Genomic DNA, 111,587 nt, shown 5'->3' on the forward strand with positions numbered 1-111,587 from the left:
AATCACTGATTCATCTTGGGGTGTCATTTTCCCCCATGGTGGCCCCCTGCCACGCCATCCAAGCCAACTTTACGAGGCCTTTTTTGAGGGTGCTCTTCTTTTTTTCGTCATGACCTTTTTTGCCACGAAATCACCCTTAGGGCATAGGCGTGGATTTTTAACGGGCCTCTTTTTAGCGGGCTATGCTGTAGCCAGAATCACGGCTGAATTTTTCCGAGAGCCAGATGCTTTCTTAGGATTTTTTGCAGGGGGCGTGACTATGGGGCAAATTCTCTCTCTACCCGCGCTTGCATTTGGTCTTTTCCTCATGATCCGGACACGCCAATCTCATGTCGCCCCTTGAAGAGATCCTAAAGGCAAATACACCCCTTTCCATTAAAGAGTTTATGGAGCTGGCACTCACCCATGAGGCACATGGATATTACATATTACAAAAACCCATTGGCGATGAAGGGGATTTTACCACCGCCCCTGAAGTCTCTCAAATGTTTGGAGAACTCATAGGACTTTGGGCTGTAAATATCTGGGAGCAAATGGGGCGTCCCAAAGTTTTTAAATGGGTGGAGTTGGGCCCCGGGCGAGGAACACTCCTTAAAGATGCACTTCGCATCACCTCTCAGATTTCTGAATTTCGGGACGCCTTATGGTTTTCCTGTGTAGAGGTGAATCCTTATTTTCGAGAACTGCAAGAAGGGATCCTGAAGCAATTTCAGAATGACAATAAAGGGAAACTCTTCATCCAAAATCGTCATGCTAAACTTGTTTCAGGATCTCGTAACAGGGGAATGAATAATCTCGAACCAAGCCCAGAGCTCTCCACCCTCTTTTACACCTCCTGGCAAGATTGTTTTCATGACCTTAAAAAAGACGATACACCCTTCGTCATGATTGCCAATGAATTTTTGGACACGCTTCCCATCCATCAATACGTTCACAAAGATCAGGAATGGTACGAACGACATGTAGTTTTTCAAAACAATGAATGGGGCTTTGAAGATCTAAAAAGTGAGGTGGACAAACATAATATAATACCCACACTCGAAGGAGACCCTGAAAATAAGGTTTTCGAAATCTGCCTCGAAGCGCAAGACCTTATCCAATCTCTTTCTAAAATTCTCACGACAAAAACGGGGGCAGTGCTCCTTCTCGATTATGGATACAAGGAAGGACACGGCGAGAGCCTTCAAGCCCTTCACAAAGGAAATCCTGTCTCTCCTTTGAGCCATATCGGTATGGCCGACCTCACGGCTCATGTCGATTTTGGAGCCTTGAAAAAAATTGCACCCACAGCAAACGGACCTGTGACTCAGTCCGAATTTCTTCATAATCTTGGAATTGTGGAATGGAAGGAAAAATTGCGCAGTAAATCCACACTTCCCATGAATGCCTCTTTGGAAGCACAATATCATCGCTTGACCCATCCCCTTCAAATGGGGCATTTATTTAAAGTGATGGCTCTCACAAGTCCCCAAATCCAACCTTTAGGCTTTTAAATGATCCACACAAGTCCCGAACTTTTAAAATTTCCCGATATTCAACATGGTTTTTTTGAACAAAGTGCCACAGAAATGCCCTCCTTAAATTGTGCTTTTGTGAACTCTGAATCAGCAGAACAAGTGCATGCACAACGACAATTTATGATAAAAATCATGAGGGGAGAGGAAACTCCACTTCTCACGTTAAAACAGATTCATTCGGCAACGGTTCATATTGTGGAATCAACTAGTCAAATTCTTCCCGAAGGCGACGCACTTGTGACACGCAGAAAAAATATTGCTCTAGGCGTCCTCACAGCTGATTGTGGTCCTGTGATTTTTGCAGACCCCACAAATGAAGTGATTGGTATTGCGCATGCGGGATGGAGAGGTGCTATGGCTGGCATTTTAGGAAAAACAATTAAAGCCATGGAAAGTTTGGGCGCAGAAAGGGATTCTCTTTATGCCATATTAGGCCCGACAATTCAGCAAAGTCATTATGAGGTGGGATCTGAATTTGAGGAACTTTTAGGGAGTGATGCGCATCTCTTCCTCAAGAAATCCCAAAAAGACGGACATTTTTATTTTGACCTTCCTCACTACATTGTGATGGAATTGGAAAAATTGGGCGTTGCGTCTCCTTACAATTTAGCGTTAAATACCTTTACAGGAAATTTTTTTAGCCGTCGAAAAGCGTTGCAAAAAAGTCAGCATCCTCTATTTAAAGGGTTGTGCAATTTATCGGCCATTGCAATGTCATAAAATTTATGGCAGTGTATCGCGCATTGGGCAATTTTCTGCAATCACTTGCTATTAGTTGCCTTTAGTGAATGAATTAAATATAACCAACATTAAAAAGAGGAAGAATCCATGAAGTACTTCGTCATCCCTGCTCTTCTTGTAAGCGCTCTCGCTTTGACAGCTTGTGGCAAAAAAGAAGAAAAAGCAGCTGAAACTCCAGCTCCAGCTGCTGTTGAAGCTCCTGCTGCTCCAGCTCCTGCTGCTCCAGCTCCTGCTGCTCCAGCTCCTGCTGCTCCAGCTCCTGCTGCTCCAGCTCCAGCTCCTGCTGCTCCAGCTCCTGCGGAACCTGCTCCTGCAGCAAAATAATAACGATTTCGTTGTTAGTTTGAGAAAAAGCCCCTCAAAAATTTGTGGGGCTTTTTTTATTTCATCTTGATTAATTATAAAACGGCATTCTAGTTTCTTCTTTGGGATCGCATATTTCAATTTTTTCCACAATGATCTCGTCTGGCGCATTCTCACTTTTCTTGGTCTTATAATGAAGTTCATTTTGCACATGCGCCCCTGAAATTTTCTCAGCGCTTGCTTCCAATGCATTGCCCATATAAGCCGTCACAATAACAACCAAAATTCGTTTCATAGTCTTTCTCCTTCACGTTATTTTAATTTTAAGTTTAGACCTATTTGCTTTTTTCTTGAAGTGGAAAGTCATTTTGTGGTTTCTAGGGGAGTAAATTTTATTTTCAAAATATACAACCGTCAGGCCGAATTTATTTCAGCATCTTATGAGATCCTGAAACGAGTTCAGGATGACAAAAGAATAAGACGAAAAACAACTGAGTCAGTATTGTCATGCTTTTAGACCTACCTGGAAAACCTCAAGACCACCGTATTGTTGTCGCCATGTCTGGTGGTGTGGATAGCTCAGTTGCCGCAGCCCTCATGGTTGAGGCCGGATATGATGTTATTGGAATCACGCTTCAACTTTACGACCAAGGGGCAATGGTTGCCAAAAAAGGGGCGTGTTGTGCGGGGCAAGATATTTACGACGCACGGCAGGTTTGTGATAAATTAGGTATTCCCCATTATATTTTAGATTACGAATCCCGCTTTCACGAAAGTGTGATGAATGATTTTGCCGACAGCTATTTGCGGGGAGAAACCCCAATTCCTTGCGTTCGGTGCAATCAAAACGTGAAGTTCAAGGACCTTCTTTCCACAGCGCGAGATTTGGGTGCAGAAGCGCTTGTGACAGGGCACTATGTCCAGCGCTTTCAAAAGGGGGAGAAGTCAGAGCTTCATCGTGCCGTTGATCCCATTCGAGATCAAAGCTACTTCCTCTTTGCCACCACACAAAATCAACTTGATTTTCTGAGGTTTCCTTTGGGCAGCCTGAATGCCAAAACGGAAACCCGTAAACACGCCAAGCGCTTTGGTTTGGAAATTGCTGAAAAACCCGACAGCCAAGATATTTGCTTTGTCCCCAATGGATCTTATGTGTCTGTTGTTGAAAAGCTCCGTCCGGGGAGTCTCGAAGAGGGTGAGATCCTCCATCTCGATGGTCGCGTTTTGGGCACACATACAGGCATTATTGGATATACCGTAGGACAACGCAAGGGCCTTGGAATTGGCGGAGGAGAGCCCCTTTATGTGGTGGGACTTGACCCCAAAACACATCGCGTTTATGTGGGCCCTAAAGAAGCACTCGCAAAATCTGAAGTCTACATTCAAGAACTCAATTGGCTGGGGGAGCAGACAAAAGAGACCTTTAATGCCCTCGTTAAAATTAGGTCCGCCCACAAACCCGTCCCTGCCAAAATCACACTTCTTGAAAATGGAAAAGCGCGCGTCCAGTTTGATTCCCCCGAATATGGCGTTTCTGCAGGACAGGCCTGCGTGGTCTATGATGGCAACCGCGTTCTGGGGGGAGGCTGGATTGAACGAGATGCCCTCTTTTAAATATTTGTAAAATTATTTTTGTTAACTGAATTATTGAAAATGTTTTTGAAAAAGAAATTATTCCTATCTTTTACCTTAATGTTGTTTTTTGCAAAGGCCTTTGGAGGTCCCTATGATTTCCCAACGGATGATATTCCGGATGTGGATCAACAGATTGGGCTCTATAAGAGGGCTTTTAAGCCTCTCAGCCTTCGAGAAGATTTTAGACTCAATCCAAAAAACACTCACATAGAGGGCCTTGTTCCCCTGACACGCATAGCTTATCGTTATGTTCGTGAGCTTCTTGAAAGTCACGTGGATTCTTTAGAGTTATTAAATACATTTTGGATTAAAACCGCTCATATCATTGAGTCCAAAAATCTAACCCTCAAGAACTTCAAAAATATCAATACACAGTTGGCTTTTCTTCTGGGGTATCAAAAAAAGAAAGGTCCATTTTGGAAAGAAGAAACCCTTGAGATCGACAAGAAATTTTATGCCAGTGACGATTGGAAAGACCTTCAAAATTATCACAAGATTGAACATGAATTTTTTGTAGTTCAGAGCTTTCCGTTTTGTTTTGAAGCCATTCTTTATGATAAAAATGGTGAATTTTCATTAAATCAATTTATTTCCGCTTATCTTGATGAAGCGTTTCCCATAGGGTTAACGGCACTGTGTGCGGATGGTCGGGGCCCTCATGGAAATTATGTGGAAGGATCGCTGGGGTTTTACCTTCATGATCTTGCCCATTGGGGAAACTTTTCCTCAGAGTTTTTGGTTGAAGGAATTGAATGGGCGCCATTTAGATCTATTGCACAGCAGATTTGGAAATTTGAAAAAATACATTCAGATTTTTTAAAGGTGGGGTTGTTTATGCTGTTGCATGAATATATACCAGGATTGTGCTCAGATTTTCACAAAACAGATCTCAAAACCCTTTTTCAAAAATGGGTTGTAGGAAGCGCGAAGAAAGCCGAATCATCCGCACCAGAAATCTATTGTATTCGAAAATTATTAAGGGAAAAACTTCCTCAAATTCTTAAAGGTGACTTTTACGTTGATGATAAAATTATTTGGGAAGAGGATTATGAAAATTTTTGCTCCGTAAGCGTGGGTTTTCGGCCCGAACCTTTCGAAGAACCGCTGGTTGCAGCAACGTTAAGAATTAAATTTCACCAAACCAAAAATCTTAATGAGGAAATCATCAGTAGACCTGTTGCGTAATAGTGTGATAGGAAACAAGCGGTGTTATTGGCTTTGATTTCTTTTTTAGTGGGCGTTTTTGAGATGGAAATTCCAAAGGCCCGCGCATAGATGAATGAATTGATCGTCTTGACCTCGGCGATTGCGATAGATATGAGCCGTTGATGCAAATCGTTTGATTCCGTTGATAGCATGTTCGACTATGATACGAATTCCAGAGATAATTTTGTTTTCTTGCTTTTGCTGACGAGTCAGATCTTTGCCTTTTGGCTTTTTGTGAGGGATCATAACGGTATTTGAAGGGTTGAGCCATTTGTGAATACTTTGAAAGGCTTTATCTGCCCACAAAGATTTACCAGGAGGGAAATATCGGAGAATTTCTGTTTTCTTAATCTGCGTAAGATCATGCATACGCCCTCCTTTAGTCGGCGAGAGAAAGAGAATCTCTCGACGTTCATTGGCGATCAGACTGTTCTTGCGCGTATGACATCTTTTCTTTCCCGAATAACGTTTCTTTTGTAATTTACTTCTTTGTGGACGTTGTGTCGGACGCTCAGTCCCATCAAGGAATAAATCCTTCACATCAGGGCACAGAGCCATAAACTCTTCAACAGAATGAATCTGCCGCTTGGGCAAAACTAAATGACGACCAAGTGTTTTCTCTAAAAGCGGCAGTAAGCGCTTTGTCCAGTGAAAACAACGACTCCGATCAACACCAAAAACAAAACCCGCCAGATCGTAAGTCGGATACACCTTCAGATAAAATAAAATATAAAATAGTTTACTGCGCACATCCCGTAAGGCACCTTTGCGACCCGCTCCAACAGCTCGTTCTCTGTCTCTGTTACATAATTCTGCCTGAAGTACTTTCTCAAAACTCACCAACAGCGTCATAAATTCTGCAATCTTCATTCCAGATAAAGATAACATTAAGCGTTCATTCTGTAGCGCCCGATTCATCGATAACAACGGCTAGATCCTCATCAAAAGTTCTAAAACACCAAAATCTATAGCCAATTAATCAATTACACAACAGGTCTAGTATTTGCGAAGTTAATCACATTGCAAATATTAAGGAGGCTTTAGGTCTCATTAGCAAAAAAGATCGCTTCCTATATTGTGGGTTCGCCGATCAGAATCTCACAAAAGTATTTGAAAATTTAAATAACTACACTGAAAAAATAATGCTGAGTCGAAAAAACTATTTTGACCTTTTCTTTTTAGACAACATCAAATTATTAAATCTTGCTTATGGAAAGGAAATCCTGACGTCCGACTCCATTCATCAAGAAATTCAGTTGGCGCTTTTTAAATTCTTCATAGCATTTTATCAAAAATATCAAGATATTTTTTTATGGAATACACCGCTCGCCAATGAAAATGCCTTATAAAGGCAGAGAAAAACCAAAATAAGCGTTCTAATTCAATAAAATTTTATGTATAAAGAAGAGATAAAAATTGAACTGACAATTAAAGAAAAACAAGAACTAGAATTTCAGCACAGTAAAGAAAGAGATCGTCGCGTGGCTGATCGCATCAAAGCCGTTTTGCTAAATGCAGAAGGTTGGACTCAAAAGCAAATCGCTCAGGCTTTGCGGATTCGCTATGAAACTGTTCAAAACCATCTCAACGATTACAAGAATAGCAAAAGCTGAATTCTGAAAATGGTGGCTCTGAAGGCCATCTCACTTCTCAAAACCCTCCTTGATGATGAGCTGGTTGAGTTTGCAGATCTCGTTCAATTTAGAAACCAGGAACGTTACCATTGCAGCCCATGAAACCATTGATAGCAAAGCCATGGAAAAGCATTTTGCGGCTTTACGTAAAAAATATCCGAAGGCGCCAAAAATTCATCTGATTGTGGATAATGGTCCTTATATAGCCTTGGCTATAACAATTATCTCGCACCATAATTTTTAGTTCTCATCTTTGGAATGGTTTTCATAGTGAATATCGACCGTCAGTTCGATATTCTCCTTGTGAGGGAAAAGGGGCTCAACGATTGTGTTTTGATGTTTATAAATGACATGCCGACGAAAAGGATATTCATAATAAGAGAAGCTATTCCAAGGGAAAAAATAAGTACCAAAATTTTGCCTAAGCAGGTTAAAAAGCAAGTATTTGTTAGGAAAAATAGAGTTCAAATTTGTAGAGGCCGTAATTATTCCAATAGGTTCACCATAATAACCAAAGACAGGAGACCCTGAAAATCCAGGACTGGAATTTCGAAAATCATTACCGTTCTCAAAATTACCTTTAAAATAAAGAGTGTGTTGAGATTTAAGGTTAAGGCCTAACAGCCTATTAAAATTGAAATAATGAAAATCAACGCTTTTTAGAAAATCAAACTGAAGCTTAAAAGCGCTTCGATAATGCCCTACTGAAGTCGCATCTAAAAGACCAAAATCCCGAGAAAAGCTAATGACAGGGGCTCCAAAGCCAGCCGCATAGTAAGGAATGGATAAATCTTGGTAGGTTCCTAAAATTTTAATAGATGAGAGAGTGGATTGAAATTCGTTGATTTGGTTTGTGTATACCGTGGAAATTCCAGATACATCTACGGGGAAGATGGGCGATGCACGGTGGATCGGAATGGCAGAGCTCAGTAATAATTGATTGTTTTCGATACTACTTTCTGGAAATAATACCGCTAAATCTACAGAGGGTGAAAAAGGTGTCAGCACGGAAGAAATTTTATAATGGGTTTGTCCGGAATTAAAGTAAATATCCTCACCAGGTATTATGGCGTGCTTTGCCGTGAGGATAAAGGGATTCCCATTCCGTGTTGTCATAACGGTGCCTGTGGCTGAGTTGGAGCGGGTTAAAATTTTTCCAACAGGGGTATAAAAAGGATTTGACCCTTCCCAGATATGTTTGTGATAGGCTGCAGGAAGTGAGTACGAAAAAAACAGAATGCTGTAAGCAAAGAGGGAGAAATTTTTTAATTCTCTTGTCATTTTGCATCTCCGCCATTATGGCCTTATAGGCTCCAATTCTATTAAGTCTGCAGGTCCTACGGAAAGTTTTCCATTTTGGGTTGTGATAGGAACGGTGATTTCTTTTTCACCTTTTTGATTTTGGTGTGCCAACATGCCTAAGATAAAACCCGCCATTTGGGCGGCTTTTTTCTTAATGACACCAACTTCTGTGAGGACTTCGAGTGCACGATCATAGCCGGATATGGTGGCTGAAAACGCGGAAAGGGGGCGCATTTGTTCATCAAATGTGAAAGTCCCATCCCCTTGAATGTCAAGAGGTGCCCAGGTAAATGAAAGTTTTTTTATGTCGATAATGCCGCCTTGGTCGCGCCATGCCGCTAAAGTTTTTGGGTAAGGGGTTTGGAAATGTGAGATTTCGCTCTTGAAAAGAAAAGTGGCGGATTTCGTGTAGCCTTTTAAATTGAGTGCTGTATCCAGACCCTGAAGTTGAGATGAAAAATCGAGATGGATGCGATGATCGATGATATTGTTTTCAAGGTCAAGGTTGATTTCGCTAAGTGTGAGGGGGATGGTTTTTTCGCCATTTTGAAATGCGATCTGGTGTGCTGAAATCTGAATTTGATTCCAGTTTTGATTTTCAATCCAAATCTCACTTTTGCAATTTTGGCAAACCAACTTTAAAAGGGTGGTATTTAAAAAGGGAGGAATGTCAAAATGCGTGTCTCCCTCAAAATCCAAATAAAAATGGTTTAAAGACCAAGGTCTTAAAGAGAGAGTCAATAACGGCGTTTGCCCTCCACCCCAATTTTGAGGCGTTTTGATTTTGAGATTTGAAATGTGGGCACTCACCAAAAGTGGAGATCCGCTCATTGAAATTCCGTCATAGGAAATCTCATAGCCTTGAGTTTTTAAATGGGTGAGTTCTTTTTCAAAGTCCTGCAGGATGCGTGTTTTTGCAAATTCAAATGAGGCAAACCAGGCAATTGCTAATGTCAGTAAAAGGCTAAGGATGAGTAGCGTGATCTTCTTCGGCGTTTTCGACATGCACTAAACCCTTTTTATAAAGCTTTAAGGAGCCCTCTTCAATTCGCTCTTCCAAAAGGGCCATAAAAGCCTGCTTTGAAAGTCCTGGTTGAATGGGCTTTAAGAATTCTAGTGTGACGAGTCCAGGCTTTTTGATCAAGCCCTTTCGCGGCCAGAATAATCCTGAATTCAGAGCTACTGGGACAACAGGGATAGAGAGATGACTATAAAGAACCGCAACGCCTGCATGATAGGTTCCTGGGAATCCTGGCTTTGAGCGAGTACCTTCGGGAAATATCACAATGGTGCGATTTTCTTGGACAGCATCATCAGAGGCCTGAAGCATTTGGCGCAAATCTTGGAGGGCTTTTTTCTTACTGCGCGAGACTGGAATCATGTCAAGGCGTTTTAAAAACCATCCAAAAAGAGGAATCCACATCAGCTCTTTTTTAAGAACGTAAATGGCATCTGTGAGTAAAACGTGATAGATCATAGTCTCCCAAGCAGATTGATGTTTTGAAGCAATAAAATAAGGTCCTTGGGGCAGGTTTTCTCGGCCCTTAATTTCATAATTCAATCCAAGAACATGCTTGCAAAGCCAGAAAACGCCAGCCGCCCATAAATTATTGGTCCAAAGCGCAGTGCGCCGTGAAATTAATGTGGGTATGAAGACGATGACGCAAAACGCTGTCCAACTATAAAGCAATCCGTCAAAAAGAAGTGACCTGAGTGTTCTCATCATTTTTTTATCTACAACATTCTTTCTAAAGTGGTGATCGTATAGCGCCCAAGCGCAAAAAGATATTTATTATATTCTCGGATCACATTGAGAATTGTTTTTTGGTCAGCCCACCATTTTTTGTGTTTGAAGGCATCTGCGACCACAGGGTGTGGAATAATATGGACGTGGGGAAGTTCTTGATGAATCTCAAGAAGGCTGCGGGGCATGTGATAATTGGAGGTGACAAGTCGCAGTGAGTTCATGTGATACTTATTTGCCCAGTCTGCGGCTTCTTTGGCATTTTCAATAGTGTCTTCTGCGTGAAACCCAAGTGTTACTTGATTTTTCGAAAAAGAGGGTTTGATGTTGGCGGCTTTTGTCAGATCCATGAGAGTTGCATCAGGATTGACGCCTGAGATTAACAGACGTGGCGCCATGCCCTGTTCTAAAAGCAGAAAGCCTTCTTTAAGACGCGCATTCCCCCCAGTAAAGACAACAATCCCCCCTGTTTTTGTGGTGAAATCTTGAGGGGCCATGGGAATGCGTTGTGTGAAAATAATAAGGCCCAAAACCCAAAGAACAGCAAGGCTTGCCATAATGAAGCCCAATCGAATCCCAAAAAATAAACCCCTTAAAATCATCGAATAACTAATACGCTCCAAAGGCGAGGGTTTTATAAACGGTTCTTCTGGCTGTGATCATCATAAGAATTGCAATTAAAAAAGGAGCCAAAAGAAAGCTGAGGATGGTGTTGTAAATAAAAGAGGGGGATGCTGAAATTTCCAAATCAATACCTTGAAGAAGGAGATAAAGTGCACCCAAAGTCATGATTGCGAGAAGGACACCTGAAAATCCGGCAATCAGTCCATCTTTCAACGCGTGTGTATCAAACTGGCGAGAAATATAGGTGGGCGTTGCCCCAATCAAATGAAGGACCTCGATAATTTGACGATGAATTAAAAGGCTGGTGCGTGTGGCAAAAATGGTTGTGAATGTAATGCAGATCAAAAGAAATCCCAGGATGATACTCGAAAGACTTATCACGATCCAAATTACATTTTGGACTTCTTGAATCCAAGGGCGATGATCCACAAGATGAACTTCTAAGGAGATGGTCTTTAATAAATTCTCAAGATGAGCAAGGTCAATTTTGGCATGAGGCTCAAGGGCGACATCCACAATTAAGGGCAAGGGGAGGGAGGTGACGTCTGAATTCTCAGGAATCCAAGATTTCAAAAGAGTTTGAATTTCGTCTTGAGACACAACTTGTACTGACTTCACTCCCTTCATTTGATTGACGATGGAAAAAACACGCTCTTGTGCGGTTGCGGAAGAAAGAGATTTTGAGAGAGGAACCTCGATGGTGACGGAAGCCCCCAATTGAGATTCCCAATGATGCGCTTGTCCGATGGTATAAAACGTGGCGCCCATCAAAAGGCACCCCAAATAGATCATCAAAGCTATAATCCAAGGCACAAGGCGTGCACTTGGTTCTTTTCCCAAGGGGAGGTCACGACTACGTTTCATGCATTCACCACCTTTTGAGAAGGAACTTTGATAGAGGGGATTTGGAGTAATGCCCCATTGTCGATCCGAAGCTCAGGATAAGGAAATCGCGTCATCATCTCGCGGTTGTGGGTTGCAATCAAAATCGTTGTTCCCAATTTCAATAGTTCCTCAAAAAGATGAATGAGTTTTAAGGCCATCTCATCGTCTACATTTCCGGTGGGTTCGTCCGCAAGAAGGAGCTGGGGCCGAGCGATTACGGCGCGCGCAATTGCAACCCGTTGTTTTTGCCCCCCTGACAGTTTGTTTGGGTATGTATAAATAAAATCCTGAAGACCCACCCATTTAAGCAAATCCTCAGCTTGAATTCGCGCTTCTTTTGAGTCAAGCCCTCGAACGCGCAAGGGAAGGCTGACGTTTTCCAAAACAGTCATGTGATCTAAAAGATTAAACTCTTGGAAGACTACGCCTAGACGTTGGCGGAATGAGGGAAGGTGTTCGAATTTCACAAGGCTGGTGTCGCGCCCAAAAAGATGGAGTTTTCCCCAAGTGGGGCGAAGCCCCAAATAGAGCATCTTCAAAAGAGAAGATTTTCCAGAGCCGCTGGGCCCTGTCAAAAAATGAAACGACCCCTTGGGAAGAGAGAAATTCACCGACTTTAAAAGTGCCGTTTTTCCGTCATAGCTGATGCCTAGGCCTTCGGCTTTGACTGTTATTTCAGGGTGTTGTGATTGATGTGTTTTTTTCATGATGGCGAGAATGCCATAGGATCACAAAAAGGTCTAGAGGGTGACGAACGTGAGTGAAAGGCCGTTCGCAAAAATACAGTCTTTCGTTAAGACTTTATTAACCAAAATAATGTTAACAAATTTTTCATAATCTGGAAAAATTGGAGGGTCACATGGATATTGGATTTCATTATTATCTTATTAAATTACTGTGCGTAGGATTAGGAATGCCAGAGCCTGATGCCCGCATAGTGGCCCAGTCTTCTCAACATGTAGATGATAATATTTACTGGAGAAAAATTGACGAGGGTCTCTCAACAGAGTTCCCAGTTGTGGCGACTTTTTCAATTGATCACAGGCAAAGTTCAGATAGCACCTATCCCACATTGCTCCTTCACTTTCCTCCTGGAGATGGGCCTGATGTTCCTGGTGTAGCCCGAAAAGATGGAAAGTGGTTCGAAGGAATAACAACGCCTGGGGCTAAAATGGCACAAGAGTCCTTAGATAAGGCTATTCAGAGTGGAAATCTTTATCTTATCGGTACAGCGGCGCATACTATGGCAGATACCCATGCTCATCAGGGATTTTCAGGTTGTGTGCACGAATGCAATAAAAACCCAGCTCCTAGTCTTTTTGGTCGATTTTTGCCGCCTCTGGGACATGGGGAGTTTGAGCATCTTCCTGATTTGCCTGTGAATTGGATGGATTCAAGGCTTAAAGGGGAGGCTTGTAAAATTAATAATAAAGAAAGATTTTATGCTGCCGCAAAAGAGATTGCAGAAAAATTGGATCCTTTTATAAATCCAAAGTCCAAAAAAGAAGAACGAGAATTTCGCATTAATAGTGTTTTGGAAAAAGTATTTAAAGCTTTTGGTGAACCAATACCTGCTTATGAGCGGAAAAGTTCTGAATTAGAGCTGTTAGCGCAAGTTCAGATTTATGATTTTCGTAAACTTGCTCAGGATGAACAATTTGGAGGGCAATTTATGGAGATTTACGATAGAGAAAAATGGCGTGATGCGTCAATTTTCACGCAAGTGAGGGGGATTGATGACGATAAATTTGCAGATGTTTTTCAGGATGTTGTCACAAGTATTCTGCCTGATAAGTATTATTGGATGGACACCTATTATCAAAACGTAAAAACTCATTTTGAAAAATCTAAAAGCACAACTGTCAAGATTTATGATGTGGACACCAAAGTAAAGTTTTTTGAAACCTTTCCCGCGAAATCCACCCTTAAAGAATGGCCTGAAGTTGTGAAAAATATCACGTGCACACCTTATTATAAATTCCATGTTGCGGCGCAAACTCACCTGGCTCATCTTATTAAAAAGACAGAAGAGCGAACTGCACGTGATAAAGGCGGTCAAAAAATAATTTCTCTTTATAAGTATTATGATGATGGAAAGCAGGAGGCGTGGGTTGGTGCAATGAAAAAAAGAACACTTGCTTATCGGGCCGAAATTTATGGAGATACGGAGTAGATACTGAATTTTTTTATGAGGTCATTTCTTCTTAACGATTTTTTTACAAAAAATTAAGAAGTTTGTGGCATTCTAAAAATATAAAGCCATTGTTTTTGATAAAAATAAAAAACAGGGAGGCTTCTTAGGGGATTGAAATATAAGAAAAGATCTGGCACACTCCGCGTCCTGAGTAAGGGACCGGTTTTGGACAGTCATTCAAGAACTCTGAGAGCTTCGATAAAGAAGGAGATAACAATGAAAACAACAACTTTAACGCGCGCAGATATCGTGGATGCTATGGCGCGCGAAATGGCTATCCCTCGGCAAATGGCTGTGGATTTCTTTGAAATGAGCTTGGATGAAATGATCAAGGAACTTGAGAAATCAGGATGTTTGAAAGTCTCTTCATTTGGTTCCTTCAATGTGCGTTCAAAAACAAAGCGCATCGGGCGGAATCCCAAAACTGGAAAAGAAGCTGTGATTACGCCACGCAAAGTAGTCTCTTTCAAACCGTCTCATCTTTTGCGCGAAAGAGTCGTGAGTGGGAAGTAATAGGTCTCTTTCATGAGACTATCTATTTTTTTAATTATTTGATAAAATTTGGGAGAGCATAGAAGTACTTAATGTCTTCGGCTCTCCTTTTCCGGCTCCCAAAAACAGCATGGGGCTGAGGTAGGATTCGGAAATTTCCAAAAAGTCTTCTGTGGCTCGATCATCCAAGGCCCCTGTGACCCAGGTGAGAAGTTGTAGGGCCGTTGCCATTAACAGAAATGTTTGGGACTGATGTCCTGCATCAAGAAGCACATGTCGATACCCTCGAGAATGTTCGTACTTCCACCAAACTTTTCGGAAATCAGCCACTAAAAAAATGCCAAAAGAAAGTTCTTTTGCGAAATCTTGTCCCGAAACGCAATGAATCATTTCCTGTCGGAAATCTCCCGTTTTTTGGAGATACAGCGCGTGTTCCTCTATAGCGTAAATGTAAAGTCCAGGATCAATGGTTTCTACGGCATTGACAATAATATAAAAGTTAAAGGGGTGAAGCCCTCCTGCCGAGGCACTTACTTTATGACGTCCTAAAATTTCTATTTGGGAATCGTTACCCCAGGGATCCTTCATATAAGCAAAAGATTTGTAAAGGAGGGAGGAGAAGCTTTTAAAATCAATTTCTTCGCTCGTAAATTCACGCGAGGTGGTTCTTTGGTCAAGAACATCAAGAAACAAGGCATTTTTAAAAAGCGTGGGATCAAACGGGAAAAGGTCAATTTTAGTTTGATCTAAGCGAGATTTTAGGTCGAGCTCGGGAGGTGTTTTATGACCGCAATCAGTAAGGTAGGCCTTAAACCATTCTTGTGAATGACTTTCCACAAATGGTGGATTTTTGGTGCCTTGATGAAAAATCCAAGAAAGATCATCCCAGCCCCACTCGGGAGGTTTATTATGCGAAGGCGATAAAACTGATGATGCTCTCAAGTCCGCTGAGATTGCGTCTTCCACAATCTCAGCCCCTTGAGCGATATCAACAATTCTCTCAAGATAATCTTTTGAGAGACGATATTGTTGATGATTCTCATAATCCCAAAGAACGATGGATCCTTCTTTGAGCAGGAAAAAGATATTATTTTTTATCTTTTCCATTATTTCTTTTAATTAAAACGATTTGATAAGGGGACCCTACTTTTTCGATATTCATCTTTTCCATTTTATTCTCCTTTCTGTTTGTTCATTCAACTAAATATACGATTTCAAAAATTTTGAAAAGACTATCGATGGGTGATAATCCGGAATATTCTTGCGTGTTATGATATAGGTGTCCGTCGAAATCGAATAATCTTGAAAAATAGGAATCAAGTTATTCTCAGTGATGAGAGGGGATTCGCTCCATACTGAGCCTATTCCAACTCCCCCTTTGATGAGGTTGAACATGGAAGGGTGGCTGGTGACTTTAATTTCTTGTGAAATTTCAAATGCGGGCACTTTTGCAAAAAGTTGATTTGAGGACTCTGAAAAGGGAGAGCTGTTAAAGTCAAAAAATCGAACGGCAATGTGGCCTTTCTTTTGATTTTCAGGATTACCATGAGCCTTGATGTAATCTTGACTAGCAAATAAGCAAAATTTTGCCGTGAAAAAGTGATCAATCTTTAGATCATAACGATATCTGTGGGCATCAATTTTAGTCCAAATGATGACATCTGCATAAGATTCCATCAATTCTCTTTCGCTCGAATATGTCAAAAGAGAAATATTCACATTAGGGTATAGATGAAGAAATTCTGAAAGGACGGGGATCACTGCCGAATTTGCAATGCCTTGAGTTGTGGCAATCGTAAAAATCTGTTTGCTGTCCTGTCCCTCCAACCCTTGAAAATTGTCTTTTAACGATGAAAAACGATTCAAAAAATCTTCGTAAAAAACGCTTAATTCTTCACCTATCCGTGTGAGTGCAATTCCAGTTGATTTTCGTGTGTAAATGGGTTGTCCTAAAAGAGCTTCCATTTTGGCAACGCGCTTTCGAATATTACCAATGGCAATGGAAAGCTCTTCTGAAGTTCGTGTTAAAGACTTTGTCTTTGAAATTGAAACAAGAAGAATCATGTCATCAAAATCAAGAGGGTGGTGAATCATTGTTCTCTACCAAATCTGTTAAATTTTAAGGGGAGGTATTGCCTCCGGGGCGCCATAAAATATCTTGGGCACCATTGTTGTTCACGACTCGCGCGAGAACAAACAAAAGGTCTGAAAGGCGATTAACATACTGAATGAGCCCAGGATTAATTATTTCTAAATCTGCCAAGTGGCAAAGGCGTCTTTCGGCGCGTCTTACAATACAGCGGGCCAAGTGTATCCGGGCTGAAATCTCATTTCCGCCAGGTAAAATAAAGGAAGTGAGAGGGAGAAGATTTTCATTGTAGAAATCGATTTGATCTTCGAGGTATTTCACTTGAGTGTCTTGTATGCGAAGGCGCGGCTTATCGTTATCTCGCATAGGTACGCACAAATTTGCACCCACATCAAAAAGATCATTTTGAATGTGGGAGAGAAGTTCTGCCAGTGCGTTTTGACTTTCAACTGCTACAAGTCCCAGAGCCGCATTGGCTTCATCAATCTCACCAATGACTTCAATTCTCAGATCGTATTTAGAAACACGCTCTCCCGTCCCTAGAGAAGTTTTCCCTTTGTCCCCGCCACGGGTATAAATTCGTGTGAGTTGTACCATCCAAGATCCTCTATCTTTTAAGCAAAAGTAAGATTGCAAAAAGAGCTAACGCCAATGCTTGAAAACCAATACGCATACGCATCAATTTATTGCTGCGCTCAGGATTATCGGTTCCCTTCAAAAAAAGATTGGCAATCCCCAAAGCCAAAACCAAAAGCGTTGCGCCCATTGCAATAAAAAGAAGGACAGTGATAACGCCTTGGGCCGTCATGAGGTTTAATCCTCTTGAACGGCTTTGGGATATTTAGCTTTTAATACATCCAATTCGGCTTGAGAGCACAGTCCCAAAGTCACTGGATTTTGTGGTTTCATTTCAGTGGAATTCTTATGGGTTTTGTTCCGAATCGAATTGATTGTGGCTTTTGTAGTTCCCAAAAGCTTAATGATGTCCGTATCCGAAAAATCGGGGCAATGTTTTAAGACCCAGGCAATTCCATCAGGTTTGTCTTGGCGGATGGAAACGGGTGTGTATTTGCCGCCTTTACGTTTTTTTGGCTTTTCCCATTTATCCGTCCGAAGGGCGAGTTGAGCAGTGGGATTCTTTTGGCAGCGCTCAATTTCAGCTGTTGTTAATTCACCGGCGGTAATAGGATCGCGCCCCATAATGCCGATTGCAATTTCACCGTCGGCAATGGCTTGGATTTCTAAGGCATGAAAGCCACAAAAAGCCCCAATTTGCTCAAACGTTAATGTTGTATTTTCAATCAACCAAACGGCGGTTGCCTTTGGCATCAACGGACCACTCATAGTTCCTCCAGAATCAAAAAGTTTAATTGCGGCATTGAACCACAGGTTCACGGCTTTTGGGAAACATTTTTTTGATATAAAAAATGACAGGTTTGAAAAAATGTCCTTGTAATTTTAAAAAGGTCACCTTACGTATTAAACGTAAGTATTTTTTTTGAATTCAATTGTAATTTTTAATGATATAGGTGATTTTGTGTTTGATAAAAGTGTTAAATTATTGTTAGTAGCGTCATTGTTGGCAAGCACATCATTGCAGGCTGTAATAATTGAAGAGATAAAAGAAGGTGCTTCCCCGGCAGTTGGTGTGAAGCAGCAGACTCCTGAAGAAAAAGAGTCAGAAAATCAAAATACAACTTCCTCGACTGGGCATAATCCGTTTGAGGATAAAAAAGATAATAACCCTTCTCCTCTTGAGATGCAGAAGGGCAATGCACTTACGGTAAGTCCCAAGAGGGATACAAAAGAACTCATAGATGTCGAAAAAAATTATCAAAAAATCATTACAGATCAACCTGGTGATACTTATTTTCATACTTTTTTCAGAAGAGGTGCCTGGGTCGTCTGTGAAGGCCTGAAGCTGGGTGTGAATGTTTTGGAAATGCTGAATCAAGGGGTGGATCAAGGCCGGGAAATGAAAAAGTCTTTTGAAGAGGGCTATGATCTTTACACTCCTACAAAGGAAAAGTTAGGGGAGACTGTGGGCGCTTTAGAAATGGCAAAAGAATCTGCCATAACGTGGTGGAGCCAACCCAGTACACTTGGTCCTATTGAGAAAAATATCATTCAAGGCGTTGGATTGAAGCTTGCCCCAGAAATTGAAAATGCATTGTTCAAAGGAGCGAGGTATATCGCTAAAGAATCATTGGTTGCACTATTGGATTGGCGAGGTGATGTGCAAAGTGGACTTGAAAAATTTGGAAATTTTCTAATGAAGATGAGCAATCCTTATGCCATGGTGAGCGACATCCTTTCTTACGTGGATAAAGGCGTTCATATTGCCAATTTTATGCCAGAGGGCATATTTGGCTCCCTAAAATCCCTCGCCATACAGATGGTTGACGGAAAAATGAATGTGGATGCCAATACGTTGGCTGGAAAACAACTTGCTCTTCTTCGTGCTCAAGAAAAGTTTGCGCAAGAAGAGAGGAAGTTCCGGAATATACAAGAGTTTTCGGACGATTCAGAAGTACAAGAGATTGGTGCTACAAAATCCTATGATGAGGCCAAAGAGGAACTTCATATGGCTCAGATAAACTATGATTTGTCTTATAAAGCCGCAAATATTTCAGAAATAATGACTGCAGAAGGTTACTTAACGACAGTGAAAGGTATAGAGAATAGCCTTAAAAAAACGATAGGCGCGTTTGTTGCGGATATAGAGAAACATGTTGAGAAAGTTGTTGGGGGCAATGCTGCTGAGGGGGCCAAACTCGTTCTTCGAGGTATTTTCTTGGGTCAAGATAGCTTGAAAAGCGAATTGGCGTTATTAAAGAAAGAAATTTTGGATTGGACTCCAGAGTTTGTGAAAGAATATCTCGAAATGGCCCAAAACTTGACACCGAATTTTGTCTGGCAAGCTAAAGATGTTGTGGTAGATGTTTTCTCAAACTCCAAGGTTCAAACGGGAATCTCTGTAGTAAGCAAAGTTGGGAATGTTATGGGCATGGCAACAAAATATCCGCTAAAGATCATTAAATTCTTGGCGCCAGTTCAACTGAAAAAAGCGATCAACAAGAGCATTTCAAATTATGTATACAGGCCTCTTGCAAACAAGATTATTGATAAAGTGGATGAAATTGTAGCTCCCCAAATTGAAGGATATGTTCAAAATCTGAATCTGAAGGAACCAATTATATTCTAAGGATGAACTCAAAGTGGGTGGGAATTTATTGCTTGATCAGCCAGTACTTAAACTTATTGAGTTCCCAGAGGAGTCCAAAACGACTATTCAAAAAGTGATTGAAAAAAAGGAAGTTAATGAGTATCTGCAAAATTCTTTGCAGGAAGTAGGTAAGAAAACAATTCAAATTGTTTTTGATAGCGTGAATAAACAATATGGTCTTGAGCTTGGAAAAACTCACGAAGAGAAGAAATAAATTTCTTATCCCGTAACCATAAAAAAGGGCTCATTACGAGTCCTTTTTTTGTTTCAAGTTGATTTAAAATCGATCTCCAAAGGAAATGCCTAGGCCACGTGCGGTGTGAACAATGGATCCATTGATATCGACCGCTTGATAACTTTGAATGGCTTCATCCAAAGGGACCTCCACAACCTCTCGGTTTTGCCAAGTAACCATACGGTTGGTTTTGCCTTGTGCAATCAAATCTACGGCATAAACGCCAAAGGCAGAGGCTAAAAGTCGATCTTGGGAAGACGGTTGTCCTCCGCGTTGCACATGGCCTAAGACGGTATATCGTGTTTCTGCACCCGTTAATGTTGAGACTTTATCCGCTAGATAGTGGGAAATGCCTCCATAGCGGGATTTTCCAGAATGATCTGTAATAATCACTTTTTCGCCCTCTTCTGTTAAAACCGCTTCAGAAATAACAATGAGGGCAAAGTTCCTGCCACTTGCAAATATCTTTCGAATTTTAGAGGCAATCAATTCGATGCGATAAGGAACTTCAGGAATTAAAATGACATCAGCGCCACCGGCAATGCCTGCGTGAAGGGCAATATGTCCCGCATCCCGTCCCATAACCTCAAGAATCATCACGCGATCGTGACTGGCAGCTGTCGGTTGTAAGCGATCAAGCGCTTCTGTGGCCACATCCACAGCCGTCATAAACCCAATGGATTGCTCAGTCAGGCCTACATCATTGTCGATGGTTTTGGGAATGGCGATATATTCAAATCCGCCTTGCTGGGAGAGGCGGTACATAATGTCTTGACTTCCATCCCCTCCCACGCCAATCAGCGCATCTAACTTGAGTGCACGAATTCCCTCAATAATTTCTTGAGAGCGATTCAGGAAAGTTCCATCAGGCATGGGAAATGCAAACGGATTTCCCCGATTGGTGGTGCCTAAAAATGTGCCCCCTTGGCGAATTAAAGAGACGTCAACTACATCAGAATTGAGAGGCACAGCTTCAACCGGGCGCGACATCAGGCCCATGGTGCCTTGTTTGATTCCAAAAACTTGCCAGCCATAGCCTTGGGTTGCGCGTAACGTGACGGCGCGAATAACTGCATTTAAGCCCGCACAATCTCCGCCGCTTGTTAAAACGCCTAATCTCTTTGTCATCGTCCCTGTCCTTAAAAAAATAATTTCGCCCCCCATATTAGCGAAAATTTTTCACCTTCCCAGCAAAATTTCTGATATATTTGACATTAGGATAACTGATATCCGAAATCGAAACTGTTAATTAAAGTTGTGTGATCTATGCCAAACGACGCTTTGAAAAATAAACTTGCAAAATTAAGGATTGAGCATCGCAAGCTCGACGATGACATTGATCGTCTTTCCGCTCAGCCCAATCATGATGAATTAGCTGTTCAACGCCTTAAAAAACGGAAACTTCAGCTTAAAGATGAGATTCGCAAAGCTGAGGCCAATATGCTGCCGGACATTATTGCGTAAAAGTTCGAGATTTTGGAGCCCCTCTAAAATAAAGAGGCCCATTAATAAGCGACTCCCTACTTTAAGAATTTCCCTAAATGGGTTTGGACATTGCGCTCCACTTCCCCGTCCAAATTATTGAGGACTTTTTCCATGAGATTCATCCAAACCTTGCGGCGTTGCCCCAGGGTCATGTTTTCTGAAACGGATTTCGAGCCTTTGGCGCTCGCGTTTGTAAATCCCGTTGATGTCCCCGCGTCATCAGTGACTTCAATTTTAAGGGCAACATTTGCATCATAGCGCTCACTTTGATCGATAGTAAAAAGGCCTTTAAATCCTTTCGTACCCTTAAGCACCACCTCTACAACGGAGGCGTCTTCAATAGTTACCGTCATGGTGCCTGATTTTCCAACTGCTAAAAAGCGGTCGTGAACCCATTGTTGGACCATGGCTATGGGAGGGACCGGAAATTCATGCTCGACATGGGGCCGTTGATTTTTGGATTTGAATTTTTTGACGACTTCAATGTGGGCCACATCGACCTTCAGAGGAGCTTGTGTTAAATAAGTGAGTCCCATGGGTTCAGGCATTTTGGGCTCTGAACAGCCTGTTAAATTTAAAAGCAATGCGAATGGAATGATTCTTGTGAGGGATTTCACGAACATGAGTGTTCTCCTTAATGAAGTGTGTGGACGTCTTTGCGTTCAAAAACATAAGTGTGATTGCAGAATTCGCACGTTACGTCAATTTGATTGTTGATAACGAACTCCTCAATTTCTTCGGGGGCAAGGGACGAGAGGAAAGATTGGATGCGCTCCCGATCGCAACGGCATTTAGCTTGAAAATGGGTGGGAGGGAAAAGACTTAACTCCAACTCATGGAAAAGGCGAAACAAAAGTGTTTCTGGCTCATGAGAAAAATCAAGAAATTCCTGGCGCCCCAGCGTTCTTAAAAGCGCATCAATGTGATTCCATGCTTCTTCCTCTTCTTCAGGAGACATATCTTTTTCGGGCATTTTTTGCAAAATTAAAGCAGTGGCATTCCATTTGCCATCTTCATAATCCACGGCAATGCGAACGCGGGATTCGAGTTGCTCCGATTGCTCAAAATAATATTCCAAATTGGCAGAAAGATCGTCTTCGGTTAGCTCAACAAGCCCCTCATAGCGATCCCGTCCTTTTAAAGGGTCAACAATAAAGGCCAGATATCCCGTTCCTAAAAGGTGGGCTAAATTTTGAGATTTGCTTCCGGTCAATTGCGCTTCGTCATATTGAACATAGCCGCGCGTATTGCCGTCACTGGTGACATCCACAACAGCCAATTGAATGGGGCCGCGTCCTTTGGTTTGTAAGGTGAAGATACCCTCAAATTTTAAAAGACTCCGAAGGCCCACGGCGGCTACAATTAGTTCTGCCAAAAGATGTCCGATTTTATAGGGATAGGCGTGCTTGGAAATAATATTATTCACAACGTGATGAAGGCGTACGAGGCGTCCTCGGATGTGAGATTTTTCCAAAACAAATCCTAAACTTAAATCTAAATTTTCCGGGTGAGACATGGATTATTCCTCATTAAATATTTTATAAACTTTAGCGCGGCTTCTAAATTTCGTCAAAGAGAGAGAGGTTTGAAATTAGTTCAATTTTGTGGTATAATCCCAAGAATAACTGTTGTATTAAGTGGTATAATCCCAAGAATAACTGTTGTATTAAAATTGGGCTCTAAAATGAAAATTTTAAAGTATTTCATAAAAAATGATTGTGGTGCCACGATGATTGAATATGGATTGATAATGGCATTAATTGCAGGGGTCTGTGTCGTGGCCATTACAAATTTAACTTCCTCAATTTCAGGTCTATTTACAACGATCAAAGGGTATCTTTGAGTTATTTTTTGATTGCTTTTCAAGGAGTGGGGAAGGGGGCTGGTTTTAAGTTCAGTTCTTGTCCTTGTTCGCAAATGATCCTTTTGTAAATGAGGTTGTCGATTCCAATGGTTACTAAAAAGACAGGTATGGCTCCTAAAATATCAGCAAAATAATGCTCCCCAATGGGAATGCAAGAAAAAATCATCAAAAAGTTGAGTATGAGAATAGGAATAAAAACAAATTTGTTTTCATTGCGAAACGTATAAATATAAATCATCGCCATGATCGCATGAAATGACGGGAATGTGACAATTCCAGCCTGTTTTCCAAGGTCGACAATGTTTTGACGTAAATCAAGTAAATGAGAGAGCGCATTGGCTAAGATAGGATGCGGTTGGTAGTGATACCAATCATAAGGTCCAAGAGCTGGAAAAAAACCACTAATGACGATGGTTAACGCACAGGAAATCATAAATAAATTTACATATCTTTTGAGCTGGATATCATTTTTATAATAGCTAAAATAGAGAGCTGTAAATAAGATTTGATAAAAATAACTGTTGTAGATCTGGCCAAATATCCACTGAAAATACTCATGTTCTCTAAACCAAAAATCGATAATTGGAACATAAATCCCAAAATAATTGTCAATTGAAACTAATGTAGAGTCAATTAAAGGCTGAGTTGTAGTAGCTGCAAAAAAAGAAAATAAAATCATGAGTTGTGCATAGGCAAACGTAAAGAAGAGTGTTTCTAAAAGCGAGACAATACGAATGTCATGTCGAATCAGTTTATAAAATACAAGGGGAACAAAAAAGCAGGCTAAAAGGATCCCTATTACAAGGTAGTCTTTCATTTCATAATGAATTTCAAAGGGAAAAAAGCTTATCCATAGGGCTTCAGAAAGGGAAAAAAAAACCAAAAAACTGAGTTGAATTGTTGTATAAATCATGAGAAATTTTTTCAATTTTTTTAATTTTACTAAGCAATACCAGAAAATAAAGAGATTTTGAAGTCCCAAAGGTTGCAAAGGCAGGGCGAGCTTATGAAAAATAGAAAACGTCCTTTCGAATTGTCATTCTGAAATTATTTTATTATATCAATAGGTTGTGAAAAAAAACAGTTATTACGGTGTCTTCAGTAAAAAAGATCCTGAAACAAATTCAAGATGGCGCAGCTGTTTGATTTTGATTGATAAATTGGAATGAAATACCTTCTCAAGATTATTCTTAAGATAATCTTGAGATAAACTTTTTCATGAGATGCCCCTGATTGTAAAAAAAGTTTGCAGTCTATTTTTTTTTATGATAGTTTTGAAATAAGGCTATAAAAATAATAAACTTTGCGTTTAACTAAGGGAGACAAAAATGAAAAATTTAAATCGTTTTTTAAAAGATGATAGTGGCGCTACCATGATTGAGTATGCATTGCTTGCAGCGTTAATTGCAGTTGTTTGTATAACGGCTATAACAAACTTGGGAACTGCAGTTTCAGGTAAGTTTGTTGCAATCAGCACAGCACTTTAATGACTTTACTTTTTTGAAAAGCGGCCTCTTCGGAGGCCGTTTTTTTTTTTTTTGATTTTAGCTTTTCCAGAAATTGGGGGTCAGCAGAATTAAAACAGTGAGAAGTTCAAGGCGCCCCACGATCATCCCCACCATTAAAAGCCATTTTGCAAATTCAGGCATGTTGGACAAATTTCCAGAGGCGTTAATGATAGGTCCAATTCCAACTCCTACATTTCCAAGAGCCATAGCGCTTCCTGAAAGACTGGAAAGAATGTCAAGTCCTGAAAGGGAGAGTCCTAATGCCAAAAGGGCATAGCAGATGAGATAAAGCGCGAAAAAACCCAGAACGGCGGAAAAAACCTCATCATTCAAAGGCTGCCGATTATAGTGAGGAACATTGACGCGATGGGGATGTCTTAGATGTCGCATTTGAAGGCGGGCCGCAAGCAAGAGAATTTGATACCGAAAGATTTTAACACCTCCAGCCGTAGATCCCGTGCAACCGCCTACAAACATCAAGAAAAATAAAAAGAGTACAGGAAAAGTCCCGCTCTTACAAACTTATCCAAACCTAACCATATTTTACTAAAGTTACGCATGGTGTTGTATTCCTGATTCAACGCAGGTAGTTTCACTTATTTGACGAGCAAATGAGCCAGAGCTTCCCACTCCACAGGCATAAGTTTCGGGCGAGCTGCCCGTACATAAACGTTGTAAATTAAGGGCTGCATTCACATCTCTGTCATGAGATTGGTTGCAATGTGGACACGTCCAATGTCTCTCCGACAACTTTAAATCCGCATAAACACATCCGCAGCTATGGCAGAGCTTGCTTGACGGAAAGAACCGATCAGCAACAAAAATTTGAGCATTATAGAGACCTGCCTTATATTCCAATTGACGCCTGAATTCATAAAAAGACTGATCTAAAATATGTCGAGCTAATTTTCTGTTCGCTGACATACCTTTGACATTTAGGTTTTCAATGCCAATTTCATGATGATTCAGGACAATATCGGTTGTTGCCTTATGGAGATAATCACGTCTGATATTAGCGATTCGGGCGTGAAGACGTGCCAGTTTTTGAGTATGCTTTTTAAAATTCATACTCTTTTTATCTTTACGAGATAGCTGTCGAGAAGATCGTTTTAACTTCTTCAGCAAAGCGGTATGTGCCTTTGCTCCCTCAACAACCATGCCATTGGATAAAGTTGCCAGTTTTGTAATACCCAAATCCACACCCACAATACCTTGGTTCTTGCGTACATGAGGCAGTTTGTCTATTTCAACACTGATGGATGCAAACCATCGGTCTGCAACTCTTGAGATCGTCAAGGATTTTATTTGTCCTTGAAATCTCAAATTCTCTGTTATTTTGACCCATCCCAAACAAGGAATTTGAATCTTTTTACCTGTCACACGAATGGCAGACTCTCCTTTTTGGGGCGGACCATTGTCCGCTCTAAAGCTATCCCTGATTCCTTTCTTTTTAAACTTGGGATATCCTCCCTGTTTGCGGAAAAAGCGGTTAAAAGCTGATCCTAAATTTTTGATGGCTTGTTGAGGGGCATTTTTAGTGACCTCTTGCATCCAAGGATATTCTTCCGCCTTACAAGCATTGAGAAGTTTACGCAGGCTTATTTCTGTAGGCTTCTCACCATTCTGGTATTGTTTCTTCCATTGATCTAAAGCCCAATTATAAGCAAAGCGTGCAACACCGCAGGCTTTTCTAAAATAAGTCGCCTGCTTATTATTTGGCTTCAATTCTACTTTATGAACTAACAGCATCGTAGGCTTCTTTCAGACCTTCCAATAATTTCTTGTTCTTTTTACTTCTCGCACCATACAATCTGGCCGAAAAAACAGTGATAATTTCCAACACATCTTTGGCGAGTTCCTCTTCAAAAGAGGGTTCTTTCCCTTGATTGATAATCACAACTTCTACCTGATTCATCTCACAAATGGAAAAGATTAATTCTGCTCCAAATCTTAACAGCCTGTCTTTATGGGTTAAAACCAATCGACCTGCTTCTCTGTCTAAAATGGCACTAATCAGGATCTTCAGACCCTTTTTGTTGTAATTCATACCACTGCCAAGATCCGCAATGGTCTCAAACTTCCAACCTTGAGCTGCACAATACATCTCAAGGACTTGTTTTTGTCTTTCCAAATCCTGCCGTTGATCGTGACTGGAAACACGAGCATAGCAAAGCGTTTTTCTATCTATCTTTTCAGTGCGAACAAGATGAGGGCGCAAGGCAGATAAAGGATAACGTCTTTGTCCTCCCGCTGTTCTTTCGGGAACAAGGCGACTCTCTTTTTCCCATCGCCTTAATGTGCCATTTGACACTCCAAGAATACGACTGGCTTCTCTGATACTCAATAACTTATCCATAATTGGATAACTATATACAAGTTTAGATAGGTTTTAAAGAGCAGTTATTAACCCCAGCTTCCCCAATCGGCTGAAGAAAATCCCGTGGTTGTCACAATCGAAATGACGCTAAAGGCAGCATGTCGAAAGGCATGTCCCAATTCATAAGTATTCGCGCTCCAAAGCCAAAGTCCCATTGCTAAAATGGAAAGGAATGTGAAAAGAAGAAAGGCCCGCAATTGGGAATCTTTGAGGAACGATTTGAAGTCTCCTCGAAAAAGGCGTGCATAAAGAATGAGGGGAGAGGCCCCAATTAACATGAAAACACAAGCAATCATCTCAATGGAAGTGCTGTCAAAAACGCGAAATGATGAATCTGAGGTAGAGAGTCCCGCCGTTGAGACTGTGGTCATGGCATTGCAAAGGGCCTCAAAAGATCTCATGCCTGCAAACCAATAGGAGACCACACACGTCAATGTGATTAAAGAATAGGTGCCAAAAATCACGGTTGCAATTTGCGAAACGCGAGGAAGGATTTTTTCAGAGCGATCAGAAAATTCACTGCGGAAAAGCTGCATTCCACCGATGCGCAAATTGGGGAGGATGACAAGGGCCATCAAAACAATTCCAACGCCCCCCAACCACTGGAGAAGCGCACGCCAGAGAAGAATTCCCCGGGGCGCAAAATCAAGATTGGTGAGAACTGAGGCACCCGTTGTCGTGAGTGCCGAAGTCGTCTCAAATAAAGCGTCCGTGAATGTGGGTGCTGCATAAGACAAGGCAAAGGGCAGAGATCCAAAAAGGCAAAGTGCAAGCCAACTGATGACCGTAATTAAAAAAGTTTCCCGAATGCCTGGTTCAATGGCGCCATCGGGGCGGAAGGCTAAGATCATCAAGACGCCAAAAAAAAGTGTGCATCCTGAAGAAAGCGCGAAATATACCCAGTCGGAGTCATGATAATAAATATCGAGAAGTGCGGGAATCGCCATTGCGCCCGCAAGAATGGTGAGGAGAATTCCTACGATAAAAAAGATAATTCGAAACGCGATCATGACGGAACTCGATTGTTTTCTGGCCGCAGTATATCACTTTTCAAAGCCACGGCTCAACCTTAGTTCAAAAGACGGGTTTCGTAAGGACTATCGAGGGAAAAGGGGGGGACTATAATCTCAAACAAATCGCCATATTCATCTTGTACCGTATATTCTCCTGCCATAATCCCAGATGGCGTAGTAAGGGGAACGCCGCTCGTATACGTATAGCTTTCGCCTTTATCAATCACAGGCTGAACGCCCACAACGCCTTTTCCACGCACCTCTTGTGTGATGCCAATTTGATCTGTAATGCACCAATGGCGGCTTAGGAGTTGGATCGTGCTTTGGCCCAAATTCTCAATCCAAATTTGATAGCCCCATAGAAAATGATGTTCCTGGGGGTTGGATTCTTCGTCAAGAAAAGTGACAGCAACAGAAACCTTAATATCGTGGGTGACGAGAGAATTCATTAATGCGTGTTCAGTCTACCAAAAAGAAATCAATAGTTGAAACGACGCGCACCTTCTTCATAATGGAATCTGGTGCTCCGTTGCTCCAATCATTTTCGGTTGTGGAATCAGGAGAGAGAATTTGAATGACGCCTTGACTCGCTTTTCGGATGGAGCCCACGTGGCTTTCAGAGTTTTGGGCGAATTGCTCGGCCATTAGACGCGCATTTTTAGTAGCTTCTGCAATGAGAGCAGGGCGCATTTCATTGAAATTTGTCATTTGATAGGAAAACGTCATGCCCGAAATCGCAATGCCTTCTTGAAGAAGCTTTCCCATAGATTGAGCTGTTTTTTCGACACCATCTACATTTTTCGTTTTAATGTTAATGGAGGAGGAGAGGATATAGCGATTTTCAATCTCTTTTTTATCTCCCCACTCTTGTGCCAAAAGATCACTGACGGTGGGGGAAGCAAAGCTGATTTCTTCTTCCTTAAATCCAGCTTGGAGAAGGAATTTTTTAACCGCATCTTGCGTTGAGGTCAGTTGTTGGTAAAGCACTGCTAAGTCATTTCCGGCATTGCGTGTCTGAAGACCCCATGAGACAAAATCAGCTTTGACAATCTTTTCAACAAGGCCTTTGACGGTTACATATCGGTCCGCCAATTTAAAATCCCTGATACCCGAATAAATAAAGAATCCAGCAAGGGCTGGCCCCACGGCAATAGAAAGTCCTAAAAAAAGAGCGGGAAATGTGAGGCGTTGTTGGATCATTAGATCAAAACTCCATGAGATCATCTTTTCATAATACTAGCCATATTCCTAAAGTCCGGCAAGTGAGATCTTGTTTTGCAATTTTTGCAGATCTGCATTGAGAGTATTGTGCTGGTGGATGTGTTTTGGGAGGATTACATTTTTAGCGTTGGTACCTTGTCCATGTTAATTTAGATTTTTATAATCCTATAATTCCATTGTTTTTTAATTAGCTGGTTTTGCGTAATTGTGTTTTGAAGAACCGCTCTGGAAGCCCAGAGCGGTTTTTTTATGATTGAACCTTGTGGATTTCTCTTCTAAATATCATGAGATAGGTATATAATAGGTATATTATTTTGAAAAATATACCTGATATGTGCCTGTGCAAGAAAAACTGTATCGCATTGAACAGCCGAATGTCCCGAAAGATTGGGAGCGTGAGGCTCAAAATTTAACTGACGATCAGACAGAGGGCCTTATTGGCCTTTCTGAAAACCCTATTTATTTGTACTGGGATAAAATAAAATATAAAGTTTTTAAAGATCTTTCTGTGTCAAAGGAAGTGGCTTGGGCTATTATTTTAAATCATCGTAAGAAAAATTCTCGCAATACCCCCGTTCAAAGTGAAGGGGGAGACTTTTTCCGATTTGTCCCCCTTCAAAGATGGGAAAACACACTTCTATTATTTGATAAAATATTTCTCAATCGTCCTCGGGGGGCCAATGTGCAATCGGAGCCTTGGATGATTGAGGCGATTTCTTCAGCCATGATTGAAGGGGCTCATACAACACGAGATCGAGCCTTGCAGTTGTTACATCTTCATAAGACTCCAGCAGATTATGGGGAGCGTATGATTTTAAACAATTATAAAATGGCTCAAATGCTGGAGAGCCTCCCTCTTGATTTTTATGTGAACCTTGAGACATTATTTGAGTGGCAAATTCAATTGACCCGTCTTAATCTTCCTCAAAAAGATCAAGGGCGATTAAGAACAGATACGGATCACATTGTGATTGCGCCAAAGTCTCCAGATGTTGTGACGTTTATCCCGCCTTCAGAAGGCTTTTTGAAGGACCAACTTGCGCTCTTTATTGATTTTGTAAACCGAGATCATCCCAATCTTCATCCGCTTCTCCACGCCATTTGCATCCATTATTGGTTTGCTTATTTGCACCCTTTTGTGGATGGGAATGGAAGGACGGCGCGCGCCCTCTTCTATTGGTTTTTAATGAAATCTGGATATCCCAATATAACGTCATTGCCTTTGTCGCCTTTGATTTTAAGATCTGTTCAAAACTACAGCAAAGCCTTTATTTTGACAGAGCAAGATCATCAAGATTTGACCTATTTCATTGATTTTAATATACGTCTGATTGATGAGGCTTTGGTGCAATTTAAGGCTAATGAGCTCATTGACTCCTCCCAAAATGACCTTGTTGATGAGAGATTGAACCTGCGTCAAAATACAATTATTCGAATCCTCAAAACAAAGCAATTGCCAGATGTCAACGTCAGTTTTGTACAACAAAAATTTGGGGTGAGTAAATTAACGGCTATTCATGATCTTAAAGGCCTCCTTATTCTTGAGATTGTTGAATCTCGGCGTGTGGGAAAAAACGTGCTCTATAGATTGAAGAGCCGTGCTTCCTTATAAAATGAAGAGCCGTGCTTCCTTATAAAAAACGTTCCTATTGTATTGACTTTTCAAAGAAAGTCAGATGAGATGCCGACGCGTCTCATAAAACAACTTATAAATCAAAGGATAGTCTCATGAAAAAATTAGCGCTTCTTTCGCTCTTAACTTTGAGTGCCTGTGCCTCCCACTGCCCTTGTTCCGAGAAAAAAACAACGGTCATACCCACAGAAAATGTGGTGCAACGGAATCCGAAAGCCTTTGCAGAAGCCTATATGGCCTATTTGAAAGAGATTGGAAAAGTGCCTCTTCATAAGGTTTCTGAAATTCCTCATCCATTTAGTGCGGATTGCAAAAAAACTATGAATGGAGCCGTTGTGGCCAAGTCTTCAGATGAATTTGTAGCTCAACTTTCTCAAGCTAAAAAAATGTATCAACTGTGGAAATTTGAGGGCATAGAAATTATTCCTTCTCAAAGCACAAACAGCGCAACCATTCATTATGTTATTTCTAGTCAAGGATTGGGGCGCCTGGAGGTTTTAAAAGTCCTGCGCTTTGCGGAGAATGGAAAAGTCAAAGAAGTTCTTGAGGTGTTCGCGGAAGCGAAATAAAAAACCATCCCAATTTCTTGGGATGGTTAAGTTTTAAGGAACGATTCCTTAACATCAGTTATCTTGAAGAGGGGAGGGGTTTCCTCCCCTTCAATATGATGCCTTATTTATATTCAAGGAAAAGGATGTCAACACGACGGTGATCCGCTTCATGTTTCTTGCCTTTCATTTTTCCAGCAGCCTCAGTTGTGATCATGCTGGCTGGAATACCACGCTTTTCAAGCTCTTGCTTTACGGCCATGACGCGTTCGTGAGAAAGTTTTTTATCTAACTTGTTGCTTCCTGACGCATCGGTGTGGCCGATAAGATGGATTCTACGCCCAAACTCTGTGGAACTTGCAAAAATCACAGCCTCATCAATGATTTCCATGGCTTTTGCATCTAACGCTGCACTGTCTGTTGCAAATTCAATAACCTCTGCAGGAGGTGCTTGAAGCATAGATCCAAATACGAGTTTTTCTACAGCGTCAATGGACATGTAGTACGTATCACGGCAAAGTTTGATATCATCGAACTGCCAGTTTTCTTCTTGTTGCTCAACCCAACAGTCATAGTTTGCTTGGGCTTTGGCTGTCATTTGTGGTGCAATTGTTTGTGCCCCATTTTGCATCGCAAAGATTAAACGATCACGCGCCGCTTGAAGCTCAGGAACTGTGTGGTTTGGCAATTTCCAGCCATCAAGATATTCTGGCATAATTGGGCAGCCATCTTGAACTTTATTGGCCTTCTTCATGAAATAAGCCGCTTCCAAATCATCATACATAATGTTTTCTTCGGATTGGCCAAATTGATAGTATTCATTGGCGAGAGCTTTTGTGAACTCTGTGCCTTTGGCGTCACTCCAGTCATAAGTTTTTTTATAGAATTCTGCGCAGCCGGACGTCATTAACATCAAGCCTGCAAGAGCGCCTAATGTGGTACTGGCTTTAAGGATTGTCTTCATTTTATTTATGCTCCCCTTTTTTATAATTTAACACGTGGTGCTGTTTTGCGATTCCACGCGGGTTGTGAAAAAGAAGAAATTTCTTTTCCACTGTTATTCATTGTATCACGAGTAACATATCAAGAGTTAATAATTGGTTAACACAATTAAAAAATTTGATCTGTCACTCATCAGGCTTAATTTAGCATCCGACATTTAAAATTTACTTAATTTTCAATGAAAGATCGCTTAACGTCCTAAAATAATTTCACCGGAACTCAATATCCTAAATTCAGGCTTATAAAATATATATACAAAATATCTAAAATTTTTGCAAATCTTCGACGGTTTTTTTAAACGGGTGAGAAAATCTCCCTTATTTGCAATTCGTCAATAGAGGTGGGACTCAACTAATCTTGAGAATGGTAGTAAACATGTAAGGAGTAATTTATGAGTATGTTTTCCGCGTTGAGTCGTGAGCAAAAAGAGGCTGTAGGCCTTCTTCAAATAGGTACGTTTCTTGAGTATTTTGATCTTATGCTCTATGTCCATCTCGCTGTTTTGCTTGATGAACTCTTCTTTCCCAAAACGGATCCACATACAGCGGGGTTGATTTCTGCATTTGCTTTTTGCTCAACTTTTGTCGTTAGGCCCTTTGGCGCCCTTATTTTTGGCTATATTGGAGACCATATTGGAAGGAAAAATACAGTTGTTATTACAACAACAATGATGGCAATCTCCTGTGTATTTATGGCAAATTTACCAACATATGCAGAAATTGGTATTTCTGCAGCTTGGATTGTTACGGCTTGCAGGATTTCTCAGGGACTTTCTTCTCTGGGGGAAATCATGGGGGCTGAAATTTATGTTTCTGAAATCACAAAACCTCCTGTGTCATACGTTGCGGTTTCTTTTATTAGCGTAGCCTCTGCTATAGGCGCTATGGCAGCATTGGGAACCGCCGTGATTGTGACGTCATTCCATTTTAATTGGAGAATTGCGTTTTGGGTGGGCGCCTTAATTGCAATTGTGGGTTCCGTGGCACGTACACGTCTTCGAGAAACGCCTGAGTTTATTGATATGAAAGAAAAACTGAAAAAAGCTTTGGCAGATGCAAAATCCGAAGGGCTTGAAAAACATGCAGAGCTTCTCACCTCTATGAAAGCCTTGAATTATGAAAAAATAAACAAAAAGAATTCTTTGGCTTATTTTATGGTTTACTGCGGGTGGCCATTAACCTTTTACCTGGCTTATATGTATTTCAATCCGTTGCTGAAATCAAAATTTGGATATTCTGCGGAAGATATTATTTTTCATAATTTCTGGCTCTCTCTTATTCAGCTGACCAATTGTATTGTGTGGTCTCTTATGAGCTATAAAATTCATCCTCTCAAAATCTTAAAGTGGAGGGGGAGCGCTGCGCTGATTCTTATGCTTATTCTTCCTCTTTTGATGGGACATCTCGACACTTCTTACCAAATGTTTTTGGTTCAATCGTTAATTATGATTTTGATGTTGGGCGGTGTGCCTGCCGATGCCGTATTTATTAAGCATTTTCCAGTTTATCGCCGATTTACAACAACGAGCTTTCTCTACGCATTAACTCGTGCTGTGATGTATATCATTACATCCTTTGGATTGGTTTATCTGGGAGATTTTTTTGGAGTCTATGGATTGTGGGTAATCACGCTTCCCGCTGTGCTCGCGTTCTTGTGGGGCGTTAATCATTTTACAGGCCTTGAAATCAAGAATGGCAGTTATGATTACCGCTCTCAATTGAAGCAAAAATCCAAGCGTGTAGTCTAATGATAAAAACGCAATACGTTTATTTTTATCGGATCTACATGATTGTGATGGGAATGCTGGGGCACTTTCTCTTCGTATTTCAGGCTTGGAAAATCTATACGACGGAAAGTGCTCAAGGGGTTTCTCTTATTGGATTTTTAATAGCATTTATGTCACTGTCCAGTTGGTTCGTTTATGGCCTTATCATTAAGGATGCGGTTCTTATTATTAATAATGCGTTCGGATTAATAGTCGCGCTCATATGCATATATGAGATAATCATTTGGTCATGATTTCAGTTTAATAAGCTGAAAACCTCATTTTATGTTTTTCACAGCTCCTCACAATCCTCTAATAAAAATTTTGTGGCCTTTACCAAATGAAGGGATGCAGCTATTTTAAGGAACAAATAAAAGGAGACTGGCAAAGGAGACTGGCTTTGGCTGATATTTTTGACGAATTGCAAGAAGACATCAAAGAGCAGAGAATCCACGACTTATGGAAGGCGTGGGGTAACTGGATTATTGGCGGCGCCATTTTAATTGTGATTGGGGCGGCGTGCGTTCCAGCATGGAAATATTATCACCACTCTGTCAAAACAAGTGAATCGGCTCAATATACGTCTGCTGTGCATTTGGCAGGTTTGGGAAAAACTGAGGAAGCTCAAGCTATTTTTACCAAGTTGATTTCTTCTGGAAAAACGGGATATGCCAAATTGGCAAGCCTTCAAAGTGCAGCAGTATCCCTTCAAAATGCCAAAACTAAAGGGTCGACGGAGCTTACGAAAGCGCTTCAAACATACCAAGACTTGAATTTAAATGAGGCCTCTGATCTTTCGTTTTCGGGTCTTTCCAAAATTCTCGCTGCGTATGCCGGCATTGAAAGTCAGGAATCGGCAACGCTTATTAATCAATTTACTCCTTTGGCGTCAGAAGGTAATCCTTGGCAGGGCCTTAGTTTAGAGCTTCAAGGTATTTATGCTCTTCAAAAAGGGGACAAATCCAAAACTGCCGAAAGCTTTAATGCGATTTTAAATGCACGGCACATTTCACCTCAAAATACGGCCCGTGCGCTTTTAATGATGGCGTCGTTGGGAATTGCGCCAGAAATTCAAAGAGAACCTCAATCAAAGGAGTAATAATCAATGGTGATGAGACGTTCGTTACTAGGAATTTTAAGCTTAATGGTATTGGCTGGTTGTGATTCCGAAAAACCACCGTTGGAAGGTAAACGCTTGGCGGTTGTCGAATATCAATCGCGCGTTAAAATTGATCCTGAGGCCGCAAAATATGGTGTGACATTGCCCGCTATGGAATCTGTACCCGCGTGGGGACAGTTGGGCGCAAATTCAAGTCACGTCATGCCGCATGCAGATTTGGGGGCGTCTCCCAAAGTCATGTGGACGTCGTCTTTAGGATCGGGCAATAGCTCCTCTTCTCGCGTTCTCTCCACCCCCATCGCAGTTGATGGCAAAGTTTATGGTATGGACTCCAGGGGCTTTGTATCCGCTATTGAATCCAGCTCTGGAAGTCGTTTGTGGCAAGTGGATGTGTCGCCGGAAGGTACCCGCGGTTTTAGTATATTTGGAGGTGGGTCCTTAGGGGGAGGCGTTGCTTATGAGGCAGGCCTTCTTTTTGTCACCACCCCTTATGCCGAAGTTTTGGCCTTAAATCCTGAGAACGGAGAAGTTAAATGGCGGACGAAAACATCTTCACCAGTGCGTGCAGCCCCCACCGTTCAGGACGGAAAAATCTACGTGGTTTCTATCAACAACCAATTGGATGTTTTTGAATCCGCAACGGGTAAAAAATTGTGGTCTCATGCAGGAATCACAGAGCATGCAGGACTTTTAGGTACAGCCAGCCCTGCCGTGAGTCAGGGTGTTGTGATTGTGACCTATTCCTCGGGTGAAATTTTTGCGCTTAAAGTTGAAAATGGTCATGAACTCTGGTCTGAAACGTTGAGCTCCTCAAGGCGGCCTGATTCTCTTTCCAACATCTCTCATATTCGTGCACTGCCTGTGATTTCAGGAAATCTTGTTTTGATCGTAGGACATCACCAAAAAATGGGAGCATTTGATCTCAGGTCCGGGCAAAAAGTGTGGGAGCGCCAAGTGGGAGGCCTCCAAACTCCTGTTGTTGCCGGTGATTTTATCTATCTTTTGAGTCAGCACAATGAACTCATTGCACTCACGAAAGACCACGGACTTGTGGCGTGGATAACACCTCTTCCTAGGGACGAAAAAAAGCCTCATCGCATCATGTGGGCTGGTCCGATTTTAGCTGGCGAAAAACTTTATTTGGTGGGTCAAAAAGGTGAACTGAAGGCGTTTGATCCCAAAACAGGGCAAGAGCGTTCCTCTCAAGATATCGGTGGTCGATTTGCATTGCCCCCCATTGTTTCTCAAAGTGTTCTTTATCTTTTAGGCGAAAATGGAACTGTGACGGCGATTCACTGATGGTCGAATTTACAGAAAACTTCATTCGTAGGAATGGCCTTAGAGTCGCAATTGCAGGGCGCCCCAATGTGGGAAAATCCACGCTCTTCAATCGACTTGCGGGCAAGAAAATCGCAATCGTTCACGATACACCTGGCGTGACGCGGGATCGAAAAGAAGCCTTTGGGCAATTGGCCGATATTCCTCTTGTTCTTATTGATACGGCAGGGCTGGAGCAAGGATCTGAGGATCTTTTGATGGCGGGAATGTGGACGCAAGCCAGTCGCGCCTTTCATGAAGCCGAAGTCGTTCTTTTCGTCTTTGATGCTCGTGAAGGCCTGACTGCAGATGATGAGACATTGGCAAGATTTCTCCGCAAGCAAAAAAAACCGATGATTTTGGTCGCCAATAAATGCGAAGGCAAAGCCGGAAGTGTGGGGATTGGAGAATCCTATCGTCTGGGATTTGGTGAGCCTGTGGCGATCTCGGCCGAGCATGGAGAAGGCTTGGGCGACCTTTATGACGCTTTGGAACTTCACTATCGCAAAAAGCAAATCGTTGAAGAGGTTGATGCAGAGCAAGAGGAGGAATTAGGTCCTCTTCAGTTGGCTATTTTGGGACGCCCTAATGTGGGAAAATCAACCCTTCTCAATCATATGATTGGCGACGAACGCGTTTTAACCGGACCTGAAGCCGGGGTCACGCGGGATGCCATTTCTGTTGAGTGGGAATTTGAAGGTAAGCCCATTCGTCTTATTGATACTGCAGGAATCCGGAAGCGCGCAAAAGTTGTGGAAAAACTCGAGCGTCTGGCTGTGGGTGATAGCTACGATGCTCTGAAATACGCTCATGTGGCTATTTTGGTTTTAGACGCCATGATTCCACTTGAAAAACAGGATTTGCAAATTGCGTCCCGCATTGTGGATGAGGGACGCGCCCTTGTTGTGGCATTGAATAAATGGGATCTTATCACAAACAAAGATGTGTATTTGAAAGAAATCCGGGAAGAGCTTGAGAATTTACTCCCTCAAATTCGAGGAGTGCCCTTGATTCCAATTGTGGCTACTAAGGGCAAAAATCTTCATCAGTTGATGAAGACCGTATTGGAGATGTATGAGATTTGGAATATTCGTATTCCCACCTCCAAACTCAATCGGTGGCTTGAGCATATTGTGGACCATCATCCCCCACCCCTTATTAACGGTCGGCGAATTAAAATTAAGTATATGACTCAAATTAAAAGTCGCCCGCCTACGTTCGTTCTCTTTTGTTCAAAGGCCATGCAGTTGCCTGATTCTTATTCGCGATATCTTGTGAATAGCATTCGGAAGGATTTAAATCTTCCCGGCGTTCCCATTCGCCTTATGGTCAGAAGTGGTGAAAATCCTTACGATAAGAAGTAGGGACGTCATGTAAGAATTAAGTTGCTTTTTGCAAATGTTCTGGTGGCGACATGGGAGGCGCTTGAGTCAATTGAGATTTTTTTTATGTCTCTTCGTGAAAATCAAAACATTTTCATGTGAAATTTGATTTTCACGGCGAATCCTCAACCAGCTGAAGTTCGGCCTCTGCCCAGCGGGGTTTATTGAGTTTTCGTGGTCTTTTTAAAGTTTTGAAACATCTAGAGCAGGGCTTTGGTCTTGTTTTTTTATGGCAAAATTTTTGGGCTTTTAAAAAGATGGTCGGGGAGACAGGATTTGAACCTGCGACATCCAGTACCCAAAACTGGCGCGCTACCAGGCTGCGCTACTCCCCGAGACCAAAATGATATAAGCGACTTTTGAGGAAACGTTCAAGTCCTCTTTTTCATTCTTTTCACTTTTTTTAAAAATCTTTAAGAATTTGGGGGGAGGATGAATGGCGGGAGTGACGGGACTCGAACCCGCGGCCTTCGGCGTGACAGGCCGACGCTCTAACCAACTGAGCTACACCCCCGCATCTCGTCAATGACGGGATGGGCATGGAATACCTGAGTCAGTGACAACTGTCAAGCATCGGTTCTCAAAAAATATCAGAGTTTCTTGGAAACGAGACTCTTGAGCATTTTACAATCTTTCACTTCCTTGTAAATGTGCAAGGGTCATCCAGATCATTTTCTCAAGATCTCCGACACGTTGAGTCATCATATCGACAGTGAAGGTGTCTCCATGCTCTTCGGCGATTTTTTCAACTTTGTGCGCCTCAAGGCTCAAAAGTGTATAGTCTTCATGGGCGATGCGGAGCATAATTTCTGCATGAGGCAGCGTGTCAATTTCGCGAATAATGTTGGCGTGATTTAAAAGATCTCCAAAACTTCCAGGTGCTTTTCCTCCCAATGCCCGAATGCGTTCTGCAATCGTATCGAGGGATTTCCAAAGATTCGTATAATGTTCTTCAAAAAGCGCATGCAGTTGCTTGAAATGTGGCCCAACCACATTCCAGTGAAACCCATGAATTTTGATATAAGCCACCGCCGAATCAGCCATAAATTTATTCAGCGCGGTAATGATAGCTTTTTTAGCCGCCTCATCTGAAAGATAGGACATTTTAAATTTCTCCCCTTTGTACTTTTATTGATTGTATCACATAATAGATAAAATCAAAACGGAAGGCAAAAAAATGAAACTTCAAGGAAAAGTTGCAATCGTGACCGGTTCCACAAGCGGTATTGGGCAAGGAATTGCAAAAGCCCTCGCGCAACAAGGGTCTGATATTGTTTTAAATGGCTTTGGAGAGCCTGATAAAATTGAACAGGAACGGCGGTTTCTTTCTGACAAATACAACGTTACGGCTTTGTATCACCCCGCAGATATGGGGAAACCTGATGAGATCGCAGATCTCATTTCAATCACAAAAAAAGAATTTGGTAAAATTGACATTTTGGTCAACAACGCAGGTGTGCAATATGTAGCGCCCATCACCGAAATGCCTCCTGAAAAATGGGATCAGATTATCGCCATTGATTTGTCTTCCGCATTTCACATGATCCATCATGGACTTCCCCATTTGCGTGAGAATGGCTGGGGGAGGATCATTAACATTGCATCAGCCCACGGGCTGGTAGCATCCCCTTTTAAAGCGCCTTATGTGGCCGCAAAACACGGTCTTTTGGGGCTGACCAAAGTTGTGGCGTTAGAAGCTGCGCGCGATAATGTCACATGCAATGCCATTTGTCCGGGATATGTGAGGACTCCTCTGGTTGAGGGGCAAATTAAAGGCCAAGCCAAAGCCCGCAACATTTCAGAAGAGGACGTGATTCAAAATATTATTTTAGGAGCACAACCCACCAAAAAATTTATTGAAATTGAGGAGGTTGGCGCTTTAACCGTTTTTCTTTGTGGAGACCATGCTCAGGGTATGAATGGCCAGATTATTTCGATCGACGGTGGTTGGACGGCACAATAAGTGTTTCAACCCAAAGGAAAATAATTAGAAAATCCTAGTTATTATAAACTGGGATCAATTCGAGTTTTGATTAATATAAAATCACAAAAGCAGCAGGGGGCTACTTTAGTAGAGAGAGTGCTAGAAGGGATGCATATTGAGTGCATAGCCACCCCCACCAAATTTCTAAGGTGGAGTAGAGAGAGTATTAAAATTATATTCCTTTTTTTCCCATTTGCAAGGGGGTAGAATCCTCTTCTTTTAAAGTAGGTCTCGTATATCAGTTTTTTATGACGAGATGAACTGAAATAAGATTGGTTGAATTGAAGCTTGTTTTTAACATACTCATATTAAGTTCTCCCCTCTATTATTTCTGTGTGCATATTAAGCATATTAAAAATAGTCATCAGGACACAGACTGGGGGAGGAGTGATGAATTCAGGGCTAAAAAAATCTGAAATAAAAATGGGCTGAAAAACTTGTGTTTTATATACCCTGAAAAATAAAAATTTCATAAAAAAACCATCCCAAAATATTTATTTTAAAATAAACAATGAATTAAGGAGAGTTTATGTCCATTGAGTGTTTTTTCGGAGGGGCTCAATTTAAAAGTGAATTTTTAAAAAGTCGTGAGTCTAAAAACAGAAAAATAAATATTCATTCGGGTCAGGACAAGAGGATGATTATCCAGGCCGGAATTCAAAAAACTTTTTTTGAAAATATTATCAAGAATATTCCCGCTGCCCTTGCCGTATTTGACAATGATCTCAACTATCTGGTTACAAGCAAGCGCTGGAACGAGCAAACGAACCTGAACCCTACGCTTATTATGGGTCAAAATATGTACGAGGTGGTGCCTGACATTCCTAAAAAATGGAAAGATATTCATCAAAGAGGACTTCAGGGAGAGAACCTAAAGTCCGATGAGGATATCTTCAAACGTGCAGATGGCAGCATTGAGTGGTTTCGGTGGGAGGTTCTACCTTGGTATGAGGATGAAAATACAATAGGTGGCATTATTCTTTTTGTGGAACAAATCACAAAGCGAAAAACGCTTGAGAAAAAAATGAAATCCATCATTAAAGCTTTGAACACCTCAAATTCAGAGCTTGAAAGATTTGCTCATATTTGCGCCCATGACTTAAACGAGCCTTTAAGGACAATCTCAAACTACATCCAAATTTTGGAATCCGAATTAAAAGATAATCTTGATAATAATTCAAAAGATTATCTGGACAATATTACAAAAAATGTGAAGCATATGAGCAATCTTGTAAATGGGTTGCTTGCCTATTCTCAGTTTGGAACCCAATGTTTGCGTGTGAGTTCATTTTCTTTAGGTTCGATTATTGAATCTGTAAAAATGTCCCTTGAAGACAAAATTTGTCAAAAAAATGCTGAGGTTCGGGTTCCGCTTAATCTTCCGAAAATTGAGGGAGATATGGCTTTAATCTCCCGTGTTATTCAAAATATTCTCAGCAATTCACTGAAATTTAATGAAAATCCTCAGTCCTGTATCGAAATAACTATGTTCGAAAAAAAGAAATTTTGGATAATTTCATTTCAAGATAATGGAATCGGAATTGACCCTAAGTTTCATAAAAGTATTTTTAGAATCTTCAATCGACTTCATCCCTTAAGTGATTATCCAGGGACAGGCATGGGATTGTGTATTTGCAAAAAAATTATCGAAGCCCACGGTGGAAAAATTTGGGTGGAAACTCCTGCCTCAGGAGAAGGCACTATATTTTCCTTGAGTTTACCAAAAAAAATTGAAAAAAGAGTGAGGCTTGATTTCATGCCTCACTCCCATTCCACATACAGGTATTAAATTTGGTTAAAAGTTTTATGAGCGACAGTTGTCACAACGCCATTGAACAATTGGGCCAATGCATTAGCAACGATGGCATTCTTCATTGATGAAGATACACCGGTTACTCCAGATTCATCAATGCCCGTTGAATCAAAAGTTCGCAAGAAAACGACACGGCCGGTTGTGGCTGAGGTCAGTATTAATGTTTCTTGAGTCCCTGTTTTCATAATAGGTCCCGTGATTGCCACTTTAAAGGTGTCAGTCACGCCAGTTCCCACTGTTCCTGTAAGAACAAGATTCGCATTGTCACTTGACCACACGGCGTTTGTGAGGTCCGTACTCCCAAGGTATGTAAAGCCATAGGTGTTAGTAAGGGCCGAGCTTCCAAAACTTCCAACAGCATAACCACTTGCAGAAACAAGCGTTCCTGCTTTTGCGGCTAAGTTCGAATAAACAGTTCCGCTTGTGACCCCCACAATGTCGATAAGATCGTTATCGGCTAAGACCACGTTGTTATAAAAACCACCGCTGGTGATCGCACGTCCCGTAAAGGCATTGACGGCCCCGAGATATCCTGTGTTAACTGAAGCTGTACGCACAAATGTTCCAGGATACGTATTAAAATCAACCTCCAATTGATTGTTGGTAAATTTAAAAGGCACAGCAGTTGTGCTATTGGCCGCAACCAGTGACTGACTTAAGTCAACGATTGTTGTTAAGTTTTTTGTGGTCACTCCATCTGACAGTGTGAGTGGCAACGTATACCCTTGAGTAATAGGGTCTAAAGTTCCTGCAAAGGCCGTGCTGCCGTTGTCCAAGAAACGCGCCGTAAAACCCCAGCCTGTAATAGCTGCGGCTGTACTGGTGAGGGTTATTCCTGTTCCTGTGGTTGTAGAAAGTCCTGTAAGTGAGCTTCCTTGCAAAAAGGTGACCAAACCAGCACGTGTTAAATCCGCTGGCGTTCCTGTTTTTGTAGCTGTAAGAACAAGTGATTTTGGACTTCCAGGGCCGGTTGTTCCGTCTCTTTTGGTTTCCGCAAGCGTTAATGTGGATGTTGCACTCCATGAAGCGGAAAGGACAAGCTCATAAAGGCTCCAAGCGCTGTTGCTTGTTGCCAAAACACGCAGCTTATTACTTGATGAGTCAAATCCCCAGTATTGTGCGGTACTTGGTGTTACAATCATTGTTCCTAAAGTAGCGCCATCAAGGGTTGAATCAAGGTCGGAAGCTACGGTTGAATGCCATACACCATCTGTTGTAAGTTGCTTGGCTATGGGCGACGTGCGCTTGGTTTCAGTGAGGTCCTGAACAGGTGTCAGCACCGCGCTCAGCATAGAGACTTGCGTCATAAGAGCTGTTGTGACGAGAGCTATTTTTGAGAGTCGTAGTGTCATTTTTGGAGTTTCCTTCCCTGTGTTGTGGAACGGTTTTTTAACCAGTTCTCATTTAGTCAATTGAAGGTGGGCGAGGTCTGAATGGAGAAGTTGCTCCATATACTTTGAACCCAAACCCTGCCTTGTTTTTATTCTTGATTAAATTCAAAATGGTACCAACCACATATGACTATATATACATGGCGATCAAAATGCTATATTTAAATGGTTAACAAAATGTTAACTAATAGTTAATAAATTGTTAACGGAATAATCTTTGAGAAAAAATACTGTACCCCCCTTGCACTTTTTTGATTTTTGTGACAAAAATAATTTTTATTGTTTTGTCACTTTTATCAAGGAGGATTCCAATGACTCAATCATCATCGCACGGTGGATTTCGTTTAAATGCGGGTCGTAAAAAAAATAATATTCCAACAAAAACCATTCGAATCCCTGTTATTTTGGAGGAGTCCGTCAAACAACTGGCGGCCAATTTTAACGAAAAACTTAAAAGTTCAAAGGGGGCAGATGTATTTTGGATGGGAGCTTTGGATATAGATATGCTCTCGCAAGTCTCGCTGCCCCTTTATTCCAGTCACGTTCAAGCAGGCATTCCCTCTCCTGCGGATGACCATATTGAAGATATGGTCGATTTGGGAAAACATCTTGTGAAGCACAAACAATCTACGTTTCTTTTAAAAGCCACCGGGGAGTCCATGACGGGTGCGGGAATTTTTCCAGGGGATATGCTTGTTGTAGATCGGGCCATTATTCCCACCTCAGGGCATATTATTATTGCTGCACTCGATGGCGAATTTACCGTTAAACGTCTTTCTCAAATGCGGGATAAAGTCGTTTTGTGTGCAGAAAACCCAGCCTATCAGGATATCGAGATCACCGAAAACATGGCTTTTTCCATTTGGGGTGTTGTTACTAATTGTATTCATTCGTTATTGTGAGGAGGCTTGGTGCTCACACCCACCGCACTAATTTCATTCCCATAAAAAAAGCCAAAAGGCTGAGGGTCACGCTTAAGATCGCATAAAAAATGGCCCAGCCGTGCATGTTTTTTTCAACCAAAAGTCCTACCTCTAAGGCAAAGGCAGAAAAAGTGGTAAAGCCTCCTAAAAATCCTGTGGTGATGAAAGATCTTAAATGTAAATGGGTCGACCAATAAAGGGCCATGAGCTCAACCAACAATCCCATAACAAAGCACCCCAAAACGTTTACTACAAAAATTTGCAGTGGGAAGGACGTAAGTACGGTTTCTGGCAAAGCCTTGGTCAGCACCACACGAGAAACCGCCCCCAATGCCCCACCAGAACCGATGATGAGATAATGAATTAAGCTCAAGTCTTTACCTCTAAAGTTGACTTAAAAGTGTCTTTCCATCAGAGACTTTACACTCGCCTGGCGCGGTTTCGATGTTCAAAACTTTCACAATGCCATCTTCTGCCAAAAGGCTGTAGCGATTGGATCTCCAACCAAGGCCTGCCCCTCGACCATCGAGTTCCATTCCAGAAGCGCGTGTGAAGTCACAGTTGCCATCAGATAGCATTTGAATTTCATCGTGAATATTGGCCGATTTTTTCCAAGCCTCAAGCACAAAAGGATCATTCACCGCCACACAATACACAGCATCCACACCTTTGGATTTGAGAGCTTGGGCTTCTTGGGAAAAGCTGGGCAAATGAATGTTTGAGCAGGTGGGTGTGAACGCTCCAGGCACTGCAAAAAGAGCGACTTTTTTACCCTTAAAGATGCCTTCAAAAGAGGCATCTTTAATTCCCTCAGATGTCATGATTTTAAGGCCCACCACGGGGACTTCTTTTCCGATTTCAATCATCATTATTTTCTCCTTTGGTTGTGAATATTGTTTGATTTAAATCCCACTGTTGCAAAAGCCTCTTCTAAAATTGATTCGGAAAGTAGCTCGGGCAAAACTTTACCTTCTGGTTTTAAAGGTCCAAAAACAGCATTAAAGGGAATCCCATATCGGGCATAAGTTTGCAAGAATTCTGCGATCTCATCATCTTGTTTCGTCCAATCCCCTTGCATGGCCACCACATCCGGGGAGGCTAAAATATCTTTCATCTTTGGAGCATTTAAAACAAATTGTTTGTTGGCTTTGCACGTCATGCACCAATCAGCGGTTATATCGACAAATACTGTTTTCCCTTGAGACACTAGTTGAGGAATAACTTCCGGGTCAAAGGGTTGCCAAATCTCAAGGACGGAAGTTGCATTCTCCAGTTTTTTGGCATAATTCGCATCTTTTTCCGCTCTGAACGTGGCAGGAAACGTGACAATACCCAAAAGCAAAAAAAGCCCTGTCACAATCGTTGTTCTAAATGTCCAAAGCTTTCCTTGCTCATGAAAACGAATGATGAGGGAGAGAATGATCAAAGCCCCACCCATCAGTCCAAGCGCCCAAAGAGGTACATGGGGCAGGAGTAAAAATCCAATCCAAATCACAGATAATGTTAATCCTAAAGCCAGGATCCGCTCTAAAATCAGCATCCAAGCCCCCGGCCTAGGGAGCCAGAAGAAACGCTTGGGTAAAAGTCCTGTAATCCAATAGGGTGCTGAAAATCCAATGCCTAATGTTAAAAATACAAAGAGAATTTCTTTGGTGTCATGTGCCAAAGCAAAACCCACAGCGCTCCCTACAAAAGGAGCTGAGCAAGGCGTTGCCAAAAGCGTTGCAAACATACCCATCAAAAACTCTTTGGTATAGCCTTGAGAGTTTTCGGACAAAATCAAATGATTTACCGTTTCGGGTAATTGGAAGTCAAAAACCCCCCAAAGGGAGGCTGCAAAAAGAAAAAGGATTGCAAACATAAAACTTAAGAAATAAGGATTTTGAAAATGAATTCCCCAGCCCACGGCCTCGCCTGAAGCTTTGAGTATAACAGCCACCCCCCCCAGCAAGAGAAAGGAGGTCAAAATCCCAAGAGTTGAGATCAAGAAGCCTTTTTTTGCCCGTGTCATATCCTCTTTTTTGGCGTGTTTCACAAGACTCAAAAGTTTAATCGAAAGAATAGGCAAAACGCAGGGCATAAAATTTAAAATAAATCCGCCAAAAAGGGCACCCAAAATCAGCATCCCAATGGGCAAGCCTTCATACTCGAGCTCTACTTCTTTTTGGGTTTTAAGGACGCCTTCGTCCCCAAGAACATCTCCCGGGGGAAGGGTTACCTGAAGGGTTGTTTCCACAGGAACACACAAATCTGAACACGCCAAAAGAGTGACTTTCAGCCTGATGTCGCCTCCTTGTTTTGCGTTTTGAAGCTTTACTGTGAGAGGTACTGTTGTGGGTTGTCTATAAATAAATGCTGTATCCCCTGTCTCCATTTTCTCCCGTAAAGGCACAGGCCATTCGGGCGTGAGCGCTGAGATGTTTTGGCTTTTGTCCCAAGTGAGTTCTGGAGGAAATCCAAATCCGACCTCTCCCTCAGGGGAGGGTGCATAAACCTGCCAAGGCGCCTTGATATCAAGGCTTAACCCCAAAAGAGCTCTATCTTCTTGTTTTTGTCCTAGCTCAAGTGTGATGGGAAAAGGAGGAGTTTCCCCAGCCAAAAGCGTGCTGAAGGACGCTATGCAAATTAAAAGAGCGCTGAGTAATCGCAACACGGTCATGTGATATTTCGTAGCTTATCTTTCGTGTAACCAATTTTTAACATATTCTCTGATATAAATAAAAAGAAAAGACATGGAGGGTGCATCCTATGAAAGAAATCTCAGGATATCTGACTGGCCAGTTTCTAATGGCAACACCCCAAATGCGCGATCCTCGATTTGATCATGCTTTGATTTATATTTGCGGCCACGATGAAAATGGCGCCATGGGACTTATTATCAATAAGCCCGTTCCGAACTTGACTTTAAAAGGACTTTTAGAGCAACTTCAAGTCACAGTCGATCCCATTCAACTCGATATTCCCATTTATCTCGGGGGGCCCGTTGAGACAACTCGTGGGTTTGTACTTCATTCGGACGATTATGTACATCCGGCAACGGTCGCTCTTAATGAACATATATCGATGACAGCTACTTTAGATATTCTTGAGGCCATTGCCTCTGGAAACGGTCCTAAAAACTGTATATTGGCCTTGGGGTATGCGGGCTGGTCTCCAGGGCAACTGGATCATGAGCTCCATGAAAGCGGATGGTTGCAACTTGATGCCGACGAAGACCTTATGTTTGACATTCCCGTTCATCACAAATGGGCCGAGGCTATGAAGCGCTTGGGCATTGATTCTGCAACTCTTCACCATGAAACGGGACACAGCTAAAATGGCCTCAATTTCGACGCGTAAAATCGCCGACGTCACTCTGACATTTTGGATCATGAAAATTTGCGCAACAACCGTAGGTGAGACTGGTGGAGATATGCTCTCCATGACGTTCAAGTGGGGGTATGCGACAAGCACACTAATTCTTTTGAATGGATTTTTGGTTATTTTAGCGGCGCAATTATTTTCTAAAGTATTTCATCCGTTATTGTATTGGGGAGTCATTCTGGCAACAAGTACGGTCGGCACTACAATTTCTGACTTTATGGATCGCACACTCGGTTTGGGATATGCGACGGGAAGCACTATTTTAATAATATTACTCATTGGAGCACTTGCTTCCTGGCGCTTTTCAATGGGAACGATTTCAGTTGACCACATTAAAAGCTCCAAGGGAGAGTGTTTTTATTGGCTCGCCATTTTGATTTCCAATACGTTAGGAACGGCCATTGGAGATTTTCTTTCTGACAGCTCGGGTCTTGGGTATGCAGAGACGAATTTAATGATTTCAAGTATTATTGGCGCCATTGTTTTGATGTATTTTTTCACGTCTATTTCAAGAACAACGTTGTTTTGGAGCGCTTTTGTGCTCACGCGTCCGTTTGGAGCCACTATGGGAGACTTGCTTACAAAAAACCCTGAATATGGCGGGTTTGGATTTGGCACTATTGGATCTTCTCTTCTTCTTTTATTCATCCTTTTGGGTTTGATAATGTTCAGTTCTCGCCAAAAACACAGGGCGGTTGAATGAATTCCTTTTTCTGTCCGAGCCAGCCTCCGGTAAAAAGAATAAACTTAAAAATTTTTATTTTGACTTCTTTTCGATCTCTTGGGCTTGATCCAAAATCTCTTGGGCGCGAACGTATTCAATACTATCTTTTTTAAGGGTTTGTTGGCTGCGTTTGGCTTGTTGTATGGCCTCTTTTAATTGGCCTGTGAGAAAATGTTTTTCCGCTAAAGATAAGGCGAGCAGGCCCAATTGATTGGATTTTCCGTAAACGACAGCCAAAAGCTGCCACGTCAAAGGATTGGTTTTCTCATCGGTTTTGGATCTCAAAAGCTCAGTTTGGGCTTTTTCAAAATTTTGAGGATCATTGCTTTCAATCAACGTTTGCGCCCACAAAAGTCGTAAAAGGGGCTCTTGCGGCGCAAGATCAACGGCACGGGCATAGGCGCGCTCGGCTTCTTTAATGTTTCCACTGTCAAATAAAATTTGCCCTTTGAGCTCCCAATAAAAAGGATTTTCGGAACTCTGGGCAATGAGCCCTTCTATTTCTTTTAAGGCCAGATCATGATCTGCTCTTCGGTATTGAGCAATAGCGCGGGCATAGTGCACTAAAGGATCAATGCTGGATTCTTTGTTATTTAAAAGAACTCGTCCCACAGGCTCGATAAAAGCACGCAATTTGGTTTGCATGAGCGTAAATTTTTCATCAAATCCGGGGGGGAGTGATGATTTTGAGTATTGAGATTGAGCGATATGATTTTTAATGGATTCGACACGATCTCGGCTTAAAGGGTGGGTACGCATATACCCGTCTTGACGGCTTTCTGCAAAAATCTCTTTTTCCATAAGCACACTCAAAAATTCCTCAAGGCCTTTGGAAGACCAACCTAGTTTTTCAAGAATGCGTATGGCGCCTTGATCTGCAGCCCCCTCTTGTCCTTGGCTATAGCGAAATAAATTGGCAAGCGCAAAATGGGAGCCACCTAAAAAAACAGCCATACCAGCTTCGGGTTTTCCAGAAGCGGCAGCAGCAGCCCCGCCCAAAACCATGGCAATAATGTGCTCCAAAGACGCATTATCCATTACCTTTTGAAACCGCACCACGTGTCCGCCTGAAATGTGGGATGTCTCGTGTGCCAAGACGCCAATCAATTGAGAGGCGTTTTTCATTTTCAAAATAATACCGGTGTTGATGAAAATGGTATGATTAGAACTCGCGGACGCGTTCACCTCCTTTGTAATCACAAGGAAGAGATTGAGATCTTTAGGGTTGAGGCCCGCCGTTTCAAAAATGGGGGAAATATAGGATTTTAAAATGCCTTCAATTTCAGCGTCACGAATCAGGCTTCCTTCCTTAAAGTCCGCCATACCCTGAAGAGAAAAGGCAAAGAGGCTCAAAGCCAAGGAAAGAATCCGCACCATTTGGAGTTAATCCAGTTTTCTGGCTTCATCCACCAGCATAATGGGAACGCCATCGCGAATGGGATAAGCCAATTTTGCTTTTTCGCTAATGAGTTCTTGATGTTCTTGGTCATATTTCAATGGCCCTTTGGTCAATGGGCAAACCAACATCTCAAGAAGTTTGGAGCTTAAAGTAGTGCTCGACATCATCATCCTTTCTAATGGTAAGAGATCATGCGTCCTTTTCCAGTTAGTGACGCCATCTCGATTAATGTTGTCATGATCTCACACCTTTCTGCAAGGGTTTTCGTCTCAAGAAGCGCTTGTTTTTCGACATTATCAAAAGGGCACGTTTGAGCCAGTGAATTTAAAAGGAACTCATCAGAAATTTCCTCAATATCGTCCCAATCCATAATCATGTCTTGATCCTGAAGATAAATTTTAAGAGCCGACAAAAGTCGCAAGCGATCGACAAAAGGATCTTTGTGAATTTCCTTAAGATCACCTTGATAGGCCTCATAACACACACGTGCATAATGAAGCCCGCCCACAGGCGATAATTTTTCTAAAATTTCAAAGCGACTGACACCTTCAAAAGAGACAAAAATACGCCCCGTCTCACTCTCTTGAAATCCTGTGATTCTGGCCAAGGACCCATGACGAAAAAGAGGCATCTCCTGATCTGCCTTTTGAGCCATAGGCTGTACAAATCCAATGTAACGGCCTTCGCTCAAAAGTCCTTTTTGGAAGATCTCTAGCTCCTGAGTTGTTTGAAACGAAAGCGTCGTCTGCGCGCGCGGTAATAAAACAGTTCCAGCCAGGGGATGTAACAAAACAATTTCTGGTAATTTAATATCACGCATGAACAACACACTTTCAGAATACAGGTTATAAAGATGAGATAGGGCCTGAGAAGACGTTTTACAAGAGTTAAAGATGAAAACTAAAAATTTCTTCCACACAAAAGGTATGCGGAAGGAGATATTACCATTTTTCAATCTTTTTTTGTTTTATGTCAAGGCAATTTAGAAATGTCCGCTTTGAGTTGAATTATTATCCACAAGTCCATAGCCCTCTCTCGCGCTCTCAAGCGCAAGAGAGACTTGGGGCTGTGGACCCTGTGGGTAATAAGAAGTCTGGGTTTATTTTGGGGAAGATTTCCTGGTCAAAAACATGATCTAAGTCCTTACGATCAGCTAGAATGGGCCCCCTTGTCACCCTATCCAGCGCCATCACGCTTAAGACTTCTTCTCCAAGCATCACCTCTATTGCCCCCGTATAATGTTGATAAATTGTGACTTTTTTATTCTGGTAGCGATAGCCTTTTCCAGGCACTTGAACTTGATAGGCCTGCCCTTCCAAAGAGAATTCAAGGTTTTTTGAAAGCTTGCGCGTGACGTGATGAGATAAAATTCGTCGCAACCTTTGCGCGTCGATAGGTACGTCACGGTGCAGATCTTTCGGGTTTGCCGCATCAACGGCGAACTTTTGGTTATACTTCTCGATAAACGCCGGCAAATAGGCATTGGCAGTCGCAATATCGCAGATACCTCTCAAACGCATCTCTTTGATTAAGCGATCTTGCAGCGTTTGATTCGCCCGCTCGACACGGCCCTTGGCTTGGGGTGAGTAAGCGCAAATCAACTCAATTCCTAAATCTTTCATGGCGCGATGCAGCTCAGTAGCTTGGTAATATCCGTCAGTTGTGCGCGTTGTTTTAAAAATGCTGTGCCGGTCACTATAATAGGCCAGAGGCAGACCATGCTGCTCGAGGTGTGATTCCATGGCTCGGAAATAGCCGGCAGTGGTCTCCGATTCTTCAAATCGCATAGATACGATGCGGCTGGTGGCATCGTCTACAAAGACGAGCAAACAACACTTTGCACGCCGTCCCTCAAACCAATCATGGTGCGACCCATCAATCTGTACAAGCTCACCAAAGCACGAGCGGCGCTGACGGGATTGATGCAGAGGCGAGCTTTTCCGAATTTTCCCGCTCCATAATGCATCGGCTATCATCCATTGTCGCAGAGTTTCTTTGTTGATCTTAAGCCCCTCATTCTCCAACAGTTTCTCGCTGGCTAGCGTCGGACCAAAATCCGCATAACGATTCCGAACTGCCTCAAGAACTCTGGCTTTGAAGCCCTCTGAATGCGCACGATTACTGCCCGATATAGCACGCCGTTTAATCCCGGAAGGTCCCTCAACAGAAATTCTCGCCTGCAAACGCCTCACTTGCCGAGCACTCAAACCTAACTCTGCCGCACCTTCACCTTGGCGCAGCAGACCTCGTTTTATGTCATCCAATATCTTTAGTTTTTCCATCTCGGCCTCGCTATACAATGTCTCCATTCATCCTCCTGCTTGCTGACTGCATCAGCATAAAACTTAAGGACAAATCCGGACATTTCTAAATTGCTTAACCGGACATTTTCAAATTGCTCCTACATCTTTTTTTGTTTTACTGTTTAGTAAGCTTAAATTTTAAGTACGTTGTTATTTGACCCTGATCATTCTTGATCAATTCATATATACAGTCTGTGTTTGTTGAGGAAGAAAATCGAATAGAAACATCGGACTGGTAGAGCATATTATTTGCAGCGGCATTGTTATCTAACAATTTATTCGCTCCATTATCTGTAATGGAAGAATATGCCCACTTCTCAATCTCAGGGTTAGAAGACGTTGTATAAGCTTCAGCCAAGTCCTTTTTACCTTGATCCGTATTCAAATCCATACAAGTTGCCTCTAAAATAGAAGAATTTCCAGCAATTAAGCAGCAACTGCAAAGCACAAATTTTTATTCATAATCATTTTTAGCTCCCTTTTTGTTTTCTCAATTTTCTTGTTGCTTTTTAAAAAAGCATAAAGAGTTTATCAAACTAGATCTTGAGTCACAATCTTTTTCAAAACCTCTCCTTTTTTTCCATGAATTAGCCAAATTTCCTCATGCGTGGTTCCGGGAAACGAAAGCCTTAAAATTATCTGACCGTCTTGGGTTTGAAAATCTTTAATTTGCGCATGAGGTGGTAAAGTGATGAGGTCTTCTTTCTTTTCGGGTTCGTCTTTTCCTTCCATGCGATCTGCAATTTTAATCCCTAAAACAACAACGCCTGCAATAATAAGGATTCCCATCACAACAATCAGGACTTTTATGGCGCGCATATGCTAATCTCTTTTCATGATATTGGACAATGCTATGACTACTCGCACGATTTTGGTTTCAGAACAAGAGGCAGGACTTCGCCTGGATAAATTTTTATCCTTGGCCTGCCCGGATTTGTCGCGTACCCGCATTCAAAATTTAATTGAGGAAGGCCATGTTCTTGTGGAGGGGCGTGCTGTTCAAAGTCACGCTCAAAAAACGAAGGCGGGCTGGACATTTGTCATCACGATTCCTGAGGCCATTGATGCCATTCCAGAACCGCAAGATATTCCCCTTGAAATTATTTATGAAGACGATGATCTTTTGGTTTTGAATAAACCTGCAGGATTAGTCGTCCATCCCGCGCCTGGGAATCACGACAATACTCTTGTGAATGCGCTTTTGGCGCACTGCGGAACGTCTCTCTCTGGAATTGGGGGCGTGAAACGCCCAGGCATTGTACACAGGCTTGATAAAGATACGAGCGGCTTGATGATTGTGGCCAAAAATGATTTGGCGCATCATCATCTCAGTCATCAACTTTCTACGCGAACATTATCGCGAACCTACCAAGCCTTTTTATGGGGAATTCCAAAAAATCAGACGGGCACTATTCGTACACAATTGGGGCGTCATCCCAAAGATCGCAAAAAAATGGCGGTCCTTCCCGAAGGTGGAAAAGAGGCCATCACTCACTATCAGGTTTTAGAGACCTACCCCCCCACAGCGAGCCTTGTCGAGTGCCGTCTTGAGACCGGACGCACTCATCAAATTCGCGTCCACATGACGCATTTGGGGCATCCTCTTTTGGGGGACCCCGTTTATGGGCGTCCGCCCAAAGGCGTTCCTGAGTTTTTAAAAAACCATCTCAAAGAAGTACCTTGGACGGGTGGACGCCAAGCCCTCCATGCGGCCCAAATTAAATTTATTCATCCGCGCACAGGGGATCTCTTATCTTTTTCCTGCCCCTTACCAGAAGATATGAGAATTTTAAAATCTGTGTTAGACTTTAAATAGACATCTTATTTCAACTTCGATTTAGGCCATGATTCCAGCAGAACTCGAACCTCTTGAAACTCCCATAAAAGCCAATAGCTTGAGTATTCCTAATGCACAGGAAGGCTTGAAGCATTATTTCGATCAAATCCGAAAATTCCCCATGCTTGATGCGGAGGAAGAATTTATGCTCGCTAAAAGATGGAAAGAGCATCAAGATAGAAAAGCTGCGGAAAAATTAATTTCCTCCCACCTTCGGTTGGTAGCGAAAGTGGCAGCAGGGTATAAAGGCTATGGTCTTCCAATGGCAGATCTCATTGCAGAAGGTAATGTGGGCCTGATGCGTGCTGTGGATAAATTCGATCCCGACAAAGGATTTCGTCTTTCCACCTATGCGATGTGGTGGATTCGCGCAACTATTCAAGACTATGTTTTGCATTCCTGGTCATTGGTTAAAATTGGAACGACCGCGGCCCAAAAGAAGCTCTTTTTTAATTTAAGACGTATGAAGGGTGAACTTGAAGACAAGTCTGATTTCCTTAGCGCTGACTCCATTGCCCTCATTGCAGAAGATCTCAATGTTTCCACAAATGAAGTCATTGAGATGAACAAAAGAATGCAATCAGGTGGGGACAGTTCTCTTAATTCACCCTTGAATGCGGGAAGCTTAGATGAATGGCAGGATTGGCTTGTCGATGAAAGTCCCAATCAAGAAGACTTTGTCATCTCAAAGGGGGAAAGTCAGGTTAAAAATGCTCTTCTTCACAAAGCCCTGCAATCTTTGGATCCACGGGAAGCCAAAATTATCCACCATCGCCGACTTTTGGAAGATCCCAAAAGTTTAGAAGAACTTGCGCAAGATCTCAAGATTTCCCGCGAGCGTGTTCGTCAAATTGAAACACGCGCCTTTGAAAAACTCCAGCGTGCTGTCAAAAGCGGGGCCATTCAACTGCGCATCGGCGGAGAAACGGGACGGGGTTGAGCCTACTGGCCACCCCATCGAAGGAATTGGTAAATATTAGGAAACGGGGATACGGATAATAAATTTTGTATTTGTGCCCACCTTTGATTTCACAGTGAGCGATCCAAGATGTTGTTGCACAATAATATCATAGCTGAGCGACAGCCCAAGCCCTGTTCCTTTTCCGGGATTTTTTGTCGTGAAAAAGGGTGTGAAGATTTTTTTGATCACGGATTGGGACATGCCCGGCCCATTGTCTTCAATTATGATCTCCGCAAAACCATCGACTCCTTTTGTTTCAAGTATAAGTTTGGGCTCATAATTGGATTGAGATTTTAACTTTTCCGCCATGGCATAACACGCATTATTAAACATATTTAAAAAGACGCGGGAAACATCGCCAATGCTGAATTTTATGAGTGGCAAATCGGGGGACAGATGTTTTTCAACTGTGACATGGAAGCCCAATAAATCCGTTTGAAACCCTCCTAAAGCAAGTTCTAAGGCTTCTTCGAGGGCTGCATTCAGATCCGCCTTTTCAAATCGCCCGGGATTGCTGCTTGCGTGCAAAAGCATACCTTTGACGATAGAGTCTGCCCGGTGGGCATGTTCTTTGACTTTTTCAATATTGGCCAAAATGAGTGTGATAATTTCGCGTTCTTGCGGACTTAAATTTTTCAGTTCATTTAAATAATCCAAAGAGAGGTCTGTAAAATTTATGATAAAATTAAGGGGGTTTTTGATTTCGTGCGCAATGCCTGCCGTTAACGATCCAAGGCTGGCTAGTTTTTCTTGAACGATAATTTGGTTTTGGGCTTTTTTAAGATCCTCAAGGGCTTTTTCAAGTTCTTGATTCTTCTCCTGAAGCTGAGTAGTCCTTAATTTAACGCGATTTTCTAGATCCGTCAAAAGAACGCGGTTTTCCTCAAAAATGCGACTTACAATTTCAAACCAAGATTTCCAACGCTCTGGGACGTCCCTGTGACTGGGGGGGAGCCCCTTGTTTTCCCTCTCAATATGAATGAGAAGTTTTTGGGCGGGAGAAATAAAATCGCGCATCACCACAAAATACCCGATTCCAATCACAAGGATAAGGATAATTGAGATGATAATGACATCTTCAAAAGCATGAAGCAGATCCGCATTAAATAAATCCCACGCAGAAACAACATACACTAAACGCCAGGGGGCGGCTCTCAGTTGATGAACATAAACATAATAATTCCCGAGCGAAATAATTTTGGCCTGGGGATTTTTAAATTCTTTCATGAAATCATTTAAGATATTAGAGGGGACAACATCTTGAATCTGGTGAATGGTTTTCTCTTCTTCATTGAAAAATCCATGCATGGCTAAGATTTGGTCATCATCATTGACAAGGGCCGAACTTCCTACGGGAAGCTTTAAGCTATTTAAAAGTCGCTCAAGTTCGCGCAAACTAAGATCAATAGACACAACTCCTAAAAATTCATTCTCATCATAAACAGGGGCGCAATTCGAGACGACAAATCCTTTATCATAAAGAGGCCCCCCTACGTTTCCATCGCGATAAATTTCAGTCCAATAATTTTTTCTCAGACGATTATTTTGTGGCAATCCTTTAACAAAAAAAGATCGTTGCCGCATCTGCTCATAATAAGAAATATCTACACTGGGAAGCCACGGAAAAATGTTTTGAAACCCACTTTTAGAGGTATAATAAACCCATACAACCCCCGGATTATTTTTGAGTGCCAATTCAAAAATTGTATTTAACGAGAGTGCCATTTTGATTTCTTGTTTGATCTTTTCGGACAAAGTTGAAACCTTGCCAAGACCTGTCAGATTTCCGACTTTATCTTTTTGCACCAAAGGGCTTTTAATATCGAGGGAATAGGTTTTTCCCCCTGGATTTTCGATCACATCTCTGAAATGATAAGAGTGATCTTGCTTTTTATTCTGATAATAAATTTTATTTTCAGCACCCGTTTTAAGCCCTTGCGTATAATCACGAATAGTCTGTGCCTTCATCTCAAAGCTCATAGCATGTTCTTTAAGACGCGTGCGCAGATCTTCAAAAACTCGCTGTTTGTCGGATAAAAATTTGAGCGTTTCAATACCAACAACGATCATCATGATGGCAAAACATGTCAAAAAGATAACACGATTATAGTTTGCGCGGTAATGATTCACGGTTTTGGTTTCTCCTCCTTTTTAAGGACTGAATCATAAAGATCAACTTCATCTAGCTCTTGCTGCAAATGATCCAACAAAGCGGTTTCATCGCGATTTCGAACCAAAAGTTCAATGGCTGCTTTGTCTTGAGGATCCTTCAAAACAGGAGTGTATTTCGCTTTGACATCGGCAAGAGTTTTCCAATCTTGGGCTTTATTCAGATAAAGTGCGTAATTCAAAATGCTTCTGGCAGGCGTTTCGCTGGGTTTCTTTTGTTCTAATGCACGACCTAAAGTTGCCGCAGCCTCTGGGAATTGATTTTTTATTCCATAGATTTCAGCTTTTTGAGATAGCCCTTCAAAAGTCTCATCTGTACTTAAAAGATTAAGAGCATCGTCATACTGCTTGTTTTTTTCATAAATTTGAGCCTTAAGACGTCTTAAGCTTTTGCGATCCCCCTCATCCATTTCTTGTAAAAGAGCATCATCAATCATTTTTTGCGCACCTTCCCCATCTTTTTGGGAAATATAGGCTTGAGCTAATTTTTTAATGAGTGGCATATTGGCTTGAGGAGAAAGTTTTAAACGTTCTTGTAAAAGCGCAATCGCCTGATCTGCCAAATCAAGTGTCATCAATCTATCGGCAAGACCAAGTACAATTGTGTCTCCCTCTGCACCTTGAGGCGTTAAGCTTTTAAAACTTTGATAAAGACTAATGGCCGTAAGTGCTGGGATTTTGGTACTATTTTTTTCAAGAAAAAGATCTGAAAAAGCTTGATGTAATCTTTTGCTGAGATCATCAAATCCTTTAGCTTTTGGATAATGTTGAACTGCAGACGCCATGGCACTCAAACCCTTGCGATAATCACCTTCTCCAATATAAAGTTTTCCAAGGGCGTCTAAAATATCAAACTCGACTTCATCACCGCGCCAGGAATAACGAAGCTTTTCGAGTTTTTCTATTGCCTCCTTAGGGCTCAGGTCATGGGACTCCAAATTAGACAAGATAACTTCAAGCTCTGCATAAACAGAGGCCTTATTATCAGGTCCATTGGCAACTTCTTCTAATTGCTCTCCGGCTTTTTCAGTATTCTTTTCCGCTTTTTCGAGAAGGCCCAAAACAAGCTTGTAATCCTCCTGATGAGGGGCTGGAATCTTTTCATTTTTCAAAAGATCTAAAAGTTTATGCGTAAGCGCCACATTATTTCCAGCAAGAGCTGCATGCGCTCCCTTTAAGACAAGCATGGACTTAATGGGTTGAGGGTAGAGCGTCAAAAAAGGAAGATTTTGCTCAATTAAAGCAAGGCCATCTTTTATATTTCCTTGTCCAGCAAGGGCAAATCCCTGCCACAATTTAGACTCTGGTTCATTTTTTAATTCTTCATATTTTAAATCTTCAAGTGCAAGCTGAGAATCCCCAATCATAAAACGTGCAGCTCCTCTTAAAGCATGAAAATTAATGTCGTATTTCAAACGAGGATCCTCTTGATCCACAACGCGCAATAATCCAATAGCCTCAACCGCGCGGCCATGTGCGAGATTGTGCCGAATAAGATCTAAATAAGGCTCTGTTTTTTTTCCAGCAGGCAATTCTGCTGCTTTGTTTTCAGTGGCGCGCTGAAACTCCTGAAAATCCACATCATTGTGCTGCCACGTTTTGAATTCATAGAGAGCCAAAGTTTTCATGGTTTTTCTCTCGCGCTCCCGATCTTTTTGGGACGAAATCACAAGCCCTTGAGGCGAGTGGAGTTGAAATTGGGCATTTTGAACTTGGGCTTCAAGGTCACTTCGCCTTTTGGCAATCACAATTCCTTGTTGCGTAGGAATCACCTCAAAATCGACATATTTATGATTTTGTGAAAGTGCGTAACCATCATTTTTTAAAGGGACAATCACCAGAGGGTCACCCTTACCCTCATCCGTCATAACATAAGGTGTTCCTTTTTCAGGAAGAGCTAGAGCGTACATCACTTTATTGTCAGAAGAAAGTGTGAAAGTGCCTTGAAAAGGTTTCAATTCCTTTGTCCTTGATTTTTTCTCAATCCAATCGATATTAAAAACCCATTTATTGTCTTGGAGTGACACAAAGTAGTTTCCTGGGTTGGTTAAAATAAACGTCATAACGCTAATAGGACCTTGACTTTTTAACGCCATAACTCCCACTTCAGGGGAAAGTGCACCCTTGGTTTCAAGCTTAATATTTCGGTCAAAAATGAGGTAAATTTTTCCATTTCTTTCATAAGCTGCAAGGCCCGGAATATCCTTAAAATTGAACTTCAATTCCGCACCATTTTCAGAATTCGTAATTTCAAGAAGATCTGAGATCGGATTGGGCTTCACTTCTTTGTCCTGAATAGCAAGTGCTGGCAATGGTTTGTCAGGATATTCCGTAGTTTTGGGGGCTTGACCGGGAAAAAGCTCAATCGTGATTCCTTTTTCGGTGCGGTCGTGTTTGACCAAAGTTAAAGGGGGTGTTTTTAAAAAGAGGGAGGTGACACTGTCTTTTTTCTGAACCTCTTCAAAAGAAAATTCCTTGGGTAATCCTTTTTTTAGTGTTTTTTTATCAAAAGGTTTGGTGGTATCAAAGATGATTTCAACGCGATCTTTTCCAGAATTCACACCATAACTCACCTCGATACCATATTCAAAAAAGAGTTTCACGCCATCCTTTTTGCGGGTGACACTCACACCTACCTCTCCTGTGCCCGCCAGAAGCGGCATGGAGAAGCTGAGACAGAAAAATGCCAATAGAAGAGCCCTGAGTATCATTTTTATTGTGATCATTTCTGATTTGTTTTTTGAAAGCTTAACAAAGCTTCAAGGTACACGCAAACTTTGAAAGAATGTCTTTAAAAGTTCCTTACATTTTGTTTCCTCAATGCCACCAATAACCGCGGGTTTGTGCATGGCCGTTTTATGAGCATAAATATGGGGACCGTGATCTATACCGCCGCCTTTGGGGTCATAAGCTCCAAAAATAACTTGGCGAATTCGGGCAAAACTCAGGGCTTGAGCACACATGGGGCACGGCTCAAGCGTGACATATAAATCACATTCTGGCAGGCGCGGGGTTCCTAATTTTCGTGAGCCCTCCCGAATCACCACCATTTCCGCATGCGCTGTGGGATCATTTTCTTGTTCCACAAGATTGTGAGCACGGGCAATGACATCACCCTTTAAAACCAAAACAGCACCTACAGGAACTTCTCCCAAGGTGATGGCTTTTTTCGCCTCTTGAAGGGCCAAATTCATAAAGCTTATTTTACTTCTCTCTAACATCCGCTAGAATCTCACTCAAAATGACGTCGACATCATCGTCATCCTGAACTTGTTTCAGGATCTAAAACGAGATGCTGAAATAAATTCAGTATGACAGTGTGTGGAGTTCGTCTTGTTACAAATTCCAATTATGAGGACTATCATGACACAGCACGCCAAAGCTATAAAGACCACCCGCATCGAATCAGATTCTTTTGGAAACATCGATGTTGAAAGTGATAAATATTGGGGTGCCCAAACGGAGAGGTCCCTCAATAATTTTAAAATCGGTACCGACCGCATGCCTCTGCCGCTCATTCATGCCATGACACTTGTGAAAAAAGCAGCAGCTCTTGTGAATATGGATTTGGGTGTTTTGGATCCTCAAATTGGAAAGGCGATTGTGCAAGCGGCCGATGAAGTTTTGACACATCAATGGGATGAGCAGTTCCCCTTGGTTGTGTGGCAAACGGGGTCGGGCACGCAGACGAATATGAACGTGAATGAAGTCCTCTCCAACCGCGCCATTGAGATTTTAGGCGGTGAGCTTGGCTCAAAAAAGCCGGTTCATCCCAATGATCATGTTAATATGGGACAGTCTTCAAACGATACATTCCCAACTGCCATGCATGTTGCAACAGTACTTGAAATTCATCACCGATTAATTCCCGCTCTTGAAACTTTGGGCGCGGCTATTCGCGAAAAACAAAATCAATTTGCAAAAATCATCAAAATCGGACGTACCCATTTGCAAGACGCAACGCCGATGACTTTGGGTCAAGAATTCTCAGGCTATGCTACCCAAATCAAAAACGGTATTGAACGGATTAAATTAACCCTTCCCCATCTTTATGAATTGGCCCAAGGCGGTACTGCGGTGGGAACGGGTCTGAATGCCAAAAAAGGATTTGCCGAAGCATTTTCCAAAAAAGTAGCCACGCTCACGGGATTTTCTTTCGTCACAGCTCCTAATAAATTTGAGGCCTTGGCCTCTAACGATACATTGGTTGAAGTGTCAGGTGCATTGAATGTAATTGCAGTCTCTTTCATGAAAATTGCCAATGACATTCGCCTTTTGGGATCGGGGCCCAGATCTGGAATTGGGGAGCTTTTGTTGCCTGAAAACGAACCCGGATCCTCTATTATGCCCGGAAAAGTCAACCCCACACAATGTGAGGCGATGACGATGGTGGCCGCTCAAGTTATGGGAAATCATGTGGCCGTGACTGTCGGCGGATCTAATGGGCATTTTGAACTCAATGTCTTCAAGCCGCTCATCATTTCCAATGTTTTAAACTCCATTCGCCTTTTGTCAGATGTAGCAATCAGTTTTACCGAAAATTGTGTGGTGGGAATTCAGGCCAATGAAAAGCGCATCCAAGAACTTTTGGCCCAATCATTAATGCTGGTGACTGCACTGAATACGCATATTGGATATGACAATGCCGCCAAAATTGCCAAAAAAGCTCACCACGAAGGGACAACTTTGAAAGAAGCCGCACTTGCCTTAGGTCTTTTAAATGAAACTCAATTCTACGACTGGGTCCGTCCAGAAAATATGATTGGAGAGTAATTCATGTGGCATGAGGAGGTCAATTCGGCACGACTCAAGAAAAGATCTCTAACCTTGGCGGGGCATAAAACCAGTATTTCTTTGGAGGAGCCCTTTTGGATGCTTCTGAAAGCGCAAGCCTTCTCTCAAGGAAAAACACTCAGCTCGCTTATTTTGGAAATTGACAGTTCTCGAAAAGGCTCCCTCTCCAGTGCGCTAAGGCTTTATATTTTGGAAAAAACGCAAGGGTAAGTGGCTTTTTTCTGCGTATTTTACCCTTCCTTTAAGAAACTATTAATCTTTTCTGATAGAATCGTAAGAGTGCCCATTATGATGAGGTGAAACGATGACGAAATCTTTTTTGATTTTTGGCCTGTACCTCTTAATTCTGATATTTTCTGAATCTTTCATGATGGCGGGAAAATACGGCCCTCAAGAGCTGAATGAAAAAAATGATGACTATACAATCCGCAAGGTTCCTCTTTATGAGACGACTGTATTTGAAGTGCTTGACAAAAAGAATAACGAGCTATTTACAATTGGAAAATGCGCCCAGTCGTGGATCCTTTTAAGACAAAAGAGAATTTGGAGATATAACGGTAATCTCAATTTAGAGGATGAAACGCAACGCAACGAAATGATTGCGAACATGGTCAAATTTTATCAAAGCAAGATTTAGAATTGTATCTCAAGGGGGAGAGGTCTCCTTTTGCACGTCATTCTTAATAAGTTCTCTTAAAAACTCAAATCCTTCTGGTTTTACACAATATTCTCCTCGAAACGGTCTATCCATTGCAACAATCAAAAACACGACAGAAGATATCGCAAAAGCCACTCCAACAACAGAAAATAGATGTAAATGAAATTGCATGCCAAAAAGAAAATGCACCGCAATCGTTAAAAATGCCCCAATGAGAATCACAATCCAAAAGTCAGTGCTTAATGCGGATTTCCCCATAAAAATTCTTTCTTCCCGGGCATCAAAAAGCAACTTTATTTCTTTTAAAATTTCTTGTTGTGTAAAAAGATCCATTGAATTGTTTGTCGTATAATTATGAACGGTGTGAACCATGCGATTTAAAACAGCATCCCCCCAAGAAGAAACATCTTGACCTTTCTCTAGTGCAGGCCATTCTTTTTCCATAACTTCTATAATATATGCTTCAACATCCATTCGAATAGAATTGTGAATAGATTTTGGAAGCAATTTAGAATCTGTATAAATATCTTCAAGAACACTTGATTCTTTTTGCGTGCTTTTTTCGGCGGTGTTAAAGTTGTCAAGTAGATTAATTGCAATGAATCCAAATAAAACCGCATAGATAACGGCTATTGTTGCACTAATATGACCCACCGCTTCGTTTTCCGCATACCTCAATTTAAGGGGGATAAAGCTTTTGACAGCAAAAAGGCTCACAATTGAAAACAAGACTGTCACAATCGAAATGAGAAAAAAGAGTAATACGTTGGGAATGCCATAAATAAAGTCGACCATGAGATTGCCTCAGCTTTTTTATTTTTTATAAAAGTAAGTCTAGGGCATCTTAAATTTTGCTACAATCCGAAAGTGATATTTTCAAATTAAATGGCCCATCCCAAAAATTTCCAGGAAGGGCTTTTGTATTTAAAGAGGGCATTGGAATTCTAAAATATCCCCAGGTTGACAATTCAAGACTTCACAAATCTTTTCCAAAGTGGAAAAGCGAATAGCTTTGGCTTTTCCCGTTTTGAGAATGGAAAGATTTTGTGGGGTGATCTCAACTTGTTCCGCAAGATCTTGAAGCTTCATTTTCCTCTTGGCGAGCATAACGTCTAAATTCACAATAATCGGCATTTTTAAATCTCCCCTTTAAATCGTGAACTTGTCATTTTCAGAAAGGCGATAGCCTTCAATCATCACCCACGAAATCACAATCACAAGAAGGCCGCAAAAGAGTGCTTCCAAATTAGGTGTCCCAAAATGAATTGAAATATAACGATGTCCTGGAGCGTTTGAAAGCGTTGCAAGCAATACTAACAACATTCCGCTTAAAGGCTGAACCAAAAGCGCATCCAGAAAAAATAGCCACCCTAATTGTCGATAGTGTTTGGCATTTTGAAGGCTAAAAATTTCGCCCCGTTGATAATTCTTAAAAAGAGACTTGAGCACGAGGACACCCAAAAAAAATGGCAAAACCCCAAAAAAACCCGTCATCACACCCATAATCTTTAAAGAAGACGTCCTCTCTATCTGACTTAAATTGACAATCCCCTCTGGGGTTTTTACGGTCTGTTCTAGCATCCCAAAAAAGTTAAGTGCATCTGGAATATCTATTGTTTTAGTTTCAATAAAAATCCATTGAGTTAGATTCCAAAGGGGAAGTGCTATAAGCAAAATATTAAAGACTGCTAAAAGATAATGACTTGTTTTTTGAATACGTTCCATTTTTAATCCTCAAAGTTGTTGATGAAAAGATCCTAAAGGTACAAAAAATGACTGTCAACATAAAATTATTGATAAACGATAATTTAACCTCGAAGAGGGGCTGTTTTTTGTGAGCTAACTTTCCCCTTGCTCATAATTGAGCTCCGCGTTTAAAGTCATAAATTCAAACTCTCAATACCCTTTTGTGCCATGCTCAAATCTTCAAAACGCATATATCTCACCATCGATGATTCGCCTTCAATTCACACGTATGAAAAGATTGACTTTTTGAAGGCTCACACCATTCCCGCCGTGTTTTTCTGTCGCGGGGAATTTATCAAAAAATATCCAGATCAGGTCGCATATGCCATTCAAAATGGATTTTTGGTGGGCAATCATTCTTATTCGCATCCTTATTTTTCAAAGATTTCGTTGAATCACTGTTATAATGAAATTTTAAAAACGGAAGAGTTGATTGAAACAGCTTATAAAATGGCCGGGACCACTCGTCTCCACAAAGTGATACGCCTTCCTTTTGGAGATCGGGGAGGTGATAATTCGCATAAAATTCAAAAATTTTTAAAAGAACTGCATTTTTGCCCTATGGATTTTGGACATCATTCCGATCTTGAATTTTATGATGCCCCTTGGACATGGGATACGAAGGATTACAAGAAAGACCTTATTGAAAGTCCCGAAAGTTATTTGAAAAAATTGGAAGATTATGCAGAAAAAAGCTCTTTTCCCGAGGAAATTCTTTTGTTGCATGATTTTGATCATACCCACCATCTTTTTGAAATCACAATGAGCTTCCTCATGAGTCGTGACGCCACATTTTTACCACTACCTGTTTCCAGCATCCAACCTCATCACCAAAAGGGACTATTTTGAATGACTATTCACATTCGACAACTTCACAAAGATGACTGGCACCTATGGCGCGAAATTCGCCTTCATGGCCTTCAAGAAAACCCAGAAGCTTTTGCGAGCTCTTATCCAGAGGAATCAATCCGATCCACTGAAGATTTCCAAAACGATCTTGAAAAGAGTGATGTTTTTGGCGTATTTCAGGAGGGTGAGCTTGTTGGATGTGGAGGGTTTTATATTTTACCTCATCGCAAAATGCAGCATCGGGGGATGTTTTTTGGGTTTTACATTAAAGCTGCAAATCGCTCTCAAGGCAATGGAAGTGCTCTTTTAAAAGCCATAATCCAACGGGGACGAGAAAAGGTTCTTCAGCTTCATTGCACCGTTTTGGCAGACAACCCAAATGCAATTGCGCTTTACGAAAAAAATGGGTTCATAGTTTATGGAACATCGCCTCGATCTGTTAAAATTGATGATAAATTTTACGATGAGCATTTAATGGTTTTGCAGCTGGATTAAGCCAGCACGCAGTTTTTTTTGAAGACTATTTCAAGCCGCTAAAACCACTTCAATCTTTTTATGAAAACCTGTTTCGTTACGACTTTCAGTCTTAATGGAGTTGCGCGCTTTAAATGTTAAATTTTTTCAATAGGTTATCAAGTTTTTCTTCACAATAATCTTTACAGTTTCTCATGGATTCAATGATCGTACTGCCCGATTTAAAAAGGGGATTTGAGAATCTTATGGCCTGCATACGCAATTGATCCTCCAAATATTTTTGAAAGATCCCCATATCGTTTTTCTCAATAGAAGTCTGAACGGATTTGCTGTAATCGTCCCTACGATGAACAGAGTGATACCGGAAATTTGGTTGCGGGGGCAGGATTTGAACCTGCGGCCTTCAGGTTATGAGCCTGACGAGCTACCAGGCTGCTCCACCCCGCGTCAATGATGAGGGGAACCTAGCAGGCACCTCTCAGGAATGCAAGAAAAATCGTCAAATAAAATGAGGGCCCAAAAGCCATAAAAAAACGGAAGAAGATTTGGATCTTCTTCCGCCGAGTTTAACAGGGAGGCTACAAAACATAATTATGTTTGCAGTCTACTCTTGCGAAATGACGCGCAAGAAAGCTCAAAAAACTCTAAACAACACTAACTACAACATACTCAAAAACAAGTTGAGCAAACAATTAAACCCACACCAATCTGTGTTTGCTCACTTTATATATAGTCACTGAGTGTTTATATCCGCAAGTTTTTTTTTGAATATTTTTTCAATCAGGTGCCACTTTAAAAAAAGATCCTAAACCTCAAGGCGTTTTCGGCGCTTCAGCTCGATGTGACTGAGAAAAACAATAGCTCCCATGATGATAAATGCACCTGCAACGGTCCAGAATCCAGGAATTTCTGAAAATACGAGATATCCAATTAAGCTTGAGGCAAACCATTTGGTAAATCCATAAGGAATGAGATAGCTAACTTCAGCAGCTTTGTAAGCATTGCTTAGGGAAAGATGGGCAAGGGCCGCTAGACCACCCATAAACAAAAGCCAAGGCCATTGCCAGGATTCAGGCCAGAATCCCCCCCAGAGTGTTGGGATTAAAAGCAAAGGCGCTATAAAAAGCAAAAGATAAGTTACAATCAATTGGGAGGAATCATGTTGTCCTAATGTTCTAACCATAAGCGTTGCTCCTGAAAAGCAAGCTGCAGCTGAGATGGGAAGCAAGATGTTAATATCTTTATAAAAAGTATCCAAGCCTAATGACAGGCTCAGTCCATGGGAAATGAGGGCGCCCCCTAAAAATCCGATGGCAATGGCGATGCCACGTTCAATTCCGATGCGCTCGCGCAGAAAAAAACCAGCACCAAGAGCGGTTAAAAGAGGACCTAAAAACATGAGCCCTACCGCTTGGGAGAGAGGCATAAACGCAAGTGCTGAATACCACAGGATAATACCTAATGCAGAAAGGGCAATGCGAGACGCATGAATGCCAGGTCTTTGCGTTTTGAGAGATTTGGGCCCATTTTTTAAAATCCAGGGCACCAAGAATATAAGGCCAAATAAATTTTGAAAAAAAGCCACCTCATAAGGGGGGAGGGGCTCGCCAACGCTTGATTGTGAGAGATATCGCACAATGCCATTGATGCCTGAAAAAGAGACAAAAGACAAAACTTTCCAAAAGGCCCCCCTAAAATGGGGGGAATTCTCCCAAAAGGCAGCAAGGCCACTCATGGCGTAACCTTTTTCAAATGGGATTCAGAGCGGTAAAGACCAACGCTTGCCATAAGGATCAAGAATGAGCCGACTCCTACAAGCAAGGTCGGCCATTCATCAAAAAAGATCATCCCAATCAGAGCTGCTGCGATCAATCGTGTAAAGCTTAAAGGAATGAGATAAATCAGATCTGCAACCACAAACGCCCGGCTGAGGGCATAATACGCCAACGCCACAAGCCCTCCCATAATCATCAGTGGCCCCCATTGGTCAGGGGCCGGTGTGATCCAGGTAGGAATAGAAATTGCGAAAAAAATAGGCATGGTGAAGGCCAGAAGATAAAAACTCATGGTGGAGGCTTTTTCCGTTTTGGCCAATTGCTTGGCAATCAAAGTTGAAATTCCAATACAAACAGCAGCGCCCACGGGCAACAATAGCGTCCAATTAAAAATGCACCCATAAACGGGATGGGGTTTGATCGCGTCATTCGCCGTGATTAAAATGGCGCCGCCCATGGCAAATACTATGGCCAAAATGCGAGGTGTGTCTAAGCGCTCGCGAAAAAAGAAATAGGCTCCCCCTAAAACGAGAAAGGGAGATAGATATTTAAGTGCAATGACTTGCACCAACGGTAGATCCTTTAGGGATGTAAACCACAATAAAATCCCGCCCGCAGCAGCGATTGCCCGGAGACAATAAAGTTTAAGATGTTGGGTTTTTAAAGATTCAAGTCCGTGGGTAAAGAACCAGGGCATCATAAACAACAGCCCAAAACTGCTTTCAAAAAAAGCGAGCTCAGCAGGAGGTAATCTCAAGGCATTGCTGTGATGCGCCAAATGGTGGACGAACCCATTGATGCCCGCAAAAGCGAGGCATGAAATTATTTTCCAAAAAGCGCCTTCAAGGGCCGGGTTGCGTGTTTGAATCATTGATAAATACTAAAATAAACTCTCTTCCTTTCATATAACATCGCAATCTCCGCTTTGCCAGGTTTATTCGGAAAATCGCCAGGGCCACCTCATGCAAAACAGAACACAACATGTTTCCGAATTTTCATCATGAATTTAAATCAATTTCAGGGCTCAAGGTTCAGGATAGCGATATTGGAAATGTATTTTGATTTAAAATCAAATAATTATTGTGCTTCAGCTCTTTTTTTCAAGGCCTGGTTCATCATTTGAAAGCCTGTCTGAGTTTTGTCAAAAAAACTTTGAGGAAGAATGTGAGGGAGAAGCCCCGAGAACGCTTCTTGATGGAGAAAAATGGTCTTAGCCTTCTGAGATTGAAGGGAGAAAGAATGCTCTCCATCGAAAAGTCCCGGGAATAGAAATTGACCTTTCCAGGAGAACTGACTTTGAGAACTTAATTCAGCAACCTTAGGGGAAAATTTCATTCCCTTTTGACCAGGGGGACAAATCATCACAGCTAATTTTTGTCCTACTTGGGGGATACCTGAAATGTTTGTGATAAAGGGATTCCAAGACGGATAATTCTCAAAATCCATCAGAATTTTCCAAACGACTTCTAAAGAGGCCTTAATTTCAATTTCAGTTTTGATTATCCGCATTTTTTGATTTCAAGATCAATTTTTGGCAAAAATAAAGCTTCGAAATAATTGTGGACATAGAACAAAAACCAAGCCGCAAAATTCTGAGGATGAGACTCCATTTCAGTTTTTAACTTAAGGGGATCGATCCATCGTGTTTCCATAATTTCGTCCGGGTTGAGCTCAAAAGATCCCTCATAAACGCCTTGAAATACATGCGTGAATTCTTTTTCCCACATGCGCTCATCTAATTTGAGATCGTATTTTACTGTTTGAAGAAATGTGAGTGGGGCTCCAAATCCTAGCTCTTCGTGAAGGCGTCTTTGAGCAGCTAAGGATACATTTTCTTGAGGTCTTGGATGACCACAGCACGTATTGGCCCAAAGGCCTTGAGCATGATATTTGCACAGGGCTCGGCGTTGAATGAGAATTTCTCCTTGAGGATTAAAAATGAAAATCGAAAAAGCGCGATGGCGGCGCGGATTCAAATGCGCTTCAAACTTGCCTTCGGTTCCGATTTCCTGGTCGTTTTCATCGACAAGAATAACGCGTTCTTCACTTTCCTTAAGCATCGAGGTTCTTCACATTCAGGGCGTTTTTTTCGATGAATTCACGGCGGGGTTCGACCACATCGCCCATGAGTGTTGAGAAGATCTCATTGGCTTCATCCAAATGCTGAATTTTGACTTGAAGAAGCGTGCGGACCTCAGGATCGAGTGTTGTTTCCCATAATTGATCAGGATTCATTTCACCCAATCCTTTATATCGTTGGATTCCAACGCCGCGACGTCCTTCTTCAAGGACTGCTTCTGTTAGCGCCACGGGACCGACTACCCGAGTTTTGATGAAAGTTGCTGTTTTTGTAAATGTTTCTTGAGTTTCGGACAGAAGCTGCCTCAGGCGCAAAATTTCAGAGGTGTGAAGGAGAGCTTTGGAGATATTGTATTCCTCAGCAACCCCCCGCACGCTTCTGCGAACTTGAAGGACGTTCCCATTTTCAACAATGCTGAAAACCCACGTTTTCTCATTTGCAAGGGCAATCAAATTCAAGCGATCAACTAGACGTTGTGAAAAGACTTGAGGGTTGGATTCAAACTCTGCAAAATCAAGACATCCTGCAATAACCGCTTGCTCTAAAACTTGAATGCTTCCGACCTGACGTGCGGGAACCTCAAGCAAATCCTCAACGGATTTGGAAAGAGTCACAATACGCTTGAGATCTTCGCCCATAATAACGGTCCCATCATCGTAGGCGAGTTTTTGGCCATTAATGCCACCGTTAATTAGATATTCGTTCAGATCCGCATCATCTTTGAGATACAATACTGAGTTTCCGCGCTTGGCTTTGTAAAGCGGAGGACGTGCGATATAAAGATATCCTCTTTCAATAAGCTCTGGCATTTGACGGAAGAAAAATGTCATGAGAAGGGTCCGGATGTGACTTCCATCGACGTCCGCATCGGCCATGAGAATAATTTTATGATAGCGAATTTTATCGATATTAAATTCCTCTCGTCCAATGCTTGTGCCCAAGGCAGCAATGAGAGTTCCGATTTGTTCAGAGCTGATCATTTTATCAAAGCGCGCACGTTCGACATTGAGAACCTTACCGCGAAGGGGTAGAATCGCTTGGAACTTACGTTTGCGTCCTTGTTTGGCTGATCCACCCGCGCCGTCTCCCTCAACGAGGAAGAGTTCGCATAAGGCGGGGTCCCGCTCTTGGCAATCTGCCAATTTCCCCGGGAGAGAGGCAATATCCAAAACGCCCTTTCTCCGAGTTAAATCGCGGGCTCTTCGAGCGGCTTCTCGGGCTAATGCGGCTTCTGTCACGCGTGCGATAATTTTTTTGGCTTCTTGAGGGTGCTCTTCAAACCATTGTTGAAGTTTTTCCCCCACAATACTTTCAACCACAGCGCGTACTTCGGAGGAGACAAGTTTGTCCTTCGTTTGAGATGAGAATTTTGGGTCAGGCACTTTTACGGATAAAACGCAAGTTAGACCTTCTCGCATATCTTCACCCGTGAGGGCCACCTTGTCTTTCTTGCTAATCTCGTCAGCGTATTTGTTGATCGTTCTCGTCAAAGCACCGCGGAATCCAGCCAAGTGGGTGCCACCGTCTCTTTGCGGAATATTGTTCGTAAAGCACAACATCGTTTCGTGATAGCTGTCCGTCCACTCCATGGAGATTTCCACATGGATGCCATCTTTTTCCCCTTGAACAGAAATGGGCGGAGAATGGAGAGGAGTTTTGCTGCGATCTAAATAATTCACGAAAGCTTGAACACCACCTTCATAATGAAGAACGACTTCTTTGGGTTCAACGTGACGTTCATCCCGCAAAATTAAATTAACGCCCGAGTTCAAAAACGCGAGTTCGCGCAAGCGGTGTTCAAGGGTTGCAAAGACAAATTCAATATTCGTGAAAGTTTCTTTGGAGGGCATAAATGTGATATGCGTGCCCTTTTTACCCCCGGCATCCCCAATTTCTTTAAGGCGTCCTTCCGCATCCCCATGGCAGAAAGTGATGACGTAAGTTTTCCCATTTTTATAAACGGTCAATTTCAGCCATTCGGAAAGCGCATTCACAACCGAAACGCCCACGCCGTGAAGACCGCCTGAAACTTTGTAGGAATTCTGATCGAATTTTCCACCGGCATGCAGTTGGGTCATAATGACTTCTGCCGCTGAAATTCCTTCTTCTTCGTGGATATCCACAGGAATGCCGCGGCCGTTATCAGTTACGGTCACCGAGCCATCTGCGTTCAAGATAACTTCAACCCGATCACAATGTCCTGCCAAAGATTCATCAATGGCATTGTCCACAACCTCATAGACCATATGGTGAAGTCCCGAGCCGTCGTCCGTATCTCCAATGTACATACCTGGACGTTTCCTGACCGCATCAAGGCCCCTTAAGACTTTAATGGAATGGGCGCCGTATTCTTCTTCTTGAGGGAGTGTTGAGTTTGTCATTCGTTTTTTACCTTACATTTCTTGAACTTGTGCCGCGTGGACTTGGAAAAATTGGGCAGATCCCTGAAGCTCTGCAAAAAGAGCCGCATCCGTTCCCGTCAGCCACACCTGCATATTAAGGCTTATCAGCGCATGAAACAATGCTGATCTGCGAGAAATATCTAAATGAGCGATCACCTCGTCTAAAAGTAAGAGCGGCGTTGAGTTTTTTCGTGCACTTAAAAGACGGGAGGAGGCCATAATAATACTTAAAAGCAAGGCCTTCTGTTCCCCTGTTGAACAAAAAGCGGCGTGCTGCCCTTTGGGTGTAAAAATGACCACAAGATCACTTTTGTGTGGCCCCAAGGGAGTGGATCCTGTTTCAGACTCAAGTCTCCGCGTTTCCATCAGGCGTTTTTTATAATAGTCCTCAGTTTCTAGTGCCGAATGGGTTTCAAGAAATGACTCGAGCTCTCCTTCGAGGAAAAGAGTGGCTTCTGGAAAATAAGTATCGCCTTCCTGAAGGGCTATATTGAGTTCTCGTACCACTGTATACCGTGCCACCAAAATAGCAACTCCTTGAGACACGATGGTCTCCTCAAGGCCTCCCAACCAAAAAGGATCAAAGCGTCGGTCGATTAAAAGTTTTCGCCGTTCCCTTAAGGCATGCTCGTATTGATTGACGCGGCCTGCGTGTCCGGGGTCAAAACCATAAACGAGGCGATCTAAAAACTTACGCCGCTGAGAAGCTCCGTCTGAAAACAAGCGGTCCATTTGAGGTGTTAACCAGGTGATATTCAAATGCTGCGTCAAGGGGGCTTGACCTGAAATTTTTTTGCCATCAATTTTGACGACCCGGCGTTCAGAATGGCCTTCCAAAGCTTCAAGCCCCGTACCCAAAGTCAGAGGATAATCTCCTTGATGGAGAATTGCCGAAACGGCCCAAGACTGGGTTTGACCTTGTTGAACGACATCTTTCAGTTTAGCGCGTCTTAATCCTCGCCCTGGAATAAAGAAGGATACCGCCTCTAAGATATTGGTTTTTCCTGCTCCATTTGCACCCGTTAAAATAACAGGCCCGCCATTTAAATTCAGGGCAAGGGAGGCGTAACAACGAAAATGAGTGAGCTTCAAGGACGTGAGCCCACGAAGAGGGAGATCATTTTCCACGAGTTACGCAGTTTGCAGGAGAAGAGAGAAGAGATAAGGTGAGAGGGAATATTTATTAAATGAGAAGAAATGATGTCTCGACACAAATGCACAAAATCACTTTATCGTTCATTTTTACAAGCCAGCAGTGTGCGCTATTCAGGGTTGGCACTTTCGGAGGTGTCACCGATTCCATTGTCGCATGACAGCGTCAATCGATGGTTGAGTTCTAGTGCATTGCGTCCGAGCGGAGTGTGGAATCTTACTCAATCTCTTATTAACAAGAAAGAACCTTGTTTTTTAGTATGTGACGATACAATTTTGGATAAAAATCGGAGCGAGAAGATAGAGCTTGTGCATTATCAGTATTCTGGGAATGCCCATGATGTTATTGCGGGGATAGGTCTTGTCAATTTGGTATGGCATGGCCTGAGGAGTCATGACTCTATTCCTGTTGATTATCGTATTTATGATAAAGCCAGCGATGGCAAAAGCAAGAATGACCATTTCAGGGAAATGTTAAAGCTGGCTCAAGACAGAGGGATAAATCCGGATGACGTGGTTGCAGACGCTTGGTACTCGAGCTTGAATAATCTGAAGGCCATTGAATCCATAGGCTGGACATGGGTGATGGGGTTGAAGAAAAACAGGAAAGTGAATCGTGGAGAAACTCTTGAAAAGCTGGACATTCCAGATGAAGGACTGAAAGTTCACTTACGCGGATATGGATGGATTACTGTTTTCCGGTTTGTTGCCAAAAACGGTCGCACGGATTATATCGGAACCAATAGGGATAATCCCTCTCGTGATCATATTGAACTGGTCATGAAATCGCGTTGGAAAATCGAAGTTTATCATCGGGAATTAAAGCAAACATGCGGTCTTGAACGCTGTCAGTCTCGCACGGGACGAGCCCAAAGAAATCATATATTTCTTGCCATTTCGGCTTGGATTCAAAGATTTAAAAGACGACTTGCTGGAGGCTTCTCTTTTTATCAGCAGCAGTGGGATGTTATTAAGCATGATATCTCTAGAGAAATAACAAAACTCATGTCTTTCGCTTAGATTCCCACCCTTTTGCTGCAAACTGCGTAACTCGTGTTTTCATCAGAATAGGGAAGGGGATTTATCATTTACTGAGTCCAGTGCAACAAGATAAAAACGCCGCCATTGTGAGGTTTTTGGATTGTTTCGTTCCGTGCTATGCTGATTTGATTGAATTGTTTCTTTTTCATCGTATCTTTCATTTTCTGACGATGGGTCCCCCAAAATCAAATCGTTATCCTACCAAAAAATATCTTTATGAGTAGGTCCTGGCCAGGAGTCAATAAAATAAGTGCAAAAAATTCATTCTGTGATAGGAAATGCCAAGTGGCACAGGTGGTGTTTTTCATTTTGAGACTCTTAACTAAAGATAGATAAGAAAGAGTCCAGATATTTTTTGAAGACTTCAGGATTGGAGAGATGGTAAAGAAGAAGTAAGGAAAGATCTACCATTTCATGGCTTCGAGACGTGACCTTGGAGCGCCTTCGAAAGCGCGCGAGATAATGACGTGTGTTGCTGTTATCCTGCTCGATTGGGTAGGTTAAATCCTTGCCAGTAAAAAGTTGATGTTCAGGAATTAGACGATGAAATCCCTCCCAATCGTCCGTGATGAAAGTGAGATCCCTCGTGCCGATTTCGTCGATTAAGCTTTTGGCTGTTCGATCATCACGGCGACCCAAAGTCCAGGAGATAACTCGCCCTGACACAGGGTCAAAGGCTTTCCAGATCCAAATTTTGTTTTTTTTCCATTCACGTAATGCCACATCTCGTCGATTTGAACGAGCTTAAGGTCAGATGGAACGGCAGGCCTTTCCAATGATTTTGCCTCTTTTCGAATCCACTTCAAAACAGCGACATTACTGACTTTAAGAACCTTTCCGATCATTCCAAAGCTTGCATTTCCCAATGTATATAAAAGGATTGCCAAGGCTTTCATGGCCTCTGGCTTTCCGCGCTTAGGTGTATTTGTGAAGTTGCAGCCGCAGCTTTTACAGCGGTAGCGTTGGATCCCTCTGACCATTCCATTCTTAACATACTGAACTGAATTACATTTCTTGCATTCCATGGCCTATCCCCCTTTAAATAAGCCATCTTATCACGTTATCTATCTTTAGTTAAGTGTCTCTTCATTTTTAATTAAATATATTCTATAAGATAAATATAAGCTGGGAGAAGTAAATATGGGTATTGACGTTATCTCAATTTTCCCAGAACCGTGCGGGCTAACCTTAGAAAGACGGTCACGGAAAGTTGATGCTCTGCAGAGGCCTTGAGCGTCTGTTTGGAAATTATAGTTTATCTACTTGGAATCACAATCTCTTCTGTGAAATTGTAAAGGCTTATGCCAAGGAATACGTATCCCAACAAAAAAAATACGGGCACTGTGAGTTCTTTGAGGGTAAGTGATCCTCCTTTATTATCGTGGGAAGGCTCAAAAATATAATTAAAAATTTTGATAGGAAGGTAGGCTTCCATGCCTAAGAGCATCTCATTTCGTTTGTTAATGCTTTTTTTAATAGAAAGAAGAAAAATTATCCAAAAATAACAAAATATTGTACCTAATCCAATAAGTGTCCAGAGAAGCGAAGTTTTATGTTCCAAAGGTAGTGTGTGAGACTCTTTTATATAGCTCACACCAGCAATAATTGCAGTATTAATGGTCATCCAAAAGCCGTGAGACTGCTCCCGTACGGAATTTGAGTGGTTAATGGATTCCACTAAGATTTTATACTGCTCCAGGATAATGCTTCTCTCTTCCGTTGTATGTGGACTTTGTTGCGAGAGATAATCCTTAAGTGATGGATTCATGGTAAAAGATCTCCAAAAATTTCAAGGGAATATTCTGATTTCTACTCGGCTCCCTTCTTTTCCATAAATCACAAGAGGTTTTGAGTTCATTTTTTCTGTTGTGGTATAAACTTCATCGCGGGTTTCGATCATTTTTCCGTAAAGGTTTGTCGATTTAACATAGGCCCTTAATAACCACTCTTTGTCATGTTTATGTTTCATTCTCAGGCTTTCTACCTGGACAAGCGTTTCACCATGCGTGGACGTTGGAAGAACATCAAACTCTACAAAGCAGAATGCATTGTAGCTAACATGTTTTTACAAGGTTTTTCATGTGGCCATTTTTCTGAATATAGGATGTTTCAATTTGATAAGTTTCTTCTTCTTCGACCTGCGCACTATGGCACCCGACTAAAGATACAAAGGCCACTAACGTTATGATTTGAAATTTCATTTTAAGTCTCCATAGATTTTTATATTTTTTATAAAATTAGGAAGCCGCATGTTTGAAAGCTATTTAATCTTTAAGGTCTTCAAGTAAATTGTTGAGTTTTTGAGAAACGGCTTCTTTGTTTTCTCCATATTTTTCAGCAAGCAAAATAATGAGCTTGTCACGTTTCATTTCGATAGATTTGAGATCTTCCTGCGTTAGGCGAGGCCAAGTTAATTTGAGAGTGTCTTGCAACTCCTCGTAATTTTCTCTAAAGAGTTTATCGACTTCTTTTTCAGTGAGATGAGAAAGCGTATCCTTTGTTTTTTGAACAGTCTTGCTTACGGCTTCTTTAACTTTTTCATAACCCTTTTCTAATTTGTCTTTTTCCATTTGCAACTCTCCATGTTTTTATAAGAAGGGATAAAAAGCGAGGAGGTCCACCCCTCCCCACCTTTCAAAATTATTTAATTTACAGTTTCACATCTAAACTTCAGTCCCATTGCTGTGTCTTCAACAACAATTGTATGGTCCGTTGTTGATAGTAAGTGCTTACACGCACCACCTGTTGGATTCCAATCAGGTTGGGACCCTTGAGATATTGCAACAACTTCTATAAATGCATCAGGATGGCTCTGTGAAAACTCTTTTTTTGTTTTCCCTAAAACCGTCGCATGCGGTTGGGTGGGGCTATTTTTCCCTTCCCCGCGGACATAGATATCAACGACATCTGTGCTGAGATTGTTAACTGCAATCTTATGGTTATTTGCACTTAAATTCAGTGCACTCAAGAGAGATACTGTGGATAAAATGAGGAATGATGAGATGATAGGATTTTTCATTTTATTTTCCCTTTCTTTATTGTGGTAAATAAATGATATATTTAAAATCAATAAAACATCCAATTGAAATTTCTTAATTTCATAAACTTTAATTGGAGGTGTTGACTTTGATCTCCCCCTTGGCATAGGGATTGTTTTCGTTCATAGTCTCAAAATCTTATCCAAATACAGGGGGCTTTATGTCGTTTTTTTCGTTTTTTGATGTGAGTATTTTTTGGATTTATCTTGTGGTCATCTTAGGCATTGGTATTCATGCCAGCCGCTCTGTCAAAACCTTAAATGATTATTCTTTAGGCGGTGCTAAATACTCCGCATTCTTCGTTTTTGCAACCCTTTCCGCTTCCTTTATTGGTGGGGGATTTACAATGGGGCTTTCTGAAAGTGTCTTTAAAAATGGTCTTATTTATGTGGTGGCGCTTTGGGGATTTAGCCTCAAAGAAATTCTCGTCGCTAAATTTATTGCGCCACGCATGGGCCCTTTTAAGGGAGCTATTTCCGTGGGTGATATTATGGGTCAACTTTACGGAAAAGCCGCTAAGACATTTACAGGCATTGCGGGCGCTCTCGTCTGTGCGGGAATTGCAGGCGCTCAATTCAGCGCCTTTGGTTATATCGCCCACATCTTAATTGGAATTCCTCAAGAAATGGGCGTCATTGTGGGGGCTCTTGTCGTTGTATTTTATTCCACATTGGGTGGCATGAAATCTGTGGTGATTAATGATACTATTCATTTTTGTGTTTTGATAATTTCTCTGCCCCTCGTGTTATTTTTTGGAATTAATTATGTGGGAGGATTTGAAAATCTATTTAATAACCTACCCGCAACCCATCACGATATTTTCACTTCCCTCTCTCCTCTTGCCCTTTTTGCGATATTTTTAAGTTTCTTTTTTGGGGAAACGCTTGTGCCTCCTTATGTGCAAAGGCTTCTCATTGGAAAAACGTTGAAAGAAACCGCAAGAGGAACACTCTGGAGCGGCCTTCTTTCAATTCCCTTTTTCCTCATGATTGGAATTATAGGGCTCATTGCCTTAACTATGTCGCCCACGCTTAATCCCAATTTGTCGCTGCCTTATGTGATTCAAAACGTGATGCCCTTAGGATTTAAAGGATTGGCAATTGCAGGAATTATGGCTGTTTTGATGTCTTCTGCGGATTCATTTTTAAATGCGGCCTCTATTTCTGCCATTCATGATGGACTTAAAGGATTTTTGAAAACGCCCCTTCATCCTCAGATAGAATTAAGATTTACCCGCATTGCTACGTTTCTTATGGGAATGGCGGGCGCCCTTTTTGCATTACGTTCTGCTAGTGTGATTGATGTTCTTTTGTATGCGTATAACTTTTGGACACCTTTTATATTGGTGCCGTTGGTGGCTGGAATTTTAGGCTACAAAAGCTCACCTAAGACATTCTGGATCGCTAGTTTTGCAGGCGTCATCGGCATGGTGGGATGGAAATTAACAGCGGACAATACAGGTGTCTTTGATGCAGCAATTGCAGGGATTGGACTCAATTTTCTCACATTCGTGCTTTTGAACCGCAGTGAAAAATCCAAGATTAAAGCGTTCGCAAATAGTTGATGCTTTAAAAACGAAGGAACCCCCTTGCATCATTGAAAGTTGGACATTATAGTCCGTCTCAGAATCGTCGGAGTGTAGCGCAGTCTGGTAGCGCACCACGCTGGGGGTGTGGGGGTCGTGGGTTCGAATCCCGCCACTCCGACCATTTAAATCATCCACCCCCTTTTAAATCTTAATGCATCTTTAATCTCCATTTGTCATACTGCTGAAAAATAATAAAGGAATAAAGGGGTTGGTATGCCATCAGACTGGAAGATCAAAGGAAAGCTGCTTTTCCAAATCATTTCGATTTTATTTATTGGCGCTGTTTTTATCGTGAGCGTCTTCGCTTTTGTCGTGCCCTCCTATCTTCTGGATGAGCTTTTGCTAATAGGTTTTAGTTTTTCAATTTTTGCCGGAATTATTCTCTATGTATCGCAATTTTTACCCCTTCTTCAGGCTTTAAAGAAGAATGAAAAAGAGGCCGCAATTGCCCTTCAAACTCAGAATGAGCTATTGGCACAACAGGCAAAGTCCTTAAAAGCGGCCTATCAGCATTCCCTCAAAAAACTTAAAACTCAAGAAGAGAGGTACGCCCTGGCGGTTAAAGGCTCCAATGAAGGTCTTTGGGATTGGAATGTGAGCGACGGCACGCTTTACTTATCGAACTTCTGGAAGGAAATATTGGGCTATCAAAAAGGCGAATTCCCGGAATCTTTTGATAATTGGAAGCTTTCCATCCATCCAGAAGACGTCCCCTTTTTTGAAAATAGTTTGCAAGAATGCTTGGAAGGCGAATCTCAACGATTTGAATGTGAATACAGAATGCGTACAAAAAATAACAGCTACAAATGGGTGCTAACCCAGGGATCTTCGATTAAAAACAAGGCTGGAAAAGTTGTGCGCATTGTGGGGTCCCAAACGGATATTTCTCAGAAGAAAAAATTTGAAGAGCAACTCTATCACGATGCCTTTCATGATTCATTAACGGGGCTTCCGAATCGCGCTCTTTTTCTCGATCGTCTTAATCAAAGCATCCTTGCCAATCAACGTAAAAAAGAATCCTCTTATTCCGTTTTATTTTTGGACCTGGATCATTTCAAAAGTGTGAACGATACCTTTGGCCATGCCGCAGGCGACATTCTCATTTTTGAGCTTGCCCGACGCATTGAAACTTCTTGCCGTAAAAGTGATACACTCGCGCGATTTGGTGGGGATGAATTTGTACTCCTTCTACCAGAACTCACAAAGGAGGCGGATATAATTCATTTCATTGAAACTCTCCAAAAAGTGGTTAGGGAGCCAGTTGTCTTTGACAATGGGGCTTTCCATCCTTCGTGTACGATTGGCATTCTCAACGACACAAAAAATTACACATCCGCAGAAGATATCTTAAGAGACGCGGATTATGCGCTTTACAAAGCTAAGGAAAAAGAACGGGGAACGTTTGCATTTTTTGACGAAAAGGCCCGTCTTGAGGCGGTCAGTCAATTTCATATGGAAGCGAGCCTTCAAAAAGCTCTCATGCGTGGCGAGATCTTTGTTTTTTATGAGCCCATCTTTTCTTTAAACGACAAAAGTCTTTTAGGTTTTGAAGCACTTTTGCGGTGGCAGCATCCAGAATATGGTTATGTCGCACCTGAACTTTTTATTCCTATTGCCGAAGAAAATGAAACGATTTTTGCTTTAAGTGAGTTTTTAATTTCTCAAAGCTTAAAGCAACTCAAAACCTGGCAGGAGATGTTTTCTCTTCCTCATTTGATGCTTTCATTGAACGTTTCTCATCGACAAATTGAAAACGAACGCCTTTATATTACCCTTGAAAGTTCATTGTCTTTATATGATCTTGATCCCAAAACAGTTATCATTGATTTGACGGAAAATGCAATTTTTGCCAATCGGGACAAAACCAATTGGTATCTGAAGGCCATGCAAAAGATGGGAATGCGTATTGCCATTGATGATTTTGGAGCGGGTTATGCCTCATTAAGTACCCTCAACTCTTACCCGTTTGATATTATCAAAGTGGATAAATCTTTTCTTTTGGATATTTCAAAGAAGGGCAAGCCCGACCTTGCCATGATCGACCTCATTGCGACCTTGGGACATAAGATGAAAAAAGAAGTTTGGATTGAGGGCATTGAACATGAAGACCTTTTTGAAAAAGTGATTTCTTTGGGCTGTGATTATGGACAGGGTCATTATTTGGGACGGCCACAAAATCATCATGACACGGCGACGTTTTTAGAAGCGCAAGTAGATTATCTGGGGCAAGTCGCATCTCATCCTTGAATTTGCCCAATTGAAAAATTGGCAATTGACGCCATTTATTCCTAAGAATAAAAGGAGTATAACACGAGTTACGCAGTTTGCAGGAGAAGAGAGAAGAGATAAGGTGAGAGGGAATATTTATTAAATGAGAAGAAATGATGTCTCGACACAAATGCACAAAATCACTTTATCGTTCATTTTTACAAGCCAGCAGTGTGCGCTATTCAGGGTTGGCACTTTCGGAGGTGTCACCGATTCCATTGTCGCATGACAGCGTCAATCGATGGTTGAGTTCTAGTGCATTGCGTCCGAGCGGAGTGTGGAATCTTACTCAATCTCTTATTAACAAGAAAGAACCTTGTTTTTTAGTATGTGACGATACAATTTTGGATAAAAATCGGAGCGAGAAGATAGAGCTTGTGCATTATCAGTATTCTGGGAATGCCCATGATGTTATTGCGGGGATAGGTCTTGTCAATTTGGTATGGCATGGCCTGAGGAGTCATGACTCTATTCCTGTTGATTATCGTATTTATGATAAAGCCAGCGATGGCAAAAGCAAGAATGACCATTTCAGGGAAATGTTAAAGCTGGCTCAAGACAGAGGGATAAATCCGGATGACGTGGTTGCAGACGCTTGGTACTCGAGCTTGAATAATCTGAAGGCCATTGAATCCATAGGCTGGACATGGGTGATGGGGTTGAAGAAAAACAGGAAAGTGAATCGTGGAGAAACTCTTGAAAAGCTGGACATTCCAGATGAAGGACTGAAAGTTCACTTACGCGGATATGGATGGATTACTGTTTTCCGGTTTGTTGCCAAAAACGGTCGCACGGATTATATCGGAACCAATAGGGATAATCCCTCTCGTGATCATATTGAACTGGTCATGAAATCGCGTTGGAAAATCGAAGTTTATCATCGGGAATTAAAGCAAACATGCGGTCTTGAACGCTGTCAGTCTCGCACGGGACGAGCCCAAAGAAATCATATATTTCTTGCCATTTCGGCTTGGATTCAAAGATTTAAAAGACGACTTGCTGGAGGCTTCTCTTTTTATCAGCAGCAGTGGGATGTTATTAAGCATGATATCTCTAGAGAAATAACAAAACTCATGTCTTTCGCTTAGATTCCCACCCTTTTGCTGCAAACTGCGTAACTCGTGTATAATAATTATTAAGGAGTTTTTTATGATAATGAGTCAGTTGCGATTTTTTGTAGTGTTAGGTGCCATTATTTTTGCGTCATTTGGGGTTGATGCTGATTATATTGATGAGCAAATTGAAAAAGCATCCCTTAAAGCCAAATCCTATCAAATAACCTTCCCGCAATTGATTGAAGACAAAGACGCGAAATCGATTCTTATGTTTGCGCCCCTTGAAGACCTGATACCGCTCTTTGTAAAGCGTGAAGATATCCAAACCCAAGAAAATCGGAAAATTCTCAAAAAATGTTTTTTTGAATTAAATAATCGTGGGCATATCAACACTTGGATGGGAGTAAACAATCGCTCATTGGTGGCCTATCGTATGCTTCAAAAAGAGCTTATTGATCAGGATGCATTTGATGAAATCTTTAATCGCGAAATTACCGAATTAATATATGACACATCCTTTGTTTCGAGAAGATATGTAGATGCCCCCGATTTTTTTCATTACTTTCAGACGAAAAAATTAGAGATTTTCAAAAAGGCAGCAGAACGTAACCTTGGGTGGATTAGTCAAGAAACTCAAAAAGATTTGAAAGAAAGTATCAAAATTCTTGAAGATCCAAAGCTTGCGTTTCCATACTTAATCGAGAGAGGTAGAGATCATCTGAGAACTTCAAAATATGAATGTGATCGCGCTGATGAATTTTTGACGGAAAAACGAGACGCATGGCATATGCAAACCCAGAACTATGCTCAATCTATTCATTTTTTTCTCGATAATATCGAAAAATCTTTTTTCGGTTACAAAAAGGGAAAAGTGTATTTTGAGAAATTAGAACGCCGAGAAGTCTCCTTTTCAAAGGATTTCTTAGTGGAAATGGATACCCTTCGCACACGTCTTCTTAAGTTCAAAACGATGTTTTCGGAAAAAGGGGATGGTTTTATTGATAAAAAACCTTTTGAGGGTTGGTCCGATATGTATTTAAAAGGCATCAATGACCGTCTTCAAAAAATTCAGAAGCTGTTGGATTTATGATTGGACTTTAGAGCCTTGTATTGGATCATTTTTCCCATTGTGACATTTTATACCATTTCCAAAAAATTATTAATATAATCAAAACTAAATACATTGTCATCCCAGCTGAGGCGGGGATCCCTAAAATGGGAATCTCGAAAGATTATTTGAGTTTGAAATTAAAATTTAAAAAATAATGAAATAGGCCTCGCTGATCCTCGTAAATGAGAGGTTTTCTCCGTAACGGATCCCCGCCTCAGCGGGGATGACAGAAAGGAAGGAGAAAGACTGCGTCATTTAATGGAAATAGTATTATACGATTTCGGTGCCATTCTCAAAATTAGATTATTTTTCAATAATCTCAACATTACAGGCTTTTGTTGCTGGAACATTCTTTTGTATTGTAATTTTTACAGCTTTGGTTTGGGGTGTAATTTTGATTGGGTGAGGGGAACACATCCAACCAGTTGTAGTCGTTTGAGAACTATTCCGTGGAAAGAACGTAACCTTATACTTTCTGTTTTCTACGAGCTCTGCACTTTGAGTTTGTGTCAGCACATCTTGTTTATTTTGAAACACTAAGTAGACGTTTTCTCTTTCTCTATGCTCCTTTTCATAATTAATGTCATAAAAGTTAATGTCTGTTTTCACAAAGTCCCGTTCAACGAAGGCATTCTCATCAGCATCGTAGATGACATCTAACTTGACTACCGCCTCGAGAGAGAGAGAGAGAGAGAGAGCAGCAGCAGTGAGAAGAAGTGATTTTTTCATTTTAGATTAAGCCTCCGTAAATTTTTTATTATTCTTTATTAATACACAATTTGAAGTTTCCTGTCAACTGGACCACCTTCTGAAAAACAGAAAGTATCACGTTAGCGAATCGTCATGCTGAATTTATTTGTTGCATCGCCGTTCCAGTCAGCATCTCCTTAAAAATGGCACGCAAATAAAAATATCCTGAGAAACGAGCTTTTTGGTGTCACAAGTTGATGCCTCAGGATGGCACATCTATTTAAATGATAAATTACAACTTCTTCTTAAGATAAAATTTTTCATAAGGTCTCTCTATCATAAAGATTTTCTGCTTGTAAATAAACTTTTATATGTTGTATGAAGTATGATGTTTTTTATTGTTTTTAGGAGCTTGTGGTGCATTCTATTTTGTTAAAAAAGTATTTTATTTTCGTAATTTGTTCGATTGTAACCTTGTCGGCAGTCTTTGGGGCTGTGAGTCAGCTGCATGCTTCTGGAAAGCCTTCTGTGGATCAAGAGGGGACGAAAAATACAAAGAAGAGGAAAATCCGAGAAAAAAGAGAAAATGAAAGTCAAAGTTTAAAGCATCAAAAGACAGAGGCGCCAAAGCAGACAATAGATGATTTGTATGCTGCGTGCGAAGAGGATGTAAGCAATATCGACTTTTATGGAAGGTATGGCTATCGGTTTCTTGCAGAAGATAAATATGAAGTCACGTGCGACAAAAATGTATCAAGTAAATTTGTTTTAACAGAGGTGCAGTTTCGAAAAAGATTGTATGGTATTTTTAATTATTCAAAAGAAGATGCTGATCGTATTGTCGAGTGTTTGAAAAATAAAGGTTTCATATCAATTCTTGAAATTGAGTCTTGGATGGAAAGGCATCACGCCAATGATTCTGAGGACGACACCTCTAATACAGGTTTGCTATATTCGAATATTCCCACCATTTCTGTGACTTCAGCGCCTGATGTTGCCAACTCAGCAGGTCCTGTAAGGCGTAATGTCTTGTATCTTAGAAATCCTCAGTTTTTAATCCCTGAGGCGTCTGGTCAAGTCCGTCAAAAACACTGAGAGGTTCGGTCCCTTATTTCCAGCCGGTCAGAGTTAAAAACTCAAACGTTGCTACGCTATATTTATCATTTTTATACATTGAATTATAATAATTTTCAAGTTTTTTAAAGCATGTGGGCGATTGAAAAGTTTTACTTCTTTGAAAAAGTGCATTATTCTCACCGGTAAATCTAAGATCCCGGAAAAGTGTCTGAAGAGAAGTATACTCGACTTGAATGGAGTCGCAATCAATGACGGGTTCGTGAAATCCGGCATAAGCCATTAATTTGGGACCATCTTCAAGGCGAACAAAGGGAAGTACGTGGGGGGAGGCTCCTCCATAAAGTTCAAGTTCGGTTTTCAAAAAGCTTTCTCGTAATTCAATGAGCGTGTCACCGGCAAAAAAGGTACCCATAAAAAGGCCTTCATCGGAAAGCCAAGAACGAATGGCTTTGAGATATTGGGGAAGCTGTTCGACCCAATGGAGACACAAGCAACTGACAATCAAATCATAAGGTTTTGTGGTGGTGAAAGGTTTTAAAGGGGAGTGCGTTTCAATCTCCACTCTATTGAGAGTGACAGGCCAAAATGATAAATTCAAAACGCGGGGAAAGTTTTTCTTGATATTTGAAAGTCTTGCCGTTAGCTCTTCTTCCACGTGTTTAAAAAGGAAATTGTGTTTTTCAAAATGTGGCCGTGCACGGGCGAGCTGTAATTCTTTAATGTGTAAATCAATAAGTGGGGGTGCATTCTCCATCGCTTTTATATAAAATGATTAGATGACAATAGCGAGTCCAAAAATTCAAAAAGAGACGTTTACGGATCTTTATCATGAGAAATTCCCGATTTCCGATCACGGGCAACTGGAGTTGCTTATTCATTTTGAACGGTTGAGGTCGGAATTAATGGCGCCTTCCAAGTGGTCCCTTTTTAAAAAGAAATCTCGGAAAATAAAAGGCATTTACCTGTGGGGTTCTGTGGGGCGTGGCAAAACATGCTTGATGGATTTATTTTATGACTCAGTATCGAATATTAAAAAAGAGCGGGTCCATTTTCACGCCTTCATGCAAGAGATTCACGCCCGAATATCCCAGGTGAAATCGTTAGATGTTGTGGCAGATGAAATTTCCAATCGCACCCAAGTGTTGTGCTTTGATGAATTTCAAGTCACCAACATTACAGATGCCATGATTATGAGCCGTTTTTTTCGCCGTCTTTTTGAGCGGGACGTGGTCATGGTGATGACCTCTAACGTTGAGCCCTCAAAGCTTTATGAAAATGGCCTGAGTCGTGAGCATTTTTTACCCTTTATCGCACTTTTAAGTGAGTCTCTGGAAATCCTTCATATAAAAGAGGGAAAGGATTATAGAAGGGGGCCTGGGGAAAGGTTCTTTTATGAAATCTCAACGCATTGGGATCAGCTTACCCAAGATGCTACTGAATCAACTGCTGTGTTAAAAAAAGGGCAGCGCTCTTTGGTCGTTGAAAAATCAAAAGGGGATTATGCGTGGTTTTCATTTGCAGACCTTTGTGCTCGTCCTTTGGGGGTGAGAGACTATCTTTTGCTCAGCCAAAACTATAAAGGTGTTTTCATTGATCACATCCCAGAACTCTCAAGTTCGGACCGAAATGAAGCCCACAGATTAATGGCCCTTGTGGATGTGCTTTACGAACGGAAGATTCCTCTTTATTACAATGCAACAGTCAGTCCCGATTTACTCTATCCTGAGGGGGAGGGTGCTAAAGCTTTTGAGCGCACAGCTTCCCGTCTTTATGAAATGCGAAAGTGGTACAAAAATTATGATCAAACAAATTCCTGAAGATTTTATCGGCGCACGCCTTGATAAATGGCTGAAGCACGAAGTTCCAGCCCTTAAGCAAGGGATGATCGAGATGATGCTGCGCAAAGGCAGCATTCGTGTGAATGGCGTGAAAGTGAAATCTTCCTATCGTCTTGTTGGCTCAGATGAGGTTCTTTATCCCGATGATTTGGGAGAGATTAAGGTGATGGATCGACCAAAACGTAGGAAATTGCCTGTTCCCGCCCAGATGATTAAAGATCTACGCAAATGCATTTTGTATGAGGACGATGATATTCTTGTGATCAATAAGCCTGCAGGTCTTTCCGCGCAGGGTGGGACGGGGCAAACGCAGCATTTGGACTCTATTTTAGAAGCCATGATGGGGCCGGGTCATGGGGCACCTAAGCTTGTGCATAGATTGGATAAAGATACATCTGGCGTGATGGTGGTTGCGAAAAATCTCAAAACCGCTCAATTCCTTACTCGCGAATTTTCTCAAAAAACCATTGCCAAAATTTATTGGGCCATTGTTGTGGGGGTTCCTGGAAAGCGGGAAGGGGAAGTTCAGCTGCCTCTTGAAAAAGCCACCTTTGGAGATCTAGAAAAAATCATTGTGAACGAAGACGGCAAATATGCATCAACTTATTATCGGGTGAAAGACGCCTTAGGCAAAGCGTTTGCATGGTTGGAGCTGGAGCCGCATACGGGGCGCACCCATCAGCTGCGTGTTCATTGTGCCGATACCCGGGGGCTCAATTGCCCAATTCTCGGTGATGGAAAGTACGGCGGGGAGCGCGCTCATCCCCAAGGCCGTGAGCAATTACATTTGCATGCGCGTGCCATCACCTTTACTCATCCCAATGGCAAGACAATGACTTTTCAAGCGGAGTTGCCTCATCATATGAAAGCCACCTGGGAAAAGTTGGGCCTATCGATCAAGGGGTAGGGCACAATTGATTTTTCACGAGTTTTACACGGTGGGTTCAGGTTTAAATAGTTTTGAAATCGTATCAATTTCCTTTTGGGCATCTGTGTTCCCATTGGTTTTGGCCTTTTGAAACCAATAATCGGCGGCTTTAAGGTCATTGTTTGTCTTCAATGCCCCCGTTTTGTACATAAGACCAAGAAGATACTGCGCACGGGGGTCTCCTTTTGGAGATAACTTACTTTCTTGCGCCAAAAAATAAAAATATTCATAAGCCTGTATGGGATCTTTTTCACAAAAATTCATTTCTGTTTTGCCTTTGAATTGCTGAAGTATAGAAATTTCTTCCTGCGTGATTTTGGAATTCAGAGCATTATTGTCCTCTAGTCTTTTCAACAACTCCAATGCTTTTTTGAAATCTTGTTTAGTGCCAAGACCTTGAGCATGGTGGTGGGCTAGAGAAAATTGGGCCCATCTCGTTTGAGCGTCTTTTGGATTGCATTTCTTGGTGATAGATGTTAAGAAATTAAAAGATTGAGAAAAGTTATTTTCTTGCATAAACAATTTATATAGTCCTGCTTTTTCGCTAAGAATTACCTCTAAGGATTTTGAGTTGTTGGTATGGTTTGAGGATGTTATTGATTTCTCACTCTTCAACAGCCATTTAAACGCTATATTTGAAGATTGAGAAACTCCCCATCCGTTTTTATACATAATGGAAAGTCGTAATTGGGCTGTGGCGTCGCGACCTTGATTAAAGGTATCTGGGTATTGCGCAACTTTTTTAAGCAGTGGAAAGGCCTCTTCATATTTTTTAGCATCAAAATATTTTAAGCCACACACAAAGTTTAGAGCCAACATTTGATTTAAGAAAAAATCGCTTCGACCCAAGAGGCGAGCTATTCGAAGCCGCTGTTTGAATCTGGGGGTGTTTTCAATATCAGCTAACTCGCTTTCATACTCATGCAATTTTTCAAGAGCTGTAGTTTCAAATCCAAATTTTATTTTTTTGATGATATCTTCAAGAAAATTATCAGGAATGTATAATATTTCTTTATTGACTTCGTCGAGGGCGCTGTTAGATTCTTCGCCATTGGAAGGTGGATTATTTATTCGGTTACGGCTCCCGCTAACGCCCGTTTGTTGCACAGCTTGTACGATCGATTTGAGGTAAAAGGCTGTAGAAAGCATAGGTGTGTCATCTAATGGAATATAATGCATCCAAATTTTATATAGATTTCTGTAAATATTATAAAGTTTTGAATTATTGCCCCATATTTTTTCAAGCTGCAGCTCACGCATGTACGTTGTGATTGCTTTGAGTTTGTCGGTAACTTCTGTGGCAACAACGCCTTTAGAATAATTCTCAGCGCGTTTTGGATTAAACTTCTCAATATTAGGGCAGTAAATATCCCTAATATTTGCTGAGAGGGGGCATTCTTCAGCTAAGATGTGATGGAGCATCAACATGTGAAATGGGCTTGTTGATAGGAAAAAATGAAGAAGTTTTTCGTCTTTCGAGTGCTGCATCATAAAAGGGCCATTCATCGGCACTGGCTTCCAGTGTCTCAGTTTTTCAATATTATCTTGGAGTGTTTTTTGATAGGGATAAGTGGCAAATTCTCCATAGGTTTTGGAAACGCTCCTCATGGTGAGTAAATCGTTATATGTGAGATATTTCAAAATATTTAAAATTACTTCGTCACTGAGTTCGCTTAGGCTTCCGAGTCCTTCTTTTCTCGTTGTAGTCTCTTCAGCCTTGAAAAGTGCAAACTCCCAATTTTCTAGGTTTGTACCTGTGGGGAAAGGTTTTAAAACATAATCTAGAGCTTCATTTTTCTCTTCTGTGGCAGATTTAAATTTTTGTTTTGAGGGAGTTGTTTGCTCCTCTTTGTTCGGAGAGGGTTTGCCGCTGGCATAAATGACAGGGACATTTAAAATTGAGCTTAAAAGAACAAATGCGCTTACGGTTGCTTTCAGAGAAGCCTTTAAAATCATAATTGAACACCTATAAAAAAATTAAACTGAAGACGTTATAAATTCAATTTTCAAAAAATGCAATTATTTATTTTATCTTTTCAATTCATTTCTAAATAAATCTAATTTTATTAAAAAAGTTTGGTATCAATACGAAAAATCAAGAATTAAAGCCGAATTCGTGTTCTCCGTGTCTTTTGGCTTTTGTGTTTAACAAAGCTGGCATATACTCTTTTTGAAACTGAAATTAGCCTGGGGATTTGTTTTGAAAGATACACTCGCGCAACGCGCACTCGATTATCACCGTCAAAAGCCTGCGGGCAAGCTTAAAATTGTGGCGACAAAGCCCCTTTCCACGCAAGAAGATTTAGCGCTTGCGTATTCCCCCGGGGTTGCTGCGGCGTGTGAAGTTATTGTAGCGGATCCAAGAGAAGTTGCAACTGTGACCGCGCGCTCGAATTTAGTGGCTGTGATTTCCAATGGCACGGCCGTTTTGGGGCTGGGAAATATTGGTCCTTTGGCCGCAAAGCCGGTGATGGAAGGTAAGGCAGTTTTATTCAAAAAGTTCGCCGGCATTGATGTTTTTGATATCGAAATTGATGAAAATGATCCTGAGAAATTAATTGAAATTATCGCAAGTCTGGAGCCCACCTTCGGCGGAATTAACCTTGAGGATATTAAGGCGCCCGATTGTTTTAAAGTTGAACAAGATCTCATTAAACGCCTCAAGATTCCCGTGTTTCATGACGATCAACACGGTACTGCAATTATTGTTGCCGCGGCCTTTTTGAATGCGGTCAAGATTCAAGGGAAAACTCCAGGATCTGTGAAATTGGTGTGTTCGGGGGCAGGGGCTGCGGCATTGGCCTGCCTTGATATCCTTTGTCATTTGGGCCTTCAAAAAGAGAATGTTATCGTGTGCGATCAAGCCGGTGTTATTTATCGCGGCCGCCATGAAAAGATGGATCCTTTTAAGGAAAAATATGCGGCCGAAACGCAATCCCGCACATTAGGTGAGGCGATTGTGGGTGCGGATGTGTTTTTAGGGCTTTCTGCCGCAGGCGTTTTGAAAGCTGAGATGATCAAAGCCATGGCGGATAAACCCGTTATTTTTGGACTGGCCAATCCTGAACCCGAAGTACGCCCTGAAGTCGTTTTGAAAGTTCGTAAAGACGCCATTATCGCAACGGGCCGCTCGGATTATCCTAACCAAGTCAATAATGTTTTATGCTTTCCTTATATCTTCAGGGGTGCCCTTGATGTCGGCGCAACTACTATCAATATGGAAATGAAATTGGCCTGCGTTAGAGCCTTGGCTGAGCTTGCCATGACAGAGGCGCCGGATGTGGTTGCGGCCGTTTATCAAAACGAAGAACTGAAATTTGGCCCCAATTATATTATCCCCAAACCCTTTGATCCTCGCCTAGTGATGCTGCTCGCGCCTGCTGTGGCAGAGGCTGCGATGAAGACAGGCGTTGCAACTCGGCCCATTGAAGATATGGATCTTTATCGTGAGAAATTAAGCGAACTTGTATTCCGCTCTAGCTTTGTCATGCGCCCTGTTTTTAACCAAGCCAAATCCAAACAAGTCCGCGTGGCTTATGGCGATGGTGAAGATGAAAGAGTCTTGCGCGCGGTTCAAACCGTTGTGGATGAAAAACTGGCTTCCCCCATTTTGATTGGGCGACGTGAAGTGATTGATAGCCGATTGAAGCGCATGGGTTTGACACTTGAAATTGATAAAGATTTTGAAGTGGTGGATCCTGAAAATGATTTCCGTTATCACAAATATTGGACGGAATATCACAAACTGATGGAGCGCAAAGGCACAACGCCGGATTTTGCAAAAACGGTTTTGCGCACGAATACATCGGTTATTGCCAATTTGATGGTGCATTTCGGCGAAGCGGATGCGGCGCTTATTGGTCCTGTGGGGCGGTATGAACGGCACCTTCAATCTATTCAAGACATCATTGGCCTTTTGCCAGGAGTGGAAATGCCCGCAGCATTGAGCGTTATGGCGCTTGAAAAAGGTGTCTTCTTCATTTGCGATCCTTATGTGAATGCGGATCCCACACCGTCTCAATTGGCCGAAATTACAACTATGGCCGCAGAGCAAGTTCGGCGCTTTGGCATTTCTCCTAAAATTGCGCTTTTGTCGCATTCCAATTTTGGCACTTCGTGTCATCCATCTGCTGAAAAAATGAGAGAGACGTTGCGCATTTTGGAAATGACAGCGCCCCACTTGGAAGTGGAAGGTGAGATGCATGGAGACGCCGCCATTAGTGAAACTTTGAGGAAGAATCTTTTTCCCAATACACGCCTTCAGGGGCAGGCGAATCTTTTAATCATGCCCAATATTGATGCCGCCAATATCACGGTAAACTTACTGAAATCTGTGGCAGACGGTCAGCCCATCGGTCCCATTTTGATGGGCACCAGCAGGGCCGTTCATATTTTAACCCCCTCCGTTTCCACGCGAGGAATTGTCAATATGACCGCAATTGCCGCTGTGGATGCGCAAGTTCATGATGGGGATTGTGAAACTATGCAAATGGATGCAGCTTAAGGATGGAGCCTCATGGTTGACGAGCGCTCAGATCCTAATACTTTAGAGGAGATTCAAGAGGATGTTCTTGGGGTGAGCCAAGAGACTATCCGCGAACTTGAATCTGCTTTGGAATCTCATCAATTCGAGCGTGTGCGTGAGATTTTATTGCCCCTCCATGCGGCGGACGTTGCGGTCGTCATTTCTTATCTAGCGCCTGAAATTCGTGAAGATCTTGTGGATCTTTTGCGGCCACAGTTTAATGCTGAAATTCTCAATTACTTGGATGAAACTCTCCGGATTGAGGTGGCTGATCGCATTGGTATGCGCGAATTAGCCAAGGCTTTGCGAAATCTTGAAAGTGACGACGCACTTGAGATTATCGAAGGGCTGGAAGAGCACCAACAAATTGCTGTTCTCAAAGGAATTCCTGCAGGCGAACGCGTTATTTTGGAAGAGGTCCTGAGCTATCCTGAGGATTCAGCAGCACGTATGATGCAGCGGGAAATCGTCTGTGTCCCTAGTTTTTGGACTGTTGCCCAAACTATCGATTTTATCGCCAAGGAAGAAGATTTTCCGGACGCGTTTTATGAAGTCTTCGTAGTTGATCCCAAGCATATCCCCGTGGGAACTGTGCCCTTGGGCCAGCTTTTCCGTCACCCTAAGAAAAGCAAAATTGCTGAAATTATGGATCGGGATGTTAAAAAAATTCCCGCAACCATGGACCAGTCAGAAGTTGCCATTTTATTCCGAAAATATGGAATGGTCGCAGCTCCCGTGGTGGATGATGCAGACCGGATTATTGGTATGATTACGGTTGATGACGTCGTGGATGTTATCGATGAAGAAGCCGAAAAAGAAATTCTCCATTTGTCGCGCTTGACCGAATCTGACTTTTATTCGCCTGTTTTCGAAACATCTTATGCCCGCCTGCGGTGGCTTTTATTTACAATGATCAATACCATTTTGGCCGCAACCGTCATTTCTCAATTTGAAGATACCATTCAGCACATGGTGGCTTTAGCAGTTCTTATGCCGATTACAGCGGCCATGGGTGGAAATTCTGGTATGCAGGTAATTACGGTCACCGTCCGTGCTCTGGCCACCAAAGAGCTGGGTTCGATGAATATGATGCGTGTTATTAACAAAGAAGTTCTTGTTGGTCTTTTAAATGGTATTTTCTGTGGACTCCTTTTAGGAGGGCTTGCTGCAATTTGGTTTCAAGATCTGCCTTTAGGGATAGTTCTGTCCTCTGCCATGATTTTTAATATGCTGTGGGCGGCTTGTGCGGGGACACTGCTGCCTATTATCATTGATCATATGGGATGGGATCCCGCCATTAGCGCGGGCCCACTTTTAACGACCACAACAGACGTCTTTGGTTTTTCCGTTTTCTTAGGTCTTGCAAAGTTATTTTTGCTCTCATAGCAAGACTCTTTTCTTCTTTTCTGTGCTGAGAGCTGGAAAAAATGTCTAAAATCCTTGCAAATGTGATCTCAAATCGAGTATGTAAAGAAAAGCTCCTTGCCAGCGATGCTGGCTTGTGAACAGAAAAACTGTTAACGATTAGCCATAAGGAGTCCAAAATGGCATTTTATGAAACCGTGTTTATTGCACGGCCTGATTTGTCGCCAGCACAAGTTGAAGCGCTTGCGACACAATTTACAGACATCGTCACCCAAGGTGGCGGTGAAGTGGCAAAGACTGAGTTTTCAGGTCTGCGCACACTGGCTTATAAAATTAATAAAAGCAAAAAAGGACATTACGTCCTTTTCAGTCTTTCCTCTCCTTCCGATGCAGTAAAGGAAATGGAACGCAATATGCGTTTGAATGAAGACGTCATGCGTTATTTGACAATCAGCGTGGATGCGCTGGATTCTGAGCCTTCCGCTTTGATGCAAAGTCGTCATACGCGTCCTGAGCGTCGTTCTGATGATCGATTTGAGACAGATAAAGATGATTCACAAGGAGATGATGAATGAACGTGCAACGCAAACCTTTTTTTCGTAGAAAAAAAATATGTCCTTTTTCCGGTCCTGAAGGTGTCAAGATCGATTACAAGGACGTAAAAATGCTTCAACGTTTTATCACAGAAAAAGGGAAAATTATCCCCAGCCGTATTAGTGCTGTTTCTGTGAAACATCAACGCGCATTGGCGCAAGCGATTAAACGCGCACGCTTTTTGGCCTTGATGCCTTACGTTAGCGAATAACGGAATTGTGGTTTAAGTGATGGCATTCCGCCAATATCCATTGCCACTTTCGATTTTAGGGGGGGTGCTCAGCGCCGCCCCTTATTTTCTTTTAGCTACCCCCTCATTGGGAGGGATGTTGCTCACTTATTTTTCAACACTCCCCCTTTTTGCAGTGGGTTTAGGTCTGGGCTTTTCCTCAGCACTTATTGCCGGCGCTGCCGGAATTGTCTTAAGTCTTATTTTTTCCATGATGAGCGGGAGCTTTGGATTGGCTATTCCTTATGCCATCTTTAATGTGATCCCAACGATTTTAATTCTCTTTAAGGCCTTGCAATACCGTACAGATGAATCAGGAGAGCCCCACTACACTCCCTCTGTCAACTTAATGAATTTTTTGACCTCTATGGCTCTTGGAATTGCAGGGGTATCTTTTTTGCTTATTCAGTTTTCATTGGCACAATCTGGGGAAAATCTCTCCGCTTTAATTCAAGCGGCGATGGGACCTCAACCTGCAGAAACGATTTTGATTTTGACAGCGTTAATTAAAGTTTTGCCTGGCATTGTGGCCATGTCTTGGGCGATGATGGCACTTATGAATGCAATCCTAGCGCAAGGGCTTTTGAAGGCATTCGGGAAAAACTTAAGACCCTCTCCCGATGTGTGTGATGTTTATCCATTGCCTATATTTTATTACATTTTGGCGGCATTGGGAGTCATGACATTGTTGCCCTTGGGAGTGTTTTCGGATGCGTCCTCGAATTTGATTATTCCCGCATTGCTCCCCTTCCTTTTGACGGGAATTGGAACCGTTCATGCTATTGCAAGAAAATTTTCTTATGCTTCCTGGATTCTCTTTGGATTTTATACGGTGGCCCTTCTCTTGAGTTGGCCATTTTTCTTTCTCGTGCCTTTGGGGCTCATTGAACCTTGGGTCAAACTCAGAAACCGTATTGCTTAGCTTTTTCCATCAGGATTGTAAAACTCAATCAATTGACCTTTTCCCCAGTTAAGATCATGCCATGATGAAATCTCAAAGGAAAAACCAGCAAGACCTGCTGTTGGAAAACCCTGTTGAATATAGGGATGCGGTTGGCCTTGTGGCACAAATCGTAAGGCCGCAAATGCAATTCCAGGGTTGTGACCAATATAAAGAATTCTTTTGGCGTCCTCCGATGCCAGTCTCAGGAAGTCTAATACTTTTTCTTCCTCAATATTATAATAGTGAGGATTAAGATCAATATCTTCTGTGCCCAAATAGGGGCGGAGAGGCTCGAGCGTTTCTTGAGTTCTTAATGCGGAGGAACACATCACAAAATCAAAAGTCAATATTTTATCACGGAGATAATTAGCCACGTTTTGTGCTTGATCCTCGCCGTGAGGCGTGAGAGAGCGATCATAATCGGAAATTCCGGTATTTTTGGGTGAGGCTTCAGCATGTCGCAAAAGATAAATAATTTTAGAGCCCACAAGCGTCCTCGTTCATTTTAAGATGTGTCATTAAGAACACAGCATTTTTAAATATGTAAAAACTCAATGGGTAAATGCTATCAAATTTTAACACGCGTGAGAATAATAAGTTTAATAAATATAAACAGGGAAGCTCTGATCGATGCGGATAATGAAACATTTATGTCTGGTAAGCGTGCTCGTCTTGGCGGGATGTGCTTCTAATCCCTATTTTCAAACAGGTGATACACTGTCTTCTTTTGAGGCAGGAAAAGCCGCGCAGGGCAAAGGCGACTTACCTCTAGCCATTTCAAAGTATCGTGAGGCCATTAAGGAAGATTCAGGTAATTGTGAGGCTTATGTCGCTTTGGGATTTACCCTTTTGGATAGTAATGCAACCGAAGAGGCCATGAACACTTTTGAAAGGGCTGTTGAAAAATTTCCTGATAATGCACCAGCCCATCGGGGTAAGGGTGCCGTTTATCTTGTGATTGACCAACCGGAAAGTGCGGCTCAAGAATTGCGTAAGGCCCTTTCGTTGAATCCTCAGGATCATAAGGCCTTAAGTACATTAGGCATCGCTTACGATATGCTGGGTCAACCAGAAAAAGCCCAAGCCAATTATCGTGCGGCCTTAGAGCTTGAGCCTATGAATATGTCCTATGAGAATAACCTTGCCCTCTCTTTAGTTCTTGCTGGAAAATTTGACGAGGCTATTCGCGTTCTTGAGAGAATTGCAAGATCTCCTCAAGCAACCCCAAGAATACGTCAAAACTTAGCCCTTGCTTATGGCTTGAGTGGAGATATGAAAAAGGCAAAGGATATGGGGCGCAAAGATTTAGATGATCGCGCGATGAAAAATAATATTGCCTATTTCGAAGCGGTGAGATCGATGCCATTAGGAAGCGGTCAAGTCTCTGGAATCCTACCTTTAAATCAGCCTAAGCGCCCCTACGATTCGGCGCGGTCTTGGTCAAATTAGAAGGGGAATGGAGTGGCGATTTTAAGCATCCTCTGTCTTGTTTTAGCGCTCTTCGTTCATGGTCTCATGGCGATCTATGACTTTGCCTATTTTCGCATTCCGAATCTTTTGGTAGTCATTTTGTTTGTGCTCTTTTTCTTTTGGGCGCCGCTCACCATGGAATGGTCTGAGATCGGTGTAAACATTATCGTCTTCTTTGTTGTTCTTGCTTTAAGCTTTACGTTTTTTGCATTTAAGTGGATCGGTGGCGGGGACGCAAAATATTTGGCCGTAGGGGCGCTTTGGGTAGGACTTCATCACATTGCCGACTATTTCTTATGGGTGGCTCTTTCGGGTGGAGTTTTTTCCGTGTTTTATCTTATCTGTAAGGATTGGGTCTCCAGTCTTTCGGATCGGGTTTGGGCCGGATTACAAAAATGTGAATCTTCGTTTCCTCCTCTCAAATTCGTTTGGCATATGAGTGGAGAGGGGGCTCAAGCAGGGCCTCAGCGCGCTATTGCGCAGAAATCCATTCCTTATGGCGTCGCAATTGCTTTGGGGTCGTGGATTATACTTTTAGGAAGGATCTATCAATGATGCAGGTGAAGTCATGCGTGTAAAAGATCTCGTTGGAGTTGGATTTGCACTTGTTGCGGCTATTGGAGTTGCATATGTGACGCGATTGGTTTTATCAAAAGATAAAGCCTCTGCTCCTGTGCAGGCCCAGCAAGAGGCTCCTAAAGCGGCTTCTGTGCTTGTCGCAGCAAGGGCTCTGAATGTGGGAGAGATTGTGGATCCTTTAGCTTTAAAAATGGCGGATTGGCCACTTGACACACAAGGGATCAGTAATTATTTGACCGCGCCAAACGCAAAAGTGGCAGATTTTTCGGGTGCTGTTGTGCGGCATCCAGTACATGAGGGTGAGCCATTGACACCGGGTGATTTAATTAAACCCGGGGATCATAGTTTTTTGGCTGCGGTTCTAACGCCTGGTATGCGTGCAATATCCATTAACGTGAATGATGCGAGTTCAAGCAGTGGATTGATTGTCCCTGGTGATCGGGTTGATATTATCGTTTCAAGGTCCGTTCAATCTGGAAGTTCTGATCAGGGGGGCGGTCAAATTATCGAAGCGCAAACAGTTGTTAAAAATGTGCGTGTTGTGGCTTTGGGGAAGAGCTTAAAAACAGAAGCACCAGTCGCCGCTGGTGATAAATCTATTATTTCGACGACCACGGAGACTCCCAAAACAGCAACACTTGAAGTTACAAAAAATCAGGCGGAAATCATTGCTGCGGCTCAAAAATCTGGAGATATCTTTTTGAGTGTACATTCATTGGCAGAAGATCCGCATCCTTGTGTTGGGGATGCGTGCAATGAGAAAAATCCTGCCAATTCCGATATGATAAAAGTAATGCGCGGAGATAAAACTTCGGCCGTTCTTGTTAACGAGAGGTAGATAAAAATGAAATCGCACAAAGCACTTGCTTCAGTCCTCTTATTGTCACTTGGTTTTATGTGGGAAAACTTGTCGGCTCTTGAAAAGAAGACGATTAACTTGCCGGTCAATGAAGCGGAAGCTTTTTCATTTGATGAGCCTGTTTCAGAACTTTTTGTCGCAAATCCAGCAGTCGCAGACGTTCAATTAAGCAACTCCAAACTGGCCTATATTTTTGGAAAAGCGCCTGGACGGACCAATGTGTTTGCCACAAGTGCAACTGGAAAGCATCTCTTGTCGTTGACCTTGAATGTAATTCAAAATGTAGAGCAACTTCAAGAGCTTCTGGATGCAGTGGCGCTTGATTCTTCAATCAAAGTTAGAGCCACATCAACAGGAATTGTGCTTGAGGGCAAAGTTGATGACGCAAAAACTGCAGAAGATTTAAGATCCATCGCACAAAATTTTGTCGGTAAAGATGGAAACATTATCAATCGCTTGACTGTCAGAGCCCCACTTCAAGTCAACTTAAGGGTGAAAGTTGCCGAAGTAAAACGTTCTGTGATCAATCAGTTTAATTTCGATTGGTTAGGTGCCTTTTCAGGTGGGGATTTTAGTTTAGGACTTTTGAGCGGAAGGTCTCCATTTACAACTGCTGGAGGTAAAATCACTCCATCAAACATCGTTGTCGATCCTGCTGCAACGAATCGAAATAATACGTTTGTGGGCAATTTTACAAATAAGAATTGGAATGTTGATTCGGCAATTGACTCCCTCTCAACAGAAGGATTGGTCACCGTGTTGGCGGAGCCCAATTTGATTGCCGTATCTGGTGAGACAGCCAGCTTTTTAGCGGGCGGAGAATTTCCATATCCAGTTCCTCAAGGTAATAATCAAATCACTATAGAATTCAAACAATTTGGTGTCAGTCTTGCCTTTACGCCCACCGTCATAGACGGCAATTTGATAAGTATGAGGGTTCGTCCCGAAGTGAGCGAATTGGATAGCACAACTGGGCTTAAGTTTAATGGTTTTGAGGTTCCAGGAATTAGTACGCGCCGTGCGGAAACTTCAATTGAGCTCGCTAGTGGCCAAACTTTTGCAATTGCGGGGCTTTTAAAAAATACGGTAAGTTCTGAAATCTCAGGTCTTCCTGGATGGGAAGACATTCCTATATTGGGAACTCTTTTTCGATCAAATGCATTTCAGCGTGGTGATTCTGAACTGGTATTTATCGTGACCCCCTACATTGTTCAGCCTGTTTCTGGAAAAGAGATGGCACTTCCGACAGATGGGTTGCAGTATGCTACATTTGTTGAGCAGATTTTTGAGAGAAAACTCACAAAAACTGGCGTTGATCGTGGTGCCGCACCTGCATTAGGGCCCAGTGGCCTCAGATTAATTGGACCTGCAGGATTTAGCATCGATCAGTAAGAGCAAGTTGAAAGGAATTTGTTATGAAGTGTAAATATAGAGTGTGCCTAATGGCCTCAATTGTAGCCTTAGTTTTTGGAGGGTGTACCCCCAAGGTTGCTCAAAAAACGCAAGCCGAAATGCCCAAGAAAAACCAGGTTCAAAGGATGGCTTATGATTATTTTGTCAGCATTCCTGCGCACAAACCAAAATTGTCTGTGAATGAAAAAAGAAGTCTTCAGGCTTTTTTAACAAAAAATGCTTCTAATCCTCATGCGGTCACAGTCTATATTGAAGAGGTGGGAGGGCATTCCGAAGAACGAATTAAGGCCGTGACATCAATTTTGAGGGATCATGGAATTAGACGCGATTCAATCACCGTTGATGAGTTTGATGAGCCTGGATCTCATAAAAAGCAAAAGGGCTCAGGGCTTCATCTTATTGTAGAAAGCTTTGTAGTGATTCCTCCCAATTGTCTTAATTGGTCTGAAGAATTGGGAGAGGCCAAAGGGGCCGCAACAACGTCTAATTTTGGCTGTGCTCAAGCTATTAATTTTGGTATGATGGTTTCTGATCCTCGGGATTTGATCGTTGGACGTGAGACAGGGGGGTATGATGGAACACGACATGCATTGGATATTAACATGTATCGTACCGATAAAATAAAACCATTAAAAGTTGAATCTGTTGGCTCTGGAGGCTCATCTGGGGGAAGTTCTGGAGGGAACTCTGGAGGGAGTAACTAATGTCTGATAAAGCTGCACAAACTTCTCAACTTTCAGCCCAAGAACTTCAATCTGAGTTTATGGCTTTTTTGGAAGAATCTTCAGATATCAATGTCGCAAAAAATTGCTTGAAAGGGTTGAATCTTCCAGATACAGGAATTTATGAAGGTGGCCTTGAGTCAGCTATTAAACTTCTTTCAGGGCATAGGTCCCCTAAAATACTTTTAATTGACATCTCGAAGACAGATCTTCCAGTGAATGAATTGAATAGACTCGCAGAGGTGTGTGAACCTGGTACAAAAGTCATCACCTTAGGTGCCAAAAATGATGTGGGCCTTTATCGTGATTTGATGTCCCTTGGAATATCGGATTATTTAGTAAAGCCATTACTTCCTGAGTTATTAAGCAATGCCATTAAAGTGCTCCAAGGCGGTGATACTCCTATCGTCAGAACGAATCGAACGGGTAAAGTTATTGCCTTTTTGGGGGCGAGAGGTGGTGTTGGATCAACAATGATCGCAACAACATTTTCTTGGATTTTGGCCCAAGAAAGAAGTCGGCGTGTCGCCGTTATTGACCTCGATCTTCACACAGGATCCGTTTCTCTTTATCTGGATCAACAGCCAAATCATGGATTGAGAGAAGTCTTAGAATCCCCGGAAAGAATGGACGAGGTCTTTCTTGATCGTCTTTTGACGCACATTAGTGATCGGCTGAAAATTCTCAGTGCGGAAGAGCCTTTGGATGAAATTCCTGATTTTACAATTGAAGGGCTTGATACGTTAGTTAATTTCTTGGTCAAGCAATTTCACTATGTCATTATCGATATTCCTAGACGATTTAATGCCATTACACAATCTATCATCGAACATACAAATATTATGGTGGTGACGGCAGAGCCATCTTTGGCTTCGGCTCGGGATACAGAGAGGATTTCGCGTTTATTTAGCCCATTTGGGGCAAATCGCCGGTTGGTTATTGTTTTGAATAAAATGGGAGAATATAAAACTGGTGAAGTTAAACTCGAGGAATTTGAAGGGGCTATTGGGAATAAGGTCGATATTGTCATTCCTTATGACAGCAATGACATTGCTGATCTTTTAAATCGGGGACAACCTTTGACAAATTCCCGTAATTCCCGTGTGCCTCCAGCCATTAGAAGGCTTGTAGATCAGCTTGGGGGCGGTGCTGTGGTGACTGAAGAAAAAGAGGGGATTTTCGATAAATTGTTTGGTATGCTAAAATAGATGACTTATAAAAATATGAATATTAAAACAGGGCATTATGGCAATTTTTGGAAAAAAACAAGGATCAGACGGTACCCAAGATAACGCATCAGAGGAACAATTAACTCAAGATGCGACTTTTTATGAACGTCGTGCTACGTTAAGGAAAGATAAAGGCGAAGGGGCCGATAATAGGGATATTTATTCGGCTTTCCGGAAATCAGTGCATTTGGCGCTTATGGATCGCATTGATCTTTTTGCAGCCTCAAAAATGAGGCCAGATGAGCTTCGACATGAGGTTGAGGTTTTCGTTGCCGATTTTGCTGCGGAAAATAACGTTCAGCTCAATATAAAAGAACAGCTTTTAGTTGCCAATCTGCTTGTTGACGATATGATTGGACTAGGCCCTTTGGAAGAGCTTTTGAATGATGAATCTGTAACCGATATTATGGTCAATGGCCCTAAAAATATATTTGTCGAGAGAAAAGGAAAACTGAGAAAAACACCAGTTGTTTTTCATGATGAGGCGCACCTTGTTCAGGTGTCTCAGCGGATCGCCAATCGCATTGGAAGACGTGTGGATGAGGCAAGCCCCATGGTTGATGCACGCCTTGCAGATGGAAGCCGTGTTAATATTATTATGCCGCCTCTGGCTTTGGATGGGACTTCAATTTCGATTCGTAAGTTTGCTAAACAAAAAATTACGTTAGAGAAGATGGCAGAGCAAGGAAACCTGTCGCATCAGATGTGTACTTTTCTTAAGGTTTGTGCCGCTTGTCGTCTCAATACACTTGTTTCAGGCGGAACTGGCTCTGGAAAAACAACGCTATTAAATGCAATGTCGCGTTTGATTGATCCGGGTGAACGTATTGTGACCGTTGAGGACTCGGCAGAACTTCAACTGCAGCAACCTCACGTCGTTCGTCTTGAAAGTCGCCCTCCCAATATTGAGGGAACAGGGGAAATCACAATTCGTGATTTAGTACGAAATGCCCTGCGTATGCGCCCTGATCGTATTGTGATTGGTGAGGTCAGAGGTGCCGAAACTGTGGATATGTTGCAAGCCATGAACACAGGACATGACGGTTCGATGTCAACGATTCACGCGAACAGGCCCCGTGAAGTTTTGACGCGTTTGGAAAATATGATTAACATGGCGGGCTGGAGTTTGCCAACGAAGGTTGTGCGCGCTCAGATTGTGGGGGCCGTGAACCTGATTGTTCATACAGAACGTATGCGGGATGGAAAAAGGCGCGTCACGCAAATTTCAGAGATTACCGGAATTGATGAAGAGATCATTATGACGCAGGATCTTTTTATTTTTGATTTTGAAGGTGAAGAAATGGATCCTGACAGTGAGAATGTTATCATTAAAGGTAATTTTCGCTCAACAGGATTAAAGCCTTTTTTTACGCCTCGGGCGCGGTACTTTAATCTTGAGAAAGAGCTAATGGACAGCTTGCACGAGGGGCCATGAACGATAATATCATCAATTTATTATCTTTTCTCCTTCCCATCTCCAGCTTTTTGCTGGTGGTTGTTTTTTGGTATTTTCGTTTTCAAAAGGTGGCTGTAAAGGATGAGCAGCTTTGGATGCGGCGATTGAAATCTGTAAAGTCTGAAGTTTTGGGGGGAGAAGAATCTCTGAGCGCGATTCTTCACAATGATAAAAGTGGGCTTGAGAAAAGTTTAGAGCGGATATTTCAAAGTAAACTCATTCGTGTAAATGACTTGAATCACTGGTTGAAACGCACTGGCTATGATATTTCCCCTGTTTCATTTTTTGGAAGCGTCTTGATATTATTAATCGTATCTTTTGCGCTTCTTGTTGAGGTGTATTCAGTTGAATTTTATTATGCGGCTCCAATTTCAGTGAGTGTTTCACTCTTTCTTGTCTATTCTGTCTGTTCGTATTTAATTGGGAGGAGGAAAGCGCAATTTCTAAATTTATTTCCAAATGCATTGGATATGATTCGTAGATCATTGAGGGCGGGGCAGACGCCGAGTCGTGCCATGGAAATTGTCGCGAGTGATGTTGATGCGCCAGTTGGGCCAGTTTTTAGATTTATTGTCGATCGATTGACTCTGGGAGGAACCCTTGAGGACGCACTTGGTGAAGCCTTTAGTCGTCTTGATATTAACGACTTTCATTTTTTGGCGATTGTCATGATCTTGCAAAAAGAGACAGGTGGAAGTTTAGCGGAAGCTGTGGAAAATCTATCTAATTTATTGAGAGAACGCAGTAAAATGAGATTAAAAATTAAAGCGCTTTCTTCAGAAGGAAAGGCGGGTGGATATATTCTGACAGCACTTCCTTTTGTATTCGTCGGTATTATTTACTCAGTTCATCCGGATTATCTAGATCCTTTATTTTCCACTCAAACTGGACATACCCTATTGATGATAGCAGGTGCATTAATATGTATGGGCATAGTTGTCATCAATCGCATCATAAAAATGGATGTTTAGAGAGGATATATCATGAATTTGGATTTTGTGACGTTTCTCTTGTCGTTTGTTGTGATGGTTATGGGATTGAATTTTGTTAAAAAATCAAGGGAATTTGATGTTTTCAAAAAAAGACTTAAGGATCTGAATCGTCATCAAAGTGTGCTGACGGACCAGCAAGATAAATCAGCAAAAAAAGTTTATGTCAAAGACATAGTTTTGTCGTCAAATCCTTTTGTTAGGATGCTCCAAAAACTTCAATTTTCTTCTCTTGAAGAGCAGAAAAAAATCAAGAAAATGTTTGAGAAGGCGGGGTGGAGGTCTGAAAATTCATTGCTCATCTATATGATTGCAAAAACGCTCGCAATTTTCCCCCCTGCTATCGGAATTTATTTTTATGCAGAGTATTTTACACAATGGCCAGGTCTTTATAAATTGGGAGGTGTTGTCGGGGCGGCACTTTTTGGCTCTTATGCCGTTAATCAAGTTTTAGAGGGGGCCATTCGTAGTCGCCAATCGAAAATTCAACAAGCTTTTCCGGATGCCTTGGATTTGATGGTGATCTGTACGGAGGCGGGTTTGAGCTTGAATGCAACTATGCAGCGCGTAGCACGAGAGGTCGGTCAAGTCTATCCAGATTTAGGGTATGAGCTGGCGCTCACGTCCATTGAATTAAACCTTTTGCCTGATCGTAAAGTGGCCCTTCAAAATTTTAGTAATCGACTTGATATGCCAGTTTTTAGAGGAATGATATCAACACTTATTCAATCAGAGCAATACGGAACGCCTATTGCGCAGACAATGCGGGTGATTTCCGAAGAATTTCGTTTAGAACGTATGATGAAAACCGAAGAGAAAGCTGGTAGAATTCCCGTTTTGTTATCGTTGCCGCTGGCTGTCTTTATTTTGCCCTGTATTTTTATTGTTATATTGGGCCCTGCAGCTATAAATGCTATAAATACTTTTAAATGATGGATTTATTTGTGGTATAATATGGTATAATAAAATTATAAAATATAAATTTCCCGAGAGGGGAGGTCACTGTGTTCTATTTTCGCAAAAAATATTGTGTAAGCAATAAAGTTGCCCAAGACCAGGGGGCGGTGATGATTGAATTTGCTCTGATTTCACCCCTTTTATTTCTTATTTTTTTTGGAATATTTGAAATTTCAGCAATTTTTTTAACACAAGCTTCTATGGATTTTGCTCTATCACAGGTTGTGCGATATGGTCGGACAGGGGATGTTCTTCCAGGAGTGTCTCAATATGCACAAGCAAACACCCTGGCTTCACAATATAGTTTTGGACTTATTGATCCTGCACAAATAAAAATTTCGGCAACGGTTTATCCTAATTTTGCAGCTCTTCCCTCTAATATGGCAGCGGCCCCCACGGGCACAGGAAATTTTACAGCAGCTAGTAATTTGGGCGCGGGGCAGCAAATTGTTCTTTATACTATGGTTTATGATTGGACAATGTATACGCCCATTGTGTCTCAATATTTTACAAGCAATGGTGTTTACCCCATTAAAGTTGCAGCGGTTGTTGTAAACGAACCTTTTTAAATGGATTAATGTGATGAGAAAACCATTAAATTTTTGTATGAAGCTGTTGAAAGATGAGGGGATTGCTGCGCTTGAGTTTGCGCTTATTCTTCCCATATTGATATTGATCTTGTTTGGAACGTTTGAGATCTCCCGTTATGCTTATCTTTATCAAAAAATCCAACAGGGCACTGTGGGGATTAATCAAATAACAGGGATGAATCAATTGCGTGTATGTGATCTTCAATCCTTATTAAATAATGCTGGAATGTTTTTTCAACCATTTGATATTAATGCTAATGGAAGTATTATTGCCACGGGTGTTTCAAATAATGGAACTAAGACACTTGTGACATGGCAACAATTTTCTCCTAAGGCGGCCACAAGTGCCATTGGATTAGTGGGGGCAACTGCAAAATTACCCACTGGATTTACAATAGCTTCTGGAGATAGTGCTATATTTGTTGAAGTATTTTATACCTATACGCCTTTGTTTAATACGATTTTTACGGGCCCCCAGCAAGTTTATAGAATGGCTGTCACAAAGCCGAGAACGGGTTCAGCAGCGACATTGGCCGCATGTCCATAAGGAGAGTTAAAATGAAACTGTTAAATTTGCAGTGTTTTGTGAGTCATTTGAAAAAATTCACACACAATGATTCGGGCGTTGTTATGGTTTTTATAGCATTAGCTGCAGTTCCGATGCTGGCTTTTGCGGGATTGGCCATTGATGCTTCCCGTGTTTATTATGCACAAACAGTTTTAACAGGGGCTGTAGATGCAGCCGCCATTGCTGCAGGTAGACAATCCAATGCGACGACTGCAACTTCTGAAGCAAAGATGGCGTTTAACGCGAATCTTCCCCCTAATTTTCTAGCGACACTTCCGTCCAATCCCCTGACTGTGACAACTACGGGAACTCAGGTGACCGTAGCTTCCTCAGGAATAGTTTCTACAACACTTCTCCAATTAGTAGGGGAAAATAATGTTACGGTAACAGCATCCTCGCTTGTGGATCGATCCCTCAGCGGTCTTGAGGTGGCCTTGGTTATTGATAATACAGGGTCTATGACGCAAGGCGCTGGCAGTGGGGGGCTATCGAAGCTTGCGGCCGTTAAGTCAGCTGCAAATACGTTACTCAATATTTTATATTGCGGCGGTACGGGTACCTGTTCCACAACGACGCAAAGCGGTATTTATGTAGCCTTAGTGCCTTATACATCTATGATTAATATAGGGACTTATGATCAAGAACCTACGCGATGGAAAAATTGGTTAACCTCAGGGGGAACGCCTACGACCTGTTTGAATTCCTTAGGACAGCCTTCAGCGCAATGTTTAACAACGATTCCCTCAGGAGTTACAACGTCACCTGTGATATCTCCACTTCCCCAATATGGTGATTTTTGGAGTACTTCAACAAGAAATGTGAGAGGCGTAAGAAAAACAACCTACACAGATACAGGGCCTTGGACTGGATGCACAGAGGCAAGATTGGATAATGCGTTATTCTCTGGAGTTGGGAATGATGGAGAGGGGGACGACACCCCCCCTGATCCGGCGAATCAGGCTACCCTTTGGGGGGCTTGGGATAACATTGTGGGAGATTCAGGTACTAACATCGGGGGGTGCCCTCAACGTACAGTTCCTCTTCAAAATGATATTACAAGTATTAGAAACGCAATAACGGGGTTAACAGCTCAAGGTTATACGGCCATTAATGTGGGCCTTGCTTGGGGGTGGAGATCACTTTCTCCAAAATGGCAGAATGTGTGGAATGGTATTTATAGCTCAGGCTCAGTGACTCTTCCTCAGGCTTATAATAAAACTCAAAAAGCCATTGTTCTTTTAACAGACGGTATGAATGACCTTTCTGGCTATTCGGGCTATGGATCAACGACGCAGGCACAGGCTGAGCTAGGATCTGTTCCTTTGGACACACTCAATACACGGCTGGCTAATCTTTGTACACGCGTTAAAGCTCAAGGTATTACAATTTTCACTGTCACAGTAGGGTCTGGCTCTGGGGCGCCTGATGCTACAGTAAAGGCCATTATGCAAAATTGTGCAACCCAAGCGAGTTATTATTTTGACTCTCCTACAACAGCAGATCTTCAAGGCGTTTTCCAAAACATTGGAAACACGTTACAGCAACTTCGCTTCCGGACGCCAGGTGCATAATAAAAAATCCCCCGTGACAGGGGGGATAAGTTCTTTTATGATGCCCCAACATCAGAAAAACTGATTTTTGTGACTGGGTTAGCCTAAGTGTGTGGGGGCATTATGTTTTCAGCATATAACCATTTAAAAGAGATTATTGAAAGTGCCTGGGAGAAGCGGGCCGAGCTTTCTCCGGAAAGTAAGGGAGAAATTCCTGAGGCTATCCGCGAGACGATGTTTGAGCTCGATTGTGGAGACTTGCGTGTGGCCACAAAGAATACTGGTTGTTGGATTGTTCATGACTGGATTAAAAAAGCCATTCTTTTAAGTTTTCGTGTCCATAATAATTTTTTAATTTCTGATGGGAACTCTAAGGCTTTTGATAAGATTCCACTCAAATTTGAAAATTGGGGGGACCTGCAATTTCGAGAAGCAGGAATTCGTGTGGTTCCGGGCGCGATTGTAAGGCATAGCGCGTATTTGGCCCCCAGTACAATTCTTATGCCCAGTTTCATCAATGTGGGCGCTTATGTGGGGCAGGGGACATTGGTGGATTCAGGCGTTCGTATTGGGTCGTGTGCACAAATCGGAATGAATTGCCATTTATCCGATAATGTGGGGATTGGGGGCGTTCTTGAGCCCCTCCAAGCGCAACCGGTTATCATTGAAGATCATTGCTTTTTGGGGGCTTGTGTTGAAGTTGTCGAAGGAGTTCTTGTGGAGAAAGGTTCCGTTTTGGGGGCGGGCGTGATTTTAACGTCTTCAACTAAAATTATAGATCGCCAAACGGGTGAGATTTCCTATGGCCGTGTTCCCTCCTATTCAGTGGTGGTTCCCGGAACGATTGCGGATCAAAAACACGGAATTGCCCTAAATTGTGCGGTCATCGTCAAACGCGTGGATGAAAAAACTCGCGCAAAAACCTCTTTAAATGAGCTGTTGCGCCCATGACTTATGATCCCGTTTCTTTGAGCCAAGAGCTCATCCGATGTCCTTCAATTACACCCGAAGAAGGTGGAGCATTGGTCCTTTTGGAGAAAGTTCTCAGAAATCTTGGATTTGAGTGTCATCGACTTGATTATGGAGATGTCTCGAATCTTTACGCTAAAATTGGAACGGGGTCGCCGCATTTTTGTTTTGCCGGGCACACCGATGTTGTGCCTTTGGGGGATGCAAGTGCTTGGACACATGATCCATTTTCAGGCCAAATTTCTGAGGGAAAACTTTGGGGTCGAGGAACGGCGGATATGAAATGTGCCATTGCCGCTTTTGTGGTGGCTGTGGAGCGATTCCTTTCGCAAAATGCGTTTCAGGGGTCTTTGAGTTTTTTGATTACAGGTGATGAGGAAAAAGATGCGATTCATGGCACCGTGAAAGTCCTCGAATGGTTGAAAAACCGAAATGATTTTCCCGATGCGTGCTTGATTGGAGAGCCGACCTCTCAAGTTCAGATCTGCGATATGATTAAAATCGGACGGCGCGGAAGTGTCACTGGAAAATTAACGTGTCATGGTAAGCAGGGTCATATTGCGTATCCCGCTTTTATGGATAATCCTATCCCGAGACTTTTAAAAACACTGCAAGTCCTTCTTGAAAATCCCATTGATGCAGGATCAGATTATTTTGAGCCGTCTCGTCTTGAAATTACCTCTATTGATGTGGGCAATAAGGCTTCGAATATTATTCCAAATAAAGTCACAGCCTACTTTGGAGTTCGCATTAATGATCTTCAAACGGGCGAGAAAATCCAAACTTGGATTGAAGACGTCTGTCGTGAAACTGCAGGGCATCATGATCTTGAAATTACGTGTCATGGAGATGCATTTTTAACCCAAGATCAGGATTTAATTAAATTAGTATCTCTTGCGGTTCAAAATGTGACGGGACGCGTTCCAGAGCTCAGCACCAGCGGAGCCACAACGGATGGTCGTTTCATCACACATCATTGTCCTGTCGTGGAGTGCGGACTTAAGGAAGCCACTATGCATCAAATTGATGAGCATGTAGAGGTTGGAGATATTGAGATCCTGACCGCGATTTATGAGAGAATTTTAGGCCAGTTTTTTCGACAAATGTAGTTTTTGGAAAAACCAGTACGCCAAAAGTGAGGCGATTACAATCATCACGGATACCCAAATGATATTAGTCATATAAAGGTATCCCCCAATAATAATCATAATTCCTCCCGTTAAACATTGCAGTGTTGAAAGCATAGCGGATCCTGATCCCAAATTGTCCGGTGTGGCTTCAAGGGCTAAGGTCGCAGCGTTGGGAAAGACAAGGGCCATGCCAAAGGAATGGACGGTCATGGCGGCTGTGATAATAAAGGCATTTTCAGAAAAGAAAATGGAGACAAAAAGCAGAGCAAAACTACCCAGGATGCAAAGCATGATTCCTTTTTTAAGGGCGTTTTCGATGGGTGTTGTTTTCAAAAGGCGCCGTGTGTAAAGGCTTCCGATCACATAAAAAATCAAGAGAACCGCATCAAAATAAGCATATTCGATCATGGTAAAGCCAAGGCGATTCACAAAGAAGAATGTGGTCGCAGAAAGATAAGACCAAAGGCATCCGTAGGTTAGCGCATCGATTAAATTAGGCAGAATATATCCAGGGGTTTTTAAAATCTCAGAATAAGTCGCAAAAAGTCCTTTGATGGAAAATTTCAAACGGTCATCGTGATGCAGTGTTTCTGGAAGAGCCACAAAACTTGAAACAGCAGAAATGGCTCCTACGCTTCCTACAATAACAAAAATCCACGTCCAATCAAAATTGATGGCGATATAGCCTCCCAAAAGGGGGGCTATTGCGGGGGATAATGTCATAGCCATCCCGACTGTGGTCATGGCGTGGGCGGCTTCTCGTCCTTCATAAAGGTCTTTAAGAATGGCCCAGCCCAAAACTGCAGGGCCTGCTGTTCCCATGCCTTGCAAGAACCTCCAGGCAATAAGTCCCTCAATGCTTTGGGAGGACGAACATCCAAAGGACGCCAATGTAAAAAGAATCAGGCCCAATATAATCAGTTTTTTCCGTCCAAAACTATCTGAGAGGGGGCCAAAAATCGGACCCGCCACACTGAACCCCAAAAGGCAGGCGCTCAGCGAATAGTTAACGGCCTCCTCAGTCGTTTTGAAAAATTGAGTGAGATACGATAACGTTGGAATGTAAATATCTGTGGCCACCTCGACAACGACAATGGCCAGAATGAGTATTGCAGATATCCAAAATTGTCCAGGGCGGGACATGAGAAAGCACCTTAATGCGTGTTTAAATAAGTTATATTAACGCTTTGTTTAGTCCATCATAGAGAATGAACACAATTTTTGCAAGTTTTCTGTCACAATCGTTAGAAAAGACGAGGTTTTGCAAGGATTTCTATCTTTTCTTCAGGGCGGTATGAATAGTTTCGGCGATAGTTTTATGAATTCCAGGAACGCGGAGGAGGTCTTCAAGCGCTGCGGCTTCAACGCCCTTTGCAGATCCAAAATGTCTTAAAAGGGCGCGTTTCCGGGAAGGTCCAATCCCAGGGATATCATCGAGTCGGGATTGCGTGAGCGCTTTGGTTCTTCGGGTCCGATGGGTTCCAATAGCAAATCTGTGGGCTTCATCCCGAAGGCGTTGGAGATAGTGTAGAACGGGATCATTCTTTTCCAGTTTGAAGGGGGGGGTGTCCGTCATAAAAAATGTTTCTTTCCCAGCATTTCTTTCTGGCCCTTTCGCAATGGCCACAAGTGCCACATCTCGGACGGCAAGATCTTCAAAGATTTCACGGACAGTACTTAATTGTCCTTTCCCGCCATCAATGAGGACAAGATCTGGCCAATTTGGCGTATCATCTTGATCATGGGTCAAAGCACGTTTGAAACGTCGAGAGAGGACTTCTCGCATCATGGCATAGTCGTCCCCAGGTGTGAGCGTTTCTGATTTGATGTTAAATTTACGATAGGCATTTTTAATAAATCCTTCAGGTCCAGCTACTATCATGGCGCCCACGGGTTGGCTACCTTGGGTATGGCTGTTATCGTAAACTTCAATCCGTGAGGGAGGCTCTGGCAAATT

Annotated in this window: 121 protein-coding genes, 4 tRNA genes and 1 pseudogene (2 of these 126 only partly in view); 62 read left to right on the top strand and 64 right to left on the bottom strand. The window is 42.1% G+C overall.

The features are described 5' to 3' along the window. The 3 genes in view from lgt to pgeF are tightly spaced (each overlapping or abutting the next) and all read left to right on the top strand, a layout consistent with a single transcriptional unit that may run on beyond the window. On the top strand, positions 1–343 hold the end of the coding sequence (gene lgt / locus Bealeia2_RS02625) for a prolipoprotein diacylglyceryl transferase (protein ID WP_331255583.1). 446 nt of this gene lie to the left of the window's left edge; the window shows 343 of its 789 coding nt (coding positions 447–789); its start codon lies beyond the left edge, outside the window; the stop codon is at positions 341–343. After that, positions 330–1,493: a class I SAM-dependent methyltransferase gene (locus Bealeia2_RS02630; RefSeq protein ID WP_331255584.1), complete on the top strand. Its 1,164-nt coding sequence runs from the start codon at positions 330–332 to the stop codon at positions 1,491–1,493. The genes lgt and Bealeia2_RS02630 overlap by 14 nt, the downstream gene beginning before the upstream one ends. After that, positions 1,494–2,237 carry a peptidoglycan editing factor PgeF gene (pgeF, locus tag Bealeia2_RS02635; protein ID WP_331255585.1) on the top strand — a complete coding sequence of 248 codons (744 nt, stop codon included), beginning with the start codon at positions 1,494–1,496 and terminating at the stop codon, positions 2,235–2,237. It begins immediately after the preceding gene. A gap of 121 nt (positions 2,238–2,358) precedes the next feature. On the opposite strand, the gene Bealeia2_RS02640 is transcribed toward pgeF, so the two are convergent. Both Bealeia2_RS02640 and Bealeia2_RS02645 read right to left on the bottom strand, forming a co-directional pair. Then, on the bottom strand, positions 2,359–2,577 hold the full coding sequence (locus Bealeia2_RS02640) for a hypothetical protein (protein WP_331255586.1): 219 nt from the start codon (positions 2,575–2,577) through the stop codon (positions 2,359–2,361). Between the two features lie 75 nt (positions 2,578–2,652). Beyond that, a complete protein-coding gene (locus Bealeia2_RS02645) occupies positions 2,653–2,856 on the bottom strand; it encodes a hypothetical protein (RefSeq protein ID WP_331255587.1) in 204 nt (67 codons plus the stop codon). Between the two features lie 212 nt (positions 2,857–3,068). Between Bealeia2_RS02645 and mnmA the strand changes: the two genes are divergently transcribed. Both mnmA and Bealeia2_RS02655 read left to right on the top strand, forming a co-directional pair. Beyond that, entirely contained in the window at positions 3,069–4,175 is a 1,107-nt protein-coding gene (gene mnmA, locus Bealeia2_RS02650; RefSeq protein WP_331255588.1) for a tRNA 2-thiouridine(34) synthase MnmA, read from the top strand. Positions 4,176–4,253: 78 nt separating this feature from the next. Next, positions 4,254–5,381 carry a hypothetical protein gene (locus Bealeia2_RS02655; RefSeq protein WP_331255589.1) on the top strand — a complete coding sequence of 376 codons (1,128 nt, stop codon included), beginning with the start codon at positions 4,254–4,256 and terminating at the stop codon, positions 5,379–5,381. Between the two features lie 45 nt (positions 5,382–5,426). On the opposite strand, the gene Bealeia2_RS02660 is transcribed toward Bealeia2_RS02655, so the two are convergent. After that, on the bottom strand, positions 5,427–6,290 hold the full coding sequence (locus Bealeia2_RS02660; RefSeq protein ID WP_331255590.1) for a transposase family protein: 864 nt from the start codon (positions 6,288–6,290) through the stop codon (positions 5,427–5,429). 254 nt (positions 6,291–6,544) lie between these two features. On the opposite strand from Bealeia2_RS02660, the gene Bealeia2_RS02665 reads away from it, so the two are divergent. The 3 genes from Bealeia2_RS02665 to Bealeia2_RS02675 are packed head-to-tail and all read left to right on the top strand — an operon-like array spanning position 6,545 to position 7,280. Beyond that, complete coding sequence (locus Bealeia2_RS02665) at positions 6,545–6,751, top strand: hypothetical protein (protein WP_331255591.1); 207 nt, start codon at positions 6,545–6,547, stop codon at positions 6,749–6,751. 45 nt (positions 6,752–6,796) lie between these two features. Beyond that, positions 6,797–7,015, top strand: a complete 219-nt coding sequence (locus Bealeia2_RS02670) for a helix-turn-helix domain-containing protein (protein WP_331255592.1) — start codon at positions 6,797–6,799, stop codon at positions 7,013–7,015. Positions 7,016–7,067: 52 nt separating this feature from the next. Then, positions 7,068–7,280: a hypothetical protein gene (locus Bealeia2_RS02675; RefSeq protein ID WP_331255593.1), complete on the top strand. Its 213-nt coding sequence runs from the start codon at positions 7,068–7,070 to the stop codon at positions 7,278–7,280. On the opposite strand, the gene Bealeia2_RS02680 is transcribed toward Bealeia2_RS02675, so the two are convergent. Genes Bealeia2_RS02680 through Bealeia2_RS02705 form a run of 6 tightly spaced genes read right to left on the bottom strand, consistent with a single transcriptional unit; the run spans position 7,277 to position 12,298 of the window. Continuing rightward, a complete protein-coding gene (locus Bealeia2_RS02680; RefSeq protein ID WP_331255594.1) occupies positions 7,277–8,317 on the bottom strand; it encodes a hypothetical protein in 1,041 nt (346 codons plus the stop codon). The genes Bealeia2_RS02675 and Bealeia2_RS02680 overlap by 4 nt on opposite strands. 15 nt (positions 8,318–8,332) lie before the next feature. Continuing rightward, complete coding sequence (locus Bealeia2_RS02685; protein ID WP_331255595.1) at positions 8,333–9,343, bottom strand: DUF2125 domain-containing protein; 1,011 nt, start codon at positions 9,341–9,343, stop codon at positions 8,333–8,335. Continuing rightward, positions 9,303–10,064 (bottom strand): lysophospholipid acyltransferase family protein, encoded by a 762-nt coding sequence (locus Bealeia2_RS02690; protein ID WP_331255596.1) that lies wholly within the window; start codon positions 10,062–10,064, stop codon positions 9,303–9,305. The genes Bealeia2_RS02685 and Bealeia2_RS02690 overlap by 41 nt, the downstream gene beginning before the upstream one ends. 8 nt (positions 10,065–10,072) lie before the next feature. Further along, on the bottom strand, positions 10,073–10,705 hold the full coding sequence (locus tag Bealeia2_RS02695; RefSeq protein WP_331255597.1) for a YdcF family protein: 633 nt from the start codon (positions 10,703–10,705) through the stop codon (positions 10,073–10,075). Next, entirely contained in the window at positions 10,692–11,570 is an 879-nt protein-coding gene (locus Bealeia2_RS02700) for a cell division protein FtsX (protein WP_331255598.1), read from the bottom strand. Before Bealeia2_RS02700 ends, Bealeia2_RS02695 begins: the two co-directional genes overlap by 14 nt. Beyond that, entirely contained in the window at positions 11,567–12,298 is a 732-nt protein-coding gene (locus Bealeia2_RS02705; protein WP_331255599.1) for a cell division ATP-binding protein FtsE, read from the bottom strand. Before Bealeia2_RS02705 ends, Bealeia2_RS02700 begins: the two co-directional genes overlap by 4 nt. Before the next feature lie 152 nt (positions 12,299–12,450). On the opposite strand from Bealeia2_RS02705, the gene Bealeia2_RS02710 reads away from it, so the two are divergent. Together Bealeia2_RS02710 and Bealeia2_RS02715 are read left to right on the top strand one after the other, a co-directional pair. Beyond that, complete coding sequence (locus Bealeia2_RS02710) at positions 12,451–13,764, top strand: DUF6765 family protein (RefSeq protein ID WP_331255600.1); 1,314 nt, start codon at positions 12,451–12,453, stop codon at positions 13,762–13,764. Between the two features lie 237 nt (positions 13,765–14,001). After that, positions 14,002–14,298, top strand: a complete 297-nt coding sequence (locus tag Bealeia2_RS02715) for an integration host factor subunit alpha (protein WP_331255601.1) — start codon at positions 14,002–14,004, stop codon at positions 14,296–14,298. A 30-nt stretch (positions 14,299–14,328) separates the two neighbouring features. Here Bealeia2_RS02715 and Bealeia2_RS02720 read toward each other — a convergent pair whose 3' ends face one another. The 5 genes from Bealeia2_RS02720 to Bealeia2_RS02740 all read right to left on the bottom strand — a co-directional run bounded on the left by Bealeia2_RS02720 (position 14,329) and on the right by Bealeia2_RS02740 (position 17,761). Continuing rightward, positions 14,329–15,384: a SagB/ThcOx family dehydrogenase gene (locus Bealeia2_RS02720; RefSeq protein ID WP_331255602.1), complete on the bottom strand. Its 1,056-nt coding sequence runs from the start codon at positions 15,382–15,384 to the stop codon at positions 14,329–14,331. A gap of 93 nt (positions 15,385–15,477) precedes the next feature. Next, positions 15,478–16,371, bottom strand: coding sequence for a LysR family transcriptional regulator (locus Bealeia2_RS02725; RefSeq protein WP_331255603.1), 894 nt, complete (start codon positions 16,369–16,371; stop codon positions 15,478–15,480). Positions 16,372–16,396: 25 nt separating this feature from the next. Next, positions 16,397–16,963 (bottom strand): cob(I)yrinic acid a,c-diamide adenosyltransferase, encoded by a 567-nt coding sequence (locus Bealeia2_RS02730; RefSeq protein WP_331255604.1) that lies wholly within the window; start codon positions 16,961–16,963, stop codon positions 16,397–16,399. A 10-nt stretch (positions 16,964–16,973) separates the two neighbouring features. Continuing rightward, positions 16,974–17,174 carry a twin transmembrane helix small protein gene (locus Bealeia2_RS02735; RefSeq protein WP_331255605.1) on the bottom strand — a complete coding sequence of 67 codons (201 nt, stop codon included), beginning with the start codon at positions 17,172–17,174 and terminating at the stop codon, positions 16,974–16,976. Positions 17,175–17,179: 5 nt separating this feature from the next. Continuing rightward, positions 17,180–17,761, bottom strand: coding sequence for a cell cycle transcriptional regulator TrcR (locus Bealeia2_RS02740; protein ID WP_331255606.1), 582 nt, complete (start codon positions 17,759–17,761; stop codon positions 17,180–17,182). A gap of 103 nt (positions 17,762–17,864) precedes the next feature. On the opposite strand from Bealeia2_RS02740, the gene Bealeia2_RS02745 reads away from it, so the two are divergent. Together Bealeia2_RS02745 and Bealeia2_RS02750 are read left to right on the top strand one after the other, a co-directional pair. Then, on the top strand, positions 17,865–19,571 hold the full coding sequence (locus tag Bealeia2_RS02745; RefSeq protein ID WP_331255607.1) for a hypothetical protein: 1,707 nt from the start codon (positions 17,865–17,867) through the stop codon (positions 19,569–19,571). Between the two features lie 13 nt (positions 19,572–19,584). Then, entirely contained in the window at positions 19,585–19,806 is a 222-nt protein-coding gene (locus Bealeia2_RS02750) for a hypothetical protein (RefSeq protein ID WP_331255608.1), read from the top strand. A gap of 63 nt (positions 19,807–19,869) precedes the next feature. Here Bealeia2_RS02750 and Bealeia2_RS02755 read toward each other — a convergent pair whose 3' ends face one another. Beyond that, on the bottom strand, positions 19,870–20,955 hold the full coding sequence (locus Bealeia2_RS02755) for an ATP-dependent 6-phosphofructokinase (RefSeq protein ID WP_331255609.1): 1,086 nt from the start codon (positions 20,953–20,955) through the stop codon (positions 19,870–19,872). Between the two features lie 138 nt (positions 20,956–21,093). On the opposite strand from Bealeia2_RS02755, the gene Bealeia2_RS02760 reads away from it, so the two are divergent. Then, positions 21,094–21,291, top strand: coding sequence for a YdcH family protein (locus Bealeia2_RS02760; protein WP_331255610.1), 198 nt, complete (start codon positions 21,094–21,096; stop codon positions 21,289–21,291). A 56-nt stretch (positions 21,292–21,347) separates the two neighbouring features. Here Bealeia2_RS02760 and Bealeia2_RS02765 read toward each other — a convergent pair whose 3' ends face one another. Continuing rightward, positions 21,348–21,935, bottom strand: coding sequence for a hypothetical protein (locus Bealeia2_RS02765; RefSeq protein WP_331255611.1), 588 nt, complete (start codon positions 21,933–21,935; stop codon positions 21,348–21,350). An 11-nt stretch (positions 21,936–21,946) separates the two neighbouring features. Continuing rightward, on the bottom strand, positions 21,947–22,828 hold the full coding sequence (hslO, locus tag Bealeia2_RS02770; RefSeq protein ID WP_331255612.1) for an Hsp33 family molecular chaperone HslO: 882 nt from the start codon (positions 22,826–22,828) through the stop codon (positions 21,947–21,949). A gap of 69 nt (positions 22,829–22,897) precedes the next feature. Between hslO and Bealeia2_RS02775 the strand changes: the two genes are divergently transcribed. After that, the gene (locus Bealeia2_RS02775) at positions 22,898–23,155 is read left to right on the top strand and encodes a Flp family type IVb pilin (RefSeq protein WP_331255613.1); all 258 of its coding nucleotides are present in this window, start codon (positions 22,898–22,900) and stop codon (positions 23,153–23,155) included. Between the two features lie 19 nt (positions 23,156–23,174). Here Bealeia2_RS02775 and Bealeia2_RS02780 read toward each other — a convergent pair whose 3' ends face one another. Continuing rightward, positions 23,175–24,089, bottom strand: coding sequence for a phosphatase PAP2 family protein (locus tag Bealeia2_RS02780; protein ID WP_331255614.1), 915 nt, complete (start codon positions 24,087–24,089; stop codon positions 23,175–23,177). 415 nt (positions 24,090–24,504) lie between these two features. On the opposite strand from Bealeia2_RS02780, the gene Bealeia2_RS02785 reads away from it, so the two are divergent. Continuing rightward, positions 24,505–24,663, top strand: coding sequence for a Flp family type IVb pilin (locus Bealeia2_RS02785; RefSeq protein ID WP_331255615.1), 159 nt, complete (start codon positions 24,505–24,507; stop codon positions 24,661–24,663). 57 nt (positions 24,664–24,720) lie between these two features. Here the strand turns inward: Bealeia2_RS02785 and Bealeia2_RS02790 are convergent. The 6 genes and pseudogenes from Bealeia2_RS02790 to Bealeia2_RS02815 all read right to left on the bottom strand — a co-directional run. Further along, a pseudogene (locus tag Bealeia2_RS02790) lies at positions 24,721–25,167 on the bottom strand (potassium transporter TrkG); the annotation flags it as partial. Between the two features lie 69 nt (positions 25,168–25,236). Next, entirely contained in the window at positions 25,237–26,433 is a 1,197-nt protein-coding gene (locus tag Bealeia2_RS02795; protein ID WP_331255280.1) for an RNA-guided endonuclease InsQ/TnpB family protein, read from the bottom strand. Further along, a complete protein-coding gene (locus tag Bealeia2_RS02800) occupies positions 26,417–27,040 on the bottom strand; it encodes an IS607 family transposase (protein WP_331255279.1) in 624 nt (207 codons plus the stop codon). Before Bealeia2_RS02800 ends, Bealeia2_RS02795 begins: the two co-directional genes overlap by 17 nt. 47 nt (positions 27,041–27,087) lie before the next feature. Further along, positions 27,088–28,071, bottom strand: coding sequence for a TrkH family potassium uptake protein (locus Bealeia2_RS02805; RefSeq protein ID WP_331255616.1), 984 nt, complete (start codon positions 28,069–28,071; stop codon positions 27,088–27,090). Between the two features lie 59 nt (positions 28,072–28,130). After that, on the bottom strand, positions 28,131–28,523 hold the full coding sequence (apaG, locus tag Bealeia2_RS02810) for a Co2+/Mg2+ efflux protein ApaG (RefSeq protein ID WP_331255617.1): 393 nt from the start codon (positions 28,521–28,523) through the stop codon (positions 28,131–28,133). 10 nt (positions 28,524–28,533) lie between these two features. Continuing rightward, positions 28,534–29,274 carry an SIMPL domain-containing protein gene (locus tag Bealeia2_RS02815; protein WP_331255618.1) on the bottom strand — a complete coding sequence of 247 codons (741 nt, stop codon included), beginning with the start codon at positions 29,272–29,274 and terminating at the stop codon, positions 28,534–28,536. A 361-nt stretch (positions 29,275–29,635) separates the two neighbouring features. On the opposite strand from Bealeia2_RS02815, the gene Bealeia2_RS02820 reads away from it, so the two are divergent. Next, positions 29,636–30,907, top strand: a complete 1,272-nt coding sequence (locus tag Bealeia2_RS02820; protein ID WP_331255619.1) for a Fic family protein — start codon at positions 29,636–29,638, stop codon at positions 30,905–30,907. Between the two features lie 116 nt (positions 30,908–31,023). After that, complete coding sequence (locus Bealeia2_RS02825) at positions 31,024–31,497, top strand: hypothetical protein (protein ID WP_331255620.1); 474 nt, start codon at positions 31,024–31,026, stop codon at positions 31,495–31,497. Positions 31,498–31,600: 103 nt separating this feature from the next. Here Bealeia2_RS02825 and Bealeia2_RS02830 read toward each other — a convergent pair whose 3' ends face one another. Beyond that, complete coding sequence (locus tag Bealeia2_RS02830) at positions 31,601–32,440, bottom strand: OmpA family protein (protein ID WP_331255621.1); 840 nt, start codon at positions 32,438–32,440, stop codon at positions 31,601–31,603. A 429-nt stretch (positions 32,441–32,869) separates the two neighbouring features. On the opposite strand from Bealeia2_RS02830, the gene Bealeia2_RS02835 reads away from it, so the two are divergent. The 5 genes from Bealeia2_RS02835 to der all read left to right on the top strand — a co-directional run bounded on the left by Bealeia2_RS02835 (position 32,870) and on the right by der (position 38,044). Then, on the top strand, positions 32,870–34,225 hold the full coding sequence (locus Bealeia2_RS02835; protein WP_331255622.1) for an MFS transporter: 1,356 nt from the start codon (positions 32,870–32,872) through the stop codon (positions 34,223–34,225). Positions 34,226–34,278: 53 nt separating this feature from the next. Continuing rightward, positions 34,279–34,497, top strand: a complete 219-nt coding sequence (locus Bealeia2_RS10510) for a SemiSWEET family transporter (protein ID WP_414437840.1) — start codon at positions 34,279–34,281, stop codon at positions 34,495–34,497. A gap of 146 nt (positions 34,498–34,643) precedes the next feature. Continuing rightward, the gene (locus Bealeia2_RS02840) at positions 34,644–35,342 is read left to right on the top strand and encodes a tetratricopeptide repeat protein (RefSeq protein WP_331255623.1); all 699 of its coding nucleotides are present in this window, start codon (positions 34,644–34,646) and stop codon (positions 35,340–35,342) included. A gap of 6 nt (positions 35,343–35,348) precedes the next feature. Then, positions 35,349–36,662, top strand: a complete 1,314-nt coding sequence (locus tag Bealeia2_RS02845) for an outer membrane protein assembly factor BamB family protein (protein ID WP_331255624.1) — start codon at positions 35,349–35,351, stop codon at positions 36,660–36,662. Continuing rightward, positions 36,662–38,044, top strand: coding sequence for a ribosome biogenesis GTPase Der (gene der / locus Bealeia2_RS02850; protein ID WP_331255625.1), 1,383 nt, complete (start codon positions 36,662–36,664; stop codon positions 38,042–38,044). The genes Bealeia2_RS02845 and der overlap by 1 nt, the downstream gene beginning before the upstream one ends. Positions 38,045–38,320: 276 nt before the next feature. On the opposite strand, the gene Bealeia2_RS02855 is transcribed toward der, so the two are convergent. The 3 genes from Bealeia2_RS02855 to Bealeia2_RS02865 form a co-directional block, all read right to left on the bottom strand. Beyond that, positions 38,321–38,397, bottom strand: a tRNA-Pro gene (locus Bealeia2_RS02855). A 102-nt stretch (positions 38,398–38,499) separates the two neighbouring features. Further along, positions 38,500–38,576, bottom strand: a tRNA-Asp gene (locus Bealeia2_RS02860). Between the two features lie 110 nt (positions 38,577–38,686). After that, complete coding sequence (locus Bealeia2_RS02865; RefSeq protein WP_331255626.1) at positions 38,687–39,166, bottom strand: Dps family protein; 480 nt, start codon at positions 39,164–39,166, stop codon at positions 38,687–38,689. Between the two features lie 73 nt (positions 39,167–39,239). Here Bealeia2_RS02865 and Bealeia2_RS02870 point away from each other — a divergent pair, with 73 nt between their 5' ends. Together Bealeia2_RS02870 and Bealeia2_RS02875 are read left to right on the top strand one after the other, a co-directional pair. Continuing rightward, positions 39,240–40,025, top strand: a complete 786-nt coding sequence (locus Bealeia2_RS02870) for a 3-hydroxybutyrate dehydrogenase (protein WP_331255627.1) — start codon at positions 39,240–39,242, stop codon at positions 40,023–40,025. A 550-nt stretch (positions 40,026–40,575) separates the two neighbouring features. Beyond that, on the top strand, positions 40,576–41,835 hold the full coding sequence (locus tag Bealeia2_RS02875) for an ATP-binding protein (RefSeq protein WP_331255628.1): 1,260 nt from the start codon (positions 40,576–40,578) through the stop codon (positions 41,833–41,835). On the opposite strand, the gene Bealeia2_RS02880 is transcribed toward Bealeia2_RS02875, so the two are convergent. Next, positions 41,832–43,211, bottom strand: a complete 1,380-nt coding sequence (locus Bealeia2_RS02880) for a hypothetical protein (RefSeq protein WP_331255629.1) — start codon at positions 43,209–43,211, stop codon at positions 41,832–41,834. The genes Bealeia2_RS02875 and Bealeia2_RS02880 overlap by 4 nt on opposite strands. Before the next feature lie 350 nt (positions 43,212–43,561). On the opposite strand from Bealeia2_RS02880, the gene Bealeia2_RS02885 reads away from it, so the two are divergent. Next, complete coding sequence (locus Bealeia2_RS02885) at positions 43,562–44,152, top strand: LexA family protein (RefSeq protein WP_331255630.1); 591 nt, start codon at positions 43,562–43,564, stop codon at positions 44,150–44,152. A 13-nt stretch (positions 44,153–44,165) separates the two neighbouring features. On the opposite strand, the gene crcB is transcribed toward Bealeia2_RS02885, so the two are convergent. The 3 genes from crcB to Bealeia2_RS02900 are packed head-to-tail and all read right to left on the bottom strand — an operon-like array spanning position 44,166 to position 46,832. Continuing rightward, entirely contained in the window at positions 44,166–44,546 is a 381-nt protein-coding gene (gene crcB / locus Bealeia2_RS02890; RefSeq protein WP_331255631.1) for a fluoride efflux transporter CrcB, read from the bottom strand. Positions 44,547–44,556: 10 nt separating this feature from the next. Further along, positions 44,557–45,042: a peroxiredoxin gene (locus Bealeia2_RS02895; RefSeq protein WP_331255632.1), complete on the bottom strand. Its 486-nt coding sequence runs from the start codon at positions 45,040–45,042 to the stop codon at positions 44,557–44,559. Further along, positions 45,042–46,832: a protein-disulfide reductase DsbD family protein gene (locus Bealeia2_RS02900; RefSeq protein WP_331255633.1), complete on the bottom strand. Its 1,791-nt coding sequence runs from the start codon at positions 46,830–46,832 to the stop codon at positions 45,042–45,044. The genes Bealeia2_RS02895 and Bealeia2_RS02900 overlap by 1 nt, the downstream gene beginning before the upstream one ends. A gap of 89 nt (positions 46,833–46,921) precedes the next feature. On the opposite strand from Bealeia2_RS02900, the gene Bealeia2_RS02905 reads away from it, so the two are divergent. Both Bealeia2_RS02905 and Bealeia2_RS02910 read left to right on the top strand, forming a co-directional pair. After that, a complete protein-coding gene (locus Bealeia2_RS02905) occupies positions 46,922–47,488 on the top strand; it encodes a YqgE/AlgH family protein (protein ID WP_331255634.1) in 567 nt (188 codons plus the stop codon). Next, entirely contained in the window at positions 47,469–48,239 is a 771-nt protein-coding gene (locus Bealeia2_RS02910) for a COG4705 family protein (RefSeq protein ID WP_331255635.1), read from the top strand. Before Bealeia2_RS02905 ends, Bealeia2_RS02910 begins: the two co-directional genes overlap by 20 nt. A 54-nt stretch (positions 48,240–48,293) precedes the next feature. Here Bealeia2_RS02910 and Bealeia2_RS02915 read toward each other — a convergent pair whose 3' ends face one another. The 6 genes from Bealeia2_RS02915 to Bealeia2_RS02940 form a co-directional block, all read right to left on the bottom strand. Next, the gene (locus Bealeia2_RS02915; RefSeq protein WP_331255636.1) at positions 48,294–49,637 is read right to left on the bottom strand and encodes a M48 family metalloprotease; all 1,344 of its coding nucleotides are present in this window, start codon (positions 49,635–49,637) and stop codon (positions 48,294–48,296) included. A 6-nt stretch (positions 49,638–49,643) separates the two neighbouring features. Next, positions 49,644–49,826: a Trm112 family protein gene (locus tag Bealeia2_RS02920; RefSeq protein WP_338453421.1), complete on the bottom strand. Its 183-nt coding sequence runs from the start codon at positions 49,824–49,826 to the stop codon at positions 49,644–49,646. A gap of 8 nt (positions 49,827–49,834) precedes the next feature. After that, positions 49,835–50,479 carry an LON peptidase substrate-binding domain-containing protein gene (locus tag Bealeia2_RS02925; RefSeq protein WP_331255638.1) on the bottom strand — a complete coding sequence of 215 codons (645 nt, stop codon included), beginning with the start codon at positions 50,477–50,479 and terminating at the stop codon, positions 49,835–49,837. Positions 50,480–50,702: 223 nt separating this feature from the next. Continuing rightward, the gene (locus tag Bealeia2_RS02930) at positions 50,703–51,968 is read right to left on the bottom strand and encodes an ISNCY family transposase (RefSeq protein WP_331255482.1); all 1,266 of its coding nucleotides are present in this window, start codon (positions 51,966–51,968) and stop codon (positions 50,703–50,705) included. Positions 51,969–52,077: 109 nt separating this feature from the next. Next, complete coding sequence (locus Bealeia2_RS02935) at positions 52,078–52,353, bottom strand: hypothetical protein (RefSeq protein WP_331255639.1); 276 nt, start codon at positions 52,351–52,353, stop codon at positions 52,078–52,080. Positions 52,354–52,493: 140 nt separating this feature from the next. After that, positions 52,494–52,781, bottom strand: coding sequence for a hypothetical protein (locus tag Bealeia2_RS02940; RefSeq protein WP_331255640.1), 288 nt, complete (start codon positions 52,779–52,781; stop codon positions 52,494–52,496). Positions 52,782–52,815: 34 nt separating this feature from the next. Here Bealeia2_RS02940 and Bealeia2_RS02945 point away from each other — a divergent pair, with 34 nt between their 5' ends. Together Bealeia2_RS02945 and rpoH are read left to right on the top strand one after the other, a co-directional pair. Then, complete coding sequence (locus tag Bealeia2_RS02945; RefSeq protein ID WP_331255641.1) at positions 52,816–53,778, top strand: RluA family pseudouridine synthase; 963 nt, start codon at positions 52,816–52,818, stop codon at positions 53,776–53,778. A 28-nt stretch (positions 53,779–53,806) separates the two neighbouring features. After that, entirely contained in the window at positions 53,807–54,739 is a 933-nt protein-coding gene (gene rpoH / locus Bealeia2_RS02950) for an RNA polymerase sigma factor RpoH (RefSeq protein ID WP_331255642.1), read from the top strand. 36 nt (positions 54,740–54,775) lie between these two features. Here the strand turns inward: rpoH and Bealeia2_RS02955 are convergent, their stop codons facing one another. The 3 genes from Bealeia2_RS02955 to Bealeia2_RS02965 all read right to left on the bottom strand — a co-directional run bounded on the left by Bealeia2_RS02955 (position 54,776) and on the right by Bealeia2_RS02965 (position 60,123). After that, a complete protein-coding gene (locus Bealeia2_RS02955) occupies positions 54,776–56,890 on the bottom strand; it encodes an ATP-binding protein (RefSeq protein WP_331255643.1) in 2,115 nt (704 codons plus the stop codon). After that, the gene (locus Bealeia2_RS02960) at positions 56,887–59,559 is read right to left on the bottom strand and encodes a tetratricopeptide repeat protein (protein WP_331255644.1); all 2,673 of its coding nucleotides are present in this window, start codon (positions 59,557–59,559) and stop codon (positions 56,887–56,889) included. The genes Bealeia2_RS02955 and Bealeia2_RS02960 overlap by 4 nt, the downstream gene beginning before the upstream one ends. 129 nt (positions 59,560–59,688) lie before the next feature. Beyond that, positions 59,689–60,123 carry a nucleoside deaminase gene (locus tag Bealeia2_RS02965; protein WP_331255645.1) on the bottom strand — a complete coding sequence of 145 codons (435 nt, stop codon included), beginning with the start codon at positions 60,121–60,123 and terminating at the stop codon, positions 59,689–59,691. Positions 60,124–60,292: 169 nt separating this feature from the next. Between Bealeia2_RS02965 and fumC the strand changes: the two genes are divergently transcribed. The 3 genes from fumC (at position 60,293) to Bealeia2_RS02980 (ending at position 62,360) form a co-directional block, all read left to right on the top strand. Next, positions 60,293–61,702: a class II fumarate hydratase gene (gene fumC, locus Bealeia2_RS02970; RefSeq protein ID WP_331255646.1), complete on the top strand. Its 1,410-nt coding sequence runs from the start codon at positions 60,293–60,295 to the stop codon at positions 61,700–61,702. A 3-nt stretch (positions 61,703–61,705) separates the two neighbouring features. Further along, complete coding sequence (locus Bealeia2_RS02975; protein ID WP_331255647.1) at positions 61,706–61,933, top strand: ribbon-helix-helix domain-containing protein; 228 nt, start codon at positions 61,706–61,708, stop codon at positions 61,931–61,933. A 94-nt stretch (positions 61,934–62,027) separates the two neighbouring features. Next, complete coding sequence (locus tag Bealeia2_RS02980; protein ID WP_331255648.1) at positions 62,028–62,360, top strand: hypothetical protein; 333 nt, start codon at positions 62,028–62,030, stop codon at positions 62,358–62,360. Positions 62,361–62,369: 9 nt separating this feature from the next. Here the strand turns inward: Bealeia2_RS02980 and Bealeia2_RS02985 are convergent, their stop codons facing one another. From Bealeia2_RS02985 to Bealeia2_RS02995, 3 genes are all read right to left on the bottom strand, one after another. After that, positions 62,370–63,176: a bestrophin-like domain gene (locus Bealeia2_RS02985; RefSeq protein ID WP_462346297.1), complete on the bottom strand. Its 807-nt coding sequence runs from the start codon at positions 63,174–63,176 to the stop codon at positions 62,370–62,372. A 129-nt stretch (positions 63,177–63,305) separates the two neighbouring features. Beyond that, positions 63,306–63,515, bottom strand: coding sequence for a helix-turn-helix domain-containing protein (locus tag Bealeia2_RS02990; protein ID WP_331255650.1), 210 nt, complete (start codon positions 63,513–63,515; stop codon positions 63,306–63,308). Between the two features lie 15 nt (positions 63,516–63,530). Continuing rightward, positions 63,531–64,106 carry a DUF2975 domain-containing protein gene (locus Bealeia2_RS02995; protein ID WP_331255651.1) on the bottom strand — a complete coding sequence of 192 codons (576 nt, stop codon included), beginning with the start codon at positions 64,104–64,106 and terminating at the stop codon, positions 63,531–63,533. A 189-nt stretch (positions 64,107–64,295) separates the two neighbouring features. Between Bealeia2_RS02995 and Bealeia2_RS03000 the strand changes: the two genes are divergently transcribed. Further along, complete coding sequence (locus tag Bealeia2_RS03000; protein ID WP_331255652.1) at positions 64,296–64,976, top strand: polysaccharide deacetylase family protein; 681 nt, start codon at positions 64,296–64,298, stop codon at positions 64,974–64,976. Continuing rightward, entirely contained in the window at positions 64,977–65,471 is a 495-nt protein-coding gene (locus Bealeia2_RS03005) for a GNAT family N-acetyltransferase (RefSeq protein WP_331255653.1), read from the top strand. It abuts the gene before it with no gap. A gap of 349 nt (positions 65,472–65,820) precedes the next feature. Here the strand turns inward: Bealeia2_RS03005 and Bealeia2_RS03010 are convergent. The 7 genes from Bealeia2_RS03010 to recF all read right to left on the bottom strand — a co-directional run bounded on the left by Bealeia2_RS03010 (position 65,821) and on the right by recF (position 72,835). Then, a tRNA-Met gene (locus Bealeia2_RS03010) sits at positions 65,821–65,897 on the bottom strand. Between the two features lie 358 nt (positions 65,898–66,255). Continuing rightward, positions 66,256–67,185 (bottom strand): DMT family transporter, encoded by a 930-nt coding sequence (locus tag Bealeia2_RS03015; protein ID WP_331255654.1) that lies wholly within the window; start codon positions 67,183–67,185, stop codon positions 66,256–66,258. Continuing rightward, positions 67,182–68,096 carry a DMT family transporter gene (locus Bealeia2_RS03020; protein ID WP_331255655.1) on the bottom strand — a complete coding sequence of 305 codons (915 nt, stop codon included), beginning with the start codon at positions 68,094–68,096 and terminating at the stop codon, positions 67,182–67,184. The genes Bealeia2_RS03015 and Bealeia2_RS03020 overlap by 4 nt, the downstream gene beginning before the upstream one ends. Positions 68,097–68,302: 206 nt before the next feature. After that, the gene (locus tag Bealeia2_RS03025; protein WP_331255656.1) at positions 68,303–68,734 is read right to left on the bottom strand and encodes an SRPBCC domain-containing protein; all 432 of its coding nucleotides are present in this window, start codon (positions 68,732–68,734) and stop codon (positions 68,303–68,305) included. After that, on the bottom strand, positions 68,725–69,285 hold the full coding sequence (idi, locus tag Bealeia2_RS03030) for an isopentenyl-diphosphate Delta-isomerase (RefSeq protein ID WP_331255657.1): 561 nt from the start codon (positions 69,283–69,285) through the stop codon (positions 68,725–68,727). Before idi ends, Bealeia2_RS03025 begins: the two co-directional genes overlap by 10 nt. Continuing rightward, on the bottom strand, positions 69,278–71,686 hold the full coding sequence (gene gyrB, locus Bealeia2_RS03035) for a DNA topoisomerase (ATP-hydrolyzing) subunit B (RefSeq protein ID WP_331255658.1): 2,409 nt from the start codon (positions 71,684–71,686) through the stop codon (positions 69,278–69,280). Before gyrB ends, idi begins: the two co-directional genes overlap by 8 nt. 12 nt (positions 71,687–71,698) lie before the next feature. Beyond that, positions 71,699–72,835: a DNA replication/repair protein RecF gene (recF, locus tag Bealeia2_RS03040; protein WP_331255659.1), complete on the bottom strand. Its 1,137-nt coding sequence runs from the start codon at positions 72,833–72,835 to the stop codon at positions 71,699–71,701. Positions 72,836–72,907: 72 nt separating this feature from the next. Between recF and Bealeia2_RS03045 the strand changes: the two genes are divergently transcribed. After that, entirely contained in the window at positions 72,908–73,879 is a 972-nt protein-coding gene (locus Bealeia2_RS03045) for an IS701 family transposase (protein WP_422388038.1), read from the top strand. A 339-nt stretch (positions 73,880–74,218) separates the two neighbouring features. On the opposite strand, the gene Bealeia2_RS10515 is transcribed toward Bealeia2_RS03045, so the two are convergent. From Bealeia2_RS10515 to Bealeia2_RS03075, 7 genes are all read right to left on the bottom strand, one after another. Next, a complete protein-coding gene (locus tag Bealeia2_RS10515) occupies positions 74,219–74,566 on the bottom strand; it encodes an IS1 family transposase (protein ID WP_414437814.1) in 348 nt (115 codons plus the stop codon). Next, a complete protein-coding gene (locus Bealeia2_RS03050; protein ID WP_331255242.1) occupies positions 74,503–74,925 on the bottom strand; it encodes an IS1/IS1595 family N-terminal zinc-binding domain-containing protein in 423 nt (140 codons plus the stop codon). Before Bealeia2_RS03050 ends, Bealeia2_RS10515 begins: the two co-directional genes overlap by 64 nt. Before the next feature lie 230 nt (positions 74,926–75,155). Next, entirely contained in the window at positions 75,156–75,668 is a 513-nt protein-coding gene (locus tag Bealeia2_RS03055) for a RipA family octameric membrane protein (protein WP_331255660.1), read from the bottom strand. A gap of 21 nt (positions 75,669–75,689) precedes the next feature. Then, complete coding sequence (locus Bealeia2_RS03060; protein ID WP_331255661.1) at positions 75,690–75,869, bottom strand: hypothetical protein; 180 nt, start codon at positions 75,867–75,869, stop codon at positions 75,690–75,692. 85 nt (positions 75,870–75,954) lie between these two features. Continuing rightward, complete coding sequence (locus Bealeia2_RS03065; protein ID WP_331255662.1) at positions 75,955–76,101, bottom strand: hypothetical protein; 147 nt, start codon at positions 76,099–76,101, stop codon at positions 75,955–75,957. Between the two features lie 63 nt (positions 76,102–76,164). Further along, positions 76,165–76,470: a CsbD family protein gene (locus tag Bealeia2_RS03070; protein WP_331255663.1), complete on the bottom strand. Its 306-nt coding sequence runs from the start codon at positions 76,468–76,470 to the stop codon at positions 76,165–76,167. A 74-nt stretch (positions 76,471–76,544) separates the two neighbouring features. Next, a complete protein-coding gene (locus Bealeia2_RS03075) occupies positions 76,545–76,919 on the bottom strand; it encodes a hypothetical protein (protein WP_331255664.1) in 375 nt (124 codons plus the stop codon). A gap of 179 nt (positions 76,920–77,098) precedes the next feature. Here Bealeia2_RS03075 and Bealeia2_RS03080 point away from each other — a divergent pair, with 179 nt between their 5' ends. The 5 genes from Bealeia2_RS03080 (at position 77,099) to Bealeia2_RS03100 (ending at position 82,939) form a co-directional block, all read left to right on the top strand. After that, the gene (locus tag Bealeia2_RS03080; protein WP_331255665.1) at positions 77,099–78,502 is read left to right on the top strand and encodes a sodium:solute symporter family protein; all 1,404 of its coding nucleotides are present in this window, start codon (positions 77,099–77,101) and stop codon (positions 78,500–78,502) included. 68 nt (positions 78,503–78,570) lie between these two features. After that, positions 78,571–78,647, top strand: a tRNA-Pro gene (locus tag Bealeia2_RS03085). A 92-nt stretch (positions 78,648–78,739) separates the two neighbouring features. Further along, the gene (locus Bealeia2_RS03090) at positions 78,740–80,773 is read left to right on the top strand and encodes a bifunctional diguanylate cyclase/phosphodiesterase (protein ID WP_331255666.1); all 2,034 of its coding nucleotides are present in this window, start codon (positions 78,740–78,742) and stop codon (positions 80,771–80,773) included. A gap of 137 nt (positions 80,774–80,910) precedes the next feature. Beyond that, a complete protein-coding gene (locus tag Bealeia2_RS03095; RefSeq protein WP_422388038.1) occupies positions 80,911–81,882 on the top strand; it encodes an IS701 family transposase in 972 nt (323 codons plus the stop codon). Positions 81,883–81,949: 67 nt separating this feature from the next. After that, positions 81,950–82,939 carry a hypothetical protein gene (locus Bealeia2_RS03100; protein ID WP_331255667.1) on the top strand — a complete coding sequence of 330 codons (990 nt, stop codon included), beginning with the start codon at positions 81,950–81,952 and terminating at the stop codon, positions 82,937–82,939. 324 nt (positions 82,940–83,263) lie between these two features. Here the strand turns inward: Bealeia2_RS03100 and Bealeia2_RS03105 are convergent, their stop codons facing one another. Next, positions 83,264–83,689 (bottom strand): hypothetical protein, encoded by a 426-nt coding sequence (locus Bealeia2_RS03105; RefSeq protein WP_331255668.1) that lies wholly within the window; start codon positions 83,687–83,689, stop codon positions 83,264–83,266. Between the two features lie 378 nt (positions 83,690–84,067). Between Bealeia2_RS03105 and Bealeia2_RS03110 the strand changes: the two genes are divergently transcribed. Further along, positions 84,068–84,745, top strand: a complete 678-nt coding sequence (locus Bealeia2_RS03110) for a hypothetical protein (RefSeq protein WP_331255669.1) — start codon at positions 84,068–84,070, stop codon at positions 84,743–84,745. 13 nt (positions 84,746–84,758) lie between these two features. On the opposite strand, the gene Bealeia2_RS03115 is transcribed toward Bealeia2_RS03110, so the two are convergent. Next, positions 84,759–85,481: a methyltransferase domain-containing protein gene (locus Bealeia2_RS03115; RefSeq protein ID WP_331255670.1), complete on the bottom strand. Its 723-nt coding sequence runs from the start codon at positions 85,479–85,481 to the stop codon at positions 84,759–84,761. Positions 85,482–85,503: 22 nt separating this feature from the next. Here Bealeia2_RS03115 and zapE point away from each other — a divergent pair, with 22 nt between their 5' ends. Both zapE and Bealeia2_RS03125 read left to right on the top strand, forming a co-directional pair. Continuing rightward, positions 85,504–86,544: a cell division protein ZapE gene (gene zapE, locus Bealeia2_RS03120; protein ID WP_331255671.1), complete on the top strand. Its 1,041-nt coding sequence runs from the start codon at positions 85,504–85,506 to the stop codon at positions 86,542–86,544. Next, entirely contained in the window at positions 86,498–87,472 is a 975-nt protein-coding gene (locus Bealeia2_RS03125; protein ID WP_331255672.1) for an RluA family pseudouridine synthase, read from the top strand. The genes zapE and Bealeia2_RS03125 overlap by 47 nt, the downstream gene beginning before the upstream one ends. A gap of 24 nt (positions 87,473–87,496) precedes the next feature. On the opposite strand, the gene Bealeia2_RS03130 is transcribed toward Bealeia2_RS03125, so the two are convergent. Next, positions 87,497–89,449, bottom strand: a complete 1,953-nt coding sequence (locus Bealeia2_RS03130; protein WP_331255673.1) for an F-box/SEL1-like repeat protein — start codon at positions 89,447–89,449, stop codon at positions 87,497–87,499. 244 nt (positions 89,450–89,693) lie between these two features. Between Bealeia2_RS03130 and Bealeia2_RS03135 the strand changes: the two genes are divergently transcribed. The 5 genes from Bealeia2_RS03135 (at position 89,694) to Bealeia2_RS03155 (ending at position 95,128) form a co-directional block, all read left to right on the top strand. Next, a complete protein-coding gene (locus Bealeia2_RS03135) occupies positions 89,694–91,997 on the top strand; it encodes an NADP-dependent malic enzyme (RefSeq protein ID WP_338453427.1) in 2,304 nt (767 codons plus the stop codon). A 12-nt stretch (positions 91,998–92,009) separates the two neighbouring features. After that, positions 92,010–93,404, top strand: coding sequence for a magnesium transporter (gene mgtE, locus Bealeia2_RS03140; RefSeq protein ID WP_331255675.1), 1,395 nt, complete (start codon positions 92,010–92,012; stop codon positions 93,402–93,404). Positions 93,405–93,562: 158 nt separating this feature from the next. Then, positions 93,563–93,958: a 30S ribosomal protein S6 gene (rpsF, locus tag Bealeia2_RS03145; RefSeq protein ID WP_331255676.1), complete on the top strand. Its 396-nt coding sequence runs from the start codon at positions 93,563–93,565 to the stop codon at positions 93,956–93,958. Beyond that, positions 93,955–94,188 carry a 30S ribosomal protein S18 gene (rpsR, locus tag Bealeia2_RS03150; RefSeq protein ID WP_331255677.1) on the top strand — a complete coding sequence of 78 codons (234 nt, stop codon included), beginning with the start codon at positions 93,955–93,957 and terminating at the stop codon, positions 94,186–94,188. Before rpsF ends, rpsR begins: the two co-directional genes overlap by 4 nt. Positions 94,189–94,204: 16 nt before the next feature. Continuing rightward, positions 94,205–95,128 (top strand): YybS family protein, encoded by a 924-nt coding sequence (locus tag Bealeia2_RS03155; RefSeq protein WP_331255678.1) that lies wholly within the window; start codon positions 94,205–94,207, stop codon positions 95,126–95,128. Here the strand turns inward: Bealeia2_RS03155 and Bealeia2_RS03160 are convergent. Continuing rightward, the gene (locus Bealeia2_RS03160) at positions 95,125–95,637 is read right to left on the bottom strand and encodes a SixA phosphatase family protein (protein WP_331255679.1); all 513 of its coding nucleotides are present in this window, start codon (positions 95,635–95,637) and stop codon (positions 95,125–95,127) included. The two genes, Bealeia2_RS03155 and Bealeia2_RS03160, sit on opposite strands and share 4 nt — an antisense overlap. Before the next feature lie 151 nt (positions 95,638–95,788). Between Bealeia2_RS03160 and Bealeia2_RS03165 the strand changes: the two genes are divergently transcribed. The 14 genes from Bealeia2_RS03165 to dapE all read left to right on the top strand — a co-directional run bounded on the left by Bealeia2_RS03165 (position 95,789) and on the right by dapE (position 109,609). After that, a complete protein-coding gene (locus Bealeia2_RS03165) occupies positions 95,789–96,598 on the top strand; it encodes a tetratricopeptide repeat protein (RefSeq protein ID WP_331255680.1) in 810 nt (269 codons plus the stop codon). 12 nt (positions 96,599–96,610) lie between these two features. Then, positions 96,611–97,174 (top strand): A24 family peptidase, encoded by a 564-nt coding sequence (locus Bealeia2_RS03170; RefSeq protein ID WP_331255681.1) that lies wholly within the window; start codon positions 96,611–96,613, stop codon positions 97,172–97,174. A gap of 13 nt (positions 97,175–97,187) precedes the next feature. Continuing rightward, positions 97,188–98,036: a Flp pilus assembly protein CpaB gene (cpaB, locus tag Bealeia2_RS03175; RefSeq protein WP_331255682.1), complete on the top strand. Its 849-nt coding sequence runs from the start codon at positions 97,188–97,190 to the stop codon at positions 98,034–98,036. A gap of 6 nt (positions 98,037–98,042) precedes the next feature. Further along, positions 98,043–99,449 (top strand): type II and III secretion system protein family protein, encoded by a 1,407-nt coding sequence (locus Bealeia2_RS03180; RefSeq protein ID WP_331255683.1) that lies wholly within the window; start codon positions 98,043–98,045, stop codon positions 99,447–99,449. Positions 99,450–99,499: 50 nt separating this feature from the next. Next, the gene (locus Bealeia2_RS03185) at positions 99,500–100,174 is read left to right on the top strand and encodes a CpaD family pilus assembly lipoprotein (RefSeq protein ID WP_331255684.1); all 675 of its coding nucleotides are present in this window, start codon (positions 99,500–99,502) and stop codon (positions 100,172–100,174) included. After that, complete coding sequence (locus tag Bealeia2_RS03190; protein WP_331255685.1) at positions 100,174–101,400, top strand: AAA family ATPase; 1,227 nt, start codon at positions 100,174–100,176, stop codon at positions 101,398–101,400. The genes Bealeia2_RS03185 and Bealeia2_RS03190 overlap by 1 nt, the downstream gene beginning before the upstream one ends. Before the next feature lie 37 nt (positions 101,401–101,437). Continuing rightward, positions 101,438–102,856 (top strand): CpaF family protein, encoded by a 1,419-nt coding sequence (locus Bealeia2_RS03195; RefSeq protein ID WP_331255686.1) that lies wholly within the window; start codon positions 101,438–101,440, stop codon positions 102,854–102,856. Further along, entirely contained in the window at positions 102,853–103,848 is a 996-nt protein-coding gene (locus tag Bealeia2_RS03200; protein WP_331255687.1) for a type II secretion system F family protein, read from the top strand. The genes Bealeia2_RS03195 and Bealeia2_RS03200 overlap by 4 nt, the downstream gene beginning before the upstream one ends. A 12-nt stretch (positions 103,849–103,860) precedes the next feature. Beyond that, positions 103,861–104,799, top strand: a complete 939-nt coding sequence (locus Bealeia2_RS03205) for a type II secretion system F family protein (protein ID WP_331255688.1) — start codon at positions 103,861–103,863, stop codon at positions 104,797–104,799. 134 nt (positions 104,800–104,933) lie between these two features. Further along, positions 104,934–105,392: a TadE/TadG family type IV pilus assembly protein gene (locus Bealeia2_RS03210; protein WP_331255689.1), complete on the top strand. Its 459-nt coding sequence runs from the start codon at positions 104,934–104,936 to the stop codon at positions 105,390–105,392. A gap of 37 nt (positions 105,393–105,429) precedes the next feature. Then, positions 105,430–105,960: a TadE/TadG family type IV pilus assembly protein gene (locus Bealeia2_RS03215; RefSeq protein ID WP_331255690.1), complete on the top strand. Its 531-nt coding sequence runs from the start codon at positions 105,430–105,432 to the stop codon at positions 105,958–105,960. Between the two features lie 11 nt (positions 105,961–105,971). Beyond that, complete coding sequence (locus tag Bealeia2_RS03220) at positions 105,972–107,552, top strand: TadE/TadG family type IV pilus assembly protein (RefSeq protein ID WP_331255691.1); 1,581 nt, start codon at positions 105,972–105,974, stop codon at positions 107,550–107,552. A gap of 102 nt (positions 107,553–107,654) precedes the next feature. After that, positions 107,655–108,482 (top strand): 2,3,4,5-tetrahydropyridine-2,6-dicarboxylate N-succinyltransferase, encoded by an 828-nt coding sequence (locus Bealeia2_RS03225; RefSeq protein ID WP_331255692.1) that lies wholly within the window; start codon positions 107,655–107,657, stop codon positions 108,480–108,482. Next, positions 108,479–109,609: a succinyl-diaminopimelate desuccinylase gene (gene dapE, locus Bealeia2_RS03230; protein ID WP_331255693.1), complete on the top strand. Its 1,131-nt coding sequence runs from the start codon at positions 108,479–108,481 to the stop codon at positions 109,607–109,609. Before Bealeia2_RS03225 ends, dapE begins: the two co-directional genes overlap by 4 nt. Here the strand turns inward: dapE and Bealeia2_RS03235 are convergent. Both Bealeia2_RS03235 and uvrC read right to left on the bottom strand, forming a co-directional pair. Then, positions 109,583–110,773 carry a multidrug effflux MFS transporter gene (locus Bealeia2_RS03235; protein WP_331255694.1) on the bottom strand — a complete coding sequence of 397 codons (1,191 nt, stop codon included), beginning with the start codon at positions 110,771–110,773 and terminating at the stop codon, positions 109,583–109,585. The two genes, dapE and Bealeia2_RS03235, sit on opposite strands and share 27 nt — an antisense overlap. Before the next feature lie 130 nt (positions 110,774–110,903). Beyond that, a protein-coding gene (gene uvrC / locus Bealeia2_RS03240; protein ID WP_331255695.1) for an excinuclease ABC subunit UvrC crosses the window boundary here: on the bottom strand, positions 110,904–111,587 show its 3' end. Its footprint extends 1,173 nt past the window's final position; the window shows 684 of its 1,857 coding nt (coding positions 1,174–1,857); its start codon lies beyond the right edge, outside the window — the gene reads right to left on this strand; it ends in the stop codon at positions 110,904–110,906.

This window comes from Candidatus Bealeia paramacronuclearis, assembly GCF_035607555.1.
In the GTDB taxonomy this organism is placed as follows: Bacteria; Pseudomonadota; Alphaproteobacteria; order UBA9655; family UBA9655; genus Bealeia; species Bealeia paramacronuclearis.

Excerpts from the sequence above, each read along its gene's own strand:
- Bealeia2_RS02630 (WP_331255584.1), top strand. The coding sequence starts at position 330 with ATGTCGCCCCTTGAAGAGATCCTAAAGGCAAATACACCCCTTTCCATT.
- pgeF (WP_331255585.1), top strand. The coding sequence starts at position 1,494 with ATGATCCACACAAGTCCCGAACTTTTAAAATTTCCCGATATTCAACAT.
- Bealeia2_RS02645 (WP_331255587.1), bottom strand. The coding sequence starts at position 2,856 with ATGAAACGAATTTTGGTTGTTATTGTGACGGCTTATATGGGCAATGCA.
- mnmA (WP_331255588.1), top strand. The coding sequence starts at position 3,069 with ATGCTTTTAGACCTACCTGGAAAACCTCAAGACCACCGTATTGTTGTC.
- Bealeia2_RS02655 (WP_331255589.1), top strand. The coding sequence starts at position 4,254 with ATGTTGTTTTTTGCAAAGGCCTTTGGAGGTCCCTATGATTTCCCAACG.
- Bealeia2_RS02660 (WP_331255590.1), bottom strand. The coding sequence starts at position 6,290 with ATGTTATCTTTATCTGGAATGAAGATTGCAGAATTTATGACGCTGTTG.
- Bealeia2_RS02665 (WP_331255591.1), top strand. The coding sequence starts at position 6,545 with ATGCTGAGTCGAAAAAACTATTTTGACCTTTTCTTTTTAGACAACATC.
- Bealeia2_RS02670 (WP_331255592.1), top strand. The coding sequence starts at position 6,797 with ATGTATAAAGAAGAGATAAAAATTGAACTGACAATTAAAGAAAAACAA.
- Bealeia2_RS02675 (WP_331255593.1), top strand. The coding sequence starts at position 7,068 with ATGATGAGCTGGTTGAGTTTGCAGATCTCGTTCAATTTAGAAACCAGG.
- Bealeia2_RS02680 (WP_331255594.1), bottom strand. The coding sequence starts at position 8,317 with ATGACAAGAGAATTAAAAAATTTCTCCCTCTTTGCTTACAGCATTCTG.
- Bealeia2_RS02685 (WP_331255595.1), bottom strand. The coding sequence starts at position 9,343 with ATGTCGAAAACGCCGAAGAAGATCACGCTACTCATCCTTAGCCTTTTA.
- Bealeia2_RS02690 (WP_331255596.1), bottom strand. The coding sequence starts at position 10,064 with ATGATGAGAACACTCAGGTCACTTCTTTTTGACGGATTGCTTTATAGT.
- Bealeia2_RS02700 (WP_331255598.1), bottom strand. The coding sequence starts at position 11,570 with ATGAAACGTAGTCGTGACCTCCCCTTGGGAAAAGAACCAAGTGCACGC.
- Bealeia2_RS02705 (WP_331255599.1), bottom strand. The coding sequence starts at position 12,298 with ATGAAAAAAACACATCAATCACAACACCCTGAAATAACAGTCAAAGCC.
- Bealeia2_RS02710 (WP_331255600.1), top strand. The coding sequence starts at position 12,451 with ATGGATATTGGATTTCATTATTATCTTATTAAATTACTGTGCGTAGGA.
- Bealeia2_RS02715 (WP_331255601.1), top strand. The coding sequence starts at position 14,002 with ATGAAAACAACAACTTTAACGCGCGCAGATATCGTGGATGCTATGGCG.
- Bealeia2_RS02720 (WP_331255602.1), bottom strand. The coding sequence starts at position 15,384 with ATGGAAAAGATAAAAAATAATATCTTTTTCCTGCTCAAAGAAGGATCC.
- Bealeia2_RS02725 (WP_331255603.1), bottom strand. The coding sequence starts at position 16,371 with ATGATTCACCACCCTCTTGATTTTGATGACATGATTCTTCTTGTTTCA.
- Bealeia2_RS02730 (WP_331255604.1), bottom strand. The coding sequence starts at position 16,963 with ATGGTACAACTCACACGAATTTATACCCGTGGCGGGGACAAAGGGAAA.
- Bealeia2_RS02735 (WP_331255605.1), bottom strand. The coding sequence starts at position 17,174 with ATGACGGCCCAAGGCGTTATCACTGTCCTTCTTTTTATTGCAATGGGC.
- Bealeia2_RS02755 (WP_331255609.1), bottom strand. The coding sequence starts at position 20,955 with ATGACAAAGAGATTAGGCGTTTTAACAAGCGGCGGAGATTGTGCGGGC.
- Bealeia2_RS02760 (WP_331255610.1), top strand. The coding sequence starts at position 21,094 with ATGCCAAACGACGCTTTGAAAAATAAACTTGCAAAATTAAGGATTGAG.
- Bealeia2_RS02765 (WP_331255611.1), bottom strand. The coding sequence starts at position 21,935 with ATGTTCGTGAAATCCCTCACAAGAATCATTCCATTCGCATTGCTTTTA.
- hslO (WP_331255612.1), bottom strand. The coding sequence starts at position 22,828 with ATGTCTCACCCGGAAAATTTAGATTTAAGTTTAGGATTTGTTTTGGAA.
- Bealeia2_RS02780 (WP_331255614.1), bottom strand. The coding sequence starts at position 24,089 with ATGATTTATACAACAATTCAACTCAGTTTTTTGGTTTTTTTTTCCCTT.
- Bealeia2_RS02785 (WP_331255615.1), top strand. The coding sequence starts at position 24,505 with ATGAAAAATTTAAATCGTTTTTTAAAAGATGATAGTGGCGCTACCATG.
- Bealeia2_RS02795 (WP_331255280.1), bottom strand. The coding sequence starts at position 26,433 with ATGCTGTTAGTTCATAAAGTAGAATTGAAGCCAAATAATAAGCAGGCG.
- Bealeia2_RS02800 (WP_331255279.1), bottom strand. The coding sequence starts at position 27,040 with ATGGATAAGTTATTGAGTATCAGAGAAGCCAGTCGTATTCTTGGAGTG.
- Bealeia2_RS02805 (WP_331255616.1), bottom strand. The coding sequence starts at position 28,071 with ATGATCGCGTTTCGAATTATCTTTTTTATCGTAGGAATTCTCCTCACC.
- apaG (WP_331255617.1), bottom strand. The coding sequence starts at position 28,523 with ATGAATTCTCTCGTCACCCACGATATTAAGGTTTCTGTTGCTGTCACT.
- Bealeia2_RS02815 (WP_331255618.1), bottom strand. The coding sequence starts at position 29,274 with ATGATCCAACAACGCCTCACATTTCCCGCTCTTTTTTTAGGACTTTCT.
- Bealeia2_RS02825 (WP_331255620.1), top strand. The coding sequence starts at position 31,024 with ATGAAAAAATTAGCGCTTCTTTCGCTCTTAACTTTGAGTGCCTGTGCC.
- Bealeia2_RS02830 (WP_331255621.1), bottom strand. The coding sequence starts at position 32,440 with ATGAAGACAATCCTTAAAGCCAGTACCACATTAGGCGCTCTTGCAGGC.
- Bealeia2_RS02835 (WP_331255622.1), top strand. The coding sequence starts at position 32,870 with ATGAGTATGTTTTCCGCGTTGAGTCGTGAGCAAAAAGAGGCTGTAGGC.
- Bealeia2_RS10510 (WP_414437840.1), top strand. The coding sequence starts at position 34,279 with ATGCTGGGGCACTTTCTCTTCGTATTTCAGGCTTGGAAAATCTATACG.
- Bealeia2_RS02845 (WP_331255624.1), top strand. The coding sequence starts at position 35,349 with ATGGTGATGAGACGTTCGTTACTAGGAATTTTAAGCTTAATGGTATTG.
- der (WP_331255625.1), top strand. The coding sequence starts at position 36,662 with ATGGTCGAATTTACAGAAAACTTCATTCGTAGGAATGGCCTTAGAGTC.
- Bealeia2_RS02865 (WP_331255626.1), bottom strand. The coding sequence starts at position 39,166 with ATGTCCTATCTTTCAGATGAGGCGGCTAAAAAAGCTATCATTACCGCG.
- Bealeia2_RS02870 (WP_331255627.1), top strand. The coding sequence starts at position 39,240 with ATGAAACTTCAAGGAAAAGTTGCAATCGTGACCGGTTCCACAAGCGGT.
- Bealeia2_RS02875 (WP_331255628.1), top strand. The coding sequence starts at position 40,576 with ATGTCCATTGAGTGTTTTTTCGGAGGGGCTCAATTTAAAAGTGAATTT.
- Bealeia2_RS02880 (WP_331255629.1), bottom strand. The coding sequence starts at position 43,211 with ATGACACTACGACTCTCAAAAATAGCTCTCGTCACAACAGCTCTTATG.
- Bealeia2_RS02885 (WP_331255630.1), top strand. The coding sequence starts at position 43,562 with ATGACTCAATCATCATCGCACGGTGGATTTCGTTTAAATGCGGGTCGT.
- Bealeia2_RS02895 (WP_331255632.1), bottom strand. The coding sequence starts at position 45,042 with ATGATGATTGAAATCGGAAAAGAAGTCCCCGTGGTGGGCCTTAAAATC.
- Bealeia2_RS02900 (WP_331255633.1), bottom strand. The coding sequence starts at position 46,832 with ATGACCGTGTTGCGATTACTCAGCGCTCTTTTAATTTGCATAGCGTCC.
- Bealeia2_RS02905 (WP_331255634.1), top strand. The coding sequence starts at position 46,922 with ATGAAAGAAATCTCAGGATATCTGACTGGCCAGTTTCTAATGGCAACA.
- Bealeia2_RS02910 (WP_331255635.1), top strand. The coding sequence starts at position 47,469 with ATGAAACGGGACACAGCTAAAATGGCCTCAATTTCGACGCGTAAAATC.
- Bealeia2_RS02915 (WP_331255636.1), bottom strand. The coding sequence starts at position 49,637 with ATGGTGCGGATTCTTTCCTTGGCTTTGAGCCTCTTTGCCTTTTCTCTT.
- Bealeia2_RS02920 (WP_338453421.1), bottom strand. The coding sequence starts at position 49,826 with ATGATGTCGAGCACTACTTTAAGCTCCAAACTTCTTGAGATGTTGGTT.
- Bealeia2_RS02925 (WP_331255638.1), bottom strand. The coding sequence starts at position 50,479 with ATGCGTGATATTAAATTACCAGAAATTGTTTTGTTACATCCCCTGGCT.
- Bealeia2_RS02930 (WP_331255482.1), bottom strand. The coding sequence starts at position 51,968 with ATGGAGACATTGTATAGCGAGGCCGAGATGGAAAAACTAAAGATATTG.
- Bealeia2_RS02935 (WP_331255639.1), bottom strand. The coding sequence starts at position 52,353 with ATGGATTTGAATACGGATCAAGGTAAAAAGGACTTGGCTGAAGCTTAT.
- Bealeia2_RS02940 (WP_331255640.1), bottom strand. The coding sequence starts at position 52,781 with ATGCGCGCCATAAAAGTCCTGATTGTTGTGATGGGAATCCTTATTATT.
- Bealeia2_RS02945 (WP_331255641.1), top strand. The coding sequence starts at position 52,816 with ATGACTACTCGCACGATTTTGGTTTCAGAACAAGAGGCAGGACTTCGC.
- rpoH (WP_331255642.1), top strand. The coding sequence starts at position 53,807 with ATGATTCCAGCAGAACTCGAACCTCTTGAAACTCCCATAAAAGCCAAT.
- Bealeia2_RS02965 (WP_331255645.1), bottom strand. The coding sequence starts at position 60,123 with ATGAATTTGGCCCTTCAAGAGGCGAAAAAAGCCATCACCTTGGGAGAA.
- fumC (WP_331255646.1), top strand. The coding sequence starts at position 60,293 with ATGACACAGCACGCCAAAGCTATAAAGACCACCCGCATCGAATCAGAT.
- Bealeia2_RS02975 (WP_331255647.1), top strand. The coding sequence starts at position 61,706 with ATGTGGCATGAGGAGGTCAATTCGGCACGACTCAAGAAAAGATCTCTA.
- Bealeia2_RS02980 (WP_331255648.1), top strand. The coding sequence starts at position 62,028 with ATGACGAAATCTTTTTTGATTTTTGGCCTGTACCTCTTAATTCTGATA.
- Bealeia2_RS02985 (WP_462346297.1), bottom strand. The coding sequence starts at position 63,176 with ATGGTCGACTTTATTTATGGCATTCCCAACGTATTACTCTTTTTTCTC.
- Bealeia2_RS02990 (WP_331255650.1), bottom strand. The coding sequence starts at position 63,515 with ATGCCGATTATTGTGAATTTAGACGTTATGCTCGCCAAGAGGAAAATG.
- Bealeia2_RS02995 (WP_331255651.1), bottom strand. The coding sequence starts at position 64,106 with ATGGAACGTATTCAAAAAACAAGTCATTATCTTTTAGCAGTCTTTAAT.
- Bealeia2_RS03000 (WP_331255652.1), top strand. The coding sequence starts at position 64,296 with ATGCTCAAATCTTCAAAACGCATATATCTCACCATCGATGATTCGCCT.
- Bealeia2_RS03005 (WP_331255653.1), top strand. The coding sequence starts at position 64,977 with ATGACTATTCACATTCGACAACTTCACAAAGATGACTGGCACCTATGG.
- Bealeia2_RS03015 (WP_331255654.1), bottom strand. The coding sequence starts at position 67,185 with ATGAGTGGCCTTGCTGCCTTTTGGGAGAATTCCCCCCATTTTAGGGGG.
- Bealeia2_RS03020 (WP_331255655.1), bottom strand. The coding sequence starts at position 68,096 with ATGATTCAAACACGCAACCCGGCCCTTGAAGGCGCTTTTTGGAAAATA.
- Bealeia2_RS03025 (WP_331255656.1), bottom strand. The coding sequence starts at position 68,734 with ATGCGGATAATCAAAACTGAAATTGAAATTAAGGCCTCTTTAGAAGTC.
- idi (WP_331255657.1), bottom strand. The coding sequence starts at position 69,285 with ATGCTTAAGGAAAGTGAAGAACGCGTTATTCTTGTCGATGAAAACGAC.
- gyrB (WP_331255658.1), bottom strand. The coding sequence starts at position 71,686 with ATGACAAACTCAACACTCCCTCAAGAAGAAGAATACGGCGCCCATTCC.
- Bealeia2_RS03045 (WP_422388038.1), top strand. The coding sequence starts at position 72,908 with ATGTCTCGACACAAATGCACAAAATCACTTTATCGTTCATTTTTACAA.
- Bealeia2_RS03050 (WP_331255242.1), bottom strand. The coding sequence starts at position 74,925 with ATGGAATGCAAGAAATGTAATTCAGTTCAGTATGTTAAGAATGGAATG.
- Bealeia2_RS03055 (WP_331255660.1), bottom strand. The coding sequence starts at position 75,668 with ATGAATCCATCACTTAAGGATTATCTCTCGCAACAAAGTCCACATACA.
- Bealeia2_RS03060 (WP_331255661.1), bottom strand. The coding sequence starts at position 75,869 with ATGAAACATAAACATGACAAAGAGTGGTTATTAAGGGCCTATGTTAAA.
- Bealeia2_RS03065 (WP_331255662.1), bottom strand. The coding sequence starts at position 76,101 with ATGAAATTTCAAATCATAACGTTAGTGGCCTTTGTATCTTTAGTCGGG.
- Bealeia2_RS03070 (WP_331255663.1), bottom strand. The coding sequence starts at position 76,470 with ATGGAAAAAGACAAATTAGAAAAGGGTTATGAAAAAGTTAAAGAAGCC.
- Bealeia2_RS03075 (WP_331255664.1), bottom strand. The coding sequence starts at position 76,919 with ATGAAAAATCCTATCATCTCATCATTCCTCATTTTATCCACAGTATCT.
- Bealeia2_RS03080 (WP_331255665.1), top strand. The coding sequence starts at position 77,099 with ATGTCGTTTTTTTCGTTTTTTGATGTGAGTATTTTTTGGATTTATCTT.
- Bealeia2_RS03090 (WP_331255666.1), top strand. The coding sequence starts at position 78,740 with ATGCCATCAGACTGGAAGATCAAAGGAAAGCTGCTTTTCCAAATCATT.
- Bealeia2_RS03095 (WP_422388038.1), top strand. The coding sequence starts at position 80,911 with ATGTCTCGACACAAATGCACAAAATCACTTTATCGTTCATTTTTACAA.
- Bealeia2_RS03100 (WP_331255667.1), top strand. The coding sequence starts at position 81,950 with ATGAGTCAGTTGCGATTTTTTGTAGTGTTAGGTGCCATTATTTTTGCG.
- Bealeia2_RS03105 (WP_331255668.1), bottom strand. The coding sequence starts at position 83,689 with ATGAAAAAATCACTTCTTCTCACTGCTGCTGCTCTCTCTCTCTCTCTC.
- Bealeia2_RS03115 (WP_331255670.1), bottom strand. The coding sequence starts at position 85,481 with ATGGAGAATGCACCCCCACTTATTGATTTACACATTAAAGAATTACAG.
- zapE (WP_331255671.1), top strand. The coding sequence starts at position 85,504 with ATGACAATAGCGAGTCCAAAAATTCAAAAAGAGACGTTTACGGATCTT.
- Bealeia2_RS03125 (WP_331255672.1), top strand. The coding sequence starts at position 86,498 with ATGAAATGCGAAAGTGGTACAAAAATTATGATCAAACAAATTCCTGAA.
- Bealeia2_RS03130 (WP_331255673.1), bottom strand. The coding sequence starts at position 89,449 with ATGATTTTAAAGGCTTCTCTGAAAGCAACCGTAAGCGCATTTGTTCTT.
- mgtE (WP_331255675.1), top strand. The coding sequence starts at position 92,010 with ATGGTTGACGAGCGCTCAGATCCTAATACTTTAGAGGAGATTCAAGAG.
- rpsF (WP_331255676.1), top strand. The coding sequence starts at position 93,563 with ATGGCATTTTATGAAACCGTGTTTATTGCACGGCCTGATTTGTCGCCA.
- rpsR (WP_331255677.1), top strand. The coding sequence starts at position 93,955 with ATGAACGTGCAACGCAAACCTTTTTTTCGTAGAAAAAAAATATGTCCT.
- Bealeia2_RS03165 (WP_331255680.1), top strand. The coding sequence starts at position 95,789 with ATGAAACATTTATGTCTGGTAAGCGTGCTCGTCTTGGCGGGATGTGCT.
- cpaB (WP_331255682.1), top strand. The coding sequence starts at position 97,188 with ATGCGTGTAAAAGATCTCGTTGGAGTTGGATTTGCACTTGTTGCGGCT.
- Bealeia2_RS03180 (WP_331255683.1), top strand. The coding sequence starts at position 98,043 with ATGAAATCGCACAAAGCACTTGCTTCAGTCCTCTTATTGTCACTTGGT.
- Bealeia2_RS03185 (WP_331255684.1), top strand. The coding sequence starts at position 99,500 with ATGGCCTCAATTGTAGCCTTAGTTTTTGGAGGGTGTACCCCCAAGGTT.
- Bealeia2_RS03190 (WP_331255685.1), top strand. The coding sequence starts at position 100,174 with ATGTCTGATAAAGCTGCACAAACTTCTCAACTTTCAGCCCAAGAACTT.
- Bealeia2_RS03195 (WP_331255686.1), top strand. The coding sequence starts at position 101,438 with ATGGCAATTTTTGGAAAAAAACAAGGATCAGACGGTACCCAAGATAAC.
- Bealeia2_RS03200 (WP_331255687.1), top strand. The coding sequence starts at position 102,853 with ATGAACGATAATATCATCAATTTATTATCTTTTCTCCTTCCCATCTCC.
- Bealeia2_RS03205 (WP_331255688.1), top strand. The coding sequence starts at position 103,861 with ATGAATTTGGATTTTGTGACGTTTCTCTTGTCGTTTGTTGTGATGGTT.
- Bealeia2_RS03210 (WP_331255689.1), top strand. The coding sequence starts at position 104,934 with ATGATTGAATTTGCTCTGATTTCACCCCTTTTATTTCTTATTTTTTTT.
- Bealeia2_RS03215 (WP_331255690.1), top strand. The coding sequence starts at position 105,430 with ATGAAGCTGTTGAAAGATGAGGGGATTGCTGCGCTTGAGTTTGCGCTT.
- Bealeia2_RS03220 (WP_331255691.1), top strand. The coding sequence starts at position 105,972 with ATGAAACTGTTAAATTTGCAGTGTTTTGTGAGTCATTTGAAAAAATTC.
- Bealeia2_RS03225 (WP_331255692.1), top strand. The coding sequence starts at position 107,655 with ATGTTTTCAGCATATAACCATTTAAAAGAGATTATTGAAAGTGCCTGG.
- dapE (WP_331255693.1), top strand. The coding sequence starts at position 108,479 with ATGACTTATGATCCCGTTTCTTTGAGCCAAGAGCTCATCCGATGTCCT.
- Bealeia2_RS03235 (WP_331255694.1), bottom strand. The coding sequence starts at position 110,773 with ATGTCCCGCCCTGGACAATTTTGGATATCTGCAATACTCATTCTGGCC.